The following is a 110,796-nucleotide window of genomic DNA, read 5'->3' as shown; positions in this document are numbered from 1 at the left end:
GGCCTCCTTCATCAGGCTGTCCACCGTCTGGGTCTCATGAGAGGCCTTGCTGGTGCGTGGATGACCTTCGCGGGTCTTGGCGGCACGTCGGGCCGATTCCTTGCGGTCGGTTTTCTTTTCCGCGGCCGGTTTCGCCTTCCCCGAACCGCCGGAGCGTTCGCCGCCGCCGGACTGTTTGTTGACCGTTGCCCAAGCGCGTGCCTCGGCCGTGTCCTTGGACAGGCCTTTCTTCTCGTAGCTCTCTTCGATGTGCCCGGCCTTGCGCTTTTGTTCGGCGGTGTATTTGTCTTTGCTTCCACGAGGCATGGGATGTTCCTCCTCAAATGTCTGAGCAGAGGCTATTGGCTGGCGGCGCCACCTTCGGAGCCCGAACCACCGGTCGTGGTTTTCGAGCTCACCCCGGTCTCGGCGTTATCAGGCGCTGTCGAGTCCGGCGTATTCATGCCGCCCTGGCGACCCGTGTCATTACCCTGCACACGCGGATCGGTGCCGGTGGCGGGCGGCTGGCCATTGTTCAGGCCGCCGCCGGTTCCGTCGGTGTTCAATTTGGGCAGGCCTTGGGTGGCGGGGGAGTTGGGCGCTTGCACGGGATCGGTCGGCCCGGTGCCGGAGGTCGAAGCCGCGAAGGCCACCGAGGACAGCAACGCGGCGAAGGTGAATGCGGTCAGCCTTGAAGTGATCATGGGTGTCGCCTCCATTTTTCAGAATGCTTACCTGATCTTGGGCCTCGCTGGATGTGGGTTGGTGCCTCGGACGCGACGAATGGCGGTTCTGAAGGAGGCGTGCGCCGCGATCAAATAGTTGGATCGATATGTGACGAGCGCCGCGCCGCGGCTTAGTATGGCGCTTTCAATTGGCTACAAGGCCTGTTCATGTCCATCGAGATCCGTCCTGCGCAACCCAGCGATGCGCCTCAAATCCTTGCCTTCATCACCGAGCTGGCCGATTACGAAAAGGCCCGCCACGAAGTCATCGCCAGTGTGGCGGACATCGAGCGTAGCCTGTTCAGCGAGGGCGCGACCGCCCACGGCTTGATCTGCCTGCGTGACGGTGTGCCGATTGGTTTCGCGGTGTTTTTCTTCAGTTATTCCACCTGGCTGGGCAGCAATTGCCTGTACCTCGAAGATTTGTACATCACGCCTGAGCAGCGCGGCGGCGGGGCGGGCAAGACCTTGTTGCGGCACCTGGCGAAAATTGCCTGCGACAACGATTGCGGTCGCTTCGAATGGAGTGTGCTGGACTGGAACACGCCGGCCATCGAGTTCTACAAATCCCTCGGCGCGCAACCCCAGGAAGAATGGGTGCGCTACCGAATGGACGGCAAGGTGCTACGGGATTTCGCCCACGGCAACTGAGCACTTCACGAATATGCGGCAGATGCGTACTCGGCAAATCCGGGGCGCTGTTCCAACCGCTTGCAATAGGCGGCGACCGCCGGATAGTCGGGACGCTCCATGGGCGCTTGGCGCCAGCGGTGCACCGACAAGCCGATGAGCACATCCGCAAGGGAAAACGCCGTACCGGCCACGTAGGCGCCGGTGCGGTTCAACTGCTGCTCTAGCAAACCCATCTTCTCGTTCCAGCCCTTGACGCCGGCGGCGATGCGCAGTGGGTCCTGGAAGTCTGGATTCTTGCGTACCAGGGCGTGGAATGCGTAGCCCCATGACGGGTTGAGCTCTGTGGCTTGCCAGTCCATCCACTGCTCGACACGCGCCCGTGCGGTAGGTTCGACAGGCAGCAGATCGTTGCGCCCTTGTTTGCCCACCAGATAGCGGCAAATGGTGTTCGACTCCCAGAGCACACCGTTCTCATCAATGAGCACCGGCACTTGGGCATTGGGATTCAAGGCCAGGAACGCCGGGTCGTGGGTCGAGGAAAAACCGATGCCCCAGTCTTCGCGCTCGTAGGTAATGTCCAGTTCCTGGCAGGTCCACAACACTTTTCTGACGTTGATCGAGGAAGTGCGACCGAGGATTTTCAACAATTGTCCCATCACTTTTTCCCTGAGAGTTGTTTGGCGTCCGGTCAGAAACGTAGCAGGGTCTTGGGCGGATGGCGATTGTCTTTGTTGGTACAGTATTTTGTCCCAATATATGGGAATGATATTTATATATTGAGATTTTGATGCGCGCAGGTTTATAGTCCGTTCCACTCACTGCCAAAAAAACAGAACAGGTGAAGCGGATGCAGGCGCAATTGATCGCGCTCGATTGGGGGACCACCTCATTACGGGCTTACAAACTCGCAGCCGGTGGCGAGGTGCTCGAGCAGCGTTCGCTGTCGTCGGGGATCATGCAGTTGCCGTCCGGGCCGCGGAATGTGGCCGGCCAGGTGTGCATCGATGGTTTCGAACTGGCCTTTGACGAAGCCTGCGGCGACTGGCTCGATGCCCAGCCAGGCTTGCCTGTCATCGCCTGCGGCATGGTCGGCAGTGCTCAGGGCTGGCGTGAAGCGCCGTACTGCGACACACCCGCCAACGTCGCCAATCTCGGACATTCCCTACAAACCGTTCGCAGCCTTCGCGGTGTCGATGTGCACATCGTGCCGGGCGTGATTCAGCGTTCACGCTTGCCCAATGTCATGCGCGGCGAAGAAACCCAAGTGCTCGGTGCCTTGCACAGCCTGCCGGACGAAGCGGTGCTGATCGGCCTGCCCGGCAGCCACTCGAAATGGGTGGAAGTGGCCGATGGCCGCATCGTGCATTTCGATACCTTCATGACGGGCGAGATCTTCGCCGTGCTCAGTGACCACAGCATTCTCGGCCGCACCCAACAAAGGAGTGCGACCTTCGATGGCGCGGCCTTTGATCGCGGCGTGCAAGTGGCGTTGTCGGTGGACGGCCAGATCGGCCCGTTGTCCACCGTGTTCAGCGCCCGCAGCCTGGGCTTGACCGGCGAGTTGGGCGCCAGCGCCCAAGCGGACTATCTCTCGGGCCTGCTGATCGGCCATGAGCTGACGGCGCTGGCCGAGGTGCAGCGTCGGCGACGCGACAGCCTCCATCTGCCGACGGTGGTGCTGATCGGCAACTCCCAACTCTGTGTCCGTTATCAACGGGCCCTCGACGCCTGCGGCTTCGCCCGGGTGGTCCTGGCCGAACAGGCCACCGAACGCGGTTTGTGGCAACTGGCCGTAGCGGCCGGGTTGCTCGATTCCACCGCCCCCTGAACCTGACTGGAGGTCTGACATGCTCACACAAGCACTGGCGCACAACGGGCTGATCGCGATCCTGCGTGGCCTGCGTCCCGAAGAGGCGGCGGCCATCGGCGAAGTCCTGTACAGCGCCGGATTTCGCGTCATCGAAGTACCGCTCAATTCCCCCGAGCCATACGACAGTATTCGCATCCTGCGCAGTACCTTGCCCGCCGATTGCCTGATCGGTGCCGGCACCGTGCTCACGCCGGAACAGGTGGAACAGGTGAAAGCCGCCGGTGGCCAGGTGATCGTCATGCCCCACAGCGATCCGAAGGTACTGCGTGCGGCGAAAGCGGCGGGCTTGTACCTGTCGCCAGGCGTCGCCACACCCACCGAAGCCTTTGCTGCACTGGCCGAAGGCGCCCATGTGCTGAAGATGTTTCCCGCCGAGCAAATGGGCCCGGCGGTGGTCAAGGCCTGGCTCGCGGTGCTGCCGGCCGGGACCGTGCTGGTGCCGGTGGGCGGGATTACGCCGGACAACATGGCGGTGTTCGTCGAAGCCGGCGTCAAGGGTTTCGGCCTCGGTTCCGGGCTGTTCAAGCCGGGCCTGACAGCGGATGAAGTGGCGGTGCGCGCCAAGGCCTACGTGGCGGCATGGAACGCCTTGAACTGAAGACTTTTCCAGCGCCCTGTGCGCTGCATCTGACAAGAGAGACAACAAGATGAAAATCACCAAGCTGACCACGTTTATCGTTCCGCCGCGCTGGTGCTTCCTCAAGGTCGAGACCGACGAGGGCGTGACCGGTTGGGGTGAGCCCGTGGTCGAAGGCCGTGCCCACACGGTGGCAGCGGCTGTCGAGGAATTGTCCGACTACCTGATCGGCAAAGACCCACGCAACATCGAAGACATTTGGACCGTGCTCTATCGCGGCGGCTTCTACCGTGGTGGGGCCATTCACATGAGCGCCCTGGCCGGCATCGACCAGGCGCTGTGGGACATCAAGGGCAAGGCCCTGGGTGTGTCGGTCAGCGACCTGCTGGGCGGCCAGGTACGGGACAAGATCCGTGTGTATTCGTGGATCGGCGGCGACCGGCCGGCGGACACCGCTCGTGCGGCGAAAGAGGCGGTGGCGCGGGGCTTCACGGCGGTGAAAATGAACGGCACCGAAGAGCTGCAGTTTCTCGACACCTTCGAAAAAGTCGACCTTGCCCTGGCCAACGTGGCGGCGGTGCGCGATGCGGTGGGGCCGAACGTCGGCATTGGCGTGGACTTCCACGGCCGGGTGCACAAACCGATGGCCAAGGTGCTGATGAAGGAGCTCGACCCCTACAAGCTGATGTTCATCGAAGAGCCGGTGCTCAGCGAAAACTACGAAGCGCTCAAGGAACTGGCGCCGCTGACCAGCACCCCGATTGCCCTCGGTGAGCGGTTGTTTTCCCGTTGGGACTTCAAGCGGGTGCTCAGCGAAGGCTACGTGGACATCATCCAGCCGGATGCCTCCCATGCCGGCGGCATCACCGAAACCCGCAAGATCGCCAACATGGCCGAGGCCTACGACGTGGCGCTGGCGCTGCACTGCCCGCTGGGCCCGATCGCCCTGGCGGCGTGCCTGCAACTGGACGCGGTCTGCTACAACGCATTCATCCAGGAACAGAGCCTGGGTATCCACTACAACGAGAGCAACGACCTGCTGGACTACATCAAGGATCCGCAGGTGTTCGACTACGACAAGGGCTTTGTGAAGATCCCGAATGGCCCGGGCCTGGGCATCGAGATCAACGAGGAATACGTCATCGAACGCGCGGCCATCGGCCACCGCTGGCGCAACCCGATCTGGCGCCATGCCGATGGCAGTTTTGCCGAGTGGTGAGTCACGCCTGACTCTCTCGGTTTGATCGTTCCCACGCTCTGCGTGGGAACGCAGCCCGGGACGCTCCGCGTCCCTCAAGAGCCGAACGCAGAGCGTCCGTAGAGGCGTTTCCACGCAGAGCGTGGGAATGATCGGGCTCGACTGCTCGTTAGTTTCGCCCTCAATAAACATAAAAAGAGGCACCTCACATGCAAGCGCACACCCTGAGCGCGCAGGCGTCGTTGGTGACGCCCAGCCGCAAGCGTTTTTTCATCATGGTCCTGCTGTTCATCACCGTGGTGATCAATTACCTGGACCGCAGCAACCTGTCGATCGCCGCCCCCGCGCTGACCAGTGACCTGGGCATCGATCCGATCCACGTCGGGCTGATTTTCTCGGCGTTCGGCTGGACCTACGCCGCCATGCAGATCCCTGGTGGCTGGCTGGTGGACCGGGTGCCGCCGCGCATTCTGTATAGCGTGGCGTTGCTGTTGTGGTCGGTGGCCACGGTCATGCTCGGTTTTGCCGCCAGTTTCATCGCGCTGTTCGTGCTGCGCATGGCGGTCGGTGCCCTGGAAGCGCCGGCTTATCCGATCAACAGCCGCGTGGTCACCACCTGGTTTCCCGAGCGCGAGCGGGCCACGGCCATCGGTTTCTATACCTCCGGGCAGTTTGTCGGGCTGGCCTTCCTGACCCCGGTATTGGCGTGGCTGCAACACGCCTTCGGTTGGCACATGGTGTTTGTCGCCACGGGCGCGGTGGGTATTCTCTGGGCGGTGATCTGGTACGCGGTGTATCGCGAGCCCCGGGATTTCAAAGGCGCCAATACCGCTGAAATCGAACTGATCCGCGAAGGCGGCGGGCTGGTGGATATCCAGGCCGATACCGCCAAGGTCAAGGCCAAATTCAGTTGGTCCGACCTGGGCATTGTCCTGACTCAACGCAAGTTGTGGGGCATTTACCTGGGGCAGTTCTGCCTCAACTCCACGCTGTGGTTTTTCCTGACGTGGTTCCCGACCTACCTGGTGAAATATCGCGGCATGGATTTCATCAAGTCCGGCCTGCTGGCGTCGTTGCCGTTCCTCGCGGCGTTTGTCGGCGTGCTGTGCTCCGGGTTCTTCTCCGACTGGCTGATTCGCCGCGGTGCCACCGTGGGGTTTGCGCGCAAGCTGCCGATCATTGGCGGGTTGCTGATCTCGACCTCGATCATCGGCGCCAACTTCGTCGAGTCGACGCCGTTGGTGATCGCCTTCCTGGCCCTGGCGTTTTTCGGCAATGGCCTGGCGTCGATCACCTGGTCGCTGGTCTCCACACTGGCCCCGGCGCGGTTGCTCGGGCTGACGGGCGGGGTGTTCAACTTCATCGGCAACCTGGCGGCCATCGCCACGCCGATCGTCATCGGCTTTCTCGCCAGCGGCGATTCGTTTGCCCCGGCCATTACCTATATCTCTGTCCTGGCACTGGCTGGCGCGCTGTCCTACATCCTGCTGGTGGGGAAGGTCGAGCGCATCGAGTTGTAGTCCGACGGGGCGGGCGACCATAATGCCGCCCGTTCCCCGCTCACTGTTGAAGGCCGGCTATGCAGCAAGACGATCCAAAAATCACCAAGGATGCGGCGCCCACAGGCACCCAGACATTGCTGCGCGGCCTGGGTGTCGTGCAGGCGGTCGCCAGCGGCGCCCGTGACTTGAAGGAAATCGCCCGGCTGATCGGCACCACCCGCAGCACCACCCATCGCCTGGCCAGTTGCCTGGTGGACGAACGTTACCTGCGCGTAGTGCCGCAAGTGGGCTACCTGCTGGGACCGAAGCTGATCGAGCTGGGTTTCCAGGCCCGGGAAGAGTTGCCACTGGTGAGCCTGGCGGGGCCGTACCTGGACGAGCTGTCGGCGCTCACCGGGGACACCGTGCACCTGGCGATTCGTGAGGGCGATGAAGTCTTGTACCTGCTGAAAAATCCAGGGCGTAACGGCCCGGAAATGCGCTCGCGCGTAGGCCATCGCATGCCGCTGGCGCGCACCGGGATCGGCAAGGCGCTGATGCTCGATGACTCGCAGGAACAATGGAAGCGGCTGTATGAAATCAGCCTGCCAGCTGGTGGGAAGAATCAGTTCTGGCCCCAGCATCAGGAGCAATCCTGGGAACAGTTCCAGCAACGGATGCTGGAGTACGTGGCGGGGGGCTATGCCTTCGACCTGGAAGACAACGAACCGTCGATTCGCTGTGTGGCGGCGCCGATCCGTGACGCCGGCAAGCGCATCGTTGCCGGTATCAGCATCGCCAGCACCGTGCCGTACATGCCGCTGGAAAAGATGGCCGAGCTGATTCCCCTGGTCAAAGGGGTCACAGCCCGGCTGTCGGCGGAACTGGGTGCCAAGGTTTGACGAAGGTCAGGCCTTGAGCGTTGCCATGTCGATGACGAAGCGGTACTTCACGTCCCCGGCGATCATGCGGCTGTAGGCCTCGTTGATCTGGTGGATGTCGAGCATTTCAATGTCGCAGCTGATGTTGTGTTCGGCGCAGAAATCCAGCACTTCCTGGGTTTCTGCGATCCCGCCAATCAACGAACCGGCCAGGACGCGCCGGCCCATGATCAAGTTGGCCGCATGGACCGGTGGATCGATCGGCTCGACCAGACCCACCAGGATGTGCACGCCGTCGAAGCGCAGGGTGCTGAGGTAGGGATTGAGATCGTGCTGCACTGGAATGGTGTCCAGCAGGAAATGGAAGCGTCCGGCCGCGGCGGCCATCTGCTCGGGATCGGTGGACACGATCACATGATCGGCGCCCTGGCGACGGGCCTCTTCAGCCTTGCTGGCCGAGCGGGTGAACAACGTGACTTCCGCACCCATGGCTTTGGCGAACTTGATCCCCATATGGCCGAGGCCACCCATGCCCAGCACGCCGACCTTGTCGCCGGCCTTCGCGCCGTAGTGCTTGAGGGGCGAGTAGGTGGTGATGCCGGCACAGAGAATCGGTGCGGCGCTGGCCGGGTCGAGCGCGGCCGGGATGCGCAACACGAAGTGTTCTTGGACCACGATGCTGTTGGAGTAGCCACCCATGGTATGCCCGCCGCTGACCCGGTCCGGGCTGGCATAGGTCTGGGTCATGCCCTGATAGCAGTATTGCTCCAGGTCCGCGTGACAAGCTTCGCACTCGCGGCAGGAATCGACCATGCAGCCAACACCCACCAAGTCGCCGACCTTATGACGGGTGACATTTGCACCGACGGCGGTGACTTTGCCGATGATCTCGTGGCCAGGCATCAGTGGATAAACGGCGATGCCCCATTCGTTGCGCGCCTGGTGGATGTCGGAGTGGCAGACGCCGCAATAGAGGATTTCGATCGCCACATCGTCAGCTCGCGGGCTGCGGCGTTCGAACTTCATGGGGGCGAGGGGAGTGGTGGGCGATTGGGCGGCGTATCCGATGGCGGTGTACATGATGGACCTCGCTAAGCAGTGAACAGTGAGGTGATCTATTCTGGGAGCCTTGACCGTATGCGGCGATGACCATTCCTACGGGTGTCATGCCTAATCCTCCGGCCTTGGCCTAGGATTGCTCCTATGTGACGCCAGACCTGCGATGATGTTCCCATCCATTTTTTCGTGAAGTTTCCCCATGTTGCTGACCCGTCATCTCGATGCCAACGCGGCGCTGGTTTCGCTGATCGAACCCTTGGCGACCCGTGACGGCTTTATTCCTACGCGCCTGCCTGGCGTGCAAGTGCTGCGGTGCAGCCAGGACATCGCCCGTGGCCCGCAGCTCTACGAGCCGAGCCTGGTGATCATCGCCCAAGGCAGCAAGCTGGCGTACCTGGGACCGCGTACGCTGGAGTACGGCGCCGGGCATTACTTGATCCAGGCGTTGCCGGTGCCGTTCGAATGTGAAACCTACGCCATGCCCGATGCTCCGTTGCTCGGGATTTCGGTTGCGATCGATCGGGCGCTGTTGGGCGAGCTGGTGCTGGCCATGGGATTGATGCCGGGGCGAAGCCTCGCGGCCCAGACGCCGGAGTCCATGACCAGCGCCGTGCTCGATGGCGCCATGCGCGGATGCGTCGAACGCCTGTTGCAGTGCTTGCACGACCCACTGGAATGCCAGGTCATGGGCCAGGCGCGGCTGCGGGAGTTGCTGTTCGTCGCGTTGCGCGGGCCCCAGGCCGATGTGCTGCGGGCGCTGGTGGAGCAGCAAGGCCAATTCGCCCGGATTGCCGCGGCCCTGAGCCATTTGCATGCGCACTTCACCGAGCCGCTGAACGTCGAGACATTGGCCAGTTGCGCGAACATGAGCGCTTCGACCTTCCATGAGCATTTCAAGCGCAGCACCTTGCTGTCGCCCGTGCAGTACCTCAAGCGTCTGCGCCTGCTCAAGGCTCAACGACTGCTGCTCAGCGAAGGCTTGGGCGTGGCCCAGGTCGCGCATCAGGTGGGGTATCAGAGTTCGTCGCAGTTCAGCCGGGAATACAAGCGTTACTTCGAGCGCAACCCTGGGGAAGAGCGCGCCGCCTGATCCACTGAAAATCCCTTGTGGGAGCGGTGCTCCTGGGATGGTAGGTAACAAAAAGGCCCCCATTGCGGGTAATGCTGTTCACTTAAGACAGTCGACAAACCCGTGGCGAGGGAGCTTGCTCCCGCTGGGCCGCGAAGCGGCCCCACAACCTGCCAAATACGGAGCATCAGACACACCGCACCCGCCGGTTTATGACTGCTTCGCAGCCGAGCGGGAGCAAGCTCCCTCGCCACAGGTCCATCATTTTTCTTAAGTGAACAGCATTACCCCATTGCGGGAGCCTCGATGTTCAGCGTGTCGGCTTACATGTTCGGGTAAGTCGGTCCGCCAGCGCCTTCCGGCGACACCCAAGTGATGTTCTGCGAAGGGTCCTTGATGTCACAGGTCTTGCAGTGCACGCAGTTCTGGGCGTTGATCTGGAAGCGCTTCTCGCCGTCTTCCTTGGTCACCACTTCGTACACGCCGGCCGGGCAGTAGCGCTGGGCCGGTTCGTCGTACAGCGGCAGGTTCTTGCCGATCGGAATGCTCGGGTCGGTCAGCTTCAGGTGGCAGGGCTGTTCTTCTTCATGGTTGGTACCGGAGATGAACACCGAGCTGAGTTTGTCGAAGCTGATCTTGCCGTCCGGTTTCGGGTAGTCGATCTTCTTGCTGTCGGCCGCCAGCTTGAGGCAGGCGTAGTCCGGCTTGTTGTCGTGCAGGGTGAACGGCAGCTTGCCGCCGAAGATGTTCTGGTCGAGCCAGTTGAAGCCGCCGCCGATGATGGCGCCGTATTTGTGGATCGCCGCGCCGAAGTTGCGACTGGCGAATAGCTCTTCGTACAGCCAGCTGGCCTTGAAAGCGTCGACGTAGGTGGTCAGCTCATCACCGCCTTCGGATTCGGCGAACAGGCGATCAGCCACCGCCTCGGCGGCGAGCATGCCGGATTTCATGGCGGTGTGGCTGCCCTTGATCTTGGCGAAGTTCAAGGTGCCGAGGTCGCAACCGATCAACGCGCCGCCCTTGAAGACCATTTTCGGCAGCGAATTCAGGCCGCCCTTGCAGATGGCGCGGGCACCATAGCTGACGCGCTTGCCACCTTCCAGGTACTGCTTGAGCACCGGGTGATGCTTGAGGCGTTGGAACTCGTCGAACGGCGACAGGTAGGCATTGCTGTAGGACAGGTCGACGATCAGGCCGACCACCACCTGGTTGTTTTCCAGGTGATAAAGGAAGGAGCCGCCGGTGTTCTCGGTGCCCATGATGTCCAGCGGCCAGCCGGCGGTGTGCACCACCAGGCCGGGTTGATGCTTGGCCGGGTCGATTTCCCAGATTTCCTTCAGGCCGATGCCGTAGTGCTGGGCGTCGGCCTCGCTGTCCAGGTTGAAGCGCTTGATCAGTTGCTTGCCGATATGACCACGGCAGCCTTCGGCGAACAGCGTGTATTTGCCACGCAGTTCCATGCCCGGGGTGTAGAGGCCTTCCTTCGGCTGGCCTTCACGGTCGACACCCAGGTCGCCGGTGATGATCCCGCGCACCACGCCGTTCTCATCGAACAGCGCTTCCTGGGCGGCAAACCCCGGGTAGATTTCCACGCCCAGGTTCTCGGCCTGCTGGGCCAGCCAGCGGCACAGGTTGCCCAGGGAAATAATATAGTTGCCTTCGTTGTGCATGGTCTTGGGCACGAAGAAGTCAGGGATTTTGCTCGCGGTCTCGGCGTTTTTCAGGACATAAATGTCATCGCGTTTGACGGGCGTATTCAGCGGTGCGCCGAGTTCTTTCCAGTCTGGAAACAATTCGTTCAGGGCACGGGGTTCGAACACCGCGCCGGAGAGAATGTGCGCACCGACTTCCGAGCCTTTTTCGACCACGCAGACGCTGATTTCCTTACCGGCTTCGGCGGCCTTCTGTTTCAGTCGGCAAGCGGCAGACAGGCCAGCGGGGCCGGCACCGACGATGACCACGTCGAATTCCATGTATTCGCGTTCCACAGGGCTATCTCCTACTCAAGGCTCACAGTTTTTTCTAATTGGAGGTTTGGCGTTGCATCCGTTGTTTCCTTCGCAAAAAGCGACGAAAGCGACAATGGATGAAACGCGTGTCTCTCTTAAGCGGCGCATTATATCTACACCACTCTCAGGGTCCAATACAAACGTTTGTTTGAAATTGCCGCAGCCCAGATAAATCACTGACGTACGGCTTATGACTGACCATTTTGCCGTATTGACCGGAATAGGCGTTCCGGTCAAGATACGGGCGGTTTTGCGCTCGCCGTAGGCTGACTGTTGGTTTCAAGAGCACCTCTAAAGACAGGGCGAAGGCAGCACAAAGTGACGCATTGCGTGGTTCGGACGCGCAGTTTACACGCCGCGATAATGAATGACTCATCGGTCATCACTGACGAATGGTCTTCACTCCCGTGAGCTGGGTCATGTGTGGTTCATGCCGGCGTTTTTAGAGGTGCCCTTGCGCCCATGAGCATCAACCGCCAGGTTCGCCTAGGCGACTTTTTTTCACCGGAGAGTAACGAGGAATCCATGAAGGTTCTTGTAGCTGTCAAACGAGTGGTCGACTATAACGTCAAGGTTCGCGTCAAGGCGGACAACTCCGGCGTCGACCTCGCCAACGTCAAGATGTCGATGAACCCTTTCTGCGAAATCGCCGTAGAAGAAGCCGTACGCCTGAAGGAAAAAGGCGTGGCGACTGAGATCGTCGTTGTCTCCATCGGCCCGACCACCGCCCAGGAACAACTGCGCACCGCGCTGGCACTGGGTGCCGATCGCGCCATCCTCGTCGAATCCGCCGAAGACCTGACCTCGCTGGCCGTGGCCAAGCTGCTCAAGGCCGTTGTCGACAAGGAACAGCCATCGCTGGTGATCCTCGGCAAACAAGCCATCGACAGCGACAACAACCAGACCGGCCAGATGCTCGCAGCTTTGAGCGGCTACGGTCAGGGCACCTTCGCCTCCAAGGTCGAAGTGTCTGGTGACAGCGTTGCCGTGACCCGCGAGATCGACGGCGGCGCACAGACCGTTTCCCTGAAACTGCCAGCGATCGTCACCACCGACCTGCGTTTGAACGAGCCGCGTTATGCGTCCCTGCCAAACATCATGAAAGCCAAGAAGAAGCCGCTTGAAGTGCTGACGCCTGACGCTTTGGGCGTTTCCACCGCCTCCACCAACAAGACCCTCAAGGTCGAAGCGCCGGCTGCACGCAGCGCGGGCATCAAGGTCAAGTCGGTGGCTGAACTGGTCGAGAAACTGAAAAACGAAGCGAAGGTGATCTGATCATGGCTATCCTCGTAATCGCCGAACACGATAACAAGGCGCTGGCTCCGGCCACGCTGAACACTGTTGCTGCTGCCGCTAAAATCGGTGGCGACATTCACGTGCTGGTAGCTGGCCAGGGCGCTGGCGCCGTGGCTGAAGCCGCTGCGAAAATCGTGGGCGTGGCCAAAGTGCTGTCGGCTGACAACGCTGCCTACGCGCACCAACTGCCGGAAAACGTTGCGCCGCTGGTAGCCGAGCTGGGCAAGGGCTACAGCCACATCCTGGCGGCCGCCACGTCCAACGGCAAAAACATCCTGCCGCGCGTGGCTGCCGCGCTGGACGTCGACCAGATCTCCGAGATCATCTCGGTCGAAAGCGCCGACACCTTCAAGCGTCCGATCTACGCGGGCAACGCCATTGCCACCGTGCAATCGACCGCTGCGGTCAAGGTCATCACCGTCCGCGCCACCGGTTTCGACCCGGTTGCCGCCGAAGGTGGCTCGGCTGCCGTTGAAGCGGTAGGCGCTGCCCACGACGCCGGCATCTCCAGCTTCGTCAACGAAGAACTGGCCAAGTCCGATCGTCCTGAACTGACCGCCGCCAAGATCGTCGTTTCCGGCGGCCGTGGCATGCAGAACGGTGACAACTTCAAGCACCTGTACGCCCTGGCCGACAAGCTCGGCGCTGCCGTCGGTGCCTCCCGTGCTGCCGTCGACGCAGGTTTCGTGCCCAACGACATGCAGGTCGGCCAGACCGGCAAGATCGTTGCGCCACAGCTGTACATTGCCGTCGGTATCTCCGGCGCGATCCAGCACCTGGCCGGCATGAAAGACTCCAAAGTGATCGTGGCGATCAACAAGGACGAAGAAGCGCCGATCTTCCAGGTGGCCGACTATGGCCTGGTGGCGGACCTGTTCGAAGCCATCCCTGAGCTGGAGAAGCTGGTCTAATCCGGCGTCTTCACTTATAAAGAGCCCGGCCCTTTGGCCGGGCTTTTTATTTCTGCCTCAGAGGAGCGTATTGCCATGGAACTGCGTCGTTTGGCCGGCTGGCCGTTGCTGTGGACGTTGGCGCTCGTGTCAGGCCTGTCTGTCGCCGCCGGCAAATGTGAACGACTGATCGCTACCGGCAGCCCGGATGCGCCGCCCTATCTCTGGCAGGATCCTCAAGACCCCAAGCACTTGATTGGCGCCGGTGCCGACCTGCTGGCGCACGTCGCGCAAGAACTGGGGATCAAGATCGAACTGCTGTATGCCGGCAAGCGCTCCCAGGCGTTGGACGAAGTGCGCAGCGGACGCATGGACCTGCTCACCGACGCGCCACTGACCGTTACTGGGCTTGAAGTGCTGGATTACGTTCATCCGCCCTTGCTAGAAAATGATTACCTGGTCTGGACCCGCAAGGACTCGACGCTGCTCATCAACCAGCCCGCAGACCTTCACGGCCATCCCGGGGCCTTGTCGGAAAAGGCCCGTATGACCCAGGGATTTGGCGTCTTTGCCGAGCAGCAATTGTCCCTGGTGCGCACGCCCAACCTGACCCAGGCCTTTCAGAAATTGCTGCTGGGAGAGGTGGAATATGTCCTGGCGGGGCGCTATTCGGGCCTGGCGATGGCGCAGACACTGGGGATGGCCAACGATCTGCAAGCCGCACCGCAACCGGTGGACAAACCCGGGCTGTTCCTCGCGGTTTCCCATAACTCCGCCTGCAATGACCCATGGTTACGCGGACAGCTGGCGCAAAAGATGACAGAATTGGCCGCGTCCGGTCTGACGGAGGCTGTGTTGCAGCGCAATCTCGAGCGTTGGAAAACACAGTTGCAGCCACCTGTCAGTGCCCCAAAACAGTAGGGAACATTAGTGACTATTCGACCTCTTTTCGCTGCCCTGGCCGTTCTGGCTCTGGCGGGCTGCGCAGCCGATCCGGCGCCGAATGAACAGATCCGCCTGACCGAACAGGCACTGGAGCAAGCCCGGGCCGTTGGCGCTACTGCCGACGAAGTGCCCGAATTGAAACTGGCTGAAGAAAAATTCGCTCGCGCCAAATCCAATATGGCCGACGAATCCTACAAGAAGGCGCGCATGCGGGCCGAGCAGGCCGAACTCGACGCCCGCTTGGCCGAAGCGAAGGTGCTGACCCTCAAGAGCCAGGAGCAACTGAACGTGCTCGACACCCGCATCAAGCGCTTGCGCAAACAATTGAGGGAGGATGCCCAATGAAGCACTCCCACGTGTTGGGCAGCCTGGTCCTCGTCGGCTTGGCCAGCTTGTATGGCTGCGCCGGCCAGCGCAGCGAAGCGGCGCTCGAACAGGCCAGCACCGACTTCCAGAAGGTCAAGGAAGACGCCAACGTATTGCGTGCCGCGCCCCGGGACGTGATCCGCGCTGGTGAATCCCTGGCCCGTGCCGATCGTTTGTCCAGCTACTGGGGCAGCGGCGAGGATGTGCAGCATTACGCCTACCTGAGCCAGCGCTACAGTGCGATCGCCCGGGAGCACAGCAATCAGGTGCTCAACGAAGAGCGCGCGGCGAAGCTCGAACTGGAGCGCCAGCGCCTGCAACTGGCCCTGCGCGAATCCAAGTTGCTGAGTGTGCAGCAGCAGGGCAAATGGCTCGAAGAACAGATCATGGCGATGGCGACCACCCAGACCGATCGCGGCCTGGTGATGACCCTGGGCGACGTGCTGTTCGACACCGGCGAAGCGGAACTGAAAAACTCGGCCAACCGGGTCGTGCTCAAGATTGTGCAGTTCCTGCAGCTCAATCCCAAGCGCGTGGTGCGTATCGAGGGGTATACCGACAGCACGGGCGGCAAGCAGGACAACCTCAAGCTGTCTCGCGACCGCGCCCAAGCGGTCGCGGATGTGCTGGTGGACCTGGGGATCGACGAAAAGCGTATCCAGGTCGAAGGCTACGGCGATGAATACCCGGTGGACGTCAACGCTTCCGAGCGCGGCCGGGCACAGAACCGTCGGGTTGAAATTGTATTCTCCGACGAAAAAGGCCAGCTCGGCGCCGCCCGCTGAGGGCTGCGTCCCTGGAGAACCCGGCCCCTGTAGAAGGCGCCGGGTTTTTTTGGCCCTGCAATCGATGCACGACGAGTACAGTTAGAGCTGTCACTCCACTGTACTGTCGAGTAATCTGGCAACTGTCCCAGTACACTTCTAAACTGTTCCGGTATCGTTTCCAACAAGAATAAAATGCCCGTGAAATCGAGTGCTGCGTCATGACCAACCTTCTGCTCTATCAACGTATTGCTCAACAGCTGGCTGAAGACATCCGGCGCGGTGTGTATCAGCCCGGTGAACGCGTGCCTTCGGTGCGCAAGATGAGCTCGCAGCTCAACGTCAGCCATGCCACGGTGCTGCAGGCCTACGCCAACCTTGAAGACCAGGGGCTGATCCGCGCGCGGCCGCAGTCCGGCTATTACGTGCACCAGACGCCAGCCCTGACGGCGCCGACGCCGGACATTGCCCGGGTCGAGCGCCCGGGGCTGGTGACGCGCAGCAGCATCATTCAGCAAGTATTGGTCGAGTCGCGCCGCGAAGGGGTGTTTCCCCTGGGCGCGGCGGTTCCGAGCGTCGATTATCTGCCTGTCCGGGCCCTGCATCAGCAATTGGCCAAGGTCACACGCTTCCACAGCCCGCGGGCGTTCAGCTACATGTTCAGCCCGGGTTTCGAGCCGTTGCGCCGCCAGGTGGCGATTCGCATGCGCGATGCCGGCGTTGTGGTGGACCCTTCCGAGGTGGTGATCACCCACGGCTGCGTCGATGCGTTGCAGATGTCCTTGCGGGTGCTGACGCGGCCCGGGGACTTGATCGCCGCCGAGTCGCCGACCTATTACGGCTTGCTGCAACTGGCGGATCTGTTGGGCCTCAAGGTCATCGAGATCCCCAGCGACCCGGTCACCGGCATGAGCCTGGAGGCCTTGCAGTTGGCGGCCAACCAATGGTCGATCAAGGCGCTGGTGCTGACCACGCGCCTGAGCAATCCTCTTGGCGGCACCATGCCGGAAGAGCGGCAAAAGCAACTGCTGCGCCTGGCGTCGGACTTCGACATCCAGATCGTCGAGGACGATATCTATGGCGAGTTGATGTTCGAGCAGGGGCGCACCAAGGCCCTCAAGGCCTACGACCGGCTGGACCGGGTCATCTACTGCTCGAGTTTTTCCAAGACGTTGTCGCCAGGTGTGCGCATTGGTTGGATGATCGCGGGGAAATTCCAGCAGGAAATCCAGCGGCTCCAGACCTTCAGTACGCATTCGGCGTGCAGCGTCACGCAGATGGGCATTGCCGCGTACCTGGAAAACGGCGGCTATGACCGGCACTTGCGCTATATCCGGCAGGAGTACCGCAAGAACCTCAGCGCCTTTCAGTTGGCGGTGCAGCAGTACTTCCCCGAAGGCACGCAGATGAGCCGTCCCACTGGAGGCTTCATCCTGTGGGTCAGCCTGCCAGGGCGGGTCAATACCCAGGAGTTGCATGTGCGGGCGTTGCAACAAGGCATCAGCATCGCGCCAGGGCTGATTTTCAGTAACACCGAGCAGTTCAACCACTGCATTCGCTTGAACTGCGGCACCCCTTGGAACCGTGAGGCAGAGCGGGCCTTGATGACGCTGGGGCTGTTGGCCACTCAATTGTGCCAGGAGACGGCCAACGGATTTCTTTAGACGTCAGTGGTTTAGCTCGATGTGCTTGTCAGCGCCTCATTATCAGGCGAGCATGGGGGTCTCTGCCGTCAATGCTGTTGTATCTATGAAAGCCATTGTTCCCGCTGCCTGGGTTTTGATCGGCCTGTTGAGCGTCTTCCACATGGGAGGCGTAGTCGCGGCAGCGCCAGCGCAGGAAAAACCGGCCGCCAGTGCCACGAAGGATGCGCCGAAAAAAAACACGGCGGCCAAGAAGCCTCCCGCCAAAAAGGCGGCACCGGCGAAGAAAAAACGCGCGCCCATCGCGTCCAAGAGCAAATCCGCCCACGAGGTCGCCAAGACCCCATTGCCGCCGGCCAAGCTGGATTTGAGCTTGCCCCATGAGATGGTCGATCAACTGCAACCACCGGGTAAGGTGGTGCAGTTCAAGCGTGAACCCCTCTTGCCGTCGATGTTCGGCGAGAAACCCGGGCCATTTCAGCTCAATGGCCGTTTGTTGAGCAATGAAATGCAGCTGCCACTGCGCAACCAGGAGCGCAATGAGGTGGAAGGCGCAGCACTGGATTTCGAATTCAAGCAATAAACCTTCGACAGGCCTGCAGTTCGTCGCTGACCATTGGGTCATCCCGCCGTGGGCAAAAAAACACGCAGACGGTAATTTAAAACGAGTGTTTTAGCCGTTACTCTGTGTTCTGTTACTAACCATTACCTGTTGTGAGGATGTTGTCGTCATGAAATGCCGTGAAGGCTGTGGCGCCTGTTGCATCGCCCCTTCCATCAGCTCACCTATCCCTGGCATGCCCCAAGGCAAGCCGGCGGGAGAACGTTGCGTGCAATTGTCGGTCGATAACCTGTGCCGGATCTTCGGCCTGCCGGAGCGTCCGGCGGTGTGCTCGGCGTTCGAAGCCGACATCGAGGTTTGCGGCAGCAGCAGTGAAGAGGCCATCCGGCTGATCGGTTGGTGGGAGCAAATCACGGCAGCGTAATGAGTCAATGAACGGATCCTAACTGAACGAACTTGGACAATAAGGAAAAGAACTATGGGTTCGCTGCATCGTATGGCTGTGTTGTGTGGGTTGACCGTGTTGCTGGCAACGGCCACCGCTCAGGCAGAGGACTGGCAGGTTGCCAAGGAGAAGGACGGTATCAAGGTTTCCCTCAGTGAGGTGGCGGGCTCCAAATACAAGGCCTATCGCGGCGTGACGGTGATGAAAACCACCATGGCCAAGCTTCGGGCCCTGCAGGAAGACGTTCCCGGTGCCTGCGCCTGGATTCATGAATGCAAGAGCCAGAAACTGCTCAAGCACGAAGGCAATCAGAGCTGGACCTACACTCAGTTCAACACGCCATGGCCGGTGACGTCCCGGGACTCGGTACTGGAAGTCACCACCGAGGAGGGCGCCGATGGCAGCCTGACCCGCAAGCTCAAGGGGGTGCCGAAATACCTGCCCGAAGAGCAAGGTTTCGTGCGAGTGACCCAGGTCGACGGCTTCTGGAAGTTCACGCCAAAGGGCGCTGGCCAGATCGAAGTGACCTACCAGGTCCACACCGAACCAGGGGGGGACGTGCCGTCCTGGCTGGCGAACAAGTTCGTGGTGGATGCACCGTTCAACACCTTGAAAGCCCTGAAGGAACGCGCCGAAAACTGATCGGCCACGGCTTCATACCCGGAGACCGCCCCAGAGGCGGTCTTTTCATGGGTGCCGTCCAGACGCCCGGCGGAACGATTGTCCGGACCTCAATGTCGAGATAAAGGTAAGCCAGGCCCTGAATTGATCAAGGAGACACCGATGCAAAAGTGGGAAATCACTTTCGTGGATGATCATGGCGAAGCCATCGCCGAGCAGTTCGACTACGAGCAGGAGCCTACGATGGAGCAGGCTGCACAACTGATTCGCGAAAAATTGCTGCCCGTTTCTGCCCAACTGGATCTCAACGACCTGGAAGGTCGCACTGAAGATCCCACCGTCAAGAACCTCAAGTCCCAGCACAGTATCGAAATCATCAGCATTACACCGATTTCATGAAACGGTGCCTGGTCTCGCTTGGCAGCGGCTGCCACTTGCGGCTACTCTGCAATTGAGATCAGCGAAAGGATCGCCAAGGTTCGGTCTTGTCAGCTACATGCTTGTGTCCCGACGGCCATTTGATGCCGTACCGCTTGCAGCCTGAGGGCTTCACGCACGGGAAGACGGAAAGTCTATCCATTGTTTCAGGAGGACGTTTCATGAGCACAGCCTATCAAGAAGACATCAGCACCAGCGTGTTACGCCGCATGAAAGAAGGCGGTTTCGATTTTTCCCGATTCCATCCCATTGAGTTCTACGCCATTTTCCCGGACGAGGAGCGGGCGCGCAGGGCGGCAGGTCATTTTCGGGGAGAATCGTTGAACGCGCAGATCAGTGCACGGGACGATGGGGCTTGGTCGTTGGAACTGAGCCGGGTGATGTACGCCACTTACGATGACATTGGCGACTTCGAGCAAGACTTTGAGGCAGTCGTCGAACCCTTGGGTGGTGTGATCGAGGGCTGGGGTGTCAAGCAAGAGATCCGGCGCCTGCAGGCCTGACAGTCACTCACCGCAACCACAGCAACGGCTGACCTTTGTGTCGGCCGTTTTCATGTCTGTGAGCTAACGAGAGTCCCTGTGGGAGCCGAGCTTGCCCGCTGACACACCACAATCACTTCCCCAGGTTTTGTACTTAACTGTATCCAGATCAAGTCGCGTCGTTTTTCCGAGACTATGCTCAGCAGAGCGACGCCCCTGCGTCGCAATGAAGCGGGGGCAGCGGGGTGGGGGCGTTTGTTGCACCAGAAAAGTGCGCGGCCTGTCAGAGGAGAATCCAACCCGTTGATCATAAAGCGTTTATGCCGATGGCACGGGGCTTGCGAAGCCTTGCTGCCAGGGTGACAAGGAGTACGGCATGATCCGCAGCGGTTTTGATGAAATGTACGATGCCAACGGCCAGGTCCGCCCGCATTACCAGGCGTTTGCTCGCTGGCTGGCTGAAACGCCTGGTGAGCTGCTGGCGCAACGCAGGCGCGAAGCCGACCTGTTGTTTCATCGTGCTGGCATTACGTTTACGCTCTACGGGGACGAGCAGGGGACCGAGCGCCTGATCCCTTTCGACACGATCCCGCGCAGCATCCCGGCCAGTGAATGGCGGGTGGTCGAACGCGGCTGCATCCAGCGGGTCAAGGCGCTGAACATGTTCCTGGCCGACCTCTACCACGAACAACGGATCATCCGGGCCGGCATCATTCCCGCCGAACAGGTGCTGGTCAACGAGCAGTACCAACTGGCGATGCAGGGGCTTGATCTGCACCGCGACATCTATGCCCACATTTGTGGTGTCGATCTGGTTCGCGACGGTGACGGCACGTACTACGTGCTCGAAGACAATCTTCGTACGCCCAGCGGCGTCAGCTACATGCTCGAAGACCGCAAGATGATGATGCGCCTGTTCCCCGAACTGTTCGCCGCCCAGCGCATCGCCCCCATCGATCATTATCCGAACCTGCTGCTAGACACCCTGAAAAGCTCCAGCCCGCTGGACGATCCCAGTGTCGTGGTGCTCACGCCGGGGCGTTTCAACAGCGCGTTCTTCGAGCACGCGTTCCTGGCCCGAGAGATGGGCGTGGAGTTGGTGGAAGGCGCCGACCTGTTCGTGCGTGATGACAAAGTGTTCATGCGCACCACCGACGGCCCGAAAGCGGTGGATGTGATCTACCGTCGCCTCGACGACGCGTTCCTCGATCCGCTGGCCTTCAACCCGGACTCGATGCTCGGGGTGCCGGGCCTGTTGTCCTCCTACCGTTCCGGCAACGTGGTGTTGGCCAACGCCATCGGTACGGGCGTGGCGGACGACAAGTCGGTGTACCCCTTCGTCACCGACATGATCCGTTTTTACCTGGACGAGGAGCCGATTCTGAAGAACGTCCCTACATGGCAATGTCGTAATCCTGCTGAACTTTCCCACGTGCTGGCGAATCTTCCCGACCTGGTGGTCAAGGAAACCCAGGGTTCCGGCGGTTACGGAATGCTGGTGGGGCCGGCCGCGACGACGGCGCAGATCGATGCCTTCCGCGAGCGGATCAAGGCCAAGCCGCACGCCTATATCGCTCAGCCGACGCTGTCGCTCTCGACCTGCCCGACCTTTGTCGAAAACGGCATCGCCCCGCGCCACATCGACTTGCGGCCGTTTGTGCTGTCGGGGCGCGAGACCCGCGTGGTGCCTGGTGGGCTGACGCGGGTGGCGCTGCGCGAAGGTTCCCTGGTGGTGAATTCCTCCCAGGGCGGTGGGACCAAGGATACTTGGGTAGTCGAGGATTGAGGAGCTGCCATGCTGAGTAGAACCGCCTCGGACCTGTACTGGATGTCGCGCTACCTGGAGCGCGCGGAAAACCTCGCACGGATGCTCGACGTCAGCTATTCGTTGTCACTGATGCCCCAGGACGGGCGTGGCGATGGCTTGCACGAGCTGGCCATGCCATTGCTGATCACCGGCACGCTGGATGATTACCGGGAGCGACACGCCGATCTGCACGCCGAGCGCCTGCTGCATTTCTTTGCCCTGGAAGCGGCCAACCCGGCCAGTATCTACAGCTGCCTCGGCGCGGCGCGAGCCAGTGCCCACGCGGTACGTGGGCGAATCACCGCCGACATGTGGGAGAACATCAACGCCACCTGGCTGGAAATTCGCGGTATCGCCGAGCAAGGCTTGAATCGCTACGGCATGAGCCGTTTCTGTGAGTGGATCAAGGAGCGATCCCACCTGTTTCGCGGCGCCACCTACGGCACCATCATGCGCAACGACGCGTTCCGCTTCATTCGCCTGGGGACCTTCATCGAAAGGGCCGACAACACCCTGCGCTTGCTCGACGCCCGCTACGAAATGGCCGGTGACCAGGCCGACACGGTCAGCGATGGCACGGCCCACGCCTATTACCAATGGAGCGCCTTGTTGCGAGCCTTGTCGTCCTTCGAGGCGTATACCGAGATCTACCGTGACGCCCCGGGCGCTCGCCATGTGGCTGAGTTGCTGCTGTTGCGCGCCGATGTGCCGCGTTCGCTGCGCGCCTGCACCGAAGAAATCAACCAGATCCTCGCGAGCCTGCCGGGCACCAACGGTCGGCAGGCACAACGGCTGGCGGCGGAAATGGACGCACGCCTGCGCTACACCGGTATCAATGAAATCCTCGACGGGGGCCTGCATGCCTGGCTCACCGAATTCATCCCACTGGTCCGTGAACTGGGCAATGCCATTCACAGTTCCTACCTGGAGGTCATATGAGACTCTCGATCAGCCATGAAACGGCCTACCACTATGAAGATCAGGTGCGCGCCAGCATCCAGTACCTGCGCCTGACGCCCCACGACAGCGAACGCCAGCATGTGCTGAGCTGGCAACTGGATTTGCCCCGGCCGGTGCGTGCGCAGCTGGACCCGTTCGGCAATATCCTTCACGTACTGACCCTGGACGAACCCCACGAAACAATCATCATCGGTGCCCGCGGACAGGTGGATATCGATCCGTTGCGCGAAGCCGAGCACGAGAGCCAATCGGCGCTGCCGTTCCTGCGCTTCACCCGGCTAACGGAAGCGGACGAAGCCCTGCGAACCTTCGCCGCGCAGCAATGCCAGCAGCGTCGCGATCGTACGGCGCTGATCGACCTGATGCACGGGCTGAACCAGCACATGATCTACACCCCAGGCACCACTGAGGTGGAGACCAGTGCGCCCCAGGCTTTTGCCGGTCGTAGCGGGGTGTGCCAGGATCACACCCACGCCTTCCTGGCCTGCGCCCGTAGCCTGGGGGTGCCGGCGCGGTATGTCTCGGGGTATCTGTTCAGCGAAGAGAGCGAACACCTGGCAAGCCATGCCTGGGCGGAGGCCTGGCTTGACGACGCCTGGTACAGCTTCGACGTGACCAACCAACTGGCCCGTCCGGAGCGCCACCTGAAGCTGGCCGTGGGCCTGGATTACCTGGACGCCTGCCCGGTACGTGGCATGCGTCGCGGCGGCGGTTGCGAGCAGATGCACGCCAAGCTGGTCGTGCCACCGGCGCCGGTGATCACGGTGCAACAACAATAATCCTCCAACGAGGTAATGCTGTTCAGTTAAGGATGGTTTGAATCATTGTGGCGAGGGGATTTATCCCCGCTGGGCTGCGCAGCAGCCCCAAAAAGGCTGAACGTAACCAACCCGGCATACTTCGGTGGCTGGGGTTCAGGGCCGCTTCGCAGCCCAGCGGGGATAAATCCCCTCGCCACAAAAAAGCAATCTCATGGGTTCAATGGCTGTTTGCGTCCCGCCATATGCTTCAAATAACCCACCAGCAAATCCAGCTCTGAATCCGGCAGCACCGCAGCCGAGAACCCGGGCATCTTGCCCTGGGGCCAGCGACGCAGCGCTTGCGGGTCGCGAATGTAGTGCTTGAGGAAATCCCCGGCGAAGTATTCGGTCGGGTTGAAGGGAATGTTCAGGTCAGGGCCGAACTGCGCATCACCCGCGCCATTGAGCCGATGGCACGCCAGGCAATTTTTCTGGAACAGTTCGAAACCTTTATTGACCGGGTCGTCCTTGGCCAGGCTGGGCGCCGGCAGCAGGGCGGGGAAGCGTTCGGCCACCGCCGACAGGCGCTTGATGGTCGCCACCGCGTAGGGCCATTGCTCCGGGCTGATGTGGCCAGCCTGCGGATCGGTCCAGACCAGGTAGAAAGGCCCGGCGCTGTGCTTGCCTTCCCCCAGCGACGGCCAGGGCTTGGCCGGGTCCTCGATCGCCAGCCAGGCCCGGGCCCCGCTCTTGTTGAGTAACGGCGCCGCAGGCATTTCGGCAGCGAAGCCGTCCAGGGCAACGGCTTGCAGGTGGTCGTCCGCTTGGACGCCCGTCAATAGTGCCGTCAGCGGCACGGCTCGATAGCTCATCGGTTTCTTGTAGGAAACGTCATCAGCGATCTGGACCGTTTGAACGTCCGGATGCTTGAGCAGTTCTTCGGTTTGCCAGGTGCGCGTGCCCGCGCCCAACTCCAGCACCAGTTGAGCGGCATAAAGGGGCGTGCTGAGCAGCAACGCCCCGAACACAATAAGAGCTTTCAAGTCGATCGCCTTCCATGTCGAGGGGGTGCCGCAAAGGTTGGCACAGCCATCGCGGCTCGAACAGAGAACCCGTCACATTTTTTGGCGACACAACTATTGGATGATGCAGATGCCCTCGCGCAGGATTCAGCCAATCACCTTGGTGATATTCGGCAAAATCAACAGCAGCGTCGTGGCAAAGAGAATGAGTCCGGCTTGGCGAACTTTCGAATGTTTGAACATGGCTGACCCGCCTTTATTGTTATTTCCTAAAAGCCAGCCTGCATATCCATGGCGGCTGGCGTTGCACTTCCTGTTCGACAAGCGCCTCGGCAAAACCCGACGACTTTCTTGTACAAGGATTACATTAGGGGCCGCGGCGGCCTTGGCTTAGATCCAATTCATATCAGCTTGGTACAGGTTGCTCTGAAAAAGGTATGAGGCCTATTGCCACCTTCCTGCCGGCCCTTTTGCTAGACAGCTTGCCCTCCTGAATCGGTTAACCCGATAGCTCGCTACCGTTCGTCTGAGCGTGGCCGTCAACGCCATTGAGCACTGTGGTCATTGAATCCGGCGCCGCTGGGCTTATGGTTGAAGGCATCGCATTACCCCGTGGTTTCGAGGACGTCATGACCCAAGCTTTGATTTTCGACGCATTACGCACGCCCCGCGGCAAGGGCAAGGCCGATGGCGCCTTGCACAGCGTCAAGCCGGTGAACCTTATGGGTGGCCTGCTCAGCGCGTTGCAGCAGCGTATGGATCTGGATACCAGCCAGGTCGATGACATCGTGCTCGGTTGCGTGACCCCGGTGGGTGAACAGGGGGCCGATATCGCCAAGACCGCTGCGCTGGTGGCCAATTGGGATGTCAGCGTGGCAGGCGTGCAACTCAATCGGTTTTGCGCCTCGGGCCTGGAGGCGGTGAACCTGGCGGCGATGAAAGTACGTTCTGGGTTCGAAGACCTGGTGGTGGCCGGCGGCGTCGAATCCATGTCCCGGGTGCCCATGGGCAGCGATGGCGGCGCGTGGGCGCTGGACCCGCAAGCCAACCTGCACGGTCACTTCGTTCCCCAGGGCATCGGCGCCGACTTGATCGCCACGCTGGAAGGCTTTCGCCGTGAGGATGTCGACGGTTATGCGCTGCATTCCCAGCAAAAAGCGGCGCGTGCCCGGGCTGACGGTTCGTTCAATAAATCCTTGGTCGCCGTGCGGGACCAGAATGGCATCGTGCTGCTGGACCACGACGAGTTCATCCGCGCCGACTCCACGCTCGAAGGCCTGGGCAAGCTCAAGCCAAGCTTCGAGGCCATGGGCCAGATGGGGTTCGATGGCACGGCGTTGCGCGTTTATAGCCATGTCGAACGAATCCATCACGTGCACACGCCGGGCAACAGTTCCGGCATCGTCGATGGTGCGGCGCTGATGTTGATCGGTTCCGAAGCCAAGGGGCGCGCCATGGGCCTGCAACCCCGGGCGCGGATCGTCGCCACCGCTGTCACCAGTACCGACCCGACCATCATGCTCACCGGTCCGGCGCCGGCTACCCGCAAGGCCCTGGCCAAGGCCGGGTTGCGGGTGGAGGACATTGACCTGTTCGAAGTCAATGAAGCCTTCGCCTCGGTGGTGCTCAAGTTCATCAAGGACATGGCCATCGACCCCGCCAAGGTCAACGTCAACGGTGGTTCCATCGCCATGGGGCATCCCTTGGGCGCCACGGGGTGCGCAATTCTCGGTACGTTGCTCGACGAATTGGAGGTGCGTCGCCTGCGTTATGGCCTGGCGACCCTGTGTGTCGGCGGCGGCATGGGCATTGCCACCGTCATTGAACGCCTCTGAGCCCCGACTTCAAGGAACACTTTTTCATGACCGATGCCATCCGTTACGAAACCGGCCAGGACCGGATCGTCGTCCTGACCCTGGACCTGCCGGGCCAGAGCGCCAACACCATGAACGCGGTGTACCGTGAGGCCATGGCCGCCTGCGTCGCCCGTTTGCAGGCTGAAAAGGACTCGATTGCCGGTGTGATCATCACCTCGGCCAAGCGCACCTTCTTCGCGGGTGGTGACCTCAATGAATTGATCAAGGTCGGCAAGCCCGAGGCCAAGGCTTTCTACGACAGGGTCCTGCTGCTCAAGGCCCAACTGCGTGCCTTGGAGACCCTGGGTAAACCCGTGGTGGCGGCCATCAATGGCGCGGCCCTCGGCGGTGGTTGGGAAATCTGCCTGGCTTGCCATCATCGTGTGGCCCTGGACCTGCCGTCGGTGCAGCTCGGCCTGCCGGAGGTCACGCTCGGCCTGTTGCCGGGTGGTGGTGGGGTGGTGCGGATGGTGCGCCTGCTCGGTTTGGAAAAGGCCTTGCCGTATCTGCTCGAGGGCAAGAAGGTCAATGCGCAACAAGCGCTGCAGGCCGGTTTGATCGATGAGCTGGCGAAGGATCGTGATGAACTGCTGGCCAAATCCCGGGCCTGGATTCTTGCCAACCCCAGCGTCATCCAACCCTGGGATGCAAAGGGCTATCGACTCCCGGGCGGCACGCCGTCTGATCCGAAAGTTGCGCAAATGCTGGCAATCGCCCCTTCGATCCTGCGCAACAAGACCCAGGGTTGCCTGCCGGCACCGGAGAAAATCCTCTGCGCAGCGGTGGAGGGCGCCCAGGTTGATTTCGACACCGCGCACCTGATCGAAACCCGCTACTTCACTGAACTGACCACCGGCCAGGTGGCGAAGAACCTGATCGGCACCTTCTGGTTCCAGCTCAACGAGATCAAGGCCGGTGGTTCTCGCCCGCAGGGTTTTGCGCCTTATCTGACGAAAAAAGTCGGCGTGCTCGGCGCGGGCATGATGGGGGCGGGTATCGCCTATGTCAGCGCCGTGGCCGGCATCGCGGTGGTACTCAAGGATGTCGATCTGGCGGCGGCCGAGAAGGGCAAGGCCCGTTCTGCGGCGTTGCTGGATAAAAAGATCGCCCGCGGCCAACTCACCGCCGAGCAGCGCGAAGCCACGCTGGCGCGGATTCAACCCACCGACAGCAACGCAGACCTGGCCGGCTGCGACCTGATCATCGAAGCGGTGTTTGAAGATCGCGCCCTGAAAGCCAGCGTGTCGGCCGCCGCCCAGGCGGTGGTGGGCGATGATGCGGTGATCGCTTCCAACACCTCGACCTTGCCCATCACCGGCCTGGCCATGGCTGTACCGGACCCGACGAAGTTCATCGGCCTGCACTTCTTCAGCCCGGTGGAAAAAATGCCCCTGGTGGAGATCATCAAGGGGGCGCGTACCAGTGACGTGACTTTGGCTCGGGGTTTCGATTTTGTCCTGCAGATCAACAAGACGCCGATTGTGGTCAACGACAGTCGCGGTTTCTTCACATCGCGGGTATTCGGCACCTTTACCAATGAGGGCATCGCCATGCTCGGCGAGGGCGTGAGCGCGCCGATGATCGAGACCGAAGCGCGCAAGGCCGGGATGCCGGTCGGGCCTCTGGCGATCTCTGACGAAGTTTCCCTCAGCCTGATGAGCCATATCCGCGCGCAAACCGCCAAGGACCTGCACGCAGAAGGGAAGATGCCGATTGAGCACCCGGCATTCGCCGTGATTGACTTGCTGCTCAACGAGTACAAGCGGTCGGGCAAGGCCGCCGGTGCCGGTTTTTATGAATACCCGGACAATGGGCAAAAGTACCTGTGGCCACAGCTGAAGAGCCGCTTCGAGAAAACCGATGGGCAGATTTCCCCGCAGGATATCCGGGATCGCCTGCTGTTCATCCAGGCCCTGGAAACCGTGCGCTGCATGGAGGAGGGAGTGCTGACTTCGACGGCCGACGCCAACATCGGCTCGATCTTCGGCATCGGCTTCGCTGCCTGGACCGGCGGTGCGCTGCAGTTCATCAACCAATACGGCCTGCAAGACTTTGTCGGTCGCGCCCAGTATCTGGCCGAGCAATACGGCGAGCGCTTCTCCCCGCCGGCCTTGTTGTTGGAGAAAGCCGCCCGCCACGAACTGTTCTGACAGACCGGGGAAGGGCTTGCCTTGGGACCGTGTTTCAGGGCAGGCTCTGGGATGTGCAATATTCCCATCATCGTGTCAGGTATTTTTTATGTCGCTACGCATCTGCATTCTGGAAACCGATATCCTGCGTCCGGAACTGGTCGACCAATATCAGGGTTACGGGCAGATGTTCCAGCGCTTGTTTTCGCAGCAGCCCATTGCGGCCGAATTTGTTGTGTACAACGTGATGGAGGGGCATTACCCCAGCGATGACGAGCAGTTCGACGCTTATCTGGTGACCGGCAGCAAGGCTGATTCCTTCGGCACCGACCCTTGGATCCAAACCCTCAAGACCTACCTGCTGGCGCGCTATCAGCGCGGCGATAAATTGCTCGGTGTGTGCTTTGGTCACCAGTTGCTGGCGTTGTTGCTGGGCGGTAAGACCGAGCGCGCCACCCAAGGCTGGGGCGTCGGCACCCATCGCTACAAACTCGCCGCCAAGGCGCCTTGGATGAGCCCGGTGATGGAAGAATTGACCTTGCTGATCAGCCATCAGGACCAGGTCACCGAATTGCCCGAAAGCGCGACGGTCATCGCCTCCAGCGATTTCTGCCCGTTTGCCGCCTACCACATCAACGATCAGGTGCTGTGCTTCCAGGGGCACCCAGAGTTCATCCACGATTATTCCCGGGCCTTGCTGGAGATTCGCCAGCAGCACCTCGGCGAGCAGATCTATAGCCAGGGTGTGGCGAGCCTTGCCCACGAGCACCACGGCACTACGGTGGCGGAGTGGATGATGCGTTTTGTGGCTCAGAAGCAGCTTTGAGCTACAAGCGACAAGCTACAAATTAAGAGCTGCGAGCTTGTAGCTTGTAGCTTGTTGCTGCTCCCCTCCTACAACCATCCCGAGCGCTTGAAGCTCCACCACAGCGACGAGCATCCCACCGCGATAACTCCTAGCACCGCGAAATAGCCGTATTGCCAACTCAGCTCCGGCATGTCCTGGAAGTTCATCCCATAGATCCCGGCCACAGCCGTGGGAAACGCCAGGATCGCCGCCCAAGCTGCAAACTTGCGCTGCACCACGCTCTGGCGCGACGCTTCGAGCAACACGCCGACTTCGATGGTCTGGCTGGCGATGTCGGCCAGGGTTGTCAGGTCTTCCATTTGCCGCGTGACATGAATCTGCACGTCGCGGAAGTACGGGCTCATGTTCTTGTCGATGAAGGGGAAGTCCAGTCGCTGCAACTCTTCACTGATCTCCACCATTGGCGCCGCATAACGGCGCAGGCGCAATACGTCGCGGCGCAAGCTGTGCAGGTTCTGGATGTCCCGTTCGTTCAGGGAACTGCACATGACATTGTGTTCCAGCTCATCGATTTCGGCGTGGATGGCCTCACCCATTGGCTGGTAGTTTTCAATCACGAAATCGAGGATGGCATAGAGGACGAAATCTTCCCCGTGTTTCAGCAAAAGCGGACGCGCCTCACAGCGCTGTCGGACGTGGGCGTAGGACGCGGAGTGGCCGTTGCGAGCCGTGATGATGTAGCCCTTGCCGGCAAAGATATGGGTTTCGATGAACTGCAGCTTGCCGTCCTTGCGTATCGGCGAATACGTGACGATAAACAGCGCATCGCCAAAGGTCTCCAGCTTGGGACGGCTGTGTTTCTCCATGGCGTCTTCGATTGCCAATTCGTGCAGGTTGAATTGACGCTGCAGGTTGGTCAGCTCCAGGGCGCTGGGCTCTTCGAGACCGATCCATACAAAATGACCAGGTTTGGCAGCCCAGGCGCTGCCTTCGTCGAGGGTGATATTGGTGACTTTCTTACCGGCGCTGTAGACCGCAGCAGCAACGACGCTACCCATAATGGTGGTTCACTTCTTATTGGAAATGGCAGTGGCAGGCAGTGTTCAGCTTAACGCGCCCTGTAGCTTGAGAGTCAGCAAAATCTGCGGAGTTCGGCGGCAAAAGAAAACCCACCGAGGGGGTGGGTTTTCATTCAGGCGGCTTGCAACTGCCGGTCCATTGTCGCGATGCACTCGCGCATCTGTTCACGGCATTGGGCGATGAGCCGGGGCATGTCATCCATACTCAATCCGGCCGTAGGAATCGCCGGCAATGAACGTATGAGGATGTTACCGCTGCGCCAACGATTGAGGCGCATGTGCTTGATGTAGCTGCTCACGCACACCGGAACAATCGGCACTCCGGCGGCTATTGCCATCTGGAAGGCGCCTTTCTTGAATGGCAGCAGGTCTGCGCCCAGATTGCGCGTGCCTTCCGGAAAAACCCAGATCGAGGTGTCCTCGTGCTGCAAGGTATGGGTGGTGGTCAGCATCGACTTTCGGGCCTTGATCGCGTTGCCGCGGTCGATCAATACGTTGCCCGCCAGCCAGAACAATTGCCCGAACAGCGGCACCCATTTCAGGCTCTTCTTGCCAATGCACACGGTACGGCGCGGCACCACGTTGCCGAACATGAACAAGTCATAGTTGGATTGGTGGTTGGCGATGATGACGCAGCCGTTGGGCTTGTTCACCAGCGAGTCGACCTGCGTCCGGACCCGCAAACGCAAAATGCACATGGCCGGCAATGCGTACAACCTTGCGCATAAACGGCTGTTGTCCGGGTTGAACGGCCGGCACAGGCCCAGAATCACCCCGAGCACGCCAGCCAGTACAAAATGCAGGCCCATCAATAACATACGCAATACAAACAGCATCTACGGGCCCCATCGGGACAAAAGGTTGCGCAGTGTACGGATGTGCACTGTTTTCGGCAATTGCCCCTATAGATGTAGGAGAAATAGACGATGTTTAAGCGCATGGTTCCAAATAATGCGACAGAAGCGGCCTAGAGCGGTTGCGGACTTTTAAACGACGCTGCGTAGGAAAAAGCCCGGCTCTACAAGCGTCAGCCCAAGTGCTCCTGATCCAGCAGAATCGCACTGTCCAGCGTATCCAGCAGAGCCTTGCGCACTTTCAGCTTGGTGTTCTTGTGGGCTGTCATGTTGATCTTCTTCAACTGACGCGCCGTTTCCAGGGCCGCGCCCTGCAGTTCTTCGGTCGACACCACCTTGTCGAGGAAACCGGCATCCACAGCGCCCTGCGGATTGAACATCTCGGCGTTGATTACCGAGCGATGAAACGCCGACTTGCGCAGGCGATCACGGGCCAGCTCGATACCGGCGTGGTGCATGGTCATGCCGATCTGCACTTCGTTCAGGCCGATGCTGAAGGGTCCTTCCACACCAATGCGATAGTCCGCCGAGAGCAGCAGGAATGCACCCTTGGCCACCGCATGCCCCGGGCAAGCGACAACGACAGGGAAGGGGTGCGACAACAGGCGACGGGCCAGGGTCGAGCCGGCCGTGACCAGGCTCACCGCTTCCTTGGGACCGGCAGTCATCACTTTCAGATCGTAACCACCCGACAAAATCCCCGGTTGCCCGGTAATGATCACCACCGCCCGATCCGCCGTCGCCTGGTCCAGCGCAGCATTGAACGCAGCAATCACGTCCGGCGAGATGGCATTGACCTTGCCGTTGTTCAAGGTCAGGGTCGCGATACCGTCTTCGAGATGGTAGGTAATCAAGTCGCTCATGACGCTATTCCTTGTAAGAGAAGTGACGCAGACGTTACCCACCGCCGCAGGTCAGGTAAAGCGCCGTGACTGACTCACCAGTCAGCCCCAGGCTCTGCAAACAGCCTGGCCCGCCCATCCTGCTTCACCTTCATCTATAGGGCAGCGCCTGCATAGCCCCGAAGATTGGCCGGTTTGCCATGCCCAGGCGCGTTTGAAAAGCCCGACCAAGCTTAACCGCATGAAAATTCTGAAAAAAACCTTTGCCATCGGAAAAGCTTTCGACTACATTAGCGCGCCTCGACAGACTGAACAGTTTGCCGAGATACGGTGAAGTGTCCGAGTGGCTTAAGGAGCACGCCTGGAAAGTGTGTATACAGGAAACTGTATCGAGAGTTCGAATCTCTCCTTCACCGCCACATTCTGAAAACACAAACCCCTGATTTTCCTAGAGAAAGTCAGGGGTTTGTGGTTTCTGGTGTCTGAAAAAAGGCGATATGGGACCAATATGGGACCGGAGGGCAATTCATGGGTGTTTAGATATACCCCCCCTCACTGGCGATGGCTCTGCCTACAATGACCCTTTACCATCCTAATTCGACGTAGAGGGCATCATGGAACCAGGTAATGTTTCGGCCATCATCTCGGCGGCGGCTGCAATCAGCGGAGTTGTACTTGGTAACGTCCTTTCAGCGTTCAAGGAGGCCTTGGCTAAACGTGCTAAAGAAAGCCAAGAAACCAGCTACCTAGGGGTCATCGTGGTCTCTCATTTAGATCGGTTCGCCACCGGTTGTTTGGATGTCGCATTAGACGATGGCAGTGAGTACGGCCGTCCCGCTGGTGAACGAGGTGAATATGTGCCTGTTGCGACTCCACCCGAATTTCTGCCGCTCTCTATTAGCGTTGATTGGAGGCTGCTACCCAAAAATTTGATGTATTCAATCCTTCGACTCCCCGATAAGCAGGATCAACTTGAGGGCAGCCTTGCGGCTATACAGGAATTCAATTACGACCCGCCTGATCACGGTGAATTCTTCTGGGCGCGTCAGCGAGGGTATGCTGTGCTAGGCCTCCAAGCGTCGAAATTGGCGCTAGAACTTCGTAAACATGCTGTGTTGCCTGTCGAAGAGTCCGACCCAGGCGATTGGAACCGAGATAAAAAACTGGAAGAGGTCATAGCTGATATTGACGGGAGACGGAAGGCATACGAGAGCCGTCAGTCGAAAGGTATTTCCGTCTAGCTCGGGTTGCATCGTGACTTGGAGCGAATGCCAGTGTGCCCCAGCCCGCCATAAAAATTGCTGGGGCCTATTTCATCGCAGTTACAGTTTCAACGCTAATTGGAGCATTCCGACGACATCTGGCCCATCCTCATTTATCCACATCCCATAGTGCTGCCGGATCATATTCCCATTGGTGTGCCCCATCTGTTCGGCAATCCAGTCAATCGAAGCCACGCCCGTGGTCAGCAACTGGCTGGCATAGGTATGTCGACACTGGCCTGGCCCACGATAACGAACCCCAGCCGCATTCAAATGAGCTTTAAAAAAACGATCCCGCACAACAAAGTCGCTGACATGCGGCAGACCGCTTTTGGTATTCAGGAACACGAAGTGCAACTTATGCTGTCGCACTGTCTTATTGTCCCGCTCGACGATATCGACCGTCTGCGCTTTCTTGACAGGATTCATTGCATCGATCTTGCGTAGCGCATCCCATGCTGGCTCCAGAAGCCGCACCTTTCGAGTCGAGCGCCGGGTTTTCGTTACTCGATAAGCTCCACGTACCTTGGAGCGGCGAAACGTTACCGTCCCATGCTGTAAATCGACGTCCTCCCAAGCCAACGCAATCGTTTCCGATACCCGCGGCCCCGCCCAAATCATGAACTGAATCATCAACAGTTCTTGCACGCGATGCGTCGACGTCTCAAGGATCTGCTTGATCTCCGCCCTGGTGAACGGGTCTGGTGCTTCAGGATCCGGCAAGCGCACAAACAGCCCCTCAGTCGGATCATGTGCAACCTTCTTGCGAGTCCGGTAAAGCCTAAAGACCTGCCGCACATTGCTTATGATGTCCCGAATGGTTTTGTTCTTCAGTCGCTTTGACAGCGTGTCCTGCACCCACTCCTGTAAGTCCAGGTGATCGATCTGGTCGATCTGAACCTTGCCCCAGCGTGGCCGGACATGCACCTCGGCTTTATTGGCATAGCCCCGATAGGAAGTGGCGGCAACGCTGTTGCTCTTGATCTTCAGCCATAGATCAAGGTAGTGGCCGAACGTGTTCTCGACCAGGCTGGCTGAGTTGGGAAAGTGTCGGCTGTAGTTGAAGGTGCCGGCCTCTATCTCGTATTGAATGATATTGACCAGACGCTGTGCCTGCTCCCGGTTCGCCGCTGTGTTTCCCCCCGGTATGAGTTCTCGACACCGCTTCCCATTGAAACGAAAATAGACTCGTATGGAATTGCCTCGAGCCTCCACTCCTTGTGTCATGTGCTTCCCCTCTTGCAACGTATTGAGGAAGGGCCCGTTGATGGGCCTTTCCGTATTGCGTTTGTTTTCGGGCTCCGTGTTAAAGATCACTCTTGGCGAAGTAACCACCAAACGCTGGCGCTCTTCTTAGGTCCGGGGGTGACACCGGATCGCGCTTCTTCGGCCCGACGTCGCTCGTTAATGGCCTGCCGGGCCTTACTGCACTTGTAATGATTGCCGTGGGCGCGGTATTTCCCGCATTGGTCGCAGAACCCCGTCAGGTCGAGATTCCAAGGAAAGGATTTGCCATTGTTCATCGCGCCAACTCCTTGAAACCGACGCCTCGGGAGTCATGAAATACAGCGATACCGCGCGCCGTAGTTCGGGTGACATAGGAAAGGTCATCATCGGGTTTCAGCGCGTTCGTGCTAGTCTCCCCGGCGCTGCTGCTTGGGTTCCGTGCTTGCATGGTGCTGCTCCTTAGTGGTGGTCGGTGTCGGGGAGTTGGCGCTCCTCGACACCATCTTTCAGGCCTTGGCCTGGTCTTGCGTGATGATTGCTACAACTTCGTTCCGGTCTTCATGCCCATCGATTCCGCAACTCCTCCCAAATCGCATCACCATTCTCGAAGTACCGATGCACCTCTCGTTCGGTCGTGTTATCGAGCCGCAAGACGGTGATGCAGTCATCGAAAAGAGCCGCATCGAGCCGACGCAATTCGGTCATGTCGAAGGGGTAGTCCTGGCCGTTGTAAAGCCCGAGCAAGAAGCGGCCTATGACGCCACTCTGTCCCGAATGACCTTGAGCGACCGGCACCAATCGGTGTAGCGCCTCAATGCCCGTCAGGCGAATAGTAGGAAGGGCTCTCTCGTATCGAAAAATTTCGTCAAACGCTTCTATGATTCGATCTGGTGACATGGTGTTGCTCCTTTGATGTTGTCCAGGCGTTGCCCGCCTGGTGGTGGTTACAAGCGGTGTTGCTTAGGCGTTCTGGAAGGTCCAGCAACGCACGGTGGTGGATTTCCTAGCCATCGCGTTATTGGCTGCCTGGGCCGCTCGGACGGCGCTGTAAGTGGCCTTGTTCACCTCAAGCAGCTTGCGGCTGCGGCTATTGACCAACAGCGTGCGCAGGGTCTTGAGATCTGCGAGGTTCTGTCGGTGATCGCTGGCTTTTTCGGCGAAGTCGTTGAGGTTGATGGCGATGAGTTTCGGGTCGACGCTGTGATTGACCTGCGGTCCTTCGCCGAGGCTCTCCAGGTACTCGTAAACGTCCCAAAATTCGGCAACCAAAGGATGGTCAGCGCTGATCGCCGCCTGGCGTTCCAGAGCCATGCTGGTGAGGGCTTGATGGGTAGTGACACGCTGGTTTTCATCCAGCGGACAGATCAAACAAAGGCAGTCCACTAGCGCCATGATCTGGCTATGGTTCTTGATGATCCGCTCCACACGGATCTCCTTGAGCTGGCGCAGATGCTGTTCATGCACCGCCACGCGCTCGGCAAACTTCGCCATGACCTGGGCTTCAGCCCGCACAGCCATCAACAGGAAATGGCTGAGCTGTTCCACCGGGATCAAGTTCAGGTTATCCGCGGCGGCACGGCTCTCTGTGGTCACCGCAGGGCGAGCAAAGTGAGTTTTGATAATCCGGGTCAGGATCGCCTCCGACGCGCAGACGTCGGCGTTCTGGCTGATGGCGACGACACCCCGAAACGGTGGCTCGTAGGTTTCGTTACCGCTGGTTTTCATCCCCCGAGTGCCGAGGGTGCCGCCGCCAAAGAAGTCCTTGAGCTCGTCCCAGTCAAAGCCCTTGGCATGCGCCTTGTCCGGCTCGTTGCGATCGCCCTCGATCAACACCACCGGCATATTGGAAACTTGACCCATGGCCCGTTGGCGGCCGGCACGAGTTGATTTCGACGGGTCGAAGCCTTCGTGTTCTCGACCCAGGAGCTTCCAAAGAAAAGTCAGCAGCGTCGTTTTGCCGGCGCCGGCCTCGCCCGTGACTTCCAGAAAGGGAAACGATTTGTACTGTGCGCGAATCTGCTCGGCGAACAACGAGCCAAACCAGAACGCCAGCGACACGATTCCCTTGGCGCCAAAACATGTCCAAAGCATGGGCAGCCAGTCGTTGCGGTACTGCTTGGCGTCACGCTGGATGTGCATCGCGATCGACTTCTGCAGCGTCTTGAGTCGCAGCTTGTCGAACTCAAAAAAGTCTTCTTTGTTGACCTGGCTGACGATGCCATTGCGCACGGCAATGTCGCCGAACACATAGGCCCCATGCTCCTTGCTGTAGCCCACATAATCGATGGTCTCTACAGTTTTCAGTCCATAGAGTTGGTCCTTCATGATCTTGTCGAGCTGCTGCCCGCTGCCTGTGAACACCGCGCCGGCAGCCATGCTGAGCAAGCGCTTCTTGAATTCGCTGGCGGCGGCGACCTGACCGCCCGTGAAGGTGTTTTTTACGCTGCCGCCGTCGTGCGGAAAGTCCACACGGAAGTAATACCAGGACTCGTCAGTTACCTCGTTGCGCTGGAAGTACAGCGCCTGGGGGTAGCAGTTGGCGATTTCGACAACACCACCACATTGGCGCAGTGCCTTGTCACGACGTTGTTTATCGTTAAGCAACTGGTCTTCGTGGCGCTCCGAAGACTCCAACGCCTGCATGGCCTTGTTGAACTTCTCCAGGTCCATCTTGAACCAGTACAGCCGGCTCTCGAACTCGAAGTGAAACTCAAAGCGCTCGCGCCATTCGTACATCAGCACGCCTTTCTCGGTCGCGCTTTCGGCGATCAGAAGCGAGCCGTGATAGCGGGCGGTAATCAAGTCTCTTTTAATTTGCTCGGTGCGCTGGGGTTCGTCATCTATAAAGGCCCAGCGCTGATGCAGGTCATTCCAATCAACCTTGCGGCTGTCAGGTTGAGGGATCTGCGCAGCTTCGCATTCATAGCCCAGGACGCGGGCCTGTCGCACCCACTGTCTGGTGTATTTATGTGCACCGGGTTCGTTGTCCAGCGCCCAGACCAACTTGGGCAACTTGCTGCCGCGCAGTCGTGCCAGCGCTCTCAACGACTCTTCGGGAAACGCGTTGGATGACATGGACGACACTGCTGCAATGCCGTTATGCGCCAGAGCGATAGCGTCGAAGATCCCCTCGACAATCCACAGCTCGGCGACGTCCAGCAACTCGACGCAAGGCGGACACCACCAAACGCCGCGAGGACTATCGCCAGGCTTGAACCGGGCTTTCATCTTGCCGAAGCGGTGCGGACGATCAATCAGCCGCTCCCAATATCCCCCTTTGTCCAGGGCGAAGCGGACCGTAGTGCTGCCTTCGTTCAGCTCTCGGCAATAGTAGGACTCTTGGCTAAACCAGCCCTGAATCAGCTCAAGCCGAAACCCACGGGCAAACTCCAGATAGGCTCGAGCTGTTGCGGTGGGATATTGATCGCAAGAGGGCGCTCGCCGGCTCCAGTCATCGAACAGATCCTCATACAATTCCTTAACGTGCCAGCGCTTCGCACATTTGCTTTCGCGTCCGCAAATGATCAGCCACGGTTTTGAAACCCGGGTATAAAGCTCTTTTTGTCCACAAGCTGGGCACTTGCCGCCGCGCCAATAGACGTCGCTGTGCCGCGCCTTGAATCCGTAATCGTCCTTGAGCCGTTGAAGCACTTCAGCCCGTAGCGTTTCTGACTGTTCCATGTCGCACCAACTGATGGGCAATACAAGCCCAGCCCTACGGTCGAGTAGGGTTGAGTCATTGATTAAGGGTTAGAGCGAAGTAGGGTGGTCGAGGCCGGACGCCGCGTGATGCTCAGTCCAGGCTAACTGCACCAGTTTCATTGCAACGCCGGACGGCACCTCAAGTGCAACGATCAGATGGCGGATACAGTTTTTGAACAACTGATCGCCATCGGCAAGATGTTCTGCTTGGTGGCGAGCCAGATAGGCAAGGGCGGCCTGTTGCATGCTGCTGCGGTAATCAAGCGAAATAGGCTGGGTATCGTTCATTCAGTCCGCTCCATCCTTGAGTGGGGTAATAGTTCGAGTTGAGCGACATTCGTTGTCATCGCCTCACGACGTAGCGCGACATCAGCCAAAGGTAACTTGACCGACGGGTTGGCCATCCCGCTGGGGCTCATCTCGTGTGTCATTTCAAACTCGGCGCGAACAGACCAACCGCAAGCCTCGTTAGTGCATTGCAAGTAAGCAATGCGAAGAAAAATATGCGTGCCCTCACTGGTGCGGATGCGCATCCGTGATTGGCAATGGGGGCAGACCAATTTGTAAGTGCTCACGGCGGCGTCCTTGCGCGAGGGCTGATGGAATGATGATTGCCGGGACAGTGCCGACCTTGATACCCAATAACACCGCAGCCCGATGGGCTTCGCCGCGGCGTCCTTTCTTCCGACCATTCAGTAGGTCGCTGACCAGGTTGCTGTTCAGCGCGTTCTGACGAGAGAACTCCGCAATGCTGATACCTTTTCGATCAAGCACCGCTCGGGCTTGCTCGGGTGTGAGAGGGGCGGGCATAGTGTCCATTCGTGGGCATCCGTGTTGATTTGGTGCAATTATGCCCAAAGATTTGTGCCTGTAAAGGGTGAAAGTTTGAAAAGTTGTGCATCTGAAAATGACATGGACGTTGGCGTGGGTGAACGCTTGCGTGAAGAACGGACGCGGCTTGGGCTCAACCAGGAGGCCTTCGCGCAACTGGGTGGCATCACCCGTAATACCCAGGGCAGCTATGAAAAAGGCGAGCGAAACCCTGACTCCGTCTACCTTACGGCGGTGCTTAAGGCTGGTGTCGATGTGCCGTATGTTTTGACGGGAAGGCGGATGCAACCTGCGCTCGAAGGCTTGAACGAGGCCGAAGAAGCGCTGCTGCAGCAGTTCAGGACGCTGTCTGACTATGACCAAAAAGCTGTGCATCGCATCATCAGTGCGATGGCTGTAGCTCCCGGCCTTTCCCGTCCCGAGAAATAACTAGTCGTATTTAAACGATTCGTTACGACGATTTTCAGTTTCGATTTCCCACATGCCTAAGTAACGTTGCGCACGCAATGCACTTAATGGAGTAGTGGGCATGTTGGATCAGGATGACAAAAAGAACACTCGCTTGGATATGAGCGAACGCGAAAATTCTGAGCTGACACAAGATGAGCGGAAAATTCTTACATGGTATAGGGAAATGTCTGAAGTTGATCGAGGTTATATCCGGCACGTTGCGCGGCTGTTAGCATCTGCGCTCTTGTGTGTGGAGTCATAGAGGTTTGATTAAATAATTTATTTAGATTAAATACATGTCAGCGAAAAGAAGCCCGGTTAGACGCCGGGTTTCTAGTGTGATCCAACATTAGCGTAATGTTCGCCGTTATCTGATAGGACACGGCGTATGGGTTCTCATTGTCGGTAAGGGCAATGCACGAAAACGTAGGACGGTTACAAATGATGATAAAGGCAGGAGGAGACTGCCTCGCCGGCCGGAACGGAGACCTTAGTGACCGCCTATTTTCCGCGACTGACCATTGGGGGTCAGACCTACGATTTCGCTCATCTTGAGCCGTTTACATTCACAGTACAGAGCGATTTGGTGGGGCGAAAGCTGAGCGTGCACGTCACCTTTTCGAGTCATTGCTTCAGTCGGGGTTATGACGAGGCCCTGCATCCATCTGGAGAGCAGATTATTTTCGATCATGCTGGGCGACCCCGAACCTTCTGCTCAATCCGCTATCGCCTATCACTGATGCTGCCTACTGTGATTCAAGGGCTGAACCATCACCAAGCCAAGGTGCGCGAGACAGCTGCGCAACGCAACTGGGCGTATTCGATAACGATCGCGGACCCGAACGGGCCTTATCACGTGTTTTTTGAAATTCGTCGGGCTGCGGCGGGTAAGCCTCAGGATCTAAACCTGGTAATCGAAAGCGCTTATCACCAGACAGACAAGCCGCCTCGATTGCTGGGCAGAATGGGCTTCATTTTGCTGTGCGGTAAGATCCACATGCGGCAGCCTACGTCGACCAAACGCTAGGGAGCAGAAACGAAAAAAGACGCCGTAGGCGTCTTTTTTCGTGTTCGGTAAAGCAGATCCAGACACCACTTGCGAACCGCCTTGCGCGGTTACGGTTTTCACCGCTGGGAAGCGCTCAATCTCATCTGGTCAGTCGCTTCGATGGGTCCAAATGTAGAGAAAATGGCTGCGCTCGTCAACTGATTCCCCTAAAGCGGGATGAGTCAGACAAGGGCAAGAGTCTGGCTGCGGGTCATGATATCCCCGGTTTCGTTCTATGCCCTTATTGTTCAGGGTGTATCCGCCTTTACTAGATTTTCAATTCCGGTGTTCCGAACGCTTCCCCAGGAACTGGAGGTCAGCAGCCGCTGCAACGCTCGTATGAACGGATACACCAGAGTTAGATGCAAATTTTATAATCCAGGGCTGAATTAAGTAACAAGCAGCGCGGGATACCGCAGGTTTGAGGGCTTTGTGCCTCTACGAAATTAATCGGTTTACCCGAATTGTAGAGTGTTTTAAATGGCTTTGTTGACTTGCGTGTGATTTCAACTGGCTGTATGTCGCATTTCACTGTCTTGAAAGTATAGCCGAGTTCATTGTCAGGGGTCGCTATCACCGCTTTATCATCATCGATTAGGGCTAATGAGGAATCAGAGAGTCCTTCTATTCCGCATGCCTGAGTAGGAAGGTGAAAGGAAGCAGAAACTAATAGTTTCTTTAAAGTTATATTTATTGTGTTTGAGCCGATGTTGGAAAGTGCAAGGAGTAAGATGGTGATCGTATAGCAAGCCCCGACAAGTGCCGCCATCGCTAAGTTGAAATCTCTGCCGAAGTGCTTTGGTAGGCTGGTGCACGAGTTTGCGTAATTTCGCTTTCTTTTGTGAAGACGTTCCAAGGAAATAGGTTTAAGGATCTGAAGGGCAATGATTATATAGGCTGGCAAGCTTGCATACATTGCGATATATATCCAAAGCCCCACGATACCAATAAGGATAAAAGCTTTTTGTGCTACAGGGAACTGAGAGGGATCTACATGTGTGTAGCTCAGAATTGAAGAATCAGCTAGCGCATTTGCTATGAGCGTTATTATAAGGGTTGCGAGGGTTGCGGTGATTTTGAATAGATTTGAAAATTTTGTGTACCACTTCGATAAATTGTAGTGGCTAATGGAAAATATTATTGTGCTAATGCAGATGATGGCAAATGTAGTTCGCGGGATTATGAATGGTACTTTTCCTCCGAGTGAAGCCAAAATTAATAAAATTATTAAAAATACAATGCTTAGAATAATTGAAAGCGCTAGATAATCTACAAGCTTCCAATTTTGAAAACTGTAATTTAGTCGGAGTTTTGGATTTCTGACCCAGATTTGTTTACCAACTAAGCTACGATCAATTCCCCAAAATATCAACACGGCGGTAAAAAACGAAGGGAGGATGTAAAGCATTATCATTATAGTGTCCGTTTCAATAAATATCTAAATTTATCATATTCAGCCTAGATTGAAAGCTATGTGCTAATGTGTGTCATACGATGGTGGAAGTTAGAAGGGGAGGTTGCTGATTTTTTAATGAGCTACAAGTAATGGTTGAGATAATTTTTTAAGCTGTCACGGTCAAATATCCTTGCGGTTTCAAAGCTGGCAAGAATCGGCCATTGGCCGTGATGGTGAGCTATGCAGAGTAATGCAATCAAGGATGTAGGCATCATAGTTAGAGTAAGTGATATATAGTTTTCCTTTTCGGAGTCCGCTGCATAATCAGTAATGAACTTGAAAACCATGGCGAAATTTTTTAAGTTGTCGAAGAGTGCGTCCGTTGAAAGCTCCTCTAATTGGTTAAGGATGTCTGGCTTGTTGTGAGATGACATAAGTTTTTCAAAAATTTGGAGGTATTTCCCAAAGGCTTGATTGCCAGTATATGTGCCGCTTTTTAGTGGCAGGTGTGCGTTTTTTATCTCGTTCAAGCAAAGTGTTATCAAGTTGAATAGCGACGATTCGAAGCTTTGTTTTGTGGCTAGGTCTGACTGTAGTTTAATAGTTTTTCGCGCTTCTACCTCAGAGGCCTGAGCGTTCTCGACGGCTTTACGTTGAATGACAACGGTATCGATAAGCAGTACTACAGATATAAAGGTTAAAAGGGGATTTATATTTCCACCTATAAAATCCCCTAAAGGTCCGAGGTCTTCTTTTGCTAAGCTTCCAACAATGCTGAAATAAATGTAGTACATGCCAGAAAGCAGAATGGCTACACCGACTATCAACAAGCGCTTCACTCGATCAGCTCAGCTTTATGTAGTATAAAATATTTGGTCGCGCCATTGTTGAGTGTTACGCGACTTACCTCTGCATGTAGTGCGGTGAAATTGCCTTGGGTGATTCCATAAAGGCTTCTTACAAGGATGCTTTTTTGCCGCTTTGAAAACATATGATGCGGTACAAAGCTGAAGGAGTCTCCATCAATATCTTGAACCAACCTTCCCGTGCCAGTGCGAGCATTGAACCTACTGATGCCAACGATAAGCTTTTCAATAACTGGATTCGTTATCTCTTCCTCAAGGTAACTCAATGTGTTTTGGTTGAATGTAGCTATAGGAGTTTGTGCGGCGTAAAGAGTAGCCTTTAGTCCCTGATGTTTTACGGGTAAATGCACGTCAGAAATTGATGTGGTGAGACGATGCGTAATGTCTTCGCTGAAATACATTTTTTCAAATGTCTTTATTGCTGTTCTTCTATTTATTTCGCGGTTGTCGCCGATAACTTGACCAAGTGTATATTGTAGCAACTCGATGTAGCTTTTGGTGGTGAGGTTGTGCAGATTTGCAACTGTTTTTTCATTGGTGAAGGCGACTTTAAATCGTTGTTTGAAGGAGCCAGTGAAACTTGTTTTGAAGTCGATTTTAATACCTTTTTTAGCGGTAGATCGGCTTATATAAGATTTATTAACGATGCCATGAGTTGCAATCGAGATTGCTTCGCTTATACCCTGTAATGATTTGGATCCATAATATAGATCCAGCCCGTTAAACTCTTTCTCATCAGTATCGTATAAAACAGAGAAGTCGAATTCCATTTTCTCATCCCATATGGCTGAAAATGCATTGTACTCTGTAAGATGGCTAAATGCCATTGCTCCCCGTCTTGACGTGCCCTGATGATACTGCGCTGGATTTGACGTTCGGTTGTCCCTGCTACTGATAGTGAGGGCAGTTGCAGGGATGGTTTTCTATAAGTCCGGGGGATGTGTTCAGATTCTAATCAACCCTCGCCCAACCCACTCCGCCACCTGCGTAACAACGGCGTTTCCGGCACTGAAAGCCTCCGCAAGGTTGGCCGCATCCAGTCCGAGGCAAAACCCATCATCTTCAGCCGCTCGCTGCCGCTCAGCCATCTGATCCCATCCGTTCGCGTGAGCGACGAAAGTGGTACAGCCCAAAGCGATTTGGGATCCGGCCTTGTTTGCCAATAGAGTATTGGCAGCCCAGGCATCCGCGGGGCGTGGCCATCGGATCGAGCGAGACGCTGGAGGTATTGCGTCCACTGGCGCGGCGTCAGCCAGGAACTCGAAGGGGGGCATGCGTCGATAACCGGCGACCAGGAATATTCGACGACGTTGCTGGGGGACTCCGAAATATTGAGCATTAAGCACTCGCCAAAATCCCACATACCCGCAGTCCGCAAGGGCCCGGATGACTGTCTCAAAGTCTTGGCTATCGTTGACAGCGAGCAGGTTAACGACGTTCTCAAGGACCACCCAGCCAGGTTGTATCTCTTTGAGGATACGTATGACTTCCCAGAACAGGCCGCTGCGTTCGCCGCGCAGGCCTCGGGTGTCTTGGTTGCTCTCCCGACATCCGGCGATGCTGATGTCCTGGCAGGGGAAGCCAGCGGTGAGGACGTCGACAGGGGAGAGGTTATGGGCGCCGCACTGACGCACGTCTTCGAATTGGTGTGCATGGGGAAATCGATCGGCAAGCACAGCCCGGTTGACGGGGTTGAGTTCAACTTGCCAGGCGCTGCGGTATCCCGCGTTTTCAAATCCGACATCAAAGCCTCCTATGCCTGCGAACAGGCTGCCAATGGTGGGTTGCTGCATTCATGAACTCGTTGTTCTGGATGCTCGCGGCACGCTTGGGGGAGGCTCTGGGCCTTCAGATGGTTGAGTGTCCGACAGCGCGGGCACTTGATCTGTAATTCCTGGAAGCCGCTGGCAGCGGCGAGTTTGCGGCAGCAATGGCCGCAACGTATGTCTTGCATGAGGTCGTCCTTGAGCATTGTCTTTAACGTCTTCGTAATACGGGTTATTGCCGTTCTGTCTTCATTCGCTTCCACTCCCGATCTATAGCCCGCTTCGCCGAATGCTCCGTGGCGTACAACCAGTGCAGCCGCTTGGGCTTGCTCCGGTCTCCAATCGTCACGGCCTTTTCCTTCCCGGACTTCCTATCGCGGTAGTAGGCGATGACGCCGGTGAAGTCACCTCTGTTCTCTTCAGCCAGCCCCTCAACCGTGTCCTCGGGTAGCTTGCTCTCCAACTCCAAACTGACGGTGTAGCCATTGTCCGCACTCAGGCTATGCAGCACGTTGCCGCCGTACCAAATGATGGCGTCTATCTCCTGCTTCACGCCCTGGAACGTGTAGGTCAGTTCTGGAATCAGGTCAGGACGTCCCCGGGCCAAGGTGTAGCTGAGGGTCGCGCTACCGCGCTGCAACCGGTTGAATTCAGAGCGGGCGGCGCGCAAGGCAGACTGGCGGTCGCTGTAGGTGTGGCGAAGGTCTTTGAGAGAGTCGCCGCCACCGGCAATAGCTTCCTGTTTCTTCGCGTTGTTTACGTCATAGAAATACGCACGTACCCCGTCGTAACTGTCACGGTCAGCTTGTAGATAATGGTGTTGGTCGCCATCGGTCCGGTTGAGAGTGATGTGGGGCAAATCTGCGCCGCTGGCGGTCTTGCCACCGCCAGCCGGCAGGCACAACAGGTGTCCGGCTTTGACGGTGACCACGGCGTCGAACTCTTCCCCAAGGCGGCTGATTAGGTTGGCATCCGATTCGCTCGCCTGGTCCAACTGCAGGATGGGCAATTCGGCCAAGGCACCGGCAACAGTGGCGGTGAGGCCGTTGCCCAAAGCGATGTCGCCCAGGACGTCGCCCAGTGTGGCGTTGCTCCAACTGCGCTCGCGTTTGGTTTTCAAGCCCTTGCGAAGATCCGCCGAGCGAGCGCGAATATTAAGTAAGTCCGGTGCGCCGCTGTGCTCGGTTTCATCGACGGTGTAGCTGCCTTTTTCCACCAGGCCGGTGTCACTCCAACCCAGCCACAGCCGGATGACCGCGCCTTTAGGCGGGATGGTTAACAGTCCGTCGTGGTCGCTGAGGGTGATGCTCAACTGATCGGCCTCGATGCCGCGATTGTCGGTCAGTTCCAGGTGCATCAACCTCGGGCTGATCAACTGGGCGATGTCCTTGCCATCGACCGCGATGCGAAACGCCGGCACTGAATAGATGGTATCTCGGCGATTCAGATAGCCGGTGACATGGGCGAGAGCAGTATCGATCACAGCAGCGCCCTCATGATGCTCGCCCCGACACTGGTCGCCGCGCCGAGCAGGTCGATGCGGTCATCATCGATGCGCTTGAGGCTGAGGCTGAACTCAATCCGCCGTGGTGTGCCGTCGCGAAAGAACAGCGTTTTGGTTTCACTCAGGTTGTCGATAATCCACAGCCCATAGATTCGTCCGCTGCCCTCGACCATCGGCCAGGCCTTCCCGGTATTCGCCATCAGGCGCAGGGCGTCGAGGCTCAAGGCACTGCCGGCCAGTTCCGGCAGGATGACGCCGGGCAGGGTGATAACGTCCTCACCGCGCCCGACAAACTGCCGCGCCGGGGCGGCACCGATGCGTGGGTTGCTCACGTGGCGCCATTCGGTTTGGCGTTGCAGTTCCTGATAGGCCGCGGTGGAGAGGCTAAATACGAACATGCCCAAGGCAAGCATCATGGTTGGCTACTCTAGGTCCGAAAGGCGGCTGCGGCGTCGAGCGGCCCTCTCGTTTTGATGCCGTGCTAACTCGGCACGTACAGTGCGGGCGATTGCGTTGGCGTCCATGCCTGGGGTGGTGTGGATGTGAATGGCATAGGTGTCGTGGCTATCAATGTTTTGGGAAGGTCGTGGGCTGATCGGAGCGCGAGTATCGACCGTCAGTGAATCAATCGACGACAACCGTCCTCCGGCCGCGATGAGCTGTTCGCTCAGGGCGGTTATAGCGCCCAGGGGGCCATCGGCGTGTAACGTTAGGCCTTGGACAAGCCCCTCCACCGTGAACCCGCCCAATTCGGCAAATACGCGCGAGGGACTTTGAATGCCCAGGGTTTCTTTGAAGGCGTCGATGGTCCGGGTGCCGAGGCGGTCAACCACCTCTTTCAGGCGGCTCATGCCCGCGGTCAGTCCGTTGATCAGGCCGTCGACCATCAACCCGCCGAAGGCGGTAAAGCGGTTGGGCAAGTCGATGCCCAGGTACTTCATGACAGCGGCGAACGCTTGGTAGATCAAGCCGACCGGGCTGAAGTCCGCAAGCACTTTCAAAATGCCGCCCAGCCCATTGTCAAAACCGGTCTGGATTTCACGCCAAGCGCCGGCTAAATACCCCGTCACCGCGTCCCAGTGTTCATACAGCAGATACGCTGCGCCGGCGATGGCGGTGATTGCCAGCCCAATTGGATTAAGCATCAGGGCACGCCCGACAATGAGCAACGCCCTCGCCACGAATGGCAGCACGGTACGGCCCAAAGTCGACAGCAAGCCAATCAAACCCGGCAAACGAAATCCCAACTGAACCAGGACGAAACGCAACGCTGCGAATGGCAACAGAACGCTCGCTAACGCCAGCATCAGCCCGCCGACAGCGAGGGCCAGCGCGGCGATGATTGCAACGGTTTTAACGAGCCCAGCCGCGAGTTTTGGATTCTCCCGAGCCCAGGATTTGATGCTCCTGACAAGCGCGGTGACGGACTGAACCAGCTCTCTAAGCGGTTCGTTCTGCTGATCCTGTAATTCAATACCTAGGTCCTGCCAGGCGCTGCTGAGGCTGGTCAAATCACCCTTGAGGTTATCGGCCATAACCTTAGCCGTGCGCGCCGCTTCGCCCTGGCTTTGGCGCAGGTTGGCGATGAGCACCTGCAACTGTCCAGTGCCCGCCTGTTCTACCAGTTGAGCCATGCCCTTGACCGCTTCTTCCCCGGCAATCGCTTTGAACAGCCCGCCTTTCTCGGCGGTGCCCAGGCGATGGGTTTTGCTGTAGATCTCCTTTAAAAGGTCGGGCAGGGGGCGCAGGTTTCCGACCGCATCGGCCGTGGTGATGTTCAGTTGCTGCAAGGCTTTTTCAGCGCCTTTGGGTGGGGCGGCCAAGCGGTTCATGATCGAGCTGAGTGCGGTGCCACCCATGCTGCCCTGTAGGCCTGCATCGCCGAGTTTGCCGGCCATCGCGGCGGCCACTTCCAATTCCACACCGTACGTTTTCGCCATGGGCGCGGCGTACTTCATGGTGTCGCCCAGCATTTGCAGAGTGGTATTGGAGCGGGTGAACGTCCCCACCAGCACATCGCCGAGGCGATCCATTTCATCGGCTGTCAGGCCCAGCCCCGACAGGATGTTCGACGCGATGTCAGCGGTCTGAGCCAACTCAGTACCACCTGCCGCCGCTAGGTTGAGCATGCCTGGCATCGCGGCCCGGATGGCGTTGGGCCCGAAGCCAGCCATCCCCAGGTAGCCTTGGGCATCGGCAGCCTGTCCTGCCGTGAATAGGGTAGCGCCGCCCAGCGCGCGAGCTTGGGCACGCAAAGTCTTGAGCGCATCGGCATGCTCATCCAGACGAGTAATCGCCTGCACCTGGCTCATACTGGCGTCGAAGTCGATGCCCGGCGATAGCATCCGTGCCCCTGCGTACAACACCGAACCGCCACCGGCAGTTGCGACAGCGCCTTTAGCGGTCAGCTCGCCGGCGCTGCGCCGTGAAGCATCCAATGAAGCCCGCGCAGTGCTCAGGCGCCGTTGTTGTTCATTCAATGCGGCCAGTCGTTTGTATTGTGTGCTTAGGCTGGCATTGGTGGCTCCGATCTGTTGGCGTAGCTGGCGTTCGTCGCGGGCCAGGTGTTGGGTGCTGATACCCGCGCCGGCCAGTCGAGCACGCAGCGCCTGGAGCTGTTCACCTTGCTTGCGATGCTGCTGCTTAAGCTCCTGGGCGGCCCTGACGGCGGCCTGAAAGTGCTTAGTCATGGCTCGCGTCGGCGCTCCGGTCGCTGCGAACTGTTGGCTGAGGGCGCGGACCTTTTCCCTAGCCGCGTTAAGCGCTGCTTCAGTGCGCAGGGACGCCGACCGCTGAGCACGCCAGGCGCTGATGTCTTGCTGCTGGGCATTGAGCGCCTTGAGGCGATCACGGGTTTCTTTCAATGCGCGAGCGGTGGCGGTGCTGCGTTTGTCGATCACCTTCAAAGGGCCGCTGGCTTTGTCGATAGCGCCCAGGAGCACGCGCAGTTTTAAGTCATTGCCCATCGGTGACACTCCGTGCCCGGGCGCGTTCGCGCCACGCCATCAGTTCTTGCAGGCCCAACGGGTCCATGTCCGTCGGTGCCCAGTGGAAAACCACGGCCAGGTCGGCCATGGCATCTTCTACGCAACGAGGGAGGCATCCGCCTTCACCGACTTCTGCAACAAAAAACCAGAGATCTTGCTGCCACAGGCGAGCAGGTCGGCGGGGTCCATGCCAGCGGCTTCCGGCGCGGTGATGCTTGGGTTGCTGATACGCGGCAGGATCTTGATCAAGGTCGCCACGTCCATGTTCAACAACTCGACCAGGTGCACACCGCGCAACTCACCGGCCTGTGGTTTGCGCAGGGTGATGCTGTCGATCCAGGTCTTTCCCCGGATGATCGGCGTATCCAGGGTGACGCTGTTGTCATCCTCCCGCGGCAGGGCTGTGAGCGTTTCTTCAGTCTTCATGCAAGTCTCCAAGGTTTAGGGCGGGTCAGATGCCGAGAGCTCGGCGCTGTTTTTCCAGCATGTCCACGCCGTCCACGATTTCTATGAAATTGAGCAGGTCGATTTCGATGATCTCTTCGTTGTCGACGATCAATTTGTAATAGCTGCAGGTGGTGGTGATGCTGTGCTCGGTGTCTTCACCGGGTTGCGCTTCACCCATCTCAATCGACTCATGGCGGCCGCGCATCACGATCTCCACGGCGCTGACGGCCTCGGTGTCGTCCTGCTGAAAAGCGCCGCTGAAGCGCAAGGCAATGCCCGAAGCGTTGACGGCACCGAATTGTTTGAGGGCGATCAGATCCAGGCCGCCGGTCTTCCATTCGAACTGAATACCGTCGTCCGAGAAGCCAAGATCAGCCTTGACCGGGCCGTTCATACCTCCGCCGCGATAGCCTTCCATCTTGCGGCCGAGCGGGGGCAGGGTGACGGTCTTGACCACGCCCAAGTAGCTGTTGGCGTCGTTGAACAGATTGAGGTTCTTGAGTTTGCGGGGCATGGCCATGGCAGGGCTCTCCGTTGCGCGGTTCAGCTATTGATCTTGTTGGCGAAGTCCATCAGATAGCGGTCGGTGATGCGCTGGCGCAGCGTGAGGTCTTCCAGCGGTGGGACAGGGGTGTAGTCATAATCGAGGAACAGCTTGCCGGCCTTGAGGGTGTTCTTGCCGTTGGCGTCGTCTGGAAACCAGCACTTGCCACCGATCAAATAGCCCGTGCCGATCAGCTCGCGGAACTTGGCATTGATCCCTTCGGTGATGTCGCGCACCAGGGACGCATGCAGCGGCTTATCCACCGCCCACATGTGCGCCTCGGCCATGGTGTCGGCGAGGATCTGTGCCGTGCGGGTGTAGTTCTCGAAGGCGAACAGAGGGTCATTGCTGGTGGTGCGGCTGCCCCAAAAGCGAAAGCCGCCCTCGTTGATGAGCGTGGTGACTTCATGGCTGTTGAGGTAGTTGGCGTCGGTGGCCGGGTTTTGCAGATCCCAGAACACGTCGGCGCTGATGCCGGTCACGCCGTTGACGGCGACGTTGGACAGGGTCTTGTGCCAACCCACTTCCTGATCGATCTTGGCGCGCAAACCCAAGGCGCGGGCCACGGCCGAGGCGGTCACCGTGGCGTTGTTGACGGTGTTCCAATTCTGGAATTCGGGCCAGATGACCATCGCTTCACGGGCGCCGAAATTGGCCCGGTAAGCGGTCACCTCTTCCTTGGTTTTGCAGCCCCAGGCGCTGACGTAGGCGAAGCCGTGTACCTGCTGAGCAATAGACACTAGGGCGGTGGCCACCGGCAGGCTGTCCAGGCCTGGCACACCGAGGATGCGCGGCACCATGCCGACGCGGGCCTTGGCGGCGAGCAGGGCTTTCAGGCCGGTGTATTTGCCTTCGGCGGTGGTGGTGCCGATCAGGGCGCTGGTGGTCTCTTCCTCGGTGGCGCCTTCCTTCACGCGCACGACAATGGTGTAGGGCCTGGTCTGGTCGGCTATGGCCTGTAGGCTGGACGCCAGAGTGCCCGTGGTACCGGCTTTGCCGATGGCGGTTTGAACGTTGGTTAGCAGGACCGGCGTGTCGAAGGGGAAGATGCCTGCATCGGCGTCGTCGGCCGTGCAGACCATGCCGATGACCGCGGTGGGGATGGAACGAATGGGGCGGGTGCCGTCGTTGAGTTCGATGACCCGCACGCCATGGAGATAATCGGTCATGGGGTGCCTGTGCAGTGTTTGAAATGACACTGCACAGGCTGCCGCGCTTGCACCGATTGGGCGAGCCGATGGCCTTGTAGGCAGGGGGACTACAAGCCTCGGCTAGCCCTTTCGGTCACGGCCCCATTGCTAACGCGGATCGACGATATCCAGCGCACGATTGGCCAGCAGTTCGCTCACCTCAATGACTTGCTGGATACCCATCGCAACATGCCGGCGAGAACCTTCAAGATCGAATGCCAGATCGCTGATCATGGCATTGGCTGACGCCAGGTTTTCGCTGAGGTTGGCGAGTAGGCTTTCAGTGTCGATGCTTTCGACGACAGTGAAGAGCTGATCCGCTGCTGGTTCTTTCTTGGGTTTGGCCTGTTCCGGCTTCAAATAATAATTAAGCGCCCGCTCAGTGGCTTCGTGGAATTTTTCCGGATCGAGGCTTGAGTAGGAAGAGGTGGGATCTGATTCCGGGGGATTGGGTGTGACCTTGAACATGGTGAATCTCCTGACCTGATTGGGCCACCATGACTTGTCGCTAAGCAAGTTAGGGTGGCGGCTGTACGCAGGTTAGCGAACCGGGGGTACAGGAGCCCGGCAGACCCGAAGGTCTCCCGCGCACAGCCACCATTACAACAATCGCAGATTGGAATATCTGCAATGAGATCAGGAGCGCTGATGCAACCGTACCGATTCGGGTCGCTAAACCCGATCACTGATGAGCAGTGACGGAAACCAAGCTACCGGTACGGACCAGGGCACACAAGCGGGCGGATTCTGTCTTAGTTGTAGGCAAAGGCGCAAGGTAACGTAGCCTTGGGATTGGGATGTGGTGTTTCCGAGTATGTAGCTGTAGGGCTCGATACTTACCATCGTGTGAACATAAAACAGATTGGTGTTTATTGGCTCTGCACAGCCACCCATGTCGGTGGCGAAGGGCGATGTTCCGAGCTGGGAAAACCGGGTGCTACGGGCCAGTCTCGCAGGGCCTGGACATAGTTCAGCAGCTCTGTTGATTGCTCGTCGGTGAGGGTTGTTGGCCTGGCGGAATCCACCTCGTCACGGTGGCGTTCGCGCAGCCACCGCACGCTGTCGATTTGAGCGTCTCGCCAAAGGCGCTCAATGGCTGCCAATTGCTCCAGCGTTAATGGAGCTGGATCGATCAGAATTGGCAAACCCGTGGCGTCATGGCTACGCACTTTGCCCGGGGTGGGATTGCCGATCACCCGCTCATAGCATTCGTCTGAGATATCCACTGCGTCTAACGGAATATCCTGATGAAGACCAACAATGTAGCTGGTTCCAGTGCTCTTACTGTATTTGCGCATGTTCATCTCCCTAGGCAAATAAATTCGAAGAAGACCTGCACGTCTGGTGCCTTAAGGCCTGAGCTGCTGAGCGATCTTGCCTGCAAGACGACACCGCTGAGAGAGTGGTTATAGCGATTTATGGAGACCGCATTGGCGGAGGAAGTTGATATCGAGCAGCCAAAGTAGCTATTGGGAAAGGCTATTGGCAGGTTTACATGGACTTCACCTGCACCCTCAGGGATCACATCCTGCGTCCACTGGATGATGAGACCACCGAGCCAAGAGGGAAAAATGATGTAGCCGTTTGAATGAAGGGCGGCGGCAAAACCCCAGCGCATCGTTTTCGGGGATACCGCCGCCGTATCAAGCTTTCCAGCATCGACTTCTGACTGGGTAGCCATTCGACTGGGTGCATCATCATGCGTCACTTTCCGAAAACTCAGCGCAGTGGTGTTCAGCTCTATGACGTCGTCAGTCACCAACTGCCAGAGCGTGTCGGCCTGGAGGGTGCCTTGCTCGACGGAGACGAAGAGTGCCGAGGTTACTTTGCCACTGCTGTCGGCATCTGGCGCACGTTGCCAAGCCCCCGTGGAGGCCAAGTAAATGCCGTTTTCCTCGCTCGACTTCTGGTCTTTCACCAACACTCGGTCGCCTGCAACTAATGTCTTGTCGTCGACTTTCTGAAGGCCCGCCAGTTTGATGTTGGTCGTAGTGGCTACGCGAGCCGATTGTTTGTGATCGAGCTTGTGCAGCTCTTGCTGAATCTTGGTATCAACATATTCGCGCGTCGCAAGTACGACTGAAGGATCGATCTTCAACTGAATATTCGCGGTCCCAGTGGTGATGATGTGCATCCGCACCACCTGGTTACGACCGGTGCCTTGTGTCAGCAGAGGTTTATAGCTGGGCGCTGCATTTCCAACGGCGCAAAACACGCCGTCTTTGTCTTCAAGCGCCAACTCGCGCACCCACCAGCCGCCGACATCAGGCGGCAGCACCACCTCAGCGATCAAAATGTTTGGGTCCGTTGGGGAAACACGCAGTTGATTAAGTTGGGCGCGATAGACCTGGTTGATCAATTGTGTTTGCGTCGGGCTCGGCACCGGGTCGGTGCCATTGGCATCACCGATCAGCATGTACTTTGGCTCCCAAGGAATTCCAAGGGCTTCGCAATTGGTTTTCTTGGCCGCGCCAAGCTCGGTCAACATACCGCCGAAAAGCGTTTTCTCATTCACCATTGGGATACACGTCCAATTCATCGAGGGTGTAAATGCTCAAGTTGCTGTAGGCCTGGATGTCCACGTTGATGTCGGGATTGCTCCAGGGATACACGTCAATCTCATCGCCGTCGTAAAGGGCGACGCCGACGAAGGCGTCCAGTTGGGTTTGCAGAATGATGTCGAGACCGATCAGGTGTCGGGTCAGAGGCTTGGCGTCGTCGATGAGCCATACCAGCTCCTGGTACATCGCTTCGGTGATACCGCTTTCGAGCACGCCTATTTTCAGCGTGAAAGTCGCCCGAGGGCCTTCCGGTTCGGTCTGCCACCACTCCACGATGTCGATCAAATACCCCAGCGGCTCGACGACACGGCGCAGCGAGCCGAGGGTGCCTTTGCGCGAGTGGATGTAATAAGCGCTGCGGATGGCGGCACGCTTGGTCGCTTCGCTCCACTGACTATCCCAGCGATCGACTGAGCAAGCCCAGGCCAGGTAGGGCAGTAGCGGCAATGGGCACAGGTCGGGGTTGTACAGGGTGCGCAGTGGAATAGGGACGCGCTGGATCTGGGCCAGTGCCTGCGCAGCTTGCCTCTCCAGCGGTGTCGAATTGCTCGGGAGCAGTGGCGTGTCGGCGATCATTCAACACCCCATGCCAGCTCAATGCTCGTGCAATACGGCGCCTCGTAAGGCGTTGCGACGATATCGACCCAATCCTGCAGCACGACTTTGCGCACGCCCTCGACATGCAGCGAGGCGTGAATGATCGATTCAGACACTTCCAGGCCCAAGCGACGTCGCTGGTGCACGAAGCTGAATAGCTTCGCGTTTGCTGCCGTCATACTCAGCTCGTTTTCAGGTCCGAAGGATGACGGGAACAGTCTGGCCTTGACCTGGTAAGGGATGATCTTGGCGCTTTGCACGGTCAATCGGTCGCCTACAGGGCGCCTGTCATCGTCGCTGAGGTAGGTTTTGACGGCGGCGAGCAGGGCGGGTGGGGCGCTGCCGTCGCCGAGTATCGATTGCACCGTTACCACCGCTTCAGCCGGCAATGGGCTCTCGGCAGTGGCATCAGCGACTTGCCCGTGAGCCGACCGGGCATGAAAGATGTAGCTGTTGCGCGGGCCTGCGGTGCTCAGTCCTTCCCACGCCATCTGCGCCCGTTCCCGCAAACTGTCGTCACTCTCCATTTGCAACGGAATCGGTGGCATGACGGACGGCTTGGCGTCCTGAATAACCAAGCGCCTGACGTTGTAGTTGGCGGCCAGGTTGTCCAGGTCGGTGCCTCTGGCGAGGGCGAGCATGTTCGCCGTAGAGGCTTCATTGACCCGCTGACGCCAGACCATTTCGCGGTAGGCATTCTCCTGGAGCAGTTTGGTCAACGGCTCCGACTCCAGGATGAGGCGCGCAGCAATTTCAGCGCGCTCTTCGACGGGCCATAGGCTGATGGCATAGGCCTTGCGCTCGGCGAGGATCTGCTCGTAATCGATCTGTTCGACCACCTGCGGCGCCGGAAGCTGACTGAGGTCGATGGCAACAAATGAACTCACGCGCTACCCCCTAAGTGCAGGGGCACGCTCAAACTCAGCGGCTGATTGCTATCGACAATACTGCCTTCGATGTCCAGTGACGCCTGGCCTTCCAACGTGGTGCCTAGAAACTGCACGCGGCTGAGGCTGATGCGCGGCTCCCAGCGCATCAGCGCCATGACGGTGGCTGCGTAGACCTGTAAGCGGGTGATGTCGTTGAACGGATGGTCCACCAAGTCGGGTAACAGGCTGCCGTATTCACGGCGCATGACCCGGGTAGCGAGGCGCGTGCTGAGGATGTCGCTCATTGATTGGGCGATGCTTTCTTCAGTGGTGAGGGGCGAGCCGGTGTATCGATTCATACGGGCTTCCCCGTCATGCCACTGCCAGGCGTGACGCCGCTGTGCGGGTGGTTTACCAGGCTGATGCCGGCTGCAATCACGTCCTTCGAGACTGTGATCTTTCCGGTGACTTTCTGGTTGCCGGTTTGGATGTAATTGCCCTTGTGCGTGATGTCGCCGATCAGGTTGATGCCGCCGGGGCTGGTCAGGGTGGTGGTGCCGCCATCGGTGAGGGTGGCGTTGAGGTGGTGGGCGATGCTGTCGTACTCAATCACCGTGCCGTCGCGGTAGGTGTAACGGTGCAGGCCTTCGCGGTCGCCGTTGGCTGGGATGTGGTCGCTGAATAGGCCGGTTAGGACGACGCCGTTGGCGAGTTGGCCGGAGGGGCTGAAGAGTAGGACCTGTTCGTTTTCTGTCGGAGGATTCCACTCGCGGTCGGCCCCGGCGCGCAGGGCGATCCATGGTAGCCACGCTGTGGTCAGCGTTCCGGTTTTGACTTGCACACGTGGGGGCTTCATCTGGACGGCGGCTATGGTGCCGTAGCGGATGAGGTTTTCGGTTAGGCGGGTGAGGGTGGGTAGGTCGTTCATGGTGCTAATGGTGTAGAGTTTCGTGCGCGTCGGTAAGAGCTTCGGAGTTGTGAGAAAAAAGCATACAAATGCGAAAATATAAGGCGTTATAAGGACATCGTATGGTTGGGTTTATCCGGGAATATAGGTTCGATACTGCTCCTGAATTTTTGAATGCACTAGCTCCATGGTCGAGCTCTCCATCTCTTGATGGTTACATTTTTAGAGGCCATTCGGATGCTAGGTATCTATTGGCTCCGACTTCTATTCGCGAAGAGTCAAAAAAAACTATTTGGGATAACTCTCTAGCGTACGCCGAAATAACTGGTTCCACCTCGGATAATGATTACTCCTTGGCTTATGTGGAATACCAGTTGGTTAGGGATTTCTATAGGGAAGCTGACATCAAGGGGTTACATGTCCCAATTTCTGAACGGTTGCGCAGTAGACTGCATCAAAAAATAGACTTCTATACGATGTCGACATGGACAGATGGTGATATGTGGCTTCCAGACGACATGCTTGAAGTTGCAGCGCTGGCTCAACATTATGGCGTGCCTACCCGCCTTCTTGATTGGACTTATGATCCGTTCGTTGCTGCGTTCTTTGCTTCACGGCCCTCAGGTAAAATCGATGGAGAACTTTGTGTTTGGGGGTTGGATGCTAGGGCGATAGCTGTAATTCAATCGAATGGACAGTATTTTCCACTGAAGCTTGTAACGCCGCATTATAGCGGTAATCCTAATCTGGCTGCTCAAAGCGGTTTATTCTCCCATTGGGCTCAAAAGGTTCCAGGGCTAAAAACTATATCGAGCGGGGAAATAAAGGAGCTTCCTCCGGTAGATAGGCGCCCTTTGGATGTATTGATAAAAGATTATTGGGGTGTGGTTGGAGATGGTGCATCAGAATTGTTTGTGAAAATGGTCCTTCCGAATTCCCAATCTCTGGAACTGGCGCGTCTATTGCGGAAGCTAGGATATGGTCCAGCTAAAATGTTTCCTGGATACGAAGGAGTAGCTATGGAGCTAAAGGAGCGACTTCTGTTGAAAAAAGTAAAAGAGGAAAACTAATTCCTGGTTTGGACTTGGCAAGATGTTGTTCGTAGTGAGGTATTTTGTTGGTTGTGTGAATTAATTGATTTATTTTAATAGGTTTATGAGTAAGGCTAGAAGTGCCGTCGCCAGTGCGGCTGTGGAGACTCCTATTAGAAGATTGAGCTTGTTGTTGAGGTTTTTTCCTTGTGTGATTAGTTTTTCTATGTTTTGTGTATTGTCAGGGGGCGAGGAAATGGGTTTGTGCTTTAGGAAGTCGGTGGTGTTGGTATCTCCATAGTTTGCGATAATGCTGCCGCCGGAGCCAGAACAGGCAAGAACTATGACCTGAATGAATACCTCAAGCTGTTCCATGAAGTCTTGAGGGATTTTGTTTGGTAATAGCATTAGGCTCAGGTAGGGCGTGTACAGAAGCGGGAATGCAACTGCAAGTGCTATTAGTGACATTCCTTTGATGAAGCGTTCTTGTTTGATTTCAAGTAAAGATATAAAGATTGTGGCGGTGGCTGCTACTATGATCAGAAAGCTAATGCCGCCATGCTGTAATATCAGAAGCTTCGGTGGGATGGAGATAAGTATAATACTGGCAAGAGCTAGTAGGAATATCACCGTTTTTTCTTTTCGTGCCATCTACGAGTCTGTCCTTGAGTGCTGTGGCGTCACGATGTATTCAACCGTGACAGATAGAATACTAGATTGTCGCGAATATCTGTTAGGTCAGCTTCGGTAAATCCTAATATTTCCCTCTTCTCATAACTCACGGTAGGCCCCTTGTGCTCGGCGCGGTCCTTCAGTCCGTATTGATGTACCCGGGCAATACGTGCAATCCGTCCTATAAAACCAACGCTTATGGTGTTGCTGCCTCCCTGAATTTTAAGAAATTTTGCTGTATGCAGTCTTTGGAACATTTGCGCCTTTCGCTTCACCCGACCTTGTTTTCCGCGCAGGTTACGTTGCTTGCGTGATGCGTACTTGCTCCCGTCCGGGTTGCGTTGGGCGATGATTCTTTGTTGTTGGTTACGGCGTAAAGTTTGGCCGATGTTGCGGGCGAGTCTGTTGCGTGCTGTGGGCTCAAGCTGACCCAGTAGACCTCCAGCCCAGTCTTCCAGCGCTTCCAGTCGACTCGTCACTTCGGTACGACCCATTCGTTGCTGGAGCTTTGAGCGCCGGGTACCCACGCTGGGTCGAGAAACGCGGCAGTGCGTTGAGGTTCGCCGGGGTGGCGGATAGTTGTCTTTCCGTCGGCGTCCTTTCTCACAATCACTCGCTCGGTCAGAGGCAAGGTCAGGCTGAGGTCCACCTTGCTGTTGTCCAGAATGTCGGCTTCGAACTGGATGCCCTCCGCGGACTTATTCAAGTTCTCAAGCAGATCCGCTTGATTCACTTTCAACCATCCCAGCACCGGCAACATAACGCTGTCGGGATGGCCGGCGAAGTCTGTGAGGATCACCTGTAGATCAAAGCTGTACTCGAAGGACAAACTGGCCGCGGCGGTGCAGCGGACCTTGCCGTTGTCGATGAAAATCAGCAGTCGGTCGGGGTTGTGCTTGAGTTCGCCAATGGTGGCGAGCAGGTGAGTGCGCAGGCTTTCAGGTTTGTTCATGAGGTCTAGGTCTTGTAGAGGGCATTAGTCCCATAGATTCACCATCTGCCGCTGTGGTGCGGCCGTCTGGGCTTCGGGCATTTGCACGGCAAGGCCTTGGGGCAGCATCGGCCCGTAGTCAGCCAGGCTGGGGTTAGCTTGGAGTACCGCCTCGGTCACGCCTGCTGTGCGGCCATAGTGACGCCAGCAAAGGGAATCGACTGTGTCGTTTTGGTGAGCGCGGACGGTGACCTTCATCAGATCAACTCCACTGTGGTGCGATTGACGCCGAGAAAGTCACGCACTGCCCAACGCAAGTCGCGGCGGTAGTCGTCGATGTTTGGCGTAAGTTCTTCTGCGTTCTGGTGGCCGCTGTTTGTGGAGTCATAGGAGCGGTAGCGCTCGCAAACTTCAGCGCCTGTAGCGGCCTCGATGGCGCGGCGGTAGAGGTGTACCAGGACCAGTACGTCGTTGATTCGCTCGCCGGGCATGTCGACAAGTTTCGTATAGCCGGCAGCTTGTTGGGTGGTGCGCCATTCGCTTAGCTCGCGGTTGACGCTGATGGCGGCGGCAACCGCGGCGGTTTCCAGGCGTGGTGCGGTGACGCTGGCGTCAATCCTCAGCGTGGCACGCAACTGATCCAAGTCGATTGCGGGCCAGAAGGCATCGGTGTTGATATGGCCGCTGGCGACGGTGCCGCCGGCTATAAATCCGCTCATGGAACAGAACTCAAAAATAGGTCGCCGGTGGTCGGGGCTTCACGTTCAGGTGGAGCGGCCTGGCCGATCCGCCCCGAGCCGGCGGGGTGCGTGGGGACGCTCGGTTAGCCGGCAGGGCCGGCGCGTTTGTTAAGCAGGCGTTCGGCCCGCTCCAGATCTTTCTTGCCACCGCAGGCGTCGTGCAGGGCGATGGCTTTTTTCAGCAGATCGACACCGGCCTGAAGCTGGCCGGGTTGGCCCGGGATCTCTTCGGTGATGCCTCCCAGGGTGGCGCGGCCCATGGCGAGAAACAGCTTGGCGCGGGCCTGGTCGGGCATGTCTTCGGCGTCGGTGAGTTCGGCGGTGCGATGCAGGATGTCCAGGTCGAACGGTTCGCCGATTTTCTGAGCCTTGAAGGCCGCTGTGGCGACCTCTTCAGCGACCAGGCATCCCAAGGTGCGAGCGAAGCGGTCCGGCATCACCATCTTGTACTTCAGCACATAGGTCGCGATGTCGAGTCCACCAGTGAAGTCGCCGGCATCGAAGCGCCAGACCATGACGGTGGTCATCACTTCGTCCTGAGCGCCTTTGCCACCTTCCAGCACACCTTGTACGTAGGATTCGTAGCTCGGCAGTAGCTGGCGTTTGAGTTCGGCCTTGCCCTGGTTGGACTGGACCTGTTTCAGGCGCAGGCGGTCTTGCAGCAGCTGATTTAACTGATGCTCGTAAGCCGTGGCGCCGGCCATGGTTTGGGTAGGGTCTGTAGCCGCCGCTTCGACGGCAGCCGTTACACGTTCAAAGTGGTGACGACAGGGGTTGGTCATGATGGCCGCCTCAGCTCAGGGTGATGTTTTCGGCCAGGGCGGCGCAGCCCAGGTCTTCGATGACGTAGCTTTCGTTGACCGACTCGAAGTTTTCGATGCGGTCGCGCTTGGCGTTGTCGACGACGGTGCGGCGGCGGGTGCCTTCCTGCCAGTACAGCGACAGGTTGTCGAGGCGAGTGACCATCAGGCCGCTGGCCGGGAAGTGCGGCACGCGCACGGCCGGCAGGTTGCCGAGGCGCTTTTGACTGGTGACGATGTCGGCGGCCAACACTTCAGTTGGTGCCTGCACGGTGTTGATGATGGGGAAGTACTTGTCGGCCAGCAGTTGGCGACCACAAATCACCACTAGCTCAGTATCTTCCTGATACCAGGGTTCGATGAACTCGTTGACCATGCTGACGACCAGGGCGTCGATGTTTGCGAAGTCCTTGTTGGCACCGATTTCGATTTTACCGCTGCCTTCTTTCACTTCGGTCATGACCCGGGCAGGGTTTTCCTCGCGCATCTTTTGCAGCCAGCCGATGTTCACGTCTTGCAGCAGTTTGTTGATGGTTGGATTGGATGTCGCGGCGCGGCTGTTGCCGTTCCAACCGATCATAATCCGGTTGAGGGCCTGGGCTTTGATGATGGCGTCGCGAATGCGCGCTTGGAAGTCTTTGAACTTGGCCCACTGGTCCAGCTTCTGGTAGCGAATACCGGTGTCGAAGTTGGTTTGGGTGCAGTTGTATCCGCGGTCGTCCAGGCCGCTCGGATCGCGTGGTTCACGGTCTTTGACAGTGGTGTCGGTGGTGCTGGCAATGGTGCCGTCGATGCTGATCCCGATCTTCTCCCCAGACTGTTCCGATACACCGTAAATGTTGATGGCGCTGAGAAAGGCGCTGGACTCCTGGATGCGGGTTTCCAGTGTTTGCGCAACGCTGGGGTCTGCGGTGAATTTGGTGGTGACGTCAGCCACTCCATGCAGTTGCGCCAGTTGCTGCAGGTAGGCGTTGAACAGTACTCGGGTGTCGTTACGCATGTTGATCGTCCTTGATGAGTCAGCAGTCGGTCATGACCTGGTTACCGCCGCCGGATACCTGGGGGCGCGTTTTCTGGTTGGGATCCTGGGTGGTGGAGAGCTGGTTTTTCAGCTCGGTCAGTTCGGTGCTGACTTGATCAAGTCGGGTTTGTAGCCCCTTGGAGAATTGCTTCTCGGCGGCCAGTTGGTCGGGCAAATCCTTGACGTGTTCGGCGATGGCTTCGACCGCTTCACCGATCTGGATGAACTCCCTGTCATCCTTGGCCTGTTTACCGGTCAAGAGGGTTTGCACCTTAGTGAAGAGCTGGGCGCCGATGCTCGGCTTCTCTTCGAATTCTTCAAATTTCAGCTCGGTCTCGACCGCTTCGGTGAACATAGAAGTTTCCGAATAGTGACGATCCTGGAAGGGGCTGGATTCGGGTTTCTGCGCTGAGAACGCCAGGACGTCGGTGCCCAGGCTGGCGGGTGAGTCGGTCACGGCGAGGCCGACGATGTAGGCCTCGCCCGTGTCGGCAAAGCTCTCGTCGATCTCGACGGAGGTGTAGATCTTCTGCTTGGCCTTATTCATAGCAATCAAGTCGTTAGTAGGTTCGACCTTCGCGAACAGCGCCAATTTCTTTTGACCGTTGAGGTCCACTTCTTCGGCTTTTACTGCCAGTACGTCGCCATAGGCCTTGAAGGGGCTGTCGGGCAGCAGACTGCGGAAATGCTCCAGCCAGATACGGGCACCGTAGGTGGACGGGTTGAAGTTCTTGGCGGCCTGTTCTAGCCAACTGCGTTTGATGGTGCGCTTGTCCGAGGTGGCGCCTTCGATGGCGACACGGAACCAGTTGCTGCGGTACTTCTTCATGCCGGGGATTCTCAGTGCGTTGCAATGAGGGGCATGGTCGGCATGGGCGCGAGCGGCGGCAACGGGTTGGGGTTGTAGGGAAGGCAAGCACAAGGAGCTAAATAATAACGAGCAGATTTTGAAAATGATGTTTATGTGCCATTATTGATTTTCAAAATTGGAGCCGTGGCTTCGGCTATTTTTCATTCGAAAGGGAATTTGCATGGCTATGTCAGAAAACTTCGGAAGTAATCGGATTAAATTCGCGTATTTTCTTCCGGGCTGGATATATGGTGTTGGGGACAAGGCTGTGCTTCGTAAGAGCGCCACGTCGGTTCTTACCTCGGAATACCAAAGCAACATGAAGGGGGCTATTTTTTGTCCGGAATGTTGTGTTGGTTTGTTTCGATCTCCTGAGGAGGGAGAAAAGGATGCTAGAGGTCGCGCTGCATACTTTGCTCATACTCAAAAACATAGGCCGCCGTGTGGGCTCCGTGTGAAAAAACGCGATGGACAAAGATTTACCGATGAGGAGGAGGCCAAGCAAGCTGTTGATGATGAATTATTGGTTGTAGTGAAGAGTTTTATGAAGCACAAGCCCGTAGCTCCTCAGCTACAGGGACAGGTTTATTCTGGTCCTGTAGTCGAAGATATTGATGGAGAGCTTTCCGAGGTGCCAATTCGTCGGCATAACGGAGAGAAGATAAAACTGCCCAGCCGAATTACCTCAGTTCGAGGGTTGTGTACAAATTTCAATAAAAACTTTCATAAATATTATTTCTTGCCTGAGGCGCAATACCCACAACTATTGAGCGATGCCTTGGTAAACGTATCCGCGGTGAAAGAACCTAATACAAAGCCAAGGCTATATTACGGGCGCATAAAATATATTCGGGTTATGGGGCAAGGCAATCCAGACAATATTCAGATGACCCGGATTGAATATGAGAATAATGGTAATTATCAGGATTTTACGTTAAAAATGACGGTGCGTGATTCCACTGAGCATAGGATTGTAGATTCCGCTATTGGACGAGTGCTGTTGATGTATGGTCCGGTTTCTAAGAACGGAACTGGGCTGGCAATTAGCGATCTGGGCTGGGGGGAGTTTGCATTACTTCCATCAAAATACGAATCAGTTCTGTATCCAATAGAAGGCGTTCGTCATCAAGAAACTTTCGAGGAGCTATTAGCTGATGCAGTTGGTCTCACTGTAGAAGAGTTGGAGGAGTGGATGGAGAGCGAGGAGCCGGAATATACGCGTGACGAGATGTTGGTAGGGCATGTGGTGAATTTTCGCGATGACACTCCAGAAAGTATAATGAATCAGGTTACAGGTCGAACTGGTGACTACACTGCTAACGTGGGAATTATTTACATGGATGATGACTAGCAGCCTTGGTTGCGTGAGATATAGATGTAATTGATGCGTCAGAATATTCCGATTTTTGAGCGTTTTTAATCGGTTTATAGTTTGAAGGTTGTTAGCGTATTAGCTACAAGTAGTAGGACTGTTTAGCTTTGAGGGCACGCAGCAGCATCTAGGCATGGTGAAGACTGCTCTGCTGCCCATTGATCCACGACGCCAATCCAAGTTTCTATACTGGATGGGTTGGCGCGTCTGTGAGATTGCCGAGGCAACGGGGGCAAAAGAAAAAACACTGCACAGTTGGAAAGCCCGCGACGAGTGGGACCGGGCCGACAATGTCGAACGCATCGGCGGTGCCCTGGAAGCACGCCTGGTGCAGTTGATCCTCAAGGACAACAAGACCGGCGGCGATTTCAAAGAGATCGATCTGCTGCATCGGCAGCTTGAGCGTCAGGCCCGCATTCAGCGTTACCAGGATGGTGGTACCGAAACCGACCTCAACCCGAACCTCTCCAAGCGCAACGAGGGGCCGAAGAAAAAGTCCCCGAAAAATGACATCAGTGAAGACCAGATCGAGCTGCTGCGCGAGGCCTTCATCGACGGCTGTTTCGATTACCAGAAAGACTGGTATCGGGCCGGCAACCAACGCACCCGCGTCATCCTCAAGAGTCGGCAGATCGGCGCCACTTACTACTTCGCCCGCGAGGCGTTCATCGACGCTCTGGACACCGGTCGCAACCAGATTTTCCTGTCGGCTTCGAAGAACCAGGCCTACCTGTTCCGTGGCTACATCCAGGCCTTCGCCCGGGAAGTCATCGGCGTCGAGCTGACCGGTGACCCGATTGTATTGCCCAACGGCGCCGAGCTGTTTTTCCTCGGGACCAACGCCCGCACCGCCCAGGGCTATCACGGCAATTTCTACTTCGACGAGTTCTTCTGGACGTTCAAGTTCGAGGAGTTGAACAAGGTCGCCTCGGGCATGGCGATGCACAAGAAATGGCGCAAAACCTACTTCTCCACGCCGTCGAGCATGGCCCACGAGGCGTACACCTTCTGGACCGGCGAGCGCTTCAACAAGGGCAAGCCCGCCGCGCAGCACACCAAGGTTGATGTGACCCACGGCGTGCTCCAGCAGGGGCGGTTTTGTGAGGACCGGCTGTGGCGCCAGATTGTCACCATCCTCGACGCGGAGCGGGGCGGCTGCGATCTGTTCGACATCGAAGAGCTGCGCCGCGAGTACAGCCCGGAGGCCTTCGCCAACCTGCTGATGTGCGAGTTCGTTGATGACGGCGCAAGCATCTTTCCGCTTTCGGTATTGCAGTCCTGCATGGTCGATAGCTGGGTGGAGTGGGCCGAGGACTACAAACCGTTTGCCATGCGCCCGTTTGGCGACCGCCAGGTATGGGTCGGGTACGACCCTGCCGAGACGGGCGATTGTTCCGGCCTCGTGGTGGTCGCGCCGCCACTGGTGCCGGGCGGCAAATTCCGTGTGCTCGAGCGCCACCAGTTTCGCGGCATGGACTTCGCCGCCCAGGCCGCCGCCATCAAGGGTGTGTGCGACCGCTACTGGGTGACCTACATCGGCATCGACGTCACCGGCCTGGGCAGCGGCGTGGCCCAGCTGGTGCGCCAGTTCTTCCCGGCGGTGACCACCTTCAGCTACTCGCCCGAGGTGAAAACCCGCCTGGTGCTCAAGGCCTACGATGTGATCCACAAGGGGCGGCTGGAGTTCGACGCCGGCTGGACCGACATGGCCCAGTCGCTCATGGCGATTCGCAAAACCATCACCGCAGGCGGCCGCCAGTTCACCTACACCGCCGGCCGCAACGACAACACCGGCCATGCCGACCTGGCCTGGGCGCTCTTCCACGCATTGCAGAACGAACCGCTCGAAGGGCAGACCGCTGCCAATACCGGGCGAATGGAGATTTACTGATGACCGAACAACTTGCCAGCCAGGAGCTTTTGCCGGCCGCCCTCGATGCCTCTAGTGCGGGTACTCAGGTGTTTAGCTTCGGAGAGCCGACGCCGGTGTTGGGTGGGCGAGAGGTGTTCGATTATCTGGAGTGTTGGTTCAACGGGCGGTGGTATGAGCCGCCGTTGTCGCTCAATGGCCTGGCCCGGTCGGTGGGGGCGAGTGTGCATCTGCATTCGGGGTTGATGTTCAAGCGCAACCTATTGAGTAAGACGTTTATTCCGCATCCGATGTTGTCCCGGGCGGCTTTTGAACAGTTTGCCCTGGACTTTCTGTGCCTGGGCAACGGGTATCTGGAGAAACGCCGTTCGGTGCTGGGCAGCACGCGGCAACTGGTGCCGTCGTTGGCGAAGTACATGCGGGTCGGGCCGGAGGGGCAGTTCTACCAGGTGCAGGGCTGGAAGAATGAGCATGCGTTTGAGCCGGGGAGCATTTTTCATCTGCGCGAGGCGGATTTGCATCAGGAGATCTATGGGCTGCCGGAGTGGATCAGTGCCTTGCAGTCGGCGCTGTTGAACGAGTCGGCGACGTTGTTCCGGCGCAAGTATTACGAGAACGGCAGTCACGCCGGTTTCATCCTGTACATGACCGACGCGGCGCAGACTGAGGCGGATATCGACGCTTTGCGCAAAGCGCTGAAGGAGTCAAAGGGGCCGGGGAATTTTCGGAATTTGTTTGTATATTCTCCCACAGGCAAGAAAGACGGCATCCAACTGATACCGGTAAGCGAGGTAGCGGCCAAGGATGAATTTAACTCGATTAAAAATCAGACCCGTGACGACGTACTGGCGAGCCTACGCATCCCGCCGCAGCTGATGGGGATCGTGCCGCAGAATGCGGGAGGGTTTGGATCGATTCGGGAGGCAGCGCAGATTTATGCGGCTAATGAGTTGGAACCAATTCAGATGCGAATGAGGCAATTAAATGATTGGTTAGGCGGGGACGTTATTCGATTCAGCGAGCTTTCGTTTTCCAATGTGCAATAATAGGGCTGCAAAACATGCAGCCCCGTTTGGTATTTATTCTTCGTATTGGTCTTTGAGTAATATGGAGTAATTTGAAGCTGGAAAATTGTATTCTTCCCATTCAGATTTTCTACGAAAAAAACTCAGTTGGCTACTGGCTCCAACCAAATCCACTAGGTGTGATTCGATTTGGTTGGGGCGAGGCAAAAAGCGGTAAGTCCAACGGCTCAAGCCGTATATCCATAATGATATCTTTAATGCGGAATCTAGGTCATCCCAATTAGAAGCCTCTATAAGAGGTCTGTGTATGGTTTTGCTAAGTCTTTCAAGGGTTTTTTCAAAGAAGTCAAGCATTGGCAGCTGAACTTTCAAGCTGGTGCGCGAGAAAAGATAGCAGAAAATATTTGTGGTGACTGCTTCTTTCTCTGATGAGAAGACAATCGTTTGACCAATCAACATTTTCTGAAAGAAATTTTTTATCTCTTCTAGCCAAATTGCAGCGAGGTCATCTATTCTAATGAGATTTTTAATAATTAGAGGGTTCAATATTTTCTGCGTAAGCCAAGGCTCGCACCAAGAAAGCTCTGTTATTCTTCCCCTTAAGTTGTCAATGATTTCCGTCGTCTCTGTGCGGTTGAGTTTCCTAGTTATCTTGGATAGGTAAATTTCAGTCATGTGTTCAAATATAGCAGAGGGATGAGGCGTAGGTGGAGAGTAATTGTTAATCATCCATCCGATGAACTGCATCTGGTCTTCGCTACGTAGTCGGCATATTAGGCTTGCATTTGTTATATCTTCGATGATGCATTTATCTAACGCGTGAAAGCAAATCCATTTTAGGAATGGATTATCTCTTGAATGAAGTAAGTTGAAGAGGTTGCTTGGAGATCCTATTTCAGCAGTAACGCCGATTTCACGTATTATTTGCGCATGGATGTAGTGGTCTATTGTTATTTCGATATTCTGATTGGCTGTTTTTTTGTGTTGGTTCTCAAAGTCGGATAGGAGGCCAATAATCGTCTCGGGGAAGCTATCCCAGAGAATCTTTATTGCATAATAGTCTCCCCAGCTTAAAGGTTTGAATTTACCTCCTCTGCATAGGTAATGAATTTGGTCATACTTAAGTAGGTGTGCTGTACTTATATTGAGTTTTGAACAGAGGTTTAACGCCTCTTGCGCTTCTGACGTTGAAGTGAGCGGTGTTGATTGTTTGGCTTTTAAGAATGAGACGAGTCTATCTACTATCGATTCTCCGGCTTCGTTGTCTTTTAAGATGTAGTGTTCGCCGATAGGGGTGTTAGCCAGTAGGTGCCCCATGATCTCCCAGTAGGAGTTGAAGTCTGGTGCGGAGCATTGGGAAAGTAGTTCGATCGCTCCATCGGGTTTTGATAGGATTTTTGGTACGAATGATTCTTCGTTTAGTATTCCAAGCTCTCGTAACTTGTTTCGTAATTCTTCTGACTGCAGTCCATTTATGGAGCTTTCACCCGTCCAGGCCGAGAGTATCTCTCCGGAGGCCGGGTTGTTTAAGAAGGTTAAAGGTTCGTATCTACGATGTATAGTATCTGCCTTTTGAATGTGTTGCGTATCCCAAATTAGTAAAGGGTCATTTTTATCTGGGGGCGATTTTGTAATGGTTTTCTGTACGAGTTTTTGTGCGTACTCAATGACTATTGGTAACGTATCTTTCGGTATGGAGGTGATCAGGAGAGGGTGTTTATCTGTCGCAGCTTGCAAGGAGTTCGATAAATGAAAGCCTTTGATGTCGTAGCCAATTGAGTCAGATATTAGTATGTATCTATCATGGAAAAAATGTTTCGGGAATCCATAGATTTTTATTTTTATTGCCGCAGATTCGCGAGCTAACTGTTCGCAGCAACTCAGAAGATTGTTAAGTCGTTGCTTTTTTTCGTCTGACTCTAATGTCGTAAATACAGTGTAGTTTGTGTGTGAGCTCGCATTTGCAATTAGTAGCGTGGCACCCACATCCTCAAAATACGGGTCGAAAATAAATACCTGCTTGTTAGGGTTTTCTTGAAGTGTAGTTTTTATCCACTCCACAAATTCGATCCTGCCATTGCCATCGCCCTCTGAATAGCGTTCAAAAAATCTCGCCTCTGACTTGTTGACTTTTGTATTGCTCAGCAGATTAATATTTTGCTTGTTGATGGCCTCCCAAGGATCAAGCCCTAGATGCTCATTGTTGTGCTGGAATGCATTGTCTCGATGTATGGTGAGCGCGTTGATTATTCTAGAAGGGTGAATGTCAGGGTTGGTTGTCTTCGTAAGCCAATCAAGCTGTACCCGCTTTGATATTGATGTTTGGCTGTGAGTAAAATTTAATCGAAGGTTTCTAAAATAGCTAACGCCATACTTGGCAAATAGTTCTGCGGGCGAACTGTCGTCAGTTTGTACGTGTATTTCAATTTGGGTGCTATCTGTAAGGTCGTACATGTCGATGGGAATAGTGAAGCTGTATTCGACAATATCATTGTGTGGTTTTGCAATTCCCAATGCATCGTATATTGTTTTTTTGTTGTTTAGAAAGGTCGCTTTTATAAAATAAGTGGCTTCGTTTGGCAGGAGGTAGGTTAAAAGGCTGGTGGTTAGAGTTTGTTCTTTCGCTTTCCATGTTACTGACAGTAGGTTGCTTCCGTTGTCATGCAGCGTAGGGAATACCAGTAGCTCAAGATCACCAAGTCTTTCGATATCGTTCCCAAGAAAGTCTAGTCCAGTATCTTTGTTTGTTTTTTCTATAACATAAAATATTAAGTCTTTTTGTATGGAGTTGTTTGTCGAAAACATGTTGAGTTTGTTTTTTGACACTATGGAGCCGCTAAATGCTCCTGCTGAACTATGTGGACTTTTCAAGCCAGGGCTGTTGTGATCATTCCGCATCGGAAGATAGGATACAGGCCTAAAATAATGTTCGTTTGCTAAAGTGAAACTACCAAAAAGCCTCTTCTGTTTGACGTCCATCTCTAAGTGAAGTGTACTGGATATATCCTCTAGATTTTTTCCGTCGCTCAGTAATGAAATGAAAGCTTGGATGATGTTGTTTTCGCATAATATTGTTGTGTTTATGATGGTTGCTTTACAGTCTTTAAGTGTCTTGCTGGAAGGGTTTTTCGAGCTGGCCCATTTGTTCGTGGAGTTGGAGTGTGGAAGTATTCGTCCATATATTAACCGTATATCCTCAGGCTTGCTGTTCTCAATCTTAACTAGCCATAGTTGAATGGCGCATTTTTTATCGCTCTCGCTGAATATACGCTTGAGGTTTTTGTGGTTAATTAATCGTGAAAGATGCTGATTCATGCCTCTTCCTTAAGCTTGTGAAGTAGTTTAGTAGCCAGGATCTTGAGTTTTGTGAGGTAGAGAATACTTGAAAATTCTATTTGGCTAACACTTTTCAGAAAGCACGTATTAGTAGTCTCGTATGACACTGGCAGATGCGATGGTCCTGTGGAGCTCAAGAGCTTGCGGGACGCATGCGCTGTCTCCTTTGGCGCGCGCCGTCATCCCCCCACCACGCCTCCGGTCTAAATGGGGCTTTTATTCCGCAGTCCTGCACATAGCTAAGCAGGATCAAGGCTGGGAGTTGCCGTGATGATCGTGGCAAGCAAAAAGCCTGCGAATCCCTGCGAAGGGTAGGGGCGCCCGATGAGTCCCCCAAGACGTGGCTTGTCGCCGAGTGCGATTCACCATCAGACGCAGGAGCTCAGTCGGAAAAAGTAAGGTGGTAATTCGGTAGCTATCGCGTCGACAATCCCCCCGTATTCATTGGTTTTGGTGGATGGTTTCGGGAAGTGATTTTGAGTAAGGAGAGAGGTGTTATGTTCATAACTTATTGATTTATAAGAAACGAGTAAAAATAAAAATCACTTTCTTGAAAGGTAATTGCCTTACTTTCACACTGCTTAAAATTACCTTGCACCAGTCCTATACAAGCCAGTGAAATCTAGCTCTCAGGTAGACCAGAGAATCGAGTTACCAAAATGGCTCTTTTCCGACGTCGTTCCCAAAAAAACGCGTAAAGCCCTATGGCAGCTCGCTTCCTGTTGCCGCACAGATTCCATGGGACTGCCATGGGAACGCTTGCGCGCAAACTATCGGCCTGAAACCCTTATAAACCGGGACCGGATTCTCTGAAAACGACAATCGGGTGGTTTCGAATCTCTCCTTCACCGCCAAATTCGATACACACAAAACCCCTGGTTTTCCAAGAAAACCAGGGGTTTTGTGGTTTCTGCCGTCTGAAAAAAAAAGACGATAGGGGCAATGGCCCCCAGGTGATACGCCGGCAGTGCAAAAGGTGTAAATTTCCTAACCTTGACTCCGCCACCCAAATGACTATCCCCCCATGTAGCCATGCTACAAAACGGCCTGTTCAACGCGCGGAAAAAAACCGATGTCATCGCTCGCCAACGGAAGGCCCACCAATCGATTCGGCTTGTTTTGCATAGCCAGTTTTCTCCTGTCCATTTCTTATGGCGCCACTTTCCTGATCTCCCTGCTGGTGTCCTCCTTGGGGGGAACTGAGCGCGATGCAGGGCAAGTCTTTGCCGTTGCCATGACGAGTACTCTGGTCGCGGTGGTCGCCTCGGGGCATTTGATGCAGCGCGTAGGCGCTGCACTGTGCGTGGCCCTTGGCGCTGTGTTTCTGGTCATTGCGTCCATGGGTTTTGCGCTGTTATCGGACCTTGGTATCGGTTTGTTGGCCTGCGGTTTGATGCTGGGGATCGGCTGGGGACTGTTTTACACGGTTGGGCCCATCATGGTCGCAGCGATGGTCGAGCCATCCAGGCGGACTCATTGCTTCGCGCTTTTGTCGGGCAGCATGTTGACGGGGATCGGTAGTGGCCCTCTTTCAGGCAAGTTGGCCAGTTCCGTTGGGCTCCCCATACAGACGGCTTTCTTCTTTGCCGCCGCCGCAGCATTGTTGGGTGGGCTGTATTTTTGGTGGCTGAGAACGGGCTTTGCCGAAGCGGAGCGCCGCTCTGGCGATAAGGCCCGGATGGGGCTGAGATCGGCGACGGATGTGCTGCGCTCACGTTCGGCGTTGTCCATTTTGATGGTGGGGCTGGGCGGCGCGATCTTTGGCGGCCTGGGCAGTTTCCAGACCAGTTATGCCGCCAGTCAGGGGCTTGACTACTCCCTGTTTTTCGTCGGCTTCATGGGGGCGGCTATCGCTTGTCGGTTGTTGATTGCCAGGTGGGTGGTCAGCCGTGACCCTCTCGCGACTTCTTGCCTGTTGACCACGTTGATGTTGGTCGCCGTGACAGGGTTCGGTGTGTGGGTCCATGACAGTCTGAGTTATGGGGTGACCGCCGCCTTGCTTGGGGTCGGTTACGGTCTCAACTATTCAGTCATCAATGGCCTGGCTGCCAACGAGGCGCCACCTGGGCTGACCGCACAAGCGCTGCTGCTTTTCAGCCTGTCCTACTTCATTGGCGTATTCGGGTTTCCCTTTATCGCCGGCAAGCTCATCAGCAGCACGGGCGTGAATGGGATGCTGCTTAGTGTCGGATTGATCGCTCTGCTTGCCTGGGTCTTGAGCGTCAGTCGCTGGCTGGCCGGGCGGTTCTGGAAACCAGCCTTCTCTGAATGAAAAATTCTCCTCAGGCGTGCGATAGCTTCCGGTGGGCGGGGAGATCGAGCACTGGGGCAAGAGGGTCGCGAAGACTGAAGGCAGAAAGGCACGGCAAATTGCTTGATGGACGGCTGCCCGTGGAGCCTCGCCACTGGACAGCATCAGGCAACCTCACAGCAGTATCGGGCAAAGGTTTCTGGGCACATGCCGTTAAGGTCCTCCTGGAAGAGCGTCTTATCAACTGCATGGCTGTGAGAGAACATCATGACCCGATGGATGAATTTTGCTTGGCGCGTCCAGGCGCTTGCACTGTCTTTAATATTGTTTACGAACAACGTCTGGGCTTCGGAAAACACCCAGCACGCGAATGCGACGCGGGTCCGCCAGGCCTTCACTAACTGGCAGCAGGGCAACGGCACGGCGTTCGATCTGCTGGCGCCCAATGCGAAATGGACCGTGGCCGGGACGAGTCCTGTTTCCGGTGTCTATAACAGCAAGGCTGAGCTGGCCCAAGTCGTGCGGCCGATTACCGCGCGACTGGCAACACCCATTGTCCCCACGGTGCAGAGCATCGTTGCTCAGAATGATGTCGTGGTTGTGCTGTGGAACGGAACAGCCACGGCGCTTGATCACAAGTCCTACAACAACACCTACCTGTGGCACATGACCTTCAAGAATGGTCAGATCATTGAAGTCACCGCCTTCCGAACGATCTTATCCAACGCGTAAAACCCCCACAGTAGTGGCTGGGCTATCTTGTTGGCTGTGAAGCAGTTCGCTTTTCCGTGGCGTGCTCTCCAAAAGGTTTACTCGATTCAGAACAAAAACCGGAAATGCGTGGTCTTTGTCAGTACCCCAAGTTCGTCTCTCCCTGAGGTCGCACAATGAGTCTGATCGATTGCCCTGAATGCGCTTCCAGAATTTCCGACAAGGCCTACGCCTGCCCACATTGCGGCAATCCTTTCCGGGAGCCGAGTTTCCGCCTGACTGAGAAGAACGTGGGACAGATTGCCGGGGTGACCGGCGTCTGGCTCACCGCGCCGTGGATCGCGCGGATGGTCTTTGGTGTGGTGGCCGTGATTGCGGTGGCCGCGGTGTTGATTCTGCGGTGACTGTGTCGATTGGCTAGCTAGCCGGGCGCGTCGTGCGAACGCTCTGCCGAACATAATAATTGTCGAACTCGCTGCTTTCGACGAATTGGAAGCCATGGCGGATGTAAAAGCGATTTGACGCGCTTTCCTTAAGGGCACCCACCCTGAGCGGGAGCGCGGCCGCATCCGCTTCCTTGAAAATATGATCGAGAACAGCAGCGCCTATTCCTGATCCTTGCGCACAGGGCCTTATATACAAGTGGTCAAGCAAGAGTTCATGGCTGAAAGGCTTGACCACAACGAACCCGACCCTCTTTCCCGACACCTCGATGTGGCGTGTATGGCAGGGTTCGAAACTACCAAGAAACCGCTCGCGCGCCCGCACCGGATCAAATCGCCCCACACGCTCCAGGCTTTCGCGCATGGCCTCGATTCGAATGCCTGCCAGATCCTCCGAGTCGTTTTGTTGAGTGGGGACCAGAATGACTGGAGGGTTTTGATTGGGGGGGAGGGCCATTGTTCACGCTCTGATTTTCATCCGGGAAGCCAGTATAGATAACCTGACGATGCCGGCTCATGGCGTCGGATGTATCTAGCCATTGTTCAACGGCAACTGCGGACTGTCCGGATTCAACTGCTGTCGCCTGAACTGCCCCGGCGGCTGTCCATGTATCTGGCGAAAACGCCTGGAAAAATAGGCCTCGTCGGCAAAACCGCACAACCTCGCCACTTCGCCCACTGGCCGTGTTCCATTGAGCAAGTAATTGCGCGCCGCATGCATCCGGCGTTCGAGTACCAGTTCGGTGAAGGTCTTGCCGATTTCCTTGCGCAGCCAGTGGGTCAGGTACGTCGGTGACAGGTAAGTTGCCGCGGCCACCTTGATCAGGTTGAGGTCGGGGTCGGCGATGTTCTTGCGCAAGTACTCGGACATCCGGCCCAGCGCATCGCGTCGGCTGACTTCGGCGGCGTTCTCTTCGGCCAAGCGCTTGAGCGGCTCGGCGTACAAGGCGCAGACGCTGCCGATCAGTTGCAGCAACAAGCCCTTGAGCATCTCGCGGGTGCCGAACTGACGGTTCTGGTCCAGGCCACGCATCTGCTCGATCAGCGCGCAGGCTTTGGCGAAATCCTCATCCCCCAGAATGAAGTCCAAGTGTTCCTGGAAACGGAACGGTGACAGTTCCGGCGCCAGCAGAATCGAGACCTCTTCCAGGTCCATCGGGTCGCACTGCAGATGCGGCAGCAGGAACGTCTGGGAAAAATTGATCACCATGAAGTTGCTCTCGGCCGGGTGCGGAATCACGTGCACGCGGTGGGGCAGGATGAAGGCCAGGGTGTTGCGCGGAAACGGACGTTCGGCGTTGCCAATGTGTTGCACGGTGTCGCCGCCAAGGTTGATCTGGATCTGGAAGTATTCGTGGCGGTGCGGGCTGGTTTCGGCGCGCCGACCCTTTTTGTCGCGGATGTAGAAATCCGTCAATTCGCTGCGTTGCTGCATGACGTAGGTGGGGACTCGGCTCGGTGATGACATCTCCTGGGAATCCTTTGCGGTGCATGACGGTGATGACGATTGTGACTGTGCATCTTGATGATTTTCAAGGAGTCATACGATGACGAAGCTGTTGGCGTGAATTTTCTGTCTCTTGAAAATGGAGGGCGCTTGTCCAAAAACGATAAATTTTATTTTTATAATTTGCGCTTTAAAAACAAACGCTTAGGTTGATCTTAGAAAGATTATGAAAAAAATCACCCATCTGATTTTTTGGACAGGTTCCTTTGATGCGGTTTTAAACGGGAAAAATGATCTAACAGCTCAGTTGATTTTGAATGGTTGTACGACCACTGTTGGGCCACGCAACCCGTCTCTCCATCCAAAAACAATCAAAAGGTGCGTTCATCATGAACCTGTTCCTGCTTCACGCCGACCCTCCCGATTGCTCCTGCGACAGATCCTGTTGCAAGGCCTCTTTGAACACCTGACACCGGCTGTTCGCGCTTCTCATTCCTGTAGCGATTGTTCTGCCCCGGCATCGAGGGCATTGATTTCGGCTGCTCGTAAACATTTCGACGCTTCTAACAATAACGAGGTCCACCATGTCGAACTCTCACACCTCCCAAATTGCCAGCGCCCAGGACGCAGCAGTACCAGAGCGTCTGCCGTCGCGGCGGCGTTGGTTCATGCTGTCGTTACTGCTGATCGCGACGATCATCAACTACATCGACCGGGTGAATATCTCGATTGCCGCGCCGTTCCTCGCCAAGGACCTGGGCCTGGACAAGATCGAGATGGGCCTGATTTTTTCGGCGTTTGCCTGGACTTACGCGATCGCACTGGTGCCGGCCGGCTTCATCGCCGATCGCTTCGGTTCCCGGTTCACCTACGGGGTGTCGCTGATCAGTTGGTCGACCGTCACCGTCTGCCAGGGTTTGGCCACGGGCTTCGCTTCGCTGTTCGGTCTGCGCCTGGCCGTCGGCGCGATGGAAGCGCCGGCGTTTCCGGCCAACAGCCGGGCGGTCACGGTGTGGTTCCCAGCGCGTGAACGGGGCCTGGCCAGCAGCATTTACGTCTGCGGCCAGTACTTGGGCACGGCGCTGTTTACCGGTGCACTGCTCTGGCTCGCCACCACTTATGACTGGCGCCATGTGTTCTACAGCACCGGCGCACTTGGCATCGTCTTCGGTGTGGCCTGGCTGTTCTTGTATCGCGACCCGATGAACTGCAAGAAAGTCAGCAAGGAAGAACTCAAGTACATCGAAGCCGGGGGAGGGCTGGTCAAGAGCAGCCAGGAGCGCACCCGCTTCAACTGGCGGCAGATCGCCGAGCTGTTCAGCTATCGGCAGGTCTGGGCGATTTGCATCGGCAAGTTCGCCAGCACCTCGGCGCTGTACTTCTTTCTCACCTGGTTCCCCACGTACCTGATCGAAGAGCGTCAGCTGACCATGATCAAGGCCGGGATCTTCGCCGTGCTGCCGTTCGTGGGCGCGACGGTGGGCATCCTGCTCGCCGGGATCGTGTCCGACCTGCTGATCCGTCGCGGCTACTCGCTGTCCTTCGCCCGCAAGTTGCCGTTGGTGGTCGGGTCGATGCTGGGCATGTCCATCGTCCTGGTGAATTTCACCGATTCGAACGTGATCTGCATCGCCGTACTGACGATTGCCTTTTTCGCCCAGGGCATCGCTTCGTCCTCGTGGGCGGCGGTGTCGGAAGTGGCGCCCAAGGAACTGATCGGGCTGACCGGCGGGATCACCAGCCTGGCGGCCAACATCGGCGGGATTGTCACCCCCATCGTGATTGGCGCAATCGTCCACAAGACCGGCTCATTCGCCTTGGCCTTCTGGTTCATCGGCGGCGTGGCGCTGATCGGCACCTTGTCCTATTCGCTGCTGCTCGGCCGCTTGTATCGCATTGAACTCAAGGCGCGTTGAGCCCGGAAAAAAGCTGTTTTTCTCCAACACGAGGCGGCATTCCTCCAACTTCGCCAAGGATTGCCGCCGTACGCTGACCCTTCCAACAGGACTTTTATCAGGATGAACATGCCCGAGTATGTCTTTACCCCGGACTTGCCAGTGACCTTGTCGGTTGTCGGCACCCCGCAGCGTTTTCCCGTCGGCCGGGTCTTTTGCGTTGGTCGCAACTACCCCTGGCCTGATACCCAGGGTGAATCCCGAGTGCCACCGGTGTTCTTCATGAAGCCAGCCAGTTGCGTGGTGGAAGCGGCGGGTGAGGTGACGTTTCCATCGGTGACCGAGGAGTTCGCCCACGAAATCGAATTGGTCGTGGCCATCGGGGAGGGCGGTGCCCACATCCCTGAGAGCCAGGCGTTGGCTTATGTGTGGGGCTACGCGGCGGGTCTGGATCTGACCCGGCGTGATGTCCAGCGCGAGGCCAAGCGTAACGGTTTGCCGTGGGAGGGTGCCAAGGTGTTCGACGGTGCCGCGCCAATGACCGCCATCGTGCCGGTCTCCCGGGCGGGGCATCCCGATGGCGAGTTGTGGCTGAACGTGAACGGCCAGGAGCGTCAGCGCGACAGCCTCGACAGCCAGATCTGGTCGGTCAGTGAAGTGATCGCCCGCATCTCCCAATCGGTGGCGCTGCGGGCCGGCGATCTGATCATGACCGGCAGCCCGGCAGGCGTCGATGTGCTGCAGCCGGGTGATGTCGTCACGGCAGGCATCGACGGTATCGGCGAACTGGAAATGCGCGTCGGTCCGCGTTTGTCTTACTGAATTCGAGAAAGGAGAACCCACATGTCCAACGCATTGAAAGTGGCTTTGGTGACTGGCGCCGGCAGCGGGATTGGCCGTGCGGTGGCCCTGGGCCTGATGGAAGATGGCTACACATTGGTGTTGGCCGGTCGCCGGCCAGAGCCCTTGCAGGCATTGGCCGAATTGGCGGCCAGCCAGGGTCGCGAAGCCTTGGCAGTGCCCACTGATGTACGCGACCCGGTCAGTGTCGATGGGCTGTTTGCAACCATCGCCGAGGTCTACGGACGCCTGGACGTCGTGTTCAACAACGCCGGCGTCAACGCGCCCGCCGTGCCGCTGGATGAGCTGACGTTCGAGCAGTGGCGAAACGTGATCGACACCAACCTCAACGGCGTTTTCCTGTGCGCCCGTGGTGCCTTCGGCCTGATGCGCCGGCAACAGCCCCAGGGTGGACGGATCATCAACAACGGTTCGATCTCGGCCCACACCCCACGACCGTTCAGCAGCGCCTACACCGCCAGCAAACACGCGGTGCTGGGGTTGACCAAATCCCTGGCCCTGGACGGACGTGAATACAACATCGCCTGCAGCCAGATCGACATCGGCAACGCCCTCACTGAGATGTCCGTGCGCATGACCAAGGGCGTACGCCAGGCCAACGGCAGCATCGCGGTGGAGCCGATGGTGGACGTCAAGCATGTCGCCGATGCGGTGCGCTACATCGCCGGCCTGCCGTTGTCGGCCAACGTCCTGAACATGACCGTCATGGCCACGGCCATGCCATTTGCCGGCCGCGGTTGAGCCTGCGTGCCGTTCATTTTCGAGGGTGTGCATTCGTGGCGAGGGAGCTTGCTCCCGCTGGGCTGCGTAGCGGCCCCCGTTCTTTTTATGAGCGCTTCGCACTCAAGCGGGAGCGAGCTCCCTCGCCACACACTGATTCGAGCACGCCTTGATTGCGCTTGAGTTAGTTTTTCCTATTTCTATACGAGGTCTAAATGAAGCCAGAAGTCTTGCAACTCAGCCCGATCCTGATCCCTGAAATCAACGCCCGGCTCAACGAGCTGTTCACGGTGCGGCGCTATTTCGAACAGGCCGACAAACAAGCCTATCTGCAAGAACACGGTGCCAATATTCGCGGCGTGATCACCGGAGGGCATACCGGCATCAGCCAGGCGCTCATGGCCCAACTGCCCAAGCTGGAAGTGGTGGCGGTCAACGGCGTGGGCACCGATGCCGTGGACTTGGCCTACGCCAGGGATCGCGGAATCCACGTGACGGCCACCATCGGCGCGCTGACCGAAGATGTCGCCGACCTGGCGATTGGCCTATTGATTGCCGTGTGTCGCGGGCTGTGCACCGGTGACCGTTACGTGCGCTCCGGCCAATGGCCCCACAGCCCGACGCCATTGTCCCCGCTGCCATTGGCCCGGCAGGTGTCCGGCATGCGCATCGGCATCGTCGGCATGGGCCGGGTCGGTCGCGCCGTGGCAACGCGCGCCGCCGCGTTCGGTTGCCCGATCAGCTACACCGACCTGCAACCCATGAGTGACGTGAACCACACGTTCGTCGCCGACCTCAAGCAACTGGCCCGCGACAGCGACGCCCTGATTCTCGCGGCCGCCGCGGACAAGGCTGAAGCCATCATCGATGCCGAGGTGCTGCGCGCCTTGGGCCAGGGCGGGTATCTGATCAATGTGGCGCGGGGCAAACTGGTCAACGAGGTCGACCTGGTGGCGGCGCTGACCGCTGGTGAAATCGCCGGCGCGGCGCTGGATGTGTTTGTCGATGAGCCGCATGTGCCTGAGGCATTGTTTGGCAATGAGCAGGTGGTGCTGCAACCCCACCGGGCGAGCGCGACGTTGCAGACCCGCACGCGGATGGGGGAGATGGTAGTGGCGAGTCTGGTGGATAGTTTTGCCGGGAAGGTGCCGCAGGGGTGTGTGACGGGGTGAGGGTGTAGAGCTTTAAGGGTCATGACACGATCAAATTAATGAACTTGCTATGTTGAGGCGGAAGCGGAGGTAAGGTCTCAGGTTGTGTGCTGGTCTGCGCTTTGCCCGTGCAGTTAATAAAGACCAAAATAACGACCTATTTTGAAGGAGCCGCCTCCATGCAACTCGTTTTGGCTGATGTGGTCGTTAGCCTATCCGAACTCAAAAAAAATCCGTCATCCGTCCTGAACGGTGCTAATGGCGCGCCAGTGGCCGTGTTGAACCATAACCGTGTTATGGGCTACATGGTCCCGGCAAGTGTCTACGAGGCCATGGTTGAGCGCCTGGATGAACTGGAGCTGGCACAGATGGTAAAGGCACGGATCGAGGCCAACGAGACGCCTGTTCATGTGTCTCTTGACGAGCTCATTAGCGAAGCTGAGGCTGATATCGCCAATGGGCATTGATTACATGGTGGGAGTTTCAAGGACTACGCGAGCGATGTAGTGGTAGGTCAGGTCGTCGATCTCGGTATCCAGGAAGAGCGAGGAAAGGGCCTGCCAGGTTTTCAGGCGGTTCGAGTCGACAGGGTTCATGTTTTTGTCTCGGGATGTGTAGGTGATAACCCATTTGGCCCAATGCTGCCGGCCAAATCGCCTGCTGGCCACGGTATGAATCCCGCTGCCGCCAATAAATTGGAGTTGTGAAAAAACACAACCAGAGTACCATCGGCTCAAAGACAAGGAAGCCCATGGATATACTCACGCCATCACGTTTTGACGACGCTGCGATTTTGTACCCGAACGACAAGGCCGGGCTTGATCGATGCCTGCGCATTTTGAGGATGGCTCGCCCCAAAGCGTTCGCGGACCTGCAAAAGCTTTTCGGTACGCACGGTGTCGACTTGTTCAAGCCCAGAGCCGCAATGAATTGGGTGGTGATCGACGTAGGCGGCAATAATCTCAGGGTGATAGGTGGCGTCAACTACACCCGGCAGAAGTTCTACGTCAAACACATCTACACGCATGCCGATTACGACGTTGCCAACGGTTGGTATGCAAGAAACAAAGGGGTAAGACGATGAGCGCAGCCCGGAACGACTTTCAAACCGTGATCGCAACGCTTGGCGAGCTACATGCGGTACTGGATCGCCTGCGCGGTGAGTTTGTGCATGGCATCAAGACCCCTGCCGATTATGAGCGTGCGACCGACCTGCTCGATGCGCTCACCGACGGACGCGAACTGAGCAAGACTGAGGCGAAAATTCTCGTTGAGCTCGAGGAGGAAATCCTGGCCTACCAGCGCGACTCCGAACAGTTTCGCGAGTCGAATGCCGCTTTTGAGGCGACCTGCACGCCTGTGCAATTGATCAAGGATCTGATGGAGACGCTCGGGCTCACCGGTTCGGACCTCCCTGAAATCGGTGATAAAACGGCGGTGTCCAAAGTGCTCAATGGCGATAGGCCTATCAGCCACAAGATGGCGTATGCGCTGGCGGAGCGGTTTGCGATGGAGCCGAGTGCTTTCTTGACCGCGACTTCAGCAAAGGTGGCGGCTCATATCGAAACTGTCCCTCTTTCCGTTAGCGCTTCAGGTCATTACGTTTTGCACGAGGGCTCTCTGACCGCATATTCAGTGGAAGAGGCCGGTGCCAGTGAATACAACGTGGTGACTTCGAAGGGCCACAGAAAGACAGCCAAAGAGCCGGACAAGGGATAGGGCAATCATCTGCTGAAAGGGGCAGGATTGGTTGTCGATTCACGAAAGTTCAGGATGACACGCGTTTCGATACCTCGGCCATTGCAGCCAATCCCCGAACGCTCTATAAAATCCCGCGCTGGCATCGCGTTCTTCTCGACCGTCGTTGGCCCTGGATATCTGACCCGCATGGAGCATCATCGTGAGCCAATCGCCGCGCCCCCTCAACTCCCGAACTGACATTTGCCCGCGCACTACGTCCCGCGTCCTGCGATATACCTGGAGCCTCACCTTACTGACCCTGCTCACCGGCTGCGGAGCGCTATCGGACGTCCGCTCTTTTTCCACTCCCTACTCAACGCCTGATGGTGGTGAGACCGCGCGCTTGCGGGTGATCAGCGATGGCATGGTCAGGGCTGTACCCAAGTCCGATTGCGTGGACTTCCGCCTGCCGGGCGCGGGCGTCATGGTGGCGTTCCGCGATGGCTACGCCAATCGCAACGGCGAAAGCCTGGGCATGCCGGATGACGACAAACACTCATCTTCCACGGTCATGACTGAGTTGCTGGTGCCTGCCGGGCAGCCCATTGCTTTTCATTACATCGGTGCTCAATGCTACAACATGTTCAGCTTTGTCCCTAAAGCAGGGGAGGATTACCAACTGGATGCTGCGGGGCGTTATGAGTGTGAGGTGAGGCTCAAGCAACTGCCCGCGGCAACGACGCAACTTCCCCGTTCATTCTTGAAGGACAGCAAACTGTGCAGGGCGACGGATAACTTTTAGCATGGAGGGTTTTCCAAGGACGCCATAACGTTGAAAAAGGAGTTTCATCATGAGCCCCATCCCCACGTTCAAAACCCGCCGTCTTATCCTCACGCCCCTTGAGCTGACGGATGCACCGGCGATCCAACAGCTATTTCCCCATTGGGAAGTGGTCCGTTACCTGGACAGCCGCGTGCCCTGGCCTTACCCGGATGACGGCGCGCTGACGTACGTGCGCGACCATGCGCTCCCGGCTATTGCAGCCGGACGCGAGTGGCACTGGATGATCCGCATTGCCGAAGAACCGACACAGAGCATCGGCAGCATCAGCCTGTACGACCAACCCGGCAACCACCGAGGTTTCTGGCTGGCGCCGCAATGGCAGGGAAAGGGCTACATGCGCGAGGCTTGTGAAGTGATCAATGCCTATTGGTTTGAAGCGTTGGGGCGCCCTGTCATGCAAGTGCCCAAGGCAGTAGGCAACCTTGCTTCGCGCAGGGTATCGGAGCGCGAGGGCATGCGCATGATCGGGACGCAGCAGGGTGATTTTGTCTGTGGGGCGTTGCTCAAGGAAGTTTGGGAGATGACGCGTGAGACGTGGCTTGAGAGAAGGACCAAACTCGGAGCGCATGAACGGAATCAAGCTTGACCATCATGAATTACATCGCCAACACGAATCAAGGAAGAACCCATGCAACCGTCACTCAATCGAATCATGTTGTATGTCCGGGACGTTCAAGCGACCTGCGATTTTTATGAGCGTCATTTCGGTTTTACCAGTCAACGAAAAACCGATGACCGCGTCACCGAATTGAGCCCGGCAAACGGTGGTGCGATCCTGATGGTTCACCCGGCAGGTAAGGCCGTTAAAACAGGGCAAGTCACCCTAAAGCTTGTTTTTGATCTTCAGGACGTCGAGGGTTTCAAGGCCAAATGCCTGGCCCAAGGCCTGAGGTTTGGCGCTACGCACAGGGCGGACGGTTACTCTTTCGCCAACGCCAAAGACCCCGACGGTAATTCCATTTCCATCTCCAGCAGGGCGTTTGCATGCAGCTGAACTTTCAAAAAATGCATGCCAATGGCGATGACTTCGTTATTGTCGATTCGCGACATTCGGCCAACCCGGTGACGAGTGCCATGGCCCAGCGAATGGGGGATCGGAACCGGGGTGTGGGCTTCAACCAACTCGCGGTATTGCTCGATTGCGACGATGCCGATGCCCGGGTGATGTTCTGGAACGCGGATGGCTCCACGCTGGACGTTTGTGGCAGTGCGACGCGGGGTGCGGCGGATATGCTGATGCGCGAAGCAAATGTTGCTTCGGTAGCGCTGCGCACTAACCGTGGTCTGCTGACGTGCGAGCGTACCCCAACCGGCGACATTTCCGTCGACATGGGTGTGCCGCTTTTCGGCTGGTCGGACGTTCCCTTGACGCATGAGCTGGATACCGCCGTGTTGCCACTTGCCGGCAGTCCAGCCGCGTGCAGCATGGGAAATCCGCACTGCACCTATTTTGTCGATGATCTGGCAACCGTTGATATCGCGACGATTGCCCCGGCCATTGAAACCAACGCGCTATTCCCACTCAAGACCAACGTTCATTTCGTCCAGATCATTGATCGCACGCATATTCGCTTGCGCATCTGGGAACGCGGGGCGGGTATTGCGCTGGGTTCGGGATCTTGTTCGTGTGGCGCGGTTGTCAATGGGATTCGTCGTGGTTTGTTGGACCCGCGCGTTGAGGTTGAATGTGATGGTGGAAGCGTGACGGTTCAATGGGACGGCGTAGGCGCGGTCTTTCTTACCGGACGGGTGGAGGCCGTATTTTCGGGAACAGTCGCAGATGGCTTATTGAATGTTGATAGGCGTTAAATAAAGGGGAATAGCAAACAATCGAAATCTCGTGGAAAAGTTCTGAAGTAGATTCAGGGTTTCATATTTCTGACTTGTTATAGATTTTTTTGATATTGGTTTTTGCGTGCTTATGTCTTAAAAGGTGCGACGCTAAGCTATTAGTAATAATAGATCAATAAATTCAAGCACTTAAGCTGTTGAGCTGCTCGGAGGGCTCAGCATAAAAAGTAAAAATATAGAAGTGTTGGATTTGAATTTTTTTGGATTGTGGACTTGAGTGATAGCAAATGGCCTTTCTGTCATTTCCCTACTAGAGACAAGGAGGTCAGGATGAATACATCCAGCGTGCTGATTATGTCGGTCCTCGCCGTCGCGCTCACCGGTTGTGGAAATTGGAATAGCGTCTATCGCTCACATAAATTTGAGGAGGGTAACTCAGCATTTATTGATATAAAACAACGAGCAATAATCACGGGTGGTGTCACAAAAAATGCGGACGGTTCTGTGAATAGTGTCGTCACTTGCGCGGAGCCCAGCCCTGATGCACTTTCTGCTTATGCCGGGGAGCTGGCAGCAAAGGGGGATGTCGCAGGAAAGGGCGGAGCGGAATTGGCAGGGGCCTACCAGGAGGCTGCGTCCTTTGTTGGAATGCGAAGCCAATCCATACAAATATTGCGGGATCAGCTGTATAGATTATGCGAAGCAAGGATGAATAATGTCATTTCAGCGCCGCAGTACCAAATGCTCTTGGTTAGAAACCAGAAGTACACATTGCTACTCATGGCGATCGAGCAACTGACAGGCGCGTCGCGTGTTCCTGTCGTTGCTCTTACAAGTACCTCGAGTGCAGAGCTGATGGGGAATGTCGAGGTAGATAGAGCGCAGCTTGCTGAGTCCGAAGCCAAGAAAAAGAATATTGAAGCGAAGGCAAAGGGTAGCCCCACAGAAGATCAGAAGAAGGAAATTGCTGCTATCGATGAAAACATAAAGGTATTAAAAAATCGTATTGAGATGGGCCGTCGCGCAATCGCATCTGGTTCTACAACTCAATATGTTGGAAGCTACACGGGAGCATCTCCCATGACGGGTGCTACTTCTGCCGATGTAAAAGAGATGGTGCTCAAGGCCTTCGAGTCAAAAGATTCCGAATATTTGTGTTTTACTAAGCTTGCGGAGTTGGCAGACCCAAATGCTTCCGGTGGGCACGAAGGAGCAAAAGCACTACTTGTAAAGTATTGCGAAGGTATATTAGTTAAAGAACAAAGTCTTGGCTCTGCTGGGAATGGCGCCTTGAAAGGTTTTAATGTTGTGGAATTTGCGTCAAAGATAGAAAAAAATCCAGTTAAATACAAAGAGTTCATCGAGTTTATGAAGCAGGATGCGGGTAAACCGCTTGCACCAGACTGAACCAGCTGAACATTAGAATTAAAAGTACTTCTGTCGCATATTAGTTGCTGCATCGAACGGCGCCGGTATCGTTTACGGTGCCTTGACATCACTCCTCAGCTCATCAATATCCCCAAAGAAAAACTGAAACTCACCCTCCCTTCAACCCCACTGATTTACAATGCCGTTCCTTCGACAGAGAGCGACCGTTCGTGGATGCGTTTTCCCTTGTCTATCAACACCTGGGCGCATGGGTAATCGAGCCCGTCACCCAGCAGTTCCTCGGCATTTTCAACCTGAACGGCCGCCTCGGGGTCCTGTTTCTCTGCGCCTCCTACGGTGTCGCCTATGGCCTGTTCCGTTTCAGAAAACACCGCGGCCTGACCGATGCCCGTTCGTTCTGGCAATTCATTGGCGGCAACCAGGTGCATCTGCACCGTTCGGCACTGCTGGACTATCGCTACTACTTCGTCCGGGCGATTCTCAAGATTGCCCTGGTGTTGCCCATTGTTCATCTGGTCGATCCGTACATCCTGCGCTCCGGGGATTACCTGGCTTTTTTCAGCAACCTCTGGGGCGCGCGTCCGCGCCTCGGTGAGAATTTTTCGCTCGCATTGCTTTATGGGCTGGGGGTGTTCTTGGTGACGGACTTTGTCCACTACTGGGCGCACCGGGCGTTTCATTCGCGCTGGCTCTGGGCGTTTCACAAGGTTCATCACTCGGCGCCAGTGCTGGTGCCGGCTACGGCCAGTCGGGTGCATTTTGTGGAAAAGATCGTCGAGAAGCTCGGCATCAGCGCCTGCATGGGCCTCTTCGCGGGCGGCTTCTGGTATGTCTGTGGTGGTGAGATCAGCCGCTACACGTTGTTCGGTGTGACGTACCTGGTATTCATCTTCAATAGCCTGGCAGCCAACTTGCGTCACACCCATGTCTGGCTGTCCTTTGGCCCGGTGCTGGAACATGTGCTGAACAGTCCGGCCCAGCACCAGATCCACCACAGCGATGCACCGCGCCATTTCAATCGCAATTTCGGCGTCAACCTGTCGCTGTGGGACTGGATGTTCGGCACGCTCTATGTCACCCGCTCGCAGCCCGAGCACTTGCGTTTCGGCACCGGAGAACAGGACCACGCGCGTTACCTGACGGTGTATAGCCTGATTGTCACGCCTTTCGTTGAAACTGCCCGCAAGTGCCTGCCCGCGTTTTCATATCAACGCCAACACGCCACAATGCGCCCAACGCCTGCCCTTGGATCAGCGAGTGCTGACACAGATGAGGCTCAGCGAAAAACCAGCAAGGAACGCCCATGAATTTTTTCAAGAAGCTCTTCGGTTCATCGAAAGCGCCTGAAACCCAAGACGACCAGCCTGCACCGCAACCCCATGAGCTTGCCGACCTGACCGAGGCTGAGGCCGCCAATCTGGCCGTCCGGGAAGCTGGCGCAGCGTGCCTGGATCGTCATTGGAGCGCTGTCGGCACGGTCGAGCGGGATGTCCTTGCCTACCTGATCAGCCCGACCTTTTCCGGCGGCCCGTACTGGCCTTCGACCCGCCAGGCCTACCGCGTGGTGCGCCGTGGCGACGCGATCATCCTCGCCACTGAAGGCCTGTCCGATCCATTCGATGATACGGAAGGAATGGGCAACGGTTTCGAGATGGAATTGTTCGTCGAAACCGCGAATATCCCCGAGCACGCTTATGGCCCCGTGGGGGAGGTCGATCCTTTCAAGCGCAGTTGGGCATTCGAGCTGTTGGAGCACGTCGCCAAAACGGTGGCCGACGCGGGCGGCATCACCCATCAACTCGACCAGCACGGGGCGCTATCCCTTGAGCTTCCCGGGCTCAGCCAATCCCATCACATGAGCGATCAACTGCCCAAACTCTTCGTGACCGATGACGACTCCACCGGCGTTCTACTTGGCGCCCCGGAACCGGATTTTCCTACCCAACTGGATGACATGCCCTTGTCTGCGGTCAGATTGGTGCCGGTGGTATTGATTACGGCGGCAGAGCTGGAATACGTGCGTTCGGGAGGGCGAGCGGCGCGGGAGGATCTGGTGAGTCGTTTGAAGGCGGCGGGCGTTGGGCATATGAGCAGCCTGCATCGGGCGAGTGTGGTGTGAGGCTGGAGCCGGTCATTGAACCTGGCGGTATCCCTTTGGCCTCCTGCTGACTCTTTCAATCCCATTTTCAAGGACGAACCCGTGACCGCATCCCCCGCCAAACTTATCTTCTTGCCCGGCGCCTCAGGCAACACCCAATTCTGGCATCCGGTCGCTGAGCGCTTGGCCCACCCGGCGCAGCCAGTTCATATCGGCTGGCCCGGCTTTGGAGACACACCGCCCATGCCTGGCGTGACCGGTATGAATGACCTGGTGGCGCGTGTGCTGGCCGAGATCGACCAACCCACGGCGCTTGTGGCGCAATCCATGGGCGGTATCGTCGCGGTGCTCGCAGCGCTTGAACGCCCTGAGCTGATCACCCACCTGGTGCTGACCGTCACCTCGGGCGGGGTGGACATGTCGGCGCTGGGCGCGTACGACTGGCGCCCGGATTTTGCGGCGGCCAACTCGACACTGCCGAGTTGGTTTCTCGACGACCGCACCGACCTCACATCCCGCTTGGTCGAGTTGCGCATGCCGGTCCTGCTGCTCTGGGGCGACGCTGATCCGATCAGCCCCGTTCGCGTCGGCCAGTACCTTGCCCAACTGTTGCCCCGCGCTGAACTGCACGTTTTCCCTGGCGCCGATCACAACCTGGGCTTTACTCACGCGGATGAGGCCGCGAGGCTGATCGAGAGACATCTGGCCAGCGAGTGAGCGCAGCACTTGCCGCTTGTTATCGATGCGTCGGACTGATTGTGCGGCGCGGTGTGTTTCAAGCCCTCTAGGTCCCAATACCTTTTCGAGACAACAATGACTGACTACCGCGGACTCATCCTCGAAGACACCCGTGAAGGCGCCACCGACCGCGCCATCGCGCAACTGGAAGCCCGCCTGGGTGCCCGCTTGCCGGACGACTATCGCCAATTCCTCAAGACCTGCAACGGCGCCTCCGTGGAATACGATGTGCTGGCGACCCTGGCCAATGGCGACGAGGAGCTACTGAGTTTTTCACTGTACGGGCTGGACCCGGACAAAGAATATGAATCCAACCCCTTCGAACTGGAGCAACTGCGTGCGCAGCCCGGCTTCCCTGCAACGGGATTGCTGCCGATCGGTCGCGACGGCGGCGCGAGTATCTTGCTGCTGGACCTGCGGGAAGGGCGCCAAGACGTGGCGGCGATGGTGGCGGGCTTGCCTGCCTGGACTGGGCGCCGCCAGCAGGGCGATGAGTACGTGGTGCTGGCGGATTCTTTCAATGGCTATCTGGATTCGTTGCATTTATCGCAAGAGCGGATCGAGGAGCATATCAATCACTTCATGATCAGCCCTGAGAGTATTGAGGCGACGTTGGAGTGGTTGGATAAGGGAAGTCCGGGCTGGCGGGAGCGGTATCGGGAATTGTGGAATGCGAGGGTTGTGGATCGGTTGATTTGAAGCTGAGTGGTGGGTGAGTTTCGCTTTTATGGGGGTATACAGTAGGCCTCTTTTGGATCGAAAGCAGGTGGTCGTGGCTGATTGCTTTCGGCCAGAAGCGGTCACTCGCCTGGGCTGTTTCCGCCCCAGAGCAGAGCGTCACCGTTGCTGAAGGATATGCGTGGATGGATCTGTACTTACAACCAGTAACTTCAGCGGCACTTACCCTCAATCCAGCAAGCGAGGGAAGAGCCGCCCTCCCTCGCTTAACCATTTAGCCTACTTCGCAGATGGGAGGCTTAAGCTGGTCTTCAAACGTCTTTTCTGTGGTTTTCTTTCTTCCAGAAATTTCTTTGGCAAATGCTCTGAGGCTCGCAATGTCTTGCAGCAGTTCGGTTGGAGCTGGACGATTTTCTGACAGCGCCTTGGATTTGTCATGGCCAAACATCCAATTGCTGGTTTTGGTCATGTTCTGCGTGATGGTACTGGCATCTGTCGGCAGAATCGAGAGCTGGCCAAGGCGAAGTGTTTGAACGCTGTTGCGGCCTCGTGTGACAATTTGACAGAGAAGGTCTTGCTCCACCAAAGCCTCCCATGCCTCGCGCAGCAGACAATATATTAAAGCCGCCTTTTGGTTGTAGCTGTCCACATCGCTTTCATACAGCGGTTTGATGGCGTGGACGTCTTCGTCAAGGTTCTGTGCGCGCTGTGCGGTAGTCATGCCACGCCAAGGAGCCTTGGTATAACAGAAGCCGGAGTCCTTCCCGTTCCTTCTGATTGTGAAGACGGAGCGAGCAGGGCCCTGCCCTTGCTCCAAGGCAATATCTTCGCACTTTCCTTCGATTTCCATTATGAGTGAAAGGTCGTGTGTGAAAATAATTACCTGCCGCTCTAAAGCCTCAATCGCTAGACGATGGGCGATTTTTTCCCGGTAAACATGATCTAGAGAGCTTACAGGGTCGTCTAAAATGATCGCATCACTGTTCTTGAATGTTTCTATCTCAGCTAAGAAGGCTGCAATTGAAATAACCTTTTGCTCACCTTCACTAAGAATTTTTCCGGGACGCTTTGTAGCAATGGTAAAACTATGAGAAGTATCAATATCCTTTACTACAGCTGAGATTTTTACGTCTAAAGTCACGCCCATAAATTCCATTTCGCGCCTAAAGTTTTGAACGAATTCGGGTGTCACTAGCTTGGAGATAAATGACTTAGCTTTGGTGGAGAACTTTTGCTTGGTATTGCGAAGACCCCCAATGGCGTCAGAAATGCGTTTGTTAAACATAAGGTTCTTGTGATTCTGGGTGATCTGGTCTCTAGCCTCGTAGAGCCTATGCTGTACCGTAAGCTCTGTTTGTCGAAGGAGGTTTAGCTTGTGTTTTTCTTCAGAGTTGGTTGCTTGTAGCTCGGAAGCTTTCTGAGTTAGAGAGTTAATTAGGTCGATAGATATTTGAGCAGCGTTAATATCCCCCAATGGAAAAGAGGATGTGCCATTACTATTAAAATATTCTTTGCGCTCCTTTACTATCTTGAACGCAGCAGCTAAACCGTGGTCTTTCCCTATTAACTCCATCAAATCATTGCAAAGTGGCTCATAAGTCTCGGCATCCGGCACGATTAGGTTCTGAATGACTAGCCTAGCTTCGTCTAGTACTTTTAATGCTTGGTCGTGCTGTGTCTTACTTTTATCTTTGATGTAGGCATCGAATCGAGCCATTCGGCTCTTGGCGTCATCCGACAAAGGCTGCATGCAAAGAACGCATTTTGAGCCGTCATCGACTTTAGGATAGCTCTCGCCTATATAGGCATACTGCTCAGAGAAAGATTTCGCCGCATTGAATAGTAGTTTCCAAGCCTCAGTATGGGTGCCCCCCAGGGGCTCTTCTGTATCGAAGCTTTTAACAGAAAGCTCATAGGCAATTTTTGTTGTATTGGCTACCGACTCCAAGTTTTTGACATGCTCGGCTTTATTGCTAGGCAAAACAGAAAGACAGTTGGTGAGTTTTGCTATGGCTCGCGGAACTCTACTTTCGACAACTTCTTTTAATTTCTCGATTCTTTTAATTGTCGTACCATTTTGGTACTCCTGAGTGGATGTATTTAGCGCGGCCAACTCGGACTTGCTTTCTTCTGTCCATATCAGCTTGGCATCTATAGCTGCTGAGGTGGTGTTTTCATCGATATTGGCAAGCCATTGATTTAGAGTTGGTGTGTTCTCGATCTCTTGGATAATAGGTGGTTTGCTGTTTCGCATTTTCTTAGAGGCTGCCTCCCGGATCGCTTCTGCAATGGACGAGACGCTATCAAAAATTTCGACGCCTTTAGGCTTATAAGTTACTTGATTGTTCTTCTCTAGCAAGACTTTGCCGCAGTCGGAGTCGTACACGTTGATGCCGGTGAGGTCGGCGAGGGTCTTTCCAGGGCTCCACTTCCATTGCTGCTTTTCACCATTTTTTATGAAAGTGATTATGGCTGATTGTGGGCCGCTGCCTTGTTTGTAAACATTGGGAAGTATCTCGGGCTCTGCATGCTTGGCAAAGCAGGCGTTTTTTAAAACTCTCGTATAGCCTGATTTTCCTGAGCCGTTTTCACCATATATCAATGTTATCCCTTTGTGGCTAAATGGTAGATTGGATTCGTTAGATATGGCATTGATGTTTTGAACGTCGTGGATATTGCAGAGTCTCACGGGATCACTCGCGAGGATCTCGCCTATTATTTCAGAGTTTATCGTCGGAGCGCTGCAATTCTTTTTTTCATTGTCTTCGGCAATGTCGTAGGTAACGAGTACGTTATCAATTATTTCTTTTAGATCTTGTGACGGCAAAGTTTTCTTGAGAAGTAACCGTCTGACGATATCCGCCTCCCAATCAGACAGTTCACTTGCTGCCCACTCAACTATTTCCTTGACCGAGTTCATATCGCAAATGCTCCTTGCCATCGTCAATGTGCCATCTTTTGTACGCTTAGTCCGGGCACCTGTCTATGATCCGCGTAGCCACACACGCAGGCCGGATCCGTCGAGGCAACACTGAGCTCACTAACCGGATCACTTTCTTGACGCATGCCAGACAGGTGTCGGCGACGCTCAGCAACTGAACGCGTCTTTGGCGAAACATAAGGGCAGCAATCGGAGATAAACCACGAGATTGATGCTGTCAAGCGCATCCTTGGATTGACTCTGCCTATCGTGACTGACCGCTTCTGGCCGTTTGCAGCCTTTCGCTGAAAGGGCTGTGGGGAGGTGACCAAGAAGGGGGCGGATCTATTTTCAGAAAATAGATCCCGTTTCCTTTCCCCTTTTCCCAAAATCACTCCAACTCCGCCATTCAGTCACCACAAGGGGCTTAAATTTCATTTGTTTTCGGTCATGTTACCGACTTAAATTTTTCATGTAACCTCTGTTAAGTGGCGAGCTTTAACCACCACAGTGAACAAAGTGAACGATTTTGAGCGTGTTTTTATGCTTTGCTGTAAAGGGCAACAAGCACATCCCAGAAGTCGTTCGATATTATCGGGCCTTCACCAAATCCTTGGAAGTGAGGGCCCAAACCAAGCGCATGGCCAAACTCATGCACCGCAATATCTGAAGGTGAGTTACCGCACTTGCTGTCATCACAAAATTGCGAACCTAAATTGACATAAAGGACTGTGTCGATTTCTCCTGTATTTTTTAAGAAGCTTTTAGGGTAGCTATAGCTACTGGGTGCATCCCCCACATTTCCGCAGGTGTGTTTGTCCATTTTTGGAGCTACAGCCGTTCCGTGACTTACTATTATGCCTCTTGCTATTTGTTCGTCTGGAAGTTTTGATATTGATTCTCTATCGAATATTGGTCTTCCAAGCTTCTCTTCAATTCTGTTTATGGCGTCCTCTGCTCTTGCAATTCCATTTGTTTTTACTGGAATAAGTCCTTCCCACTTTTTGGGCTTCTGATGTGCAATTCCGTTCCATGGCCAGTTTTCACTATTAAGGTTGGTTTTGTTGAGATTGTTAAGTTTTCTAAATTCTCTATCCATGCTGGCGCATCCGATTATTGTTGCCGCTATGAAGATGATCGCTGGGGTCTTAATATGCATAACTATAAACAGACACCTATTGGTGCCTAACTCCCCGCTGTCGTGGTGTATAACATTCCTTTGTTTCTCTCGCTATCTGTGTCTAGGCTGAAGCTTTTAGAGTTTCGATGACCGTACAAAGGTACACTATGGACGGACAGCTTCGTTTGCTCGACCGGTGAAAAGAGAGCAGATTTCCGGGAAATAAATCTGCCCTTTTATCTATAATCATGGTATGTCCCCAGCTTCCCCAAATTTGTTTTTACAAACGTTGTAAGCCTGGTACTGGTCCGTTAATTCAACGCGCTGCCCATATCCTGTCATCATAACGAGATTGCGTTCAGTGATTCCGGTTTTCTGATAGGACTTACCTTGGGCATCAGTGTGAGGACGGAAGCCGGCGGCTGTCATCTCATCAATCAGCTTTTTACGTAGAGGGACGTCAATAAGCCCCCTGTTGTTGCCGGTAGTAAGAAATACGGGGCGATCGGCTTTCAATAACCACACCGGCTGCGCGCTTACATCACCGTTGAAAATGTACATGCAGTCGGTGGATGCGCTGGTGAATTCAGCTTGGCGAATGTAATGGCCTTTCTCATACCCGACAAGGGTGAGTAAGCCTGGTTGGACTAGAGCAAGTGAATCTACTACCGTATTCATACCTTCCTTTTGAACGCCATAATCAAAATATGACCATTTCAGAGGGACCATGCCTGAGGGTAAATGCTCCAAGTGAAGGTCCTGCTTCATAAGGGCTAAATCTTCAGGTAATCCGAAAGGAATCGAGTTGCTGCAGGCAGCAATCAGCGCGGCACAGCTTCCAGCTAGTAGCAACTTTAGAAAATGAGAAAATGGGGACGGATTTATTTTCATTGTATTTTCATTGGTCGAATGGGTGTCCGAATGGCCGTGGAATCCGCACATATCACCTTGAAGCGGAACGGTTGGGGTGATTCGGTCAGAGCGAAGGCTCACTTCTTTCTACTTTCGTTCAACCTCTGCATTGGACTCTTACCGTCCGTTCTGATGCTCGCAATTGCCTGATAGCTCTTCTGGCCCGGTGGCATAATCGGATCGCCGGGAAAACGAAAGTCGCTGAAGGCTTGCATCACTCTCTGATCAAGGGCGGTATCGCCCGAGCTTTGCCGTATCGAAATCACTGGGGCCGATGCGCCGGGGGTGTTCTCCAGTTGCACTTGTACCGGTTTGCTGGCAGACGTCGAGTTAACGTTGTTCTCCAGGGACTTCTCTACGACAGTGATCCGCCTCTTGAGGCGGCTCTGCACTCTGTCGATAAAGATACTGTTGTAGCGATGTTGCTGCTCGATCGTTAGGGGCAAGCCTTTGGCGCGCAGGCGTTCGATGCCTTGCCAAGAGTCATCGCCGAGGTATTGCGTGGCGTTGAAGTAATGCGTCAGCGCGCCTTGCAGATCCTGCGGGCCACCTCGCCCTTCCTCCATGTATTTGGCCAGTCTGGCTTCGCTGCGACGCTGCTCAGGCTTGCTCACGGCACGCTGATAAAACTGTCGCGCATCGGTGTCGTTGACCGGCCCGCCGATGCCTTCTTCGGCCATGCGCCCGAGTTGGCCGTAGGCGCCAACGTCTTTATCGGCTATGGATTGATACAAAGCCTTGGCTTTGGAAAAGTCCTGGGGTACACCGCGCCCTTTCTCGTACAGGTCTCCGAGCATGATCGTGCAGGGCATGTTACCGCTCTGGCTCATGTCACGGATGTAACGGACTTCCAGGGACGTGATCGCTTTATCGTTCCAGTAGGCGAAGCAGCGTAGTTCGGGGGAATCTACGGTCTGGTTAGAGTAATTGCTGGTTTTGCAGCCCGCGACGAAGGCGGTAAGGGTCAGTAAAGCAACAACCTTGCTCATGAACGGCATCCGTTGAACTCCTGCAGCTATCATCGGCAGGTACACAGGAACCTGAAGTGAATCGCCCATAGTTCTGTAGACGCATAGCGACTGCTCCTGGCCGTATGCTGCCTATCACGAAGGCTCGCAATCGGCCAAAAGTAGTCATCCAATCTCGTTTTTTAGCTATCTCCTGGTCATGCGAAATGACCCACCCTTCGATTTCTATCAGAGGTCGGTTCATGAATTCGAATCTTACAATCTCAAATTTTTTGGGTCCGTGGTGTGGGGATTCACCTACAGGTCTGATGCAGCGTTGCAGGGCGGTCTGGGATACTCCTTTAGCAAATTTGACCGACCTGATGGTTGCCACTTTTTTGAATCAGGGCATCGCTGTCACGCAGATGCTTCTTATAGAAGCAAAGCGCCGCATAAAAGAGCAGGAGCGAGATGGGAGCGAGTACTTTGAGGGCCAGCTTCTCGAAGCCATAAAGAGCGTGCAGTCAGGGGAGTAAGTTTTCCCTTCGCCGCTTGAATCCAGTCCTCAGTCGAGACGTTCGATGGCGCGTGCAAGATTTGCGCGTGCCTGTTGCTCGAATGCGTCGAAGTACGCTGCGGTCGTATAGAGGCGCTCGCGCGCCAGGAAGCCTTCAAGGACCTGGCGCCGTTTTTGGCGGTACACCGGCAGGGGCACAAACTGGTACTCGCGGCGGATTTGTTGGTCGTATTCCTCGAACCGTTCGAATGACGCTCCAAGGATCGCCAGGTCCGTGTCCACCAACACCGCTTCGTCTGCCGATGCCGGGGCGCCGTCGTGTCGCGTCACCATGATCAGGTTGTAAAGCCTGTGTCGCGTTTCATCGCCCAGGCCACTATCACGTGCCACGTCGTCCAACCATTGCGCGCTGCGCAGTTCGTTGTCGCTGCGAAGGGGGTCGTAGATCGCATCATGGAACCATAGCGCGAGATCGATTTCGGCGGGGGCTTGGCAGGCCGCGTTGACGAATCGGCGCACTTGAAGGCATTCCTTCAGATGCTGGAGGTTATGGTAGGCGCGGTGCGGCTCGCAGTAGTGTCGAATGAGTTCTTCGTATGTCTCGCGTGACACGCGTACGACGCCAAGCTCCGCCCAGACGCGAGCCCAGGCGTCGAAACCCGTGACATCAGCCACGTCTAGGTCGCCGTGTGTGCTGGCCGTGATTTGACCGTTCTCTTCTGGCGAACCCGTCATCGTTTCTCCTGCGCTTCAAAAATGAAAAAGGTATTTATTGGGCATCACCCGCCGGTTCATCTTCGACATCTTCCGGTGGCGCTCCGTAAGGTGCGCCAATCTCGACCCGATCAGCCTTTACCCAACCGGTATAGTCGTCGCCGCTCTTGGCGATGAAGTTCACTTCCAGCCATGATTCGTCTTCAAGGCTGGAGTAAACGGTGAGAGAGTCGCCGGGTATTACGAAAATCTTCTTATTGGCACAGGCTTCATCTGGTGCTTCGTGGAAATGCAGGCGCCCGGTGCCAATGACCTTGCCTTGCACTGACGGATGAAACTCAGGCACCGTTCCGGAGATCTTTTCCGCCAGGGCAGAACAGTTGACCGCGGCCTGGCTCAGGCTGCTGAAAAGGCACAGGCACAACACGCTTGAACGCAGATACATCTTGGCGAATTCCGTTTGGGGTGGAGGCGTAAAGGATAGTTCGAACACTGCGCAGGTGATCGGTTACAAACTTCCTTTTTTGTCTGCAGGTGATTGCGCCAGAAACTCCGATATCAGCGATGCGACCTGCTGCTGAATCACCGCCCGAGCACGACCGCCATCACCATCCCGACAAATGATCCCATCCCCCGGCACTTCCTCCTCAAGCATTTCCTCCGCTCCGGGCTTACACATCGACATGAAGCTGAAATGGCTCGCATCGCTGATCTCGATGTAACGGCTAGACGCTGGGGGCAGGCGCTTGGCGAGGTTGGCAGATTCCAACTCAGCGGGAAGTTCTTGCGACGGTACTCCAGCAGCGATCACCAGAGCGGGGACAGGCAGCGCGGCCAAGCTTTTATCGGTCAGGCCCCGTGAAAGGCCGAGGTCCAATGTCACCACCGCAGTGACGCGTTTATCGCGCCAAGCGGCGGACAGTTCGGCCTTTGATTCAGCGGTGCCTGCGGGATTCATCTGTTCGTAAACGGTGCAGCTGGCTAGCTGCGGGTGGGTTTTACAGTCTTGGGCGAAGCGCTCTGGGTCGAAGCGAGCGCCGGCAATCTCCAGGGCCGTCCAGCCGCCGAGTGAATGGCCCACGGCTGCAATTCGACCATTGGCGACCCGGCCAAATTTTTCAGGCTGGGTCGTGACCGCATCGATGGCTCGACGCAGATCAACGGGCCGCAGCCATAACTGCGCCGCCGCTTGGGGGCTACGGTCATGGGTGGTGCTGCCGGGGTGGTTGACGGCGGCGACGATGTAACCCTTGTGGGCCAACGCACTGGCCAGCCAGATCTGGTTGCTCCAGTTACCCCTGTATCCGTGAGAGAGCACCACCAATGGATGTTCGCCGGCAGTTGGCGGCGCGTTACGCACGGCAGATGCGCCGACAAACACCGCGTTATCGGCGATCAGTTGCGGGGTTTCGGTCGTTGAGCTGGGGTACCAGACGACCATCTCCAATGCGCGGCCATTGTGCGGATCCGGCAGGGTGGCAGATTGGAAACCGACGGGGTTTTCGCTAGCAAATGCAGTGGTCGTCAGGCAAGCCAACAACAGGGCGCCGAAAGCTGTTTTCAATGTCGTTTCTTCCTTGATTAGACGAATGGGGGGGGCGATAAGCACGGGCATTAAAGCTCAGATTCGAACCGCTGCGCATCACTTTCATCAACCCGAGAAACTAGTCCCCGAAAGCAAACCCCGACGGTGCGAATCGGTCGCGGGTGTCCATACGAATATTGCGTAGCGCCACGGTTTCCAAGTGTGACGCGTAGAGCGACTCCGAGAAATAGCTGATCAGAATGGAACGACGGCGTGCGCCGAGCACGTTCAGGCTTCCCGCATGCACCAGATCGACATCGAACACCAGGATGTCACCGGCAGAGCCCGAAAGCTGTATGGCGCCTGACTCGTCATTGAAGTCGAAGGGCGGGGCATCCGGCTCGGGGCGGTGGCTGCCGGGGACGATCCGTGTCGCGCCGTTTTCGGGGCCGTAGTCGTCGAAGAAAGCCAGGGCGATGGCGATGTCGCCTGGCCGTTGGGCTGACAAGTCGCGGTGCAGTTGTTGGTGACCGTTACCCGCCAGGGGCTCGCGGCCTTCCACTTGGGAGAGGAAGAACCGCTCGCCGATCAATGCTCCTGCCACTGCCAGTAGCTGGGGTAGGCGACACACGGCCTGAATCTTCGGATCATCGTCCAGCATCGAATAGCGCCAGTCCATGCCACGGGGCACTGGCCATTGGTCCGACGGTTTCACTCCTGCATCGAACACGGCACGAAGGTCGGCCAGCCACTCGGTCGGGATTGCTTGACGGAGCAGGGCGTAGCCGTCTTGGTGGAGTTGTTTGTGGTCAGCCATGGTTCGTCCTTGGGCGGGCATTTGGAAGGCTAGTTTGTAAACCAAAGTGGGACCACCCGACATTGGTAAAGGAAGGCGACCAGAGACAATCCCGGTAGGTTTGCAGTTATCATCCAGCCACCATCCAAGAAAAGGACTTCACTGATGAAGCGTTTGTTCGCCTGCACCCTCCTGACACTGGCCGTCATCGGCTACGCCAAGGCCGACCAGAGCACCTTCGAAGAAACGAACCAGTGTTCGGAAGATATCGATTGTCAGGGCGATTTCATCTGCAAAAACGGCCAATGCGACAGCCCTCAGCTCCAGCGAAGCCCTGTTGCAAAAACCACCGTCAAGACTCAAGCCGCACCACCCGCGCCTCCGGGTGTTGCCTATCAACCGCTGCCCGTCAATACCGAGCGTGCCGGACCTTTCACTATGCAGACTGAGGCGATGACAACTGCGCTGAATTATCAATCGCGAGCGGGTGTGATGAACGTCATGGAATCCATCGTCGAGCAGGCCGAGTACACCGGTTATGTGACGATTGAAAAGGCTTATACGTTTGGTCCGAACAAGTATGTGCTGGTTGTTTCCACGGGGGAGGGTGGCAATGCTTGCCCGGCGTCGACCTATGTATTCAGTTTCGACACCCAGGCCGAGCGCGTTGATGGCAAGCGTGAAGTGGACGGGTGTTCTGAGTTGGTCGAGGCCATGGCGGAAGGGAACAAGCTCATGGTCAAGAAGGAAGGCGCTGCGACTGTTGTTTATAACGGGATTGTCGAGTAGTTCAGGTCGATGATGCAGCCGTGGCGAGGGAGCTTGCTCCCGCTTGAGTGCGCAGCGCTCATGAAAGGGGCCGCTGCGCAGCCCAGCGGGAGCAAGCTCCCTCGCCACAGGTTATCGGCGGGCAGGCTTATAGGGGGGAACCTGCCGGTGCCGCATCCAATCTTCGGGCAATCACATCCATCACGTCGCATCCATCACGCAGTGGGATGCAGCACAGTTGTGCGAGGTCCTGAAGGGTTGCGGGATCGATGGTCAATTCATCACGCATCGCCAGGTTCTCCAGGAATTGGGTGGCGGCACGGATTCGGTAGGCGGCTGAGTCGAGCAGGATGTGTAGCGGGGCGGTGGTATCGACGTAGAGGGGCTGGTCGTCGGCGTTGCTGGTAAGGCCCATGTATTGATTCATAAGTAAGCTCCACTGGATAGTTTTGCCCACTGCGGGTCGCCAAACCCGGTCGCCATTTGGGCGACGCGAAGACTATAGTCGCCACCGCGAAAAATACGCAAGGGATTGATAGGGAAGGGGATTCCCAATTACATGTAGGACGTTGCCATAGTTGTAAGCATCCGAACTGCACGTCTTACAGCTCGGTAGGCCATCACCTACATCTTTCGATGGGTAAATGTCATGAGAATGGGATGGAAGCTACGAGCGCAACTAGGTACGGATGGCGGGGCGGGATTTCAATATCGCTAGTAGAAAATCCCTGCGAGATTGCCGTTCTCTACGAATTCACGCGGCTCGCGTAAAACTTGCTCCAAAATTGCGGATCTCGAGCCGCTTTCCTGGCGTAGAAGGGTACCAATGAGTAAGCCTCTTTTAAACGTTGCGAGCCCTGCGCCCGCCTTTCGGCTTCCTGGATACTCAAGGCTCCACTTTGCCAGATTTCCATCCAAAAGCTGTCCGCCCGTAACGTCGCGGAAGGTTTTGCTTTCAAAGTCGTAGCAAGCATTTCGTACCTCCGGCACGTAGAAGGCTAAAGATTCATATGCTGTTTCAAGCATACGCTGGATATTGCCGATAGTATCATCGTCTATCCATTCGATCGACGGGATGCCTAACCGTTCATCACCGTCAATCTGGCGTTGATGGGGCCGGATGTGATTAGTCGTCCGTTGTTTTAGGGCAGAGGAAAGCATCGCGTCAGTCCGTCGGCGCACAGCAATGTCTGAAAGCCCCTCAGGATCACCAATGAATTCTCTTGTCGTATTCGCTGCAAATGCGCCTACCGCAGCGTAGATACCGTTACCTCCTCGACCGGGATCAACCAAACTGACGTCGATCCAAACCTCGCCAGGCGTCACCATCACCGAAAAATAGTGACCATTTGTTCCACCCGTACGGAAGGTATAGACCTCTGTATCGACGTAATGTTTTTCGGCGACGACACTTACGAGTTTAGTGCCAAGACTCACTTCTGGCATTAACTGGCGCAGATCTGTGGCATTGCTGTTTTGGTATAGAAATAGGTCTTCGGTTACTGCCAAGCTTTGTAAGCACCTGGCTGCAAAAGCATCATCGTGTGACTTGTCTCTTGCGGTATTTTCGTCTTCCAGGCCGCCCTGAACCCCTTCAATGTTCTCCATCAACACCAGATGCTCCTTCTACCGAGTCAGCAAACCCATTTGGCATCTGGGCAATCCCAAGACTATGAACGCCCCCATAAAAATCACGCAATAGATTGATGCGCAGGTCAATTCCCAACGATATGTAGGATATTTCTGTAGCCTCACCGCCCGTATCTGCCCATTACCCCCCATTTGCCCCCCGACGCCTCCCACAATCCAATCGCGCATTCCCATCCGGCGCGGGATAATACGGCCCTGCCTGGGGTCATAAGCGTTTCCCCCTTGTTGGTATTGGCGTCTCAGAAGGATCGAACGCAATGACAGATTGGCTTCAGAGCTCTGGAGAAATGGCTGAACGGGTTCGGCGCCATCCTTGGGGGGACACGCCGCTCGGGCCGCCTGCGCAGTGGCCTGATGTGCTGAAGACCACCGTGGCCCTGAGCCTTGCCTCGCATTTTCCCCAAGCCATCGTGTGGGGGCCGGATCTGATCACGTTGTACAACGACGCGTTCCTGCCGATCCTTGGCAGCAAGCCCGAGGCGCTGGGGCGGCGGTTCGATGAGGTGTGGCGGGAGGTCTGGAGCGATATCGGGCCGATCGTGCGCGCGGCCTTCGATGGGCAAGCGACCTTTATAGAGAACTTCCCCCTGGTCATCGAGCGCGGCGGCGGTCCCGAGCAGGCTTATTTCACGTTCTGCTACAGCCCCATCCGTGACCAGTTCGGCAAGGTCGTGGGCATGCTGGATACGGTTACCGAGACCACTTCCACGGTGTTCATGACCCAGCGGCTGGCGGTGCTCGATGCCATCGGCAATGCCGTGGCGAATGCCAGCGACCCGCAGAGCATCATGGCAGCCACCACACGGATCCTGGCGGCGCACCTGAACCTGTCCAATTGTGCTTACGCAGACATGGATGAGGACGAGGACGGCTTCACCATTCGTGGTGATTGGGCCAGGGTGGGTTCGCCCCATATCCTTGGGCATTATCGACTGGCTGATTTTGGCCGACTGGCGGTCACTAACCTGCGGGCCGGCAAGCCGCTGGTGATCAACGATAACCTCAAGGAACTGGCGCTGGAGGAAGCGGCGACGTTCCAGGCCATTGGCATCGCGGCCACCATCTGCGTGCCGTTGATCAAGGGCGGGCGATTGACCGCGTTGATGGCGATCCACGATAAAACGCCGCGGGTCTGGTCATCCTACGACCTGGCGCTGCTGATGGAAGTCACCGAGCGATCCTGGGCCCACATCGAGCGCGCCCGTGCCGACGCTGCCGTGCGCGAAGGCCTGGCGGCCCTGGCCGAATTGAACGCGACGCTGGAAGAACGGGTCGAGGAGCGCACCACGCGCTTGAAACAGACCGAAGCGGCGCTGCGCCAATCGCAAAAACTCGAAGCCATCGGCCAGCTCACCGGCGGCGTGGCCCATGACTTCAACAACCTGCTGACGATCATTCGTTCTTCGGTCGACTTCCTGCGCATGCCCAGCCTGTCCGAGGAACGTCGACAACGCTACATGACGGCGGTGTCCGAAACCGTGGAACGTGCCTCCAAGTTGACCAGTCAGTTGCTGGCGTTTGCCCGGCGCCAGCCGTTGAAGCCGCAAGTCATCGATGTGGGCAAGCAAATGCAGAGCCTGGGGGACATGCTGCAAACCGTCACCGGAGCACGGATCCAGGTTCACGTCGAGTTGTGCGATCGGCCCTGTTACATCCGGGCGGATCTGAGCCAGTTCGAGACCGCGCTGATCAACATGGCCCTCAATGCCCGGGATGCCATGAATGGCCAGGGCACGTTGTGGCTTCGGCTCAGTTGCGGCGGTGGCATGCCGCCGATCCGTGGTCATGCCGGTGCCGGGCAATCCTTTGCTGCCATTGCCCTGGCGGACACCGGTACCGGTATTGACTCGCCAGTGCTCGAGCACATCTTCGAACCCTTCTTCACGACCAAGGAAGTGGGCAAGGGCACGGGGCTGGGCTTGTCCCAGGTGTTTGGCTTTGCCAAGCAGTCCGGTGGCAACGTCGATGTTTCGACCGTGGTGGGCGAGGGCACGGTGTTCACCTTGTACCTGCCGGAGGTGGCGCCCGAGAAAAACCACGAGCCTGTCCGGGAAGAACACACGCATCTGCTGCCGGAAAAGGGCAAGCGTCGGGTGTTGATCGTGGAAGACAACCTGGAGGTGGGGCGTTTTGCCAACCAGATCCTTCAGGACCTGGGCTACGAAACCGCCTGGGCGACCAACGCCGAAGAAGCGCTGGAAATGGTCGGCCCGGATGCGATGGCATTCGATGCGATATTTTCTGACGTAATGATGCCGGGGATCAGCGGCATCGCCCTGGCTAGGGAACTGCGCCAGCGTCGCCCGGATTTGCCGGTGGTGCTGACCTCGGGTTACAGCGAAGAGTTGGCCCACAGCGGCCATGAGGGCTTTGAATTCTTGTCCAAACCCTATTCGGCCGATCAGGTTTCCCGGGTTTTAAACAGGACGATACTGGGGGCTGAATGAGTGTTTCCTTGTTGAAACAGTGAGTTCCATTCGTCGGCCAAGGGCTTTGTTGAATCAACAGTCTGTTGATGACCGACTAGTCTCATTGTCGTGACGGTCGATATTTTCAGGCAACCGGTTGTTGCCGGTATGGGCCTCGATGAAAGGGGAAAGGCAATGGGAGTACCGTACAGCGAGGAGAACACTGCCGCGTATCCGATCAATGAAGGGTTGCAGTGTGGCCAGTCGGCCTATCATGCAGATTTCGGTGACGAGCCGATCAAGTCCATCAAGACAAAGGTGGCCAAAGTGCAGCGAGGGGAGAAGGCCAAGTTCTTGCCCAGGGTCCCGGTCAGAAAGTGACGGCGGATCATGGTAGGGGAGCTTGCTCCCGCCGGGCTGCATAGCAGCCCTTTTTTTTGACCGTTTTTACGCTCCTGGGTGGGAACGTCGCCAGGGACGCTCCGCGTTCCGCTTCTGGGGTCTCTACGCAGATATTTTTCATCTTTTTTCAACGGGCGATTTCTTTCACGTTTCTTTCACAAGCAAGTACGTACTCTCAGCTCATCCGTTAGAAAGCAGTACCTGCCCGTTTCCCCAGCGGGCTTTTTTTTGCCTGTCATAAAATAAACCGCCGTTTCGTTGTCCAACCGTCATGGCTGACGCTGTCTGGCGTAAACTCGCGCCCGCGCGCACCGGCCATTTCTCCCCGATGCGGCATTTTTGAGGTTTCTATCATGCGTTTGACTTTGTCCACCTTGGTACTGGGGTTGGTGGTTGCCCAGGGCGCGATGGCTGCCGGCGACGGTACCGCCGCGGTCGGCGGTGGTCTGGGCGGTGTATTGGGCAACGTGGTCGGCCAGCAGATGGGCGGCAGCACCGGTGCCGCGATTGGCGCGGGCGTTGGCGGCGCAGCCGGCAGTGCGGTGGGCGCTCGCAAGGGCAGCCGCACCGAAGCGGCCATTGGCGGTGGCTTGGGGGCGGCCGGTGGTTCGGTTGTCGGTAACCGTCTGGGCGGCTCAACCGGCTCCACCGTCGGTGCAGGCATCGGCGGCGCGGCGGGCGGCGCGTTGGGTAGCAACCTGTCCAATGACAACGACCGTCATTCCAGTGGCAAGAAGTACAAGCACAAGAGAAAGCATCGTTAAGCGGATGCTTGGATGAAGAGACCCGGCCTTGTGCCGTGATGCTGTTCATCTGGAAAAAACGGCGCTTCTTTCAGAAATGGGAAGCGCCTTTTTTTGGGCTTCTTTTGGTTGAAAGTGTACGGACCGGACACATGGTTGACGGGTGTGCGGGGACATGGTTGACACTTTCCAGCGAGCCGCCGTAAGGGCGGAACCATAAGCGGCCGTTACCACAAAAACGGATATACACTCCAACCTGCCCCCCCAAAAAAACGGCAAATCAAAATCTCCGGAACGATTGCCATCCCCCCGCTTCGAACACATACATCCATCAACAATTGCGAGGTGTACCATGACGCCGCAAACGCAAGGCCAGGAAGAACAAGACTCCTCGGGCACGCCTGTCGTCAATGACCCGGGCAATGAAGACCCCGGGTCCCTGATGGATGACGCCCAGGTTCCCTTGATCGAGGAGGATGAAACCCCGGAATACCCGCTGCCTTCGCCCACCAACTCCCTGAGTCGCGACCAGCGTCCGCCCGATGACGATGCGGGCGTCGAGCAGGTACCCAGCGACGATGATGATGTCGAAGCGACCCCGGATGACCCGGACATCGCCGGTGACGATGCCTCCGGCAAGCCAAGCTGATCGCGGGCCGTCTGTCGATTCAGTGGCACCATCGTCCCGCCACGCGTGCCACACATCAGGTAAGGATCTTGAAAAGGAGACTCACCATGATGAAGTCCAACATGACAGCGCTGACACTCGCCGGGATTCTTTCGCTCAGTTCACTGGCCGCCTTGGCAGAATCTTCGGGCGGCACGCCCCCCGTGGACAAGGGCGGGATGCCACCTTCCACAGAAATGGAGGCCGGCTCCAATTCCGGTGCCAACGGTAACGCCTTGCCCCCGGGCTCCGTGAGCGGCGGGAACGGCGGCGATGCCAACGGCAGCAGCACCAGCCCCGGTACGGGTAGCGGTTCGATGAGTGGATCCAGCACGATGGGCGGTGCCGACGCCGGCGGTGGGACCAACGGAGGAACCGGTACCAGCGACAGCGGCAGCAGCTCGGGCGGCAGTGGCTCGGGGTCGGGCGGCTCCGGCAGCTCGGGACAATAACCATCCCTTCACACCCATCCGCTTTCTGTGGCGAGGGACCTTGCTCCCGCTGGGTTGCGAAGCAGCCCCCACGATCCTACGGTTGCTGCGCACCCGAGCGGGAGCAAGCTCCCTCGCCACGACCCCATCCATGGATTTCCCATTGCCGGTTCCAAGCCCCCTTCGTTATCCTGCTGAATCCTTTAAGGCGAACACGCTGTCCTGGCCGCACCTGAGCCATCCCTGGAATGTTGTGTTGATAACGGATCAGATGCGATGAATGCACCGCTGAAAGAGTTTGGCCCGATCAAAGCTGTGATTTTCGACATGGATGGGCTGTTGCTGGACACCGAGGGGATCTACACCGAGGTCACGTCCATCATCGCCGAGCGCTACGGGCGCACGTTCGATTGGAGCGTCAAGCAGAACATCATCGGGCGTGGGGCCACGGACTTGGCCAATTACGTCGTTCAGGCGCTGGAGTTGCCGATCACCCCCGAAGAGTTCCTGGTCATCCGCGAGCCCTTGATGCGCGAGCGCTTTCCTCACGCCCTGGGGATGCCCGGCGCCGAGGAGCTGGTGCGGCATTTGAAAGCCCACAACGTTCCGATTGCGGTGGGCACCAGTTCGTCGAGCCCTACGTTCGCATTGAAAACCACCTTGCACCGGGACTGGTTCGCACTGTTCGACTTCATCGTGACGGCGGACGACCCCGAGGTCGGCGCGGCGAAACCCGCGCCGGATATCTTCCTCACTGCTGCCCGGCGCCTGGGTGTCGATCCACGCGATTGCCTGGTGTTCGAGGATTCGCCGTTCGGCGTGACGGCCGCGAAAGCCGCCGGCATGACCGCCATTGCCATTCCGGATTCGGCCATGGCGGATGAAAAATACGCCCACGCCGACGGGATCATCCGCTCCTTGAAAATGTTCCAGCCCAGCCTTTGCGGTCTGCCGGAGTTGGAGTGGGTCTGACAGCGAAGGGCTGCTGCGCAGCCCAACGGGAGCAAGCTCCCTCGCCACAATGATCGGCTCGGATCAGGCGCCGAAACCACCGTCGATGGTCAGGCTGGCACCGGTGATATAACCTGCTTCCGGCCCTGCCAGGTAGGCGACGAAACTGGCGATTTCATCGACGTTGCCGTAGCGCCCGATAGCCATCAGCGACAGCAGGCTGGAGGCGAAGTCGCTGTCGGCCGGGTTCATGTCAGTGTCCACCGGGCCGGGCTGCACGTTGTTGACGGTGATGCCGCGTGGGCCGAGGTCACGGGCCAGGCCTTTGGTCAGGCCCACCAGCGCGGATTTGCTCATGGCGTAGGTCGCGCCGCCGGCGAAGGGCATGCGGTCGGCGTTGGTGCTGCCGATGTTGATGACCCGGCCACCTTCGCCCATGTGCCGCGCTGCCGCCTGGGTGGCGACGAACACGCTGCGCACGTTGACGGCCAGGGTCTGGTCGAAATCTTCGAGTTTGAATTCATCCAGCGGCCCCATGGCCAGCACACCCGCGTTATTGACCAGGATATCCAGCCGTCCAAACGCTTGGACGGTGGCGGCGACGGCGTTACGAACGGCGTCGGCGTCGGCGCTGTCTGCCTTGATTGCCAAGGCCTTGCCGCCCGCTGCGGTGATGCTGTTCTGCAGTTCTTCTGATTTTGCGCCAGAGCTGACGTAGGTGAAGGCCACGGCGGCGCCTTCCGCGGCAAGGCGTTTGACGATGGCGGCGCCGATGCCGCGAGAACCGCCCTGGATCAAGGCGACTTTACCGTTCAGTGCTTGGGTATTCATGATGTTCTCCAAAAAGTGCCGGGGCGAGCTGCCGCGGTGATGGAGCGAGTATCAAGAAGGTGCCGTGGGCTGTGTAGACCGCCATTGCTATAGTCTGTCTAAACCAAAAGTTTAGAGTGAGGCCCATGGAGACCTTCAACAGTATCGAATGCTTTGTGCGCAGCGCCGAAGTCGGCAGCTTTGCCGAGGCGGCGCGACGTCTGAGCGTGACCCCGGCCGCGGTGGGTAAAAGCGTCGCCAAGCTGGAGGCGCGAATGGGCGTACGCCTGTTTCAGCGCAGCACCCGCAGCCTGAGGCTGACCGAAGCCGGCCAGTTGTTTCTGAGGGAAGTCGGCAGCAGCTTCAACACCATCCAGAACGCCGTCGCCAACCTGGCCAGCGCCGGTGGGCAACCGACGGGAACGCTGAAGGTGAGCATGGGCACGGCGTTCGGTCGATTGTATGTCGTGCCGTTGCTGGGGGAATTTCTGCGACGTTATCCGGCGATCAACCCGGACTGGCATTTCGATAACCGCCAGGTAGACCTGATTGGCCAGGGGTTCGATGCCGCCATCGGCGGTGGTTTCGAGCTGCCCCAGGGCGTGGTGGCGCGCAAGTTGACGGTAGCTCATCGGGTGCTGGTTGCATCCACGGACTACCTGAACACTCACGCTGCATTGGTGGAGCCGGAAGATCTGGCGCAGCACCAGGGCATCCTGATTCGCTCGCCACAAACCGGCCGCGTGCGTTCCTGGCAACTGACCAGCCGAACCCAGCAACACAGCCCGCTCATGCTCAAGACCCGCATGACCATGAGCGATTCAGAAGCCGACTGCGCGGCCGCGGCCCAAGGGCTGGGCATCGGGCTGGTGAGTATGCCGGTGGCCGTGCCTTACCTGGAGTCCGGCGCGCTGCAACGGGTGCTGCCGGACTGGTATGTCGACGATGGCAACATCTCCATCTACTACGCCGAACACAAGCTGTTGCCAGGCAAGACCCGGGCGTTCGTGGATTTCATCATCGAGCAGTTTGCCGAGCAGGGGTTGGCGCGGCGGTTTAGTGCGGTTTGAGCGGGGCACCAGACCGAGTTGGGCCGAATCGCGAGCAAGCTCGCTCCCACAGTTGATGGGTGCTGATCAGAAGTTTTGTGAACACCACCCACCCTGTGGGAGCGAGCTTGCTCGCGATTCGGGACACTTCGGTCCAAGCCTGTGAACTCACCGCCCAAACCGCCCCGGCCAGCCAATGATGGTCTTGGGCCGAGGCGTCGCGTAGGTGCGCACTTTCGATGTCGACAACCCCAGCCGCACCAGCGATTCAGCAATGGTCACCGCCGCCGTCACCCCATCGACCACCGGCACGCCGGTGCGCTGGCGGATCTGCTCGTCGAGCCCGGCCATGCCGCCGCAGCCCAGGCAGATCACTTCGGCCTTGTCCTGGCTCACTGCCAGTTCCGCCTGCTGCACGATGGCGTCAATCGCCCGTTGCGGGTCTTGCTCAAGCTCCAGCACCGCCAAACCACTGGCCCGTACCGAGGCGCAGCGGTCGAACAGGCCGGAAAGCTTGAGCCGGTCTTCGATCAGCGGCACGGTGCGGTCCAGGGTGGTGACCACCGAATAAGCGTGGCCGAGGAACATGGCGGTACTGGCACCGGCATCGGTGATGTCCACCACGGGCACGTTCAGCAGTTCTTGCAGACCTTCGCGGCCATGCTCGCCGTAGCCGGCCTGGATCACCGCGTCGAACGGCTGGTCGTAGGACATCACCCGGTCCATCACCGCAATGGCCGCCAGGTAGCTTTCAAAATTGCCCTCGATGGAATCGGCACCGAAATGCGGCGTGAGCCCGACGATTTCGGTGCCCGGCGCGGCCACGGCCTGGGCCTGGCGGGCGATGGCCTGGGTGATGGATTCGGTGGTGTTGACGTTGACCACGAGAATTCGCATGAGCTGTCCTTTTCGATGCAAAATAAAGCGGCCCCAGGCCTCCGCGGTGCTGCGGTTTTTTCAAGCCTTGGATTTGCTGATGATATTCCCGGCGTGCAGCCCGCATTCTTTCTGCGTGGCTTCTTCCCACCACCAGCGGCCTTCGCGCTCGTGCTGGTTCGGCAGTACCGGGCGGGTGCAGGGTTCGCAGCCGATGCTGATGAAGCCGCGTTCATGCAGGCTGTTGTAAGGCAGCTCGAGCATGCGGATGTAGCCCCAGACTTCTTCGCTGGTCATCTGCGACAGGGGGTTGAACTTGTACAGGGTGCGCTCCGGGGTGGAAAACGCCGTGTCGATTTCCAACACCGCCACCTGGCTGCGGGTGCCGGGGCTCTGGTCACGGCGCTGACCGGTGGCCCAGGCGCGGACATCGGTCAGTTTGCGTCGCAGGGGCTCGATCTTGCGGATGCCGCAGCACTCGCCGTGACCGTCCTTGTAGAAGCTGAACAGGCCTTTTTCCTTCACGAAGGGTTCAAGTTTCGTGTAGTCCGGCGAAACCAGCTCGATGTCGATCTTGTAGTGCTCGCGCACCTGATCGATGAAACGATAGGTTTCCGGGTGCAGGCGGCCGGTGTCGAGGCTGAACACCTTGACGTTCTTGTTCAGTTTCCAGGCCATGTCCACCAGCACCACGTCTTCGGCGCCGCTGAACGATATCCACAGGTCGTCGCCGAACTCGGCGAAGGCCAGCTTGAGGATGTCCTGGGGGGACTTGTTGGCATAGGTCGTGGCGAGTTCCACGACGTCGAACGATGGGCTCATCAGGGCGGTTTCCTACAGGTCGGTGGCGCTGGGCGCTCTATATGGGGTTGATGGTAACAAAAGCTGTCGGGGCTGGCGCGTTCCTGTGCGTTGCGCAGGCTTCGACGAATGGCTAGAGTCGGCAAGCCTTTTGTTCGCTCAACCGATAAACATCAGAAAAAATGGGAGTGTCTTGTGGAAATTGCCTGTCTCGACCTGGAAGGTGTGCTGGTCCCGGAGATCTGGATCGCCTTCGCTGAAAAAACCGGGATTGACTCCCTCAGGGCAACCACTCGGGACATTCCCGACTACGACGTGCTGATGAAGCAACGGTTGCGCATCCTCGATGAACACGGCCTCAAGCTTTCCGACATCCAGGAAGTCATTGCCACCCTCCAGCCGCTGGACGGCGCCATCGAATTCGTCGACTGGCTGCGCGAGCGCTTCCAGGTGGTGATTCTGTCCGACACGTTCTATGAGTTTTCCCAGCCGTTGATGCGCCAGTTGGGCTTCCCGACATTGCTCTGCCATCGCTTGATTACCGATGACAGCGGGCGGGTGACCGGCTACCAGTTGCGTCAGAAAGATCCCAAGCGCCAGTCGGTCCTGGCTTTCAAGAGCCTGTACTACCGCGTGGTTGCGGCGGGGGATTCCTACAACGACACCACGATGCTGGGTGAGGCCGACGCCGGGATTCTGTTCCATGCGCCTGAAAACGTGATCCGTGAATTTCCGCAATTCCCGGCGGTGCACACGTTTGCCGAGTTGAAGCAGGAATTCCTCAAGGCCTCGAACCGCAATCTCAGCTTGTAAACCAGAGCAGGTTGTTGATCGTTCCCACGCTCCGCGTGGGAATGCATCTAGTGACGCTCTGCGTCACAAGCGGACGCAGAGCGTCCAAGGGGCGGCATTCCCACGCGGAGCGCTCATCGTTCTACATAACTCTGTTTTCAAGTATTTTGGGAATTCGGAGAAATGGAGAACGATGATTGAATTGGGCACAGGACGAAATGAAAACCGCCGACTTGGGTGATGGCCGTTTAAATGCCAGGCTCGCCAGCTTTTTAGGACGCCTAGCCGATCATCCCGGCAACAGCATCCCGACCGCTTGTCGAGGGCTGGCAGAAACGACGGCGGCTTATCGATTTCTTGATAATGAGAAAGTCACGTTCCAGAAGGTGTTGCAGCCCCATCAGGACGCGACCCTGCAACGGATGCAATGCAGTCCCGTGGTGCTGTTGGCGCAAGATACGACCGAGA

Annotated in this window: 119 protein-coding genes, 1 tRNA gene and 2 pseudogenes (1 of these 122 only partly in view); 62 read left to right on the top strand and 60 right to left on the bottom strand. The window is 56.9% G+C overall.

Annotation, left to right across the window (positions count from 1 at the left end; genetic code table 11):
• Both BT116_RS13040 and BT116_RS13035 read right to left on the bottom strand, forming a co-directional pair.
• A protein-coding gene (locus BT116_RS13040; RefSeq protein WP_072344193.1) for a Rho termination factor N-terminal domain-containing protein crosses the window boundary here: on the bottom strand, positions 1-306 show its 5' portion. Its footprint begins 75 nt before the window's first position; 306 of the gene's 381 nt are visible here — the first part of the coding sequence; it begins with the start codon at positions 304-306; its stop codon lies off the left edge, out of view.
• A gap of 32 nt (positions 307-338) precedes the next feature.
• A complete protein-coding gene (locus BT116_RS13035; RefSeq protein ID WP_072344190.1) occupies positions 339-683 on the bottom strand; it encodes a hypothetical protein in 345 nt (114 codons plus the stop codon).
• Positions 684-872: 189 nt separating this feature from the next.
• Between BT116_RS13035 and BT116_RS13030 the strand changes: the two genes are divergently transcribed.
• Positions 873-1,355, top strand: a complete 483-nt coding sequence (locus BT116_RS13030; RefSeq protein ID WP_053123788.1) for a GNAT family N-acetyltransferase — start codon at positions 873-875, stop codon at positions 1,353-1,355.
• 5 nt (positions 1,356-1,360) lie between these two features.
• Here BT116_RS13030 and BT116_RS13025 read toward each other — a convergent pair whose 3' ends face one another.
• Positions 1,361-1,993 (bottom strand): glutathione S-transferase family protein, encoded by a 633-nt coding sequence (locus BT116_RS13025; protein ID WP_072344187.1) that lies wholly within the window; start codon positions 1,991-1,993, stop codon positions 1,361-1,363.
• 191 nt (positions 1,994-2,184) lie between these two features.
• On the opposite strand from BT116_RS13025, the gene BT116_RS13020 reads away from it, so the two are divergent.
• The 5 genes from BT116_RS13020 to BT116_RS13000 all read left to right on the top strand — a co-directional run bounded on the left by BT116_RS13020 (position 2,185) and on the right by BT116_RS13000 (position 7,365).
• Complete coding sequence (locus BT116_RS13020) at positions 2,185-3,165, top strand: 2-dehydro-3-deoxygalactonokinase (protein ID WP_072344184.1); 981 nt, start codon at positions 2,185-2,187, stop codon at positions 3,163-3,165.
• Positions 3,166-3,184: 19 nt separating this feature from the next.
• On the top strand, positions 3,185-3,805 hold the full coding sequence (locus BT116_RS13015; protein WP_072344181.1) for a 2-dehydro-3-deoxy-6-phosphogalactonate aldolase: 621 nt from the start codon (positions 3,185-3,187) through the stop codon (positions 3,803-3,805).
• A 49-nt stretch (positions 3,806-3,854) separates the two neighbouring features.
• Complete coding sequence (gene dgoD / locus BT116_RS13010) at positions 3,855-5,003, top strand: galactonate dehydratase (protein ID WP_003179439.1); 1,149 nt, start codon at positions 3,855-3,857, stop codon at positions 5,001-5,003.
• A 188-nt stretch (positions 5,004-5,191) separates the two neighbouring features.
• A complete protein-coding gene (locus BT116_RS13005) occupies positions 5,192-6,502 on the top strand; it encodes an MFS transporter (RefSeq protein WP_072344179.1) in 1,311 nt (436 codons plus the stop codon).
• Between the two features lie 59 nt (positions 6,503-6,561).
• A complete protein-coding gene (locus BT116_RS13000) occupies positions 6,562-7,365 on the top strand; it encodes an IclR family transcriptional regulator (protein WP_063324935.1) in 804 nt (267 codons plus the stop codon).
• Between the two features lie 6 nt (positions 7,366-7,371).
• Here the strand turns inward: BT116_RS13000 and BT116_RS12995 are convergent, their stop codons facing one another.
• Complete coding sequence (locus BT116_RS12995; protein ID WP_072344176.1) at positions 7,372-8,424, bottom strand: NAD(P)-dependent alcohol dehydrogenase; 1,053 nt, start codon at positions 8,422-8,424, stop codon at positions 7,372-7,374.
• A 178-nt stretch (positions 8,425-8,602) separates the two neighbouring features.
• Between BT116_RS12995 and BT116_RS12990 the strand changes: the two genes are divergently transcribed.
• The gene (locus BT116_RS12990; RefSeq protein ID WP_072344173.1) at positions 8,603-9,493 is read left to right on the top strand and encodes an AraC family transcriptional regulator; all 891 of its coding nucleotides are present in this window, start codon (positions 8,603-8,605) and stop codon (positions 9,491-9,493) included.
• A gap of 302 nt (positions 9,494-9,795) precedes the next feature.
• Here the strand turns inward: BT116_RS12990 and BT116_RS12985 are convergent, their stop codons facing one another.
• Complete coding sequence (locus BT116_RS12985; RefSeq protein ID WP_072344170.1) at positions 9,796-11,460, bottom strand: electron transfer flavoprotein-ubiquinone oxidoreductase; 1,665 nt, start codon at positions 11,458-11,460, stop codon at positions 9,796-9,798.
• A gap of 546 nt (positions 11,461-12,006) precedes the next feature.
• On the opposite strand from BT116_RS12985, the gene BT116_RS12980 reads away from it, so the two are divergent.
• The 14 genes from BT116_RS12980 (at position 12,007) to BT116_RS12915 (ending at position 23,479) form a co-directional block, all read left to right on the top strand.
• Complete coding sequence (locus BT116_RS12980; protein ID WP_014339477.1) at positions 12,007-12,756, top strand: electron transfer flavoprotein subunit beta/FixA family protein; 750 nt, start codon at positions 12,007-12,009, stop codon at positions 12,754-12,756.
• Between the two features lie 2 nt (positions 12,757-12,758).
• Positions 12,759-13,688 carry an electron transfer flavoprotein subunit alpha/FixB family protein gene (locus tag BT116_RS12975; RefSeq protein WP_072344167.1) on the top strand — a complete coding sequence of 310 codons (930 nt, stop codon included), beginning with the start codon at positions 12,759-12,761 and terminating at the stop codon, positions 13,686-13,688.
• Between the two features lie 75 nt (positions 13,689-13,763).
• Positions 13,764-14,588, top strand: a complete 825-nt coding sequence (locus BT116_RS12970) for a substrate-binding periplasmic protein (RefSeq protein ID WP_072344164.1) — start codon at positions 13,764-13,766, stop codon at positions 14,586-14,588.
• 9 nt (positions 14,589-14,597) lie between these two features.
• The gene (locus tag BT116_RS12965; protein WP_003204190.1) at positions 14,598-14,957 is read left to right on the top strand and encodes a DUF4398 domain-containing protein; all 360 of its coding nucleotides are present in this window, start codon (positions 14,598-14,600) and stop codon (positions 14,955-14,957) included.
• Positions 14,954-15,763, top strand: a complete 810-nt coding sequence (locus BT116_RS12960) for an OmpA family protein (RefSeq protein ID WP_072344161.1) — start codon at positions 14,954-14,956, stop codon at positions 15,761-15,763. The genes BT116_RS12965 and BT116_RS12960 overlap by 4 nt, the downstream gene beginning before the upstream one ends.
• 200 nt (positions 15,764-15,963) lie before the next feature.
• Complete coding sequence (locus BT116_RS12955; RefSeq protein ID WP_014339472.1) at positions 15,964-17,406, top strand: aminotransferase-like domain-containing protein; 1,443 nt, start codon at positions 15,964-15,966, stop codon at positions 17,404-17,406.
• 85 nt (positions 17,407-17,491) lie between these two features.
• Positions 17,492-17,968 (top strand): translation initiation factor 2, encoded by a 477-nt coding sequence (locus BT116_RS12950; protein ID WP_072344158.1) that lies wholly within the window; start codon positions 17,492-17,494, stop codon positions 17,966-17,968.
• A 148-nt stretch (positions 17,969-18,116) separates the two neighbouring features.
• Positions 18,117-18,371: a YkgJ family cysteine cluster protein gene (locus tag BT116_RS12945; RefSeq protein WP_063324943.1), complete on the top strand. Its 255-nt coding sequence runs from the start codon at positions 18,117-18,119 to the stop codon at positions 18,369-18,371.
• 54 nt (positions 18,372-18,425) lie between these two features.
• On the top strand, positions 18,426-19,034 hold the full coding sequence (locus BT116_RS12940; protein WP_072344154.1) for an START domain-containing protein: 609 nt from the start codon (positions 18,426-18,428) through the stop codon (positions 19,032-19,034).
• A 141-nt stretch (positions 19,035-19,175) separates the two neighbouring features.
• Positions 19,176-19,412 carry a hypothetical protein gene (locus BT116_RS12935; protein WP_057452053.1) on the top strand — a complete coding sequence of 79 codons (237 nt, stop codon included), beginning with the start codon at positions 19,176-19,178 and terminating at the stop codon, positions 19,410-19,412.
• 200 nt (positions 19,413-19,612) lie between these two features.
• Positions 19,613-19,954, top strand: coding sequence for a ribonuclease E inhibitor RraB (locus tag BT116_RS12930; RefSeq protein WP_003179463.1), 342 nt, complete (start codon positions 19,613-19,615; stop codon positions 19,952-19,954).
• A 355-nt stretch (positions 19,955-20,309) separates the two neighbouring features.
• Positions 20,310-21,719 carry a circularly permuted type 2 ATP-grasp protein gene (locus tag BT116_RS12925; protein ID WP_072344151.1) on the top strand — a complete coding sequence of 470 codons (1,410 nt, stop codon included), beginning with the start codon at positions 20,310-20,312 and terminating at the stop codon, positions 21,717-21,719.
• 9 nt (positions 21,720-21,728) lie between these two features.
• Entirely contained in the window at positions 21,729-22,679 is a 951-nt protein-coding gene (locus BT116_RS12920) for an alpha-E domain-containing protein (protein ID WP_063324946.1), read from the top strand.
• Positions 22,676-23,479, top strand: a complete 804-nt coding sequence (locus tag BT116_RS12915) for a transglutaminase family protein (RefSeq protein ID WP_072344147.1) — start codon at positions 22,676-22,678, stop codon at positions 23,477-23,479. The genes BT116_RS12920 and BT116_RS12915 overlap by 4 nt, the downstream gene beginning before the upstream one ends.
• Positions 23,480-23,670: 191 nt before the next feature.
• Here BT116_RS12915 and BT116_RS12910 read toward each other — a convergent pair whose 3' ends face one another.
• On the bottom strand, positions 23,671-24,483 hold the full coding sequence (locus tag BT116_RS12910; protein ID WP_072344144.1) for a cytochrome c: 813 nt from the start codon (positions 24,481-24,483) through the stop codon (positions 23,671-23,673).
• A gap of 608 nt (positions 24,484-25,091) precedes the next feature.
• Here BT116_RS12910 and BT116_RS12905 point away from each other — a divergent pair.
• The 3 genes from BT116_RS12905 to BT116_RS12895 all read left to right on the top strand — a co-directional run bounded on the left by BT116_RS12905 (position 25,092) and on the right by BT116_RS12895 (position 29,273).
• Positions 25,092-26,297, top strand: coding sequence for an acetyl-CoA C-acetyltransferase (locus tag BT116_RS12905; RefSeq protein WP_072344298.1), 1,206 nt, complete (start codon positions 25,092-25,094; stop codon positions 26,295-26,297).
• A gap of 26 nt (positions 26,298-26,323) precedes the next feature.
• Complete coding sequence (locus tag BT116_RS12900) at positions 26,324-28,468, top strand: 3-hydroxyacyl-CoA dehydrogenase NAD-binding domain-containing protein (RefSeq protein WP_072344141.1); 2,145 nt, start codon at positions 26,324-26,326, stop codon at positions 28,466-28,468.
• A gap of 88 nt (positions 28,469-28,556) precedes the next feature.
• On the top strand, positions 28,557-29,273 hold the full coding sequence (locus tag BT116_RS12895; RefSeq protein WP_072344138.1) for an amidotransferase: 717 nt from the start codon (positions 28,557-28,559) through the stop codon (positions 29,271-29,273).
• A 68-nt stretch (positions 29,274-29,341) separates the two neighbouring features.
• Here BT116_RS12895 and BT116_RS12890 read toward each other — a convergent pair whose 3' ends face one another.
• The 3 genes from BT116_RS12890 to BT116_RS12880 form a co-directional block, all read right to left on the bottom strand.
• Positions 29,342-30,313, bottom strand: a complete 972-nt coding sequence (locus BT116_RS12890) for a magnesium and cobalt transport protein CorA (protein ID WP_072344135.1) — start codon at positions 30,311-30,313, stop codon at positions 29,342-29,344.
• 134 nt (positions 30,314-30,447) lie between these two features.
• Complete coding sequence (locus BT116_RS12885; protein ID WP_072344132.1) at positions 30,448-31,170, bottom strand: 1-acylglycerol-3-phosphate O-acyltransferase; 723 nt, start codon at positions 31,168-31,170, stop codon at positions 30,448-30,450.
• Positions 31,171-31,361: 191 nt separating this feature from the next.
• Positions 31,362-32,051, bottom strand: a complete 690-nt coding sequence (locus BT116_RS12880; RefSeq protein ID WP_072344129.1) for a crotonase/enoyl-CoA hydratase family protein — start codon at positions 32,049-32,051, stop codon at positions 31,362-31,364.
• A 308-nt stretch (positions 32,052-32,359) separates the two neighbouring features.
• On the opposite strand from BT116_RS12880, the gene BT116_RS12875 reads away from it, so the two are divergent.
• Both BT116_RS12875 and BT116_RS12870 read left to right on the top strand, forming a co-directional pair.
• A tRNA-Ser gene (locus BT116_RS12875) sits at positions 32,360-32,449 on the top strand.
• Between the two features lie 195 nt (positions 32,450-32,644).
• Positions 32,645-33,271, top strand: coding sequence for a 2-(3-amino-3-carboxypropyl)histidine synthase subunit 1/2 (locus BT116_RS12870; RefSeq protein ID WP_072344126.1), 627 nt, complete (start codon positions 32,645-32,647; stop codon positions 33,269-33,271).
• An 81-nt stretch (positions 33,272-33,352) separates the two neighbouring features.
• On the opposite strand, the gene BT116_RS12865 is transcribed toward BT116_RS12870, so the two are convergent.
• The 7 genes and pseudogenes from BT116_RS12865 to BT116_RS31450 form a co-directional block, all read right to left on the bottom strand.
• The gene (locus tag BT116_RS12865; protein WP_072344295.1) at positions 33,353-34,519 is read right to left on the bottom strand and encodes an Arm DNA-binding domain-containing protein; all 1,167 of its coding nucleotides are present in this window, start codon (positions 34,517-34,519) and stop codon (positions 33,353-33,355) included.
• Between the two features lie 86 nt (positions 34,520-34,605).
• Positions 34,606-34,815 carry a hypothetical protein gene (locus tag BT116_RS12860; protein ID WP_072344123.1) on the bottom strand — a complete coding sequence of 70 codons (210 nt, stop codon included), beginning with the start codon at positions 34,813-34,815 and terminating at the stop codon, positions 34,606-34,608.
• Between the two features lie 262 nt (positions 34,816-35,077).
• Positions 35,078-35,416, bottom strand: coding sequence for a DUF7673 family protein (locus BT116_RS12855; protein ID WP_072344120.1), 339 nt, complete (start codon positions 35,414-35,416; stop codon positions 35,078-35,080).
• Positions 35,417-35,479: 63 nt separating this feature from the next.
• A complete protein-coding gene (locus tag BT116_RS12850; RefSeq protein ID WP_170845938.1) occupies positions 35,480-38,200 on the bottom strand; it encodes a toprim domain-containing protein in 2,721 nt (906 codons plus the stop codon).
• 69 nt (positions 38,201-38,269) lie between these two features.
• Positions 38,270-38,509 carry a hypothetical protein gene (locus BT116_RS12845; protein WP_072344117.1) on the bottom strand — a complete coding sequence of 80 codons (240 nt, stop codon included), beginning with the start codon at positions 38,507-38,509 and terminating at the stop codon, positions 38,270-38,272.
• Complete coding sequence (locus tag BT116_RS12840) at positions 38,506-38,796, bottom strand: Ogr/Delta-like zinc finger protein (protein WP_072344114.1); 291 nt, start codon at positions 38,794-38,796, stop codon at positions 38,506-38,508. Before BT116_RS12840 ends, BT116_RS12845 begins: the two co-directional genes overlap by 4 nt.
• 43 nt (positions 38,797-38,839) lie before the next feature.
• Positions 38,840-39,031: pseudogene (locus tag BT116_RS31450) on the bottom strand (DNA-binding protein); the annotation flags it as partial.
• A 114-nt stretch (positions 39,032-39,145) separates the two neighbouring features.
• Between BT116_RS31450 and BT116_RS12830 the strand changes: the two are divergent.
• Together BT116_RS12830 and BT116_RS12820 are read left to right on the top strand one after the other, a co-directional pair.
• On the top strand, positions 39,146-39,481 hold the full coding sequence (locus tag BT116_RS12830; RefSeq protein ID WP_256572561.1) for a helix-turn-helix domain-containing protein: 336 nt from the start codon (positions 39,146-39,148) through the stop codon (positions 39,479-39,481).
• A gap of 514 nt (positions 39,482-39,995) precedes the next feature.
• Complete coding sequence (locus BT116_RS12820) at positions 39,996-40,529, top strand: hypothetical protein (RefSeq protein ID WP_072344105.1); 534 nt, start codon at positions 39,996-39,998, stop codon at positions 40,527-40,529.
• 379 nt (positions 40,530-40,908) lie between these two features.
• Here the strand turns inward: BT116_RS12820 and BT116_RS30575 are convergent, their stop codons facing one another.
• From BT116_RS30575 to BT116_RS12730, 19 genes are all read right to left on the bottom strand, one after another.
• Positions 40,909-41,964, bottom strand: a complete 1,056-nt coding sequence (locus BT116_RS30575; protein WP_139209442.1) for a hypothetical protein — start codon at positions 41,962-41,964, stop codon at positions 40,909-40,911.
• Between the two features lie 122 nt (positions 41,965-42,086).
• Positions 42,087-42,785 (bottom strand): hypothetical protein, encoded by a 699-nt coding sequence (locus BT116_RS12815; protein ID WP_072344101.1) that lies wholly within the window; start codon positions 42,783-42,785, stop codon positions 42,087-42,089.
• Positions 42,782-43,639, bottom strand: coding sequence for a DUF7946 domain-containing protein (locus BT116_RS12810; protein WP_072344099.1), 858 nt, complete (start codon positions 43,637-43,639; stop codon positions 42,782-42,784). Before BT116_RS12810 ends, BT116_RS12815 begins: the two co-directional genes overlap by 4 nt.
• A gap of 117 nt (positions 43,640-43,756) precedes the next feature.
• Complete coding sequence (locus BT116_RS12805; RefSeq protein WP_072344096.1) at positions 43,757-44,605, bottom strand: DNA cytosine methyltransferase; 849 nt, start codon at positions 44,603-44,605, stop codon at positions 43,757-43,759.
• Positions 44,566-44,766 carry a Com family DNA-binding transcriptional regulator gene (locus BT116_RS12800; RefSeq protein ID WP_072344093.1) on the bottom strand — a complete coding sequence of 67 codons (201 nt, stop codon included), beginning with the start codon at positions 44,764-44,766 and terminating at the stop codon, positions 44,566-44,568. Before BT116_RS12800 ends, BT116_RS12805 begins: the two co-directional genes overlap by 40 nt.
• A 44-nt stretch (positions 44,767-44,810) precedes the next feature.
• Positions 44,811-46,061: a phage late control D family protein gene (locus BT116_RS12795; protein WP_072344090.1), complete on the bottom strand. Its 1,251-nt coding sequence runs from the start codon at positions 46,059-46,061 to the stop codon at positions 44,811-44,813.
• The gene (locus tag BT116_RS12790; protein ID WP_072344087.1) at positions 46,058-46,498 is read right to left on the bottom strand and encodes a phage tail protein; all 441 of its coding nucleotides are present in this window, start codon (positions 46,496-46,498) and stop codon (positions 46,058-46,060) included. The genes BT116_RS12795 and BT116_RS12790 overlap by 4 nt, the downstream gene beginning before the upstream one ends.
• 6 nt (positions 46,499-46,504) lie before the next feature.
• Positions 46,505-49,048 carry a phage tail tape measure protein gene (locus tag BT116_RS12785; protein WP_072344083.1) on the bottom strand — a complete coding sequence of 848 codons (2,544 nt, stop codon included), beginning with the start codon at positions 49,046-49,048 and terminating at the stop codon, positions 46,505-46,507.
• Positions 49,038-49,157: a GpE family phage tail protein gene (locus BT116_RS12780; RefSeq protein ID WP_072344080.1), complete on the bottom strand. Its 120-nt coding sequence runs from the start codon at positions 49,155-49,157 to the stop codon at positions 49,038-49,040. The genes BT116_RS12785 and BT116_RS12780 overlap by 11 nt, the downstream gene beginning before the upstream one ends.
• Positions 49,158-49,165: 8 nt before the next feature.
• Positions 49,166-49,495, bottom strand: a complete 330-nt coding sequence (locus BT116_RS12775; RefSeq protein ID WP_072344077.1) for a phage tail assembly protein — start codon at positions 49,493-49,495, stop codon at positions 49,166-49,168.
• A gap of 25 nt (positions 49,496-49,520) precedes the next feature.
• The gene (locus tag BT116_RS12770; RefSeq protein WP_072344074.1) at positions 49,521-50,036 is read right to left on the bottom strand and encodes a phage major tail tube protein; all 516 of its coding nucleotides are present in this window, start codon (positions 50,034-50,036) and stop codon (positions 49,521-49,523) included.
• A gap of 23 nt (positions 50,037-50,059) precedes the next feature.
• The gene (locus BT116_RS12765; RefSeq protein WP_072344071.1) at positions 50,060-51,229 is read right to left on the bottom strand and encodes a phage tail sheath protein; all 1,170 of its coding nucleotides are present in this window, start codon (positions 51,227-51,229) and stop codon (positions 50,060-50,062) included.
• 129 nt (positions 51,230-51,358) lie between these two features.
• Positions 51,359-51,718, bottom strand: coding sequence for a DUF6124 family protein (locus BT116_RS12760; RefSeq protein WP_060741294.1), 360 nt, complete (start codon positions 51,716-51,718; stop codon positions 51,359-51,361).
• 401 nt (positions 51,719-52,119) lie between these two features.
• On the bottom strand, positions 52,120-52,548 hold the full coding sequence (locus BT116_RS12755; RefSeq protein WP_072344068.1) for a tail fiber assembly protein: 429 nt from the start codon (positions 52,546-52,548) through the stop codon (positions 52,120-52,122).
• 2 nt (positions 52,549-52,550) lie between these two features.
• Entirely contained in the window at positions 52,551-53,768 is a 1,218-nt protein-coding gene (locus tag BT116_RS31445) for a phage tail protein (protein ID WP_083569135.1), read from the bottom strand.
• On the bottom strand, positions 53,758-54,387 hold the full coding sequence (locus tag BT116_RS12745; protein ID WP_072344065.1) for a phage tail protein I: 630 nt from the start codon (positions 54,385-54,387) through the stop codon (positions 53,758-53,760). Before BT116_RS12745 ends, BT116_RS31445 begins: the two co-directional genes overlap by 11 nt.
• Positions 54,384-55,295, bottom strand: a complete 912-nt coding sequence (locus BT116_RS12740; protein ID WP_072344062.1) for a baseplate J/gp47 family protein — start codon at positions 55,293-55,295, stop codon at positions 54,384-54,386. Before BT116_RS12740 ends, BT116_RS12745 begins: the two co-directional genes overlap by 4 nt.
• Positions 55,292-55,636 carry a GPW/gp25 family protein gene (locus BT116_RS12735; protein WP_072344059.1) on the bottom strand — a complete coding sequence of 115 codons (345 nt, stop codon included), beginning with the start codon at positions 55,634-55,636 and terminating at the stop codon, positions 55,292-55,294. Before BT116_RS12735 ends, BT116_RS12740 begins: the two co-directional genes overlap by 4 nt.
• Positions 55,633-56,205: a phage baseplate assembly protein V gene (locus BT116_RS12730; protein WP_072344056.1), complete on the bottom strand. Its 573-nt coding sequence runs from the start codon at positions 56,203-56,205 to the stop codon at positions 55,633-55,635. Before BT116_RS12730 ends, BT116_RS12735 begins: the two co-directional genes overlap by 4 nt.
• 101 nt (positions 56,206-56,306) lie before the next feature.
• Here BT116_RS12730 and BT116_RS12725 point away from each other — a divergent pair, with 101 nt between their 5' ends.
• A complete protein-coding gene (locus BT116_RS12725; protein ID WP_072344053.1) occupies positions 56,307-57,254 on the top strand; it encodes an FRG domain-containing protein in 948 nt (315 codons plus the stop codon).
• A 69-nt stretch (positions 57,255-57,323) separates the two neighbouring features.
• Here BT116_RS12725 and BT116_RS12720 read toward each other — a convergent pair whose 3' ends face one another.
• The 8 genes from BT116_RS12720 to BT116_RS12685 form a co-directional block, all read right to left on the bottom strand.
• Entirely contained in the window at positions 57,324-57,866 is a 543-nt protein-coding gene (locus BT116_RS12720) for a hypothetical protein (RefSeq protein ID WP_072344050.1), read from the bottom strand.
• A gap of 29 nt (positions 57,867-57,895) precedes the next feature.
• Positions 57,896-58,366 carry a phage virion morphogenesis protein gene (locus tag BT116_RS12715; RefSeq protein ID WP_072344289.1) on the bottom strand — a complete coding sequence of 157 codons (471 nt, stop codon included), beginning with the start codon at positions 58,364-58,366 and terminating at the stop codon, positions 57,896-57,898.
• The gene (locus BT116_RS12710; RefSeq protein ID WP_072344047.1) at positions 58,363-58,839 is read right to left on the bottom strand and encodes a phage tail protein; all 477 of its coding nucleotides are present in this window, start codon (positions 58,837-58,839) and stop codon (positions 58,363-58,365) included. Before BT116_RS12710 ends, BT116_RS12715 begins: the two co-directional genes overlap by 4 nt.
• A 24-nt stretch (positions 58,840-58,863) precedes the next feature.
• The gene (locus BT116_RS12705; RefSeq protein WP_072344045.1) at positions 58,864-59,076 is read right to left on the bottom strand and encodes a tail protein X; all 213 of its coding nucleotides are present in this window, start codon (positions 59,074-59,076) and stop codon (positions 58,864-58,866) included.
• Complete coding sequence (locus BT116_RS12700; RefSeq protein WP_072344042.1) at positions 59,076-59,537, bottom strand: head completion/stabilization protein; 462 nt, start codon at positions 59,535-59,537, stop codon at positions 59,076-59,078. The genes BT116_RS12705 and BT116_RS12700 overlap by 1 nt, the downstream gene beginning before the upstream one ends.
• A 104-nt stretch (positions 59,538-59,641) precedes the next feature.
• Positions 59,642-60,340 carry a phage terminase small subunit gene (locus tag BT116_RS12695; RefSeq protein ID WP_072344039.1) on the bottom strand — a complete coding sequence of 233 codons (699 nt, stop codon included), beginning with the start codon at positions 60,338-60,340 and terminating at the stop codon, positions 59,642-59,644.
• Positions 60,341-60,350: 10 nt separating this feature from the next.
• The gene (locus tag BT116_RS12690; protein WP_072344036.1) at positions 60,351-61,358 is read right to left on the bottom strand and encodes a phage major capsid protein, P2 family; all 1,008 of its coding nucleotides are present in this window, start codon (positions 61,356-61,358) and stop codon (positions 60,351-60,353) included.
• Between the two features lie 19 nt (positions 61,359-61,377).
• A complete protein-coding gene (locus BT116_RS12685; RefSeq protein ID WP_072344033.1) occupies positions 61,378-62,208 on the bottom strand; it encodes a GPO family capsid scaffolding protein in 831 nt (276 codons plus the stop codon).
• A 202-nt stretch (positions 62,209-62,410) separates the two neighbouring features.
• Between BT116_RS12685 and BT116_RS12680 the strand changes: the two genes are divergently transcribed.
• The 3 genes from BT116_RS12680 to BT116_RS12670 all read left to right on the top strand — a co-directional run bounded on the left by BT116_RS12680 (position 62,411) and on the right by BT116_RS12670 (position 66,517).
• Positions 62,411-63,580 carry a hypothetical protein gene (locus BT116_RS12680; RefSeq protein WP_072344029.1) on the top strand — a complete coding sequence of 390 codons (1,170 nt, stop codon included), beginning with the start codon at positions 62,411-62,413 and terminating at the stop codon, positions 63,578-63,580.
• 154 nt (positions 63,581-63,734) lie between these two features.
• Positions 63,735-65,492: a terminase ATPase subunit family protein gene (locus tag BT116_RS12675; protein WP_072344026.1), complete on the top strand. Its 1,758-nt coding sequence runs from the start codon at positions 63,735-63,737 to the stop codon at positions 65,490-65,492.
• Positions 65,492-66,517, top strand: a complete 1,026-nt coding sequence (locus tag BT116_RS12670) for a phage portal protein (RefSeq protein WP_072344023.1) — start codon at positions 65,492-65,494, stop codon at positions 66,515-66,517. The genes BT116_RS12675 and BT116_RS12670 overlap by 1 nt, the downstream gene beginning before the upstream one ends.
• 33 nt (positions 66,518-66,550) lie before the next feature.
• Here BT116_RS12670 and BT116_RS12665 read toward each other — a convergent pair whose 3' ends face one another.
• Entirely contained in the window at positions 66,551-69,811 is a 3,261-nt protein-coding gene (locus BT116_RS12665) for a VPA1262 family protein (protein ID WP_139209441.1), read from the bottom strand.
• Positions 69,812-70,904: 1,093 nt separating this feature from the next.
• Here BT116_RS12665 and BT116_RS12655 point away from each other — a divergent pair.
• The 3 genes and pseudogenes from BT116_RS12655 to BT116_RS12645 all read left to right on the top strand — a co-directional run bounded on the left by BT116_RS12655 (position 70,905) and on the right by BT116_RS12645 (position 73,198).
• On the top strand, positions 70,905-72,104 hold the full coding sequence (locus BT116_RS12655; protein ID WP_072344014.1) for an MFS transporter: 1,200 nt from the start codon (positions 70,905-70,907) through the stop codon (positions 72,102-72,104).
• Positions 72,105-72,362: 258 nt separating this feature from the next.
• Positions 72,363-72,829 (top strand): annotated as a pseudogene (locus BT116_RS12650) (nuclear transport factor 2 family protein).
• A gap of 141 nt (positions 72,830-72,970) precedes the next feature.
• Positions 72,971-73,198 carry an integrase gene (locus tag BT116_RS12645; RefSeq protein ID WP_003204158.1) on the top strand — a complete coding sequence of 76 codons (228 nt, stop codon included), beginning with the start codon at positions 72,971-72,973 and terminating at the stop codon, positions 73,196-73,198.
• 13 nt (positions 73,199-73,211) lie between these two features.
• Here BT116_RS12645 and BT116_RS12640 read toward each other — a convergent pair whose 3' ends face one another.
• Complete coding sequence (locus tag BT116_RS12640) at positions 73,212-73,694, bottom strand: GNAT family N-acetyltransferase (protein WP_072344008.1); 483 nt, start codon at positions 73,692-73,694, stop codon at positions 73,212-73,214.
• Positions 73,695-73,769: 75 nt separating this feature from the next.
• The gene (locus tag BT116_RS12635; RefSeq protein ID WP_072344005.1) at positions 73,770-74,705 is read right to left on the bottom strand and encodes a helix-turn-helix transcriptional regulator; all 936 of its coding nucleotides are present in this window, start codon (positions 74,703-74,705) and stop codon (positions 73,770-73,772) included.
• A gap of 563 nt (positions 74,706-75,268) precedes the next feature.
• Here BT116_RS12635 and BT116_RS12630 point away from each other — a divergent pair.
• The 5 genes from BT116_RS12630 to BT116_RS12610 all read left to right on the top strand — a co-directional run bounded on the left by BT116_RS12630 (position 75,269) and on the right by BT116_RS12610 (position 79,778).
• The gene (locus BT116_RS12630; protein WP_072344002.1) at positions 75,269-76,600 is read left to right on the top strand and encodes an MFS transporter; all 1,332 of its coding nucleotides are present in this window, start codon (positions 75,269-75,271) and stop codon (positions 76,598-76,600) included.
• 102 nt (positions 76,601-76,702) lie between these two features.
• Complete coding sequence (locus BT116_RS12625) at positions 76,703-77,401, top strand: fumarylacetoacetate hydrolase family protein (protein WP_072343999.1); 699 nt, start codon at positions 76,703-76,705, stop codon at positions 77,399-77,401.
• 21 nt (positions 77,402-77,422) lie between these two features.
• Positions 77,423-78,181, top strand: a complete 759-nt coding sequence (locus tag BT116_RS12620) for an SDR family oxidoreductase (RefSeq protein WP_063324967.1) — start codon at positions 77,423-77,425, stop codon at positions 78,179-78,181.
• 194 nt (positions 78,182-78,375) lie between these two features.
• Positions 78,376-79,332, top strand: a complete 957-nt coding sequence (locus BT116_RS12615) for a 2-hydroxyacid dehydrogenase (protein WP_072343996.1) — start codon at positions 78,376-78,378, stop codon at positions 79,330-79,332.
• A 158-nt stretch (positions 79,333-79,490) separates the two neighbouring features.
• Positions 79,491-79,778, top strand: coding sequence for a type II toxin-antitoxin system Phd/YefM family antitoxin (locus BT116_RS12610; RefSeq protein ID WP_072343993.1), 288 nt, complete (start codon positions 79,491-79,493; stop codon positions 79,776-79,778).
• On the opposite strand, the gene BT116_RS31440 is transcribed toward BT116_RS12610, so the two are convergent.
• On the bottom strand, positions 79,779-79,907 hold the full coding sequence (locus BT116_RS31440) for a DUF7079 family protein (RefSeq protein ID WP_256572559.1): 129 nt from the start codon (positions 79,905-79,907) through the stop codon (positions 79,779-79,781).
• A gap of 155 nt (positions 79,908-80,062) precedes the next feature.
• Between BT116_RS31440 and BT116_RS12605 the strand changes: the two genes are divergently transcribed.
• The 11 genes from BT116_RS12605 to BT116_RS12555 all read left to right on the top strand — a co-directional run bounded on the left by BT116_RS12605 (position 80,063) and on the right by BT116_RS12555 (position 88,550).
• Entirely contained in the window at positions 80,063-80,395 is a 333-nt protein-coding gene (locus tag BT116_RS12605; protein ID WP_072343990.1) for a type II toxin-antitoxin system HigB family toxin, read from the top strand.
• Positions 80,392-81,030, top strand: a complete 639-nt coding sequence (locus BT116_RS12600; protein ID WP_072343987.1) for a helix-turn-helix domain-containing protein — start codon at positions 80,392-80,394, stop codon at positions 81,028-81,030. Before BT116_RS12605 ends, BT116_RS12600 begins: the two co-directional genes overlap by 4 nt.
• 181 nt (positions 81,031-81,211) lie before the next feature.
• Positions 81,212-81,793: a hypothetical protein gene (locus BT116_RS12595; protein WP_092156410.1), complete on the top strand. Its 582-nt coding sequence runs from the start codon at positions 81,212-81,214 to the stop codon at positions 81,791-81,793.
• Between the two features lie 49 nt (positions 81,794-81,842).
• Positions 81,843-82,421, top strand: a complete 579-nt coding sequence (locus BT116_RS12590; RefSeq protein ID WP_072343984.1) for a GNAT family N-acetyltransferase — start codon at positions 81,843-81,845, stop codon at positions 82,419-82,421.
• A gap of 42 nt (positions 82,422-82,463) precedes the next feature.
• Complete coding sequence (locus tag BT116_RS12585; RefSeq protein WP_072343981.1) at positions 82,464-82,829, top strand: VOC family protein; 366 nt, start codon at positions 82,464-82,466, stop codon at positions 82,827-82,829.
• Entirely contained in the window at positions 82,820-83,644 is an 825-nt protein-coding gene (gene dapF / locus BT116_RS12580; protein ID WP_072343978.1) for a diaminopimelate epimerase, read from the top strand. The genes BT116_RS12585 and dapF overlap by 10 nt, the downstream gene beginning before the upstream one ends.
• 312 nt (positions 83,645-83,956) lie before the next feature.
• The gene (locus tag BT116_RS12575; RefSeq protein WP_072343975.1) at positions 83,957-85,033 is read left to right on the top strand and encodes a hypothetical protein; all 1,077 of its coding nucleotides are present in this window, start codon (positions 83,957-83,959) and stop codon (positions 85,031-85,033) included.
• Positions 85,034-85,224: 191 nt separating this feature from the next.
• On the top strand, positions 85,225-86,322 hold the full coding sequence (locus BT116_RS12570) for a sterol desaturase family protein (protein WP_072343971.1): 1,098 nt from the start codon (positions 85,225-85,227) through the stop codon (positions 86,320-86,322).
• The gene (locus BT116_RS12565; RefSeq protein ID WP_072343967.1) at positions 86,319-87,134 is read left to right on the top strand and encodes a suppressor of fused domain protein; all 816 of its coding nucleotides are present in this window, start codon (positions 86,319-86,321) and stop codon (positions 87,132-87,134) included. The genes BT116_RS12570 and BT116_RS12565 overlap by 4 nt, the downstream gene beginning before the upstream one ends.
• Positions 87,135-87,215: 81 nt before the next feature.
• Positions 87,216-87,830 (top strand): alpha/beta fold hydrolase, encoded by a 615-nt coding sequence (locus BT116_RS12560; RefSeq protein ID WP_072344283.1) that lies wholly within the window; start codon positions 87,216-87,218, stop codon positions 87,828-87,830.
• Positions 87,831-87,926: 96 nt separating this feature from the next.
• Entirely contained in the window at positions 87,927-88,550 is a 624-nt protein-coding gene (locus BT116_RS12555; RefSeq protein WP_072343964.1) for an SMI1/KNR4 family protein, read from the top strand.
• A 253-nt stretch (positions 88,551-88,803) separates the two neighbouring features.
• Here the strand turns inward: BT116_RS12555 and BT116_RS30565 are convergent, their stop codons facing one another.
• The 4 genes from BT116_RS30565 to BT116_RS12540 all read right to left on the bottom strand — a co-directional run bounded on the left by BT116_RS30565 (position 88,804) and on the right by BT116_RS12540 (position 94,479).
• Entirely contained in the window at positions 88,804-91,449 is a 2,646-nt protein-coding gene (locus tag BT116_RS30565) for an AAA family ATPase (RefSeq protein WP_072343961.1), read from the bottom strand.
• Between the two features lie 541 nt (positions 91,450-91,990).
• Positions 91,991-92,548, bottom strand: coding sequence for a zinc metalloprotease (locus BT116_RS30560; RefSeq protein ID WP_139209439.1), 558 nt, complete (start codon positions 92,546-92,548; stop codon positions 91,991-91,993).
• Positions 92,549-92,815: 267 nt separating this feature from the next.
• Positions 92,816-93,562: a hypothetical protein gene (locus BT116_RS12545; RefSeq protein WP_256572558.1), complete on the bottom strand. Its 747-nt coding sequence runs from the start codon at positions 93,560-93,562 to the stop codon at positions 92,816-92,818.
• On the bottom strand, positions 93,559-94,479 hold the full coding sequence (locus BT116_RS12540; RefSeq protein ID WP_256572557.1) for a sel1 repeat family protein: 921 nt from the start codon (positions 94,477-94,479) through the stop codon (positions 93,559-93,561). Before BT116_RS12540 ends, BT116_RS12545 begins: the two co-directional genes overlap by 4 nt.
• A 212-nt stretch (positions 94,480-94,691) precedes the next feature.
• Here BT116_RS12540 and BT116_RS30555 point away from each other — a divergent pair, with 212 nt between their 5' ends.
• Positions 94,692-94,964 (top strand): hypothetical protein, encoded by a 273-nt coding sequence (locus BT116_RS30555; RefSeq protein ID WP_139209437.1) that lies wholly within the window; start codon positions 94,692-94,694, stop codon positions 94,962-94,964.
• A gap of 29 nt (positions 94,965-94,993) precedes the next feature.
• Here the strand turns inward: BT116_RS30555 and BT116_RS12535 are convergent, their stop codons facing one another.
• From BT116_RS12535 to BT116_RS12520, 4 genes are all read right to left on the bottom strand, one after another.
• On the bottom strand, positions 94,994-95,680 hold the full coding sequence (locus BT116_RS12535) for an HD domain-containing protein (RefSeq protein WP_072343955.1): 687 nt from the start codon (positions 95,678-95,680) through the stop codon (positions 94,994-94,996).
• A gap of 34 nt (positions 95,681-95,714) precedes the next feature.
• Positions 95,715-96,104 carry a hypothetical protein gene (locus BT116_RS12530; protein ID WP_072343952.1) on the bottom strand — a complete coding sequence of 130 codons (390 nt, stop codon included), beginning with the start codon at positions 96,102-96,104 and terminating at the stop codon, positions 95,715-95,717.
• 63 nt (positions 96,105-96,167) lie between these two features.
• The gene (locus tag BT116_RS12525; protein WP_072343949.1) at positions 96,168-97,223 is read right to left on the bottom strand and encodes an alpha/beta hydrolase family protein; all 1,056 of its coding nucleotides are present in this window, start codon (positions 97,221-97,223) and stop codon (positions 96,168-96,170) included.
• A 100-nt stretch (positions 97,224-97,323) separates the two neighbouring features.
• Positions 97,324-98,001: a phytanoyl-CoA dioxygenase family protein gene (locus BT116_RS12520; protein ID WP_072343945.1), complete on the bottom strand. Its 678-nt coding sequence runs from the start codon at positions 97,999-98,001 to the stop codon at positions 97,324-97,326.
• 144 nt (positions 98,002-98,145) lie between these two features.
• Here BT116_RS12520 and BT116_RS12515 point away from each other — a divergent pair, with 144 nt between their 5' ends.
• A complete protein-coding gene (locus BT116_RS12515) occupies positions 98,146-98,769 on the top strand; it encodes a hypothetical protein (RefSeq protein WP_072343942.1) in 624 nt (207 codons plus the stop codon).
• 127 nt (positions 98,770-98,896) lie between these two features.
• On the opposite strand, the gene BT116_RS12505 is transcribed toward BT116_RS12515, so the two are convergent.
• Together BT116_RS12505 and BT116_RS31040 are read right to left on the bottom strand one after the other, a co-directional pair.
• Positions 98,897-99,175: a short-chain dehydrogenase gene (locus BT116_RS12505; protein ID WP_072343936.1), complete on the bottom strand. Its 279-nt coding sequence runs from the start codon at positions 99,173-99,175 to the stop codon at positions 98,897-98,899.
• A gap of 287 nt (positions 99,176-99,462) precedes the next feature.
• Positions 99,463-100,356 carry a hypothetical protein gene (locus BT116_RS31040; protein ID WP_256572564.1) on the bottom strand — a complete coding sequence of 298 codons (894 nt, stop codon included), beginning with the start codon at positions 100,354-100,356 and terminating at the stop codon, positions 99,463-99,465.
• Between the two features lie 299 nt (positions 100,357-100,655).
• On the opposite strand from BT116_RS31040, the gene BT116_RS12495 reads away from it, so the two are divergent.
• From BT116_RS12495 to BT116_RS12470, 6 genes are all read left to right on the top strand, one after another.
• Positions 100,656-102,845 carry a GAF domain-containing hybrid sensor histidine kinase/response regulator gene (locus BT116_RS12495; RefSeq protein ID WP_072343930.1) on the top strand — a complete coding sequence of 730 codons (2,190 nt, stop codon included), beginning with the start codon at positions 100,656-100,658 and terminating at the stop codon, positions 102,843-102,845.
• 90 nt (positions 102,846-102,935) lie between these two features.
• A complete protein-coding gene (locus tag BT116_RS12490; RefSeq protein WP_256572556.1) occupies positions 102,936-103,187 on the top strand; it encodes a hypothetical protein in 252 nt (83 codons plus the stop codon).
• A gap of 374 nt (positions 103,188-103,561) precedes the next feature.
• Complete coding sequence (locus BT116_RS12485; RefSeq protein WP_072343927.1) at positions 103,562-103,972, top strand: glycine zipper domain-containing protein; 411 nt, start codon at positions 103,562-103,564, stop codon at positions 103,970-103,972.
• Between the two features lie 421 nt (positions 103,973-104,393).
• Positions 104,394-104,600: a hypothetical protein gene (locus BT116_RS12480; protein ID WP_072344274.1), complete on the top strand. Its 207-nt coding sequence runs from the start codon at positions 104,394-104,396 to the stop codon at positions 104,598-104,600.
• Positions 104,601-104,686: 86 nt separating this feature from the next.
• Entirely contained in the window at positions 104,687-105,070 is a 384-nt protein-coding gene (locus BT116_RS12475) for a hypothetical protein (RefSeq protein ID WP_072343924.1), read from the top strand.
• A 255-nt stretch (positions 105,071-105,325) separates the two neighbouring features.
• On the top strand, positions 105,326-106,021 hold the full coding sequence (locus BT116_RS12470; RefSeq protein ID WP_072343921.1) for an HAD-IA family hydrolase: 696 nt from the start codon (positions 105,326-105,328) through the stop codon (positions 106,019-106,021).
• A 63-nt stretch (positions 106,022-106,084) separates the two neighbouring features.
• Here BT116_RS12470 and BT116_RS12465 read toward each other — a convergent pair whose 3' ends face one another.
• Positions 106,085-106,831, bottom strand: a complete 747-nt coding sequence (locus BT116_RS12465; protein ID WP_072343918.1) for a 3-oxoacyl-ACP reductase family protein — start codon at positions 106,829-106,831, stop codon at positions 106,085-106,087.
• A 125-nt stretch (positions 106,832-106,956) separates the two neighbouring features.
• Here BT116_RS12465 and BT116_RS12460 point away from each other — a divergent pair, with 125 nt between their 5' ends.
• Complete coding sequence (locus tag BT116_RS12460) at positions 106,957-107,880, top strand: LysR family transcriptional regulator (protein ID WP_072343915.1); 924 nt, start codon at positions 106,957-106,959, stop codon at positions 107,878-107,880.
• 147 nt (positions 107,881-108,027) lie between these two features.
• Here the strand turns inward: BT116_RS12460 and BT116_RS12455 are convergent, their stop codons facing one another.
• Together BT116_RS12455 and BT116_RS12450 are read right to left on the bottom strand one after the other, a co-directional pair.
• Positions 108,028-108,756, bottom strand: a complete 729-nt coding sequence (locus tag BT116_RS12455; protein ID WP_072343912.1) for an aspartate/glutamate racemase family protein — start codon at positions 108,754-108,756, stop codon at positions 108,028-108,030.
• 60 nt (positions 108,757-108,816) lie between these two features.
• Positions 108,817-109,557: a phosphoadenylyl-sulfate reductase gene (locus BT116_RS12450; protein ID WP_072343910.1), complete on the bottom strand. Its 741-nt coding sequence runs from the start codon at positions 109,555-109,557 to the stop codon at positions 108,817-108,819.
• A 174-nt stretch (positions 109,558-109,731) separates the two neighbouring features.
• Here BT116_RS12450 and thrH point away from each other — a divergent pair, with 174 nt between their 5' ends.
• The gene (gene thrH, locus BT116_RS12445) at positions 109,732-110,349 is read left to right on the top strand and encodes a bifunctional phosphoserine phosphatase/homoserine phosphotransferase ThrH (protein ID WP_072343907.1); all 618 of its coding nucleotides are present in this window, start codon (positions 109,732-109,734) and stop codon (positions 110,347-110,349) included.
• 197 nt (positions 110,350-110,546) lie between these two features.
• A partial coding sequence (locus BT116_RS12440) for an IS4/Tn5 family transposase DNA-binding protein (RefSeq protein ID WP_175497161.1) occupies positions 110,547-110,796 on the top strand: 250 nt, incomplete at its 3' end.

Origin of the sequence: Pseudomonas sp. NFACC16-2, assembly GCF_900119205.1 — a bacterium.
GTDB classification, from domain to species: domain Bacteria; phylum Pseudomonadota; class Gammaproteobacteria; order Pseudomonadales; family Pseudomonadaceae; genus Aquipseudomonas; species Aquipseudomonas fluorescens_Q.
Note: the sequence above shows the minus strand (reverse complement) of the source record. Positions and strands in the feature narration are given on the sequence as shown.

Excerpts from the sequence above, each read along its gene's own strand:
- BT116_RS12635 (WP_072344005.1), bottom strand. The coding sequence starts at position 74,705 with ATGTCATCACCGAGCCGAGTCCCCACCTACGTCATGCAGCAACGCAGC.
- BT116_RS12950 (WP_072344158.1), top strand. The coding sequence starts at position 17,492 with ATGAAAGCCATTGTTCCCGCTGCCTGGGTTTTGATCGGCCTGTTGAGC.
- BT116_RS12470 (WP_072343921.1), top strand. The coding sequence starts at position 105,326 with ATGAATGCACCGCTGAAAGAGTTTGGCCCGATCAAAGCTGTGATTTTC.
- BT116_RS12695 (WP_072344039.1), bottom strand. The coding sequence starts at position 60,340 with ATGACCAACCCCTGTCGTCACCACTTTGAACGTGTAACGGCTGCCGTC.
- BT116_RS12665 (WP_139209441.1), bottom strand. The coding sequence starts at position 69,811 with ATGAATCAGCATCTTTCACGATTAATTAACCACAAAAACCTCAAGCGT.
- BT116_RS12870 (WP_072344126.1), top strand. The coding sequence starts at position 32,645 with ATGGAACCAGGTAATGTTTCGGCCATCATCTCGGCGGCGGCTGCAATC.
- BT116_RS12775 (WP_072344077.1), bottom strand. The coding sequence starts at position 49,495 with ATGAAGACTGAAGAAACGCTCACAGCCCTGCCGCGGGAGGATGACAAC.
- BT116_RS13030 (WP_053123788.1), top strand. The coding sequence starts at position 873 with ATGTCCATCGAGATCCGTCCTGCGCAACCCAGCGATGCGCCTCAAATC.
- BT116_RS12850 (WP_170845938.1), bottom strand. The coding sequence starts at position 38,200 with ATGGAACAGTCAGAAACGCTACGGGCTGAAGTGCTTCAACGGCTCAAG.
- BT116_RS12955 (WP_014339472.1), top strand. The coding sequence starts at position 15,964 with ATGACCAACCTTCTGCTCTATCAACGTATTGCTCAACAGCTGGCTGAA.
- BT116_RS12690 (WP_072344036.1), bottom strand. The coding sequence starts at position 61,358 with ATGCGTAACGACACCCGAGTACTGTTCAACGCCTACCTGCAGCAACTG.
- BT116_RS12930 (WP_003179463.1), top strand. The coding sequence starts at position 19,613 with ATGAGCACAGCCTATCAAGAAGACATCAGCACCAGCGTGTTACGCCGC.
- BT116_RS12670 (WP_072344023.1), top strand. The coding sequence starts at position 65,492 with ATGACCGAACAACTTGCCAGCCAGGAGCTTTTGCCGGCCGCCCTCGAT.
- BT116_RS12600 (WP_072343987.1), top strand. The coding sequence starts at position 80,392 with ATGAGCGCAGCCCGGAACGACTTTCAAACCGTGATCGCAACGCTTGGC.
- BT116_RS12960 (WP_072344161.1), top strand. The coding sequence starts at position 14,954 with ATGAAGCACTCCCACGTGTTGGGCAGCCTGGTCCTCGTCGGCTTGGCC.
- BT116_RS12630 (WP_072344002.1), top strand. The coding sequence starts at position 75,269 with ATGTCGAACTCTCACACCTCCCAAATTGCCAGCGCCCAGGACGCAGCA.
- BT116_RS12905 (WP_072344298.1), top strand. The coding sequence starts at position 25,092 with ATGACCCAAGCTTTGATTTTCGACGCATTACGCACGCCCCGCGGCAAG.
- BT116_RS12460 (WP_072343915.1), top strand. The coding sequence starts at position 106,957 with ATGGAGACCTTCAACAGTATCGAATGCTTTGTGCGCAGCGCCGAAGTC.
- BT116_RS12785 (WP_072344083.1), bottom strand. The coding sequence starts at position 49,048 with ATGGGCAATGACTTAAAACTGCGCGTGCTCCTGGGCGCTATCGACAAA.
- BT116_RS12455 (WP_072343912.1), bottom strand. The coding sequence starts at position 108,756 with ATGCGAATTCTCGTGGTCAACGTCAACACCACCGAATCCATCACCCAG.
- BT116_RS13015 (WP_072344181.1), top strand. The coding sequence starts at position 3,185 with ATGCTCACACAAGCACTGGCGCACAACGGGCTGATCGCGATCCTGCGT.
- BT116_RS12610 (WP_072343993.1), top strand. The coding sequence starts at position 79,491 with ATGCAACTCGTTTTGGCTGATGTGGTCGTTAGCCTATCCGAACTCAAA.
- BT116_RS12980 (WP_014339477.1), top strand. The coding sequence starts at position 12,007 with ATGAAGGTTCTTGTAGCTGTCAAACGAGTGGTCGACTATAACGTCAAG.
- BT116_RS12520 (WP_072343945.1), bottom strand. The coding sequence starts at position 98,001 with ATGGCTGACCACAAACAACTCCACCAAGACGGCTACGCCCTGCTCCGT.
- BT116_RS12790 (WP_072344087.1), bottom strand. The coding sequence starts at position 46,498 with ATGATGCTTGCCTTGGGCATGTTCGTATTTAGCCTCTCCACCGCGGCC.
- BT116_RS12735 (WP_072344059.1), bottom strand. The coding sequence starts at position 55,636 with ATGAATCGATACACCGGCTCGCCCCTCACCACTGAAGAAAGCATCGCC.
- BT116_RS12485 (WP_072343927.1), top strand. The coding sequence starts at position 103,562 with ATGCGTTTGACTTTGTCCACCTTGGTACTGGGGTTGGTGGTTGCCCAG.
- BT116_RS12450 (WP_072343910.1), bottom strand. The coding sequence starts at position 109,557 with ATGAGCCCATCGTTCGACGTCGTGGAACTCGCCACGACCTATGCCAAC.
- BT116_RS12540 (WP_256572557.1), bottom strand. The coding sequence starts at position 94,479 with ATGCCGTTCATGAGCAAGGTTGTTGCTTTACTGACCCTTACCGCCTTC.
- BT116_RS30565 (WP_072343961.1), bottom strand. The coding sequence starts at position 91,449 with ATGAACTCGGTCAAGGAAATAGTTGAGTGGGCAGCAAGTGAACTGTCT.
- BT116_RS13035 (WP_072344190.1), bottom strand. The coding sequence starts at position 683 with ATGATCACTTCAAGGCTGACCGCATTCACCTTCGCCGCGTTGCTGTCC.
- BT116_RS12730 (WP_072344056.1), bottom strand. The coding sequence starts at position 56,205 with ATGAACGACCTACCCACCCTCACCCGCCTAACCGAAAACCTCATCCGC.
- BT116_RS12685 (WP_072344033.1), bottom strand. The coding sequence starts at position 62,208 with ATGAAGAAGTACCGCAGCAACTGGTTCCGTGTCGCCATCGAAGGCGCC.
- BT116_RS12895 (WP_072344138.1), top strand. The coding sequence starts at position 28,557 with ATGTCGCTACGCATCTGCATTCTGGAAACCGATATCCTGCGTCCGGAA.
- BT116_RS12575 (WP_072343975.1), top strand. The coding sequence starts at position 83,957 with ATGAATACATCCAGCGTGCTGATTATGTCGGTCCTCGCCGTCGCGCTC.
- BT116_RS30555 (WP_139209437.1), top strand. The coding sequence starts at position 94,692 with ATGAATTCGAATCTTACAATCTCAAATTTTTTGGGTCCGTGGTGTGGG.
- BT116_RS12865 (WP_072344295.1), bottom strand. The coding sequence starts at position 34,519 with ATGACACAAGGAGTGGAGGCTCGAGGCAATTCCATACGAGTCTATTTT.
- BT116_RS12645 (WP_003204158.1), top strand. The coding sequence starts at position 72,971 with ATGAGTCTGATCGATTGCCCTGAATGCGCTTCCAGAATTTCCGACAAG.
- BT116_RS12710 (WP_072344047.1), bottom strand. The coding sequence starts at position 58,839 with ATGAACAAACCTGAAAGCCTGCGCACTCACCTGCTCGCCACCATTGGC.
- BT116_RS12535 (WP_072343955.1), bottom strand. The coding sequence starts at position 95,680 with ATGACGGGTTCGCCAGAAGAGAACGGTCAAATCACGGCCAGCACACAC.
- BT116_RS12700 (WP_072344042.1), bottom strand. The coding sequence starts at position 59,537 with ATGAGCGGATTTATAGCCGGCGGCACCGTCGCCAGCGGCCATATCAAC.
- BT116_RS12505 (WP_072343936.1), bottom strand. The coding sequence starts at position 99,175 with ATGAATCAATACATGGGCCTTACCAGCAACGCCGACGACCAGCCCCTC.
- BT116_RS12725 (WP_072344053.1), top strand. The coding sequence starts at position 56,307 with ATGGTTGGGTTTATCCGGGAATATAGGTTCGATACTGCTCCTGAATTT.
- BT116_RS12605 (WP_072343990.1), top strand. The coding sequence starts at position 80,063 with ATGGATATACTCACGCCATCACGTTTTGACGACGCTGCGATTTTGTAC.
- BT116_RS12755 (WP_072344068.1), bottom strand. The coding sequence starts at position 52,548 with ATGCGCAAATACAGTAAGAGCACTGGAACCAGCTACATTGTTGGTCTT.
- BT116_RS12760 (WP_060741294.1), bottom strand. The coding sequence starts at position 51,718 with ATGTTCAAGGTCACACCCAATCCCCCGGAATCAGATCCCACCTCTTCC.
- BT116_RS12970 (WP_072344164.1), top strand. The coding sequence starts at position 13,764 with ATGGAACTGCGTCGTTTGGCCGGCTGGCCGTTGCTGTGGACGTTGGCG.
- BT116_RS30560 (WP_139209439.1), bottom strand. The coding sequence starts at position 92,548 with ATGGATAGAGAATTTAGAAAACTTAACAATCTCAACAAAACCAACCTT.
- BT116_RS12845 (WP_072344117.1), bottom strand. The coding sequence starts at position 38,509 with ATGAACGATACCCAGCCTATTTCGCTTGATTACCGCAGCAGCATGCAA.
- BT116_RS12990 (WP_072344173.1), top strand. The coding sequence starts at position 8,603 with ATGTTGCTGACCCGTCATCTCGATGCCAACGCGGCGCTGGTTTCGCTG.
- BT116_RS12680 (WP_072344029.1), top strand. The coding sequence starts at position 62,411 with ATGGCTATGTCAGAAAACTTCGGAAGTAATCGGATTAAATTCGCGTAT.
- BT116_RS12705 (WP_072344045.1), bottom strand. The coding sequence starts at position 59,076 with ATGAAGGTCACCGTCCGCGCTCACCAAAACGACACAGTCGATTCCCTT.
- BT116_RS12720 (WP_072344050.1), bottom strand. The coding sequence starts at position 57,866 with ATGGCACGAAAAGAAAAAACGGTGATATTCCTACTAGCTCTTGCCAGT.
- BT116_RS12915 (WP_072344147.1), top strand. The coding sequence starts at position 22,676 with ATGAGACTCTCGATCAGCCATGAAACGGCCTACCACTATGAAGATCAG.
- BT116_RS12940 (WP_072344154.1), top strand. The coding sequence starts at position 18,426 with ATGGGTTCGCTGCATCGTATGGCTGTGTTGTGTGGGTTGACCGTGTTG.
- BT116_RS12480 (WP_072344274.1), top strand. The coding sequence starts at position 104,394 with ATGGATGACGCCCAGGTTCCCTTGATCGAGGAGGATGAAACCCCGGAA.
- BT116_RS12765 (WP_072344071.1), bottom strand. The coding sequence starts at position 51,229 with ATGACCGATTATCTCCATGGCGTGCGGGTCATCGAACTCAACGACGGC.
- BT116_RS12615 (WP_072343996.1), top strand. The coding sequence starts at position 78,376 with ATGAAGCCAGAAGTCTTGCAACTCAGCCCGATCCTGATCCCTGAAATC.
- BT116_RS12925 (WP_072344151.1), top strand. The coding sequence starts at position 20,310 with ATGATCCGCAGCGGTTTTGATGAAATGTACGATGCCAACGGCCAGGTC.
- BT116_RS12585 (WP_072343981.1), top strand. The coding sequence starts at position 82,464 with ATGCAACCGTCACTCAATCGAATCATGTTGTATGTCCGGGACGTTCAA.
- BT116_RS12625 (WP_072343999.1), top strand. The coding sequence starts at position 76,703 with ATGAACATGCCCGAGTATGTCTTTACCCCGGACTTGCCAGTGACCTTG.
- BT116_RS12745 (WP_072344065.1), bottom strand. The coding sequence starts at position 54,387 with ATGATCGCCGACACGCCACTGCTCCCGAGCAATTCGACACCGCTGGAG.
- BT116_RS12945 (WP_063324943.1), top strand. The coding sequence starts at position 18,117 with ATGAAATGCCGTGAAGGCTGTGGCGCCTGTTGCATCGCCCCTTCCATC.
- BT116_RS12640 (WP_072344008.1), bottom strand. The coding sequence starts at position 73,694 with ATGGCCCTCCCCCCCAATCAAAACCCTCCAGTCATTCTGGTCCCCACT.
- BT116_RS12885 (WP_072344132.1), bottom strand. The coding sequence starts at position 31,170 with ATGCTGTTTGTATTGCGTATGTTATTGATGGGCCTGCATTTTGTACTG.
- BT116_RS12805 (WP_072344096.1), bottom strand. The coding sequence starts at position 44,605 with ATGCAGCAACCCACCATTGGCAGCCTGTTCGCAGGCATAGGAGGCTTT.
- BT116_RS12900 (WP_072344141.1), top strand. The coding sequence starts at position 26,324 with ATGACCGATGCCATCCGTTACGAAACCGGCCAGGACCGGATCGTCGTC.
- BT116_RS13025 (WP_072344187.1), bottom strand. The coding sequence starts at position 1,993 with ATGGGACAATTGTTGAAAATCCTCGGTCGCACTTCCTCGATCAACGTC.
- BT116_RS12855 (WP_072344120.1), bottom strand. The coding sequence starts at position 35,416 with ATGTCACCAGATCGAATCATAGAAGCGTTTGACGAAATTTTTCGATAC.
- BT116_RS12920 (WP_063324946.1), top strand. The coding sequence starts at position 21,729 with ATGCTGAGTAGAACCGCCTCGGACCTGTACTGGATGTCGCGCTACCTG.
- BT116_RS12620 (WP_063324967.1), top strand. The coding sequence starts at position 77,423 with ATGTCCAACGCATTGAAAGTGGCTTTGGTGACTGGCGCCGGCAGCGGG.
- BT116_RS12880 (WP_072344129.1), bottom strand. The coding sequence starts at position 32,051 with ATGAGCGACTTGATTACCTACCATCTCGAAGACGGTATCGCGACCCTG.
- BT116_RS12475 (WP_072343924.1), top strand. The coding sequence starts at position 104,687 with ATGATGAAGTCCAACATGACAGCGCTGACACTCGCCGGGATTCTTTCG.
- BT116_RS12530 (WP_072343952.1), bottom strand. The coding sequence starts at position 96,104 with ATGTATCTGCGTTCAAGCGTGTTGTGCCTGTGCCTTTTCAGCAGCCTG.
- BT116_RS12565 (WP_072343967.1), top strand. The coding sequence starts at position 86,319 with ATGAATTTTTTCAAGAAGCTCTTCGGTTCATCGAAAGCGCCTGAAACC.
- BT116_RS13020 (WP_072344184.1), top strand. The coding sequence starts at position 2,185 with ATGCAGGCGCAATTGATCGCGCTCGATTGGGGGACCACCTCATTACGG.
- BT116_RS13000 (WP_063324935.1), top strand. The coding sequence starts at position 6,562 with ATGCAGCAAGACGATCCAAAAATCACCAAGGATGCGGCGCCCACAGGC.
- dapF (WP_072343978.1), top strand. The coding sequence starts at position 82,820 with ATGCAGCTGAACTTTCAAAAAATGCATGCCAATGGCGATGACTTCGTT.
- BT116_RS12860 (WP_072344123.1), bottom strand. The coding sequence starts at position 34,815 with ATGAACAATGGCAAATCCTTTCCTTGGAATCTCGACCTGACGGGGTTC.
- BT116_RS30575 (WP_139209442.1), bottom strand. The coding sequence starts at position 41,964 with ATGATAATGCTTTACATCCTCCCTTCGTTTTTTACCGCCGTGTTGATA.
- BT116_RS12975 (WP_072344167.1), top strand. The coding sequence starts at position 12,759 with ATGGCTATCCTCGTAATCGCCGAACACGATAACAAGGCGCTGGCTCCG.
- BT116_RS13005 (WP_072344179.1), top strand. The coding sequence starts at position 5,192 with ATGCAAGCGCACACCCTGAGCGCGCAGGCGTCGTTGGTGACGCCCAGC.
- BT116_RS12810 (WP_072344099.1), bottom strand. The coding sequence starts at position 43,639 with ATGGCATTTAGCCATCTTACAGAGTACAATGCATTTTCAGCCATATGG.
- BT116_RS12655 (WP_072344014.1), top strand. The coding sequence starts at position 70,905 with ATGTCATCGCTCGCCAACGGAAGGCCCACCAATCGATTCGGCTTGTTT.
- BT116_RS12800 (WP_072344093.1), bottom strand. The coding sequence starts at position 44,766 with ATGCAAGACATACGTTGCGGCCATTGCTGCCGCAAACTCGCCGCTGCC.
- BT116_RS12590 (WP_072343984.1), top strand. The coding sequence starts at position 81,843 with ATGAGCCCCATCCCCACGTTCAAAACCCGCCGTCTTATCCTCACGCCC.
- BT116_RS12780 (WP_072344080.1), bottom strand. The coding sequence starts at position 49,157 with ATGGCCGACCTGGCCGTGGTTTTCCACTGGGCACCGACGGACATGGAC.
- BT116_RS12770 (WP_072344074.1), bottom strand. The coding sequence starts at position 50,036 with ATGGCCATGCCCCGCAAACTCAAGAACCTCAATCTGTTCAACGACGCC.
- BT116_RS31445 (WP_083569135.1), bottom strand. The coding sequence starts at position 53,768 with ATGGTGAATGAGAAAACGCTTTTCGGCGGTATGTTGACCGAGCTTGGC.
- BT116_RS12515 (WP_072343942.1), top strand. The coding sequence starts at position 98,146 with ATGAAGCGTTTGTTCGCCTGCACCCTCCTGACACTGGCCGTCATCGGC.
- BT116_RS12890 (WP_072344135.1), bottom strand. The coding sequence starts at position 30,313 with ATGGGTAGCGTCGTTGCTGCTGCGGTCTACAGCGCCGGTAAGAAAGTC.
- BT116_RS12465 (WP_072343918.1), bottom strand. The coding sequence starts at position 106,831 with ATGAATACCCAAGCACTGAACGGTAAAGTCGCCTTGATCCAGGGCGGT.
- BT116_RS12995 (WP_072344176.1), bottom strand. The coding sequence starts at position 8,424 with ATGTACACCGCCATCGGATACGCCGCCCAATCGCCCACCACTCCCCTC.
- BT116_RS12675 (WP_072344026.1), top strand. The coding sequence starts at position 63,735 with ATGGTGAAGACTGCTCTGCTGCCCATTGATCCACGACGCCAATCCAAG.
- BT116_RS12495 (WP_072343930.1), top strand. The coding sequence starts at position 100,656 with ATGACAGATTGGCTTCAGAGCTCTGGAGAAATGGCTGAACGGGTTCGG.
- dgoD (WP_003179439.1), top strand. The coding sequence starts at position 3,855 with ATGAAAATCACCAAGCTGACCACGTTTATCGTTCCGCCGCGCTGGTGC.
- BT116_RS31040 (WP_256572564.1), bottom strand. The coding sequence starts at position 100,356 with ATGGAGAACATTGAAGGGGTTCAGGGCGGCCTGGAAGACGAAAATACC.
- BT116_RS31440 (WP_256572559.1), bottom strand. The coding sequence starts at position 79,907 with ATGAACCCTGTCGACTCGAACCGCCTGAAAACCTGGCAGGCCCTTTCC.
- BT116_RS12555 (WP_072343964.1), top strand. The coding sequence starts at position 87,927 with ATGACTGACTACCGCGGACTCATCCTCGAAGACACCCGTGAAGGCGCC.
- BT116_RS12935 (WP_057452053.1), top strand. The coding sequence starts at position 19,176 with ATGCAAAAGTGGGAAATCACTTTCGTGGATGATCATGGCGAAGCCATC.